General features: G+C 38.9%; 92 protein-coding genes and 6 pseudogenes (1 of these 98 cut by a window edge). 75 read left to right on the forward strand and 23 right to left on the reverse strand.

What is annotated here, in order from left to right; all coding sequences use genetic code 11:
- From ABID23_RS00900 to ABID23_RS00930, 7 genes and pseudogenes are all read left to right on the forward strand, one after another.
- On the forward strand, positions 1-491 hold the 3' portion of the coding sequence (locus ABID23_RS00900) for an ABC transporter substrate-binding protein (protein ID WP_354188387.1). 478 nt of this gene lie to the left of the window's left edge; the window shows 491 of its 969 coding nt (coding positions 479-969); its start codon lies beyond the left edge, outside the window; it ends in the stop codon at positions 489-491.
- A 64-nt stretch (positions 492-555) separates the two neighbouring features.
- Complete coding sequence (locus ABID23_RS00905) at positions 556-1,452, forward strand: ABC transporter permease (RefSeq protein WP_354188389.1); 897 nt, start codon at positions 556-558, stop codon at positions 1,450-1,452.
- The gene (locus ABID23_RS00910) at positions 1,445-2,239 is read left to right on the forward strand and encodes an ABC transporter ATP-binding protein (RefSeq protein WP_354188391.1); all 795 of its coding nucleotides are present in this window, start codon (positions 1,445-1,447) and stop codon (positions 2,237-2,239) included. The genes ABID23_RS00905 and ABID23_RS00910 overlap by 8 nt, the downstream gene beginning before the upstream one ends.
- A 4-nt stretch (positions 2,240-2,243) precedes the next feature.
- Positions 2,244-3,284: a DNA polymerase III subunit delta gene (gene holA, locus ABID23_RS00915; RefSeq protein ID WP_354188393.1), complete on the forward strand. Its 1,041-nt coding sequence runs from the start codon at positions 2,244-2,246 to the stop codon at positions 3,282-3,284.
- 1,179 nt (positions 3,285-4,463) lie between these two features.
- Positions 4,464-5,414 (forward strand): prephenate/arogenate dehydrogenase family protein, encoded by a 951-nt coding sequence (locus ABID23_RS00920; protein ID WP_354188395.1) that lies wholly within the window; start codon positions 4,464-4,466, stop codon positions 5,412-5,414.
- An 867-nt stretch (positions 5,415-6,281) separates the two neighbouring features.
- Entirely contained in the window at positions 6,282-7,136 is an 855-nt protein-coding gene (locus tag ABID23_RS00925; protein ID WP_354188397.1) for a YihY/virulence factor BrkB family protein, read from the forward strand.
- Between the two features lie 12 nt (positions 7,137-7,148).
- Positions 7,149-7,644: pseudogene (locus tag ABID23_RS00930) on the forward strand (YaiI/YqxD family protein).
- A 1-nt stretch (position 7,645) separates the two neighbouring features.
- Here ABID23_RS00930 and ABID23_RS00935 read toward each other — a convergent pair.
- A complete protein-coding gene (locus ABID23_RS00935) occupies positions 7,646-8,344 on the reverse strand; it encodes a TlpA disulfide reductase family protein (RefSeq protein ID WP_354188399.1) in 699 nt (232 codons plus the stop codon).
- 33 nt (positions 8,345-8,377) lie between these two features.
- Between ABID23_RS00935 and argH the strand changes: the two genes are divergently transcribed.
- The 5 genes from argH (at position 8,378) to ABID23_RS00960 (ending at position 15,192) form a co-directional block, all read left to right on the forward strand.
- Positions 8,378-9,778 (forward strand): argininosuccinate lyase, encoded by a 1,401-nt coding sequence (gene argH, locus ABID23_RS00940; protein ID WP_354188401.1) that lies wholly within the window; start codon positions 8,378-8,380, stop codon positions 9,776-9,778.
- 61 nt (positions 9,779-9,839) lie between these two features.
- Positions 9,840-10,019, forward strand: a complete 180-nt coding sequence (gene lptM, locus ABID23_RS00945; RefSeq protein WP_354188403.1) for an LPS translocon maturation chaperone LptM — start codon at positions 9,840-9,842, stop codon at positions 10,017-10,019.
- A 9-nt stretch (positions 10,020-10,028) separates the two neighbouring features.
- Positions 10,029-11,303, forward strand: a complete 1,275-nt coding sequence (lysA, locus tag ABID23_RS00950) for a diaminopimelate decarboxylase (RefSeq protein WP_354188405.1) — start codon at positions 10,029-10,031, stop codon at positions 11,301-11,303.
- Between the two features lie 398 nt (positions 11,304-11,701).
- A complete protein-coding gene (locus ABID23_RS00955; RefSeq protein WP_354188407.1) occupies positions 11,702-14,134 on the forward strand; it encodes a TIGR02302 family protein in 2,433 nt (810 codons plus the stop codon).
- 218 nt (positions 14,135-14,352) lie between these two features.
- A complete protein-coding gene (locus tag ABID23_RS00960) occupies positions 14,353-15,192 on the forward strand; it encodes a class I SAM-dependent methyltransferase (RefSeq protein WP_354188409.1) in 840 nt (279 codons plus the stop codon).
- A gap of 325 nt (positions 15,193-15,517) precedes the next feature.
- On the opposite strand, the gene ABID23_RS00965 is transcribed toward ABID23_RS00960, so the two are convergent.
- The 3 genes from ABID23_RS00965 to tsaD all read right to left on the reverse strand — a co-directional run bounded on the left by ABID23_RS00965 (position 15,518) and on the right by tsaD (position 18,764).
- Positions 15,518-16,201 (reverse strand): response regulator transcription factor, encoded by a 684-nt coding sequence (locus ABID23_RS00965; RefSeq protein ID WP_354188411.1) that lies wholly within the window; start codon positions 16,199-16,201, stop codon positions 15,518-15,520.
- A gap of 582 nt (positions 16,202-16,783) precedes the next feature.
- Positions 16,784-17,218 carry an EVE domain-containing protein gene (locus ABID23_RS00970; RefSeq protein WP_354188413.1) on the reverse strand — a complete coding sequence of 145 codons (435 nt, stop codon included), beginning with the start codon at positions 17,216-17,218 and terminating at the stop codon, positions 16,784-16,786.
- A 451-nt stretch (positions 17,219-17,669) separates the two neighbouring features.
- On the reverse strand, positions 17,670-18,764 hold the full coding sequence (tsaD, locus tag ABID23_RS00975; protein ID WP_354188415.1) for a tRNA (adenosine(37)-N6)-threonylcarbamoyltransferase complex transferase subunit TsaD: 1,095 nt from the start codon (positions 18,762-18,764) through the stop codon (positions 17,670-17,672).
- 383 nt (positions 18,765-19,147) lie between these two features.
- Between tsaD and ABID23_RS00980 the strand changes: the two genes are divergently transcribed.
- From ABID23_RS00980 to ABID23_RS00995, 4 genes are all read left to right on the forward strand, one after another.
- On the forward strand, positions 19,148-20,335 hold the full coding sequence (locus ABID23_RS00980; RefSeq protein WP_354188417.1) for a COG4223 family protein: 1,188 nt from the start codon (positions 19,148-19,150) through the stop codon (positions 20,333-20,335).
- A gap of 11 nt (positions 20,336-20,346) precedes the next feature.
- On the forward strand, positions 20,347-21,912 hold the full coding sequence (locus ABID23_RS00985) for a heme biosynthesis protein HemY (protein WP_354188419.1): 1,566 nt from the start codon (positions 20,347-20,349) through the stop codon (positions 21,910-21,912).
- Between the two features lie 93 nt (positions 21,913-22,005).
- Positions 22,006-22,752 (forward strand): glutamine amidotransferase, encoded by a 747-nt coding sequence (locus ABID23_RS00990; RefSeq protein WP_354188421.1) that lies wholly within the window; start codon positions 22,006-22,008, stop codon positions 22,750-22,752.
- A gap of 147 nt (positions 22,753-22,899) precedes the next feature.
- Complete coding sequence (locus ABID23_RS00995; RefSeq protein ID WP_354188691.1) at positions 22,900-23,949, forward strand: DUF2125 domain-containing protein; 1,050 nt, start codon at positions 22,900-22,902, stop codon at positions 23,947-23,949.
- A gap of 197 nt (positions 23,950-24,146) precedes the next feature.
- On the opposite strand, the gene ABID23_RS01000 is transcribed toward ABID23_RS00995, so the two are convergent.
- A complete protein-coding gene (locus ABID23_RS01000) occupies positions 24,147-28,835 on the reverse strand; it encodes an NAD-glutamate dehydrogenase (protein WP_354188423.1) in 4,689 nt (1,562 codons plus the stop codon).
- Positions 28,836-29,070: 235 nt separating this feature from the next.
- Here ABID23_RS01000 and ABID23_RS01005 point away from each other — a divergent pair, with 235 nt between their 5' ends.
- The 4 genes from ABID23_RS01005 to rpsP all read left to right on the forward strand — a co-directional run bounded on the left by ABID23_RS01005 (position 29,071) and on the right by rpsP (position 32,244).
- The gene (locus ABID23_RS01005) at positions 29,071-29,718 is read left to right on the forward strand and encodes a carbonic anhydrase (RefSeq protein WP_354188425.1); all 648 of its coding nucleotides are present in this window, start codon (positions 29,071-29,073) and stop codon (positions 29,716-29,718) included.
- Positions 29,719-29,942: 224 nt separating this feature from the next.
- Entirely contained in the window at positions 29,943-31,511 is a 1,569-nt protein-coding gene (ffh, locus tag ABID23_RS01010) for a signal recognition particle protein (RefSeq protein ID WP_354188427.1), read from the forward strand.
- 24 nt (positions 31,512-31,535) lie between these two features.
- Positions 31,536-31,862 carry a chorismate mutase gene (locus ABID23_RS01015; RefSeq protein ID WP_354188429.1) on the forward strand — a complete coding sequence of 109 codons (327 nt, stop codon included), beginning with the start codon at positions 31,536-31,538 and terminating at the stop codon, positions 31,860-31,862.
- Between the two features lie 16 nt (positions 31,863-31,878).
- Positions 31,879-32,244 carry a 30S ribosomal protein S16 gene (gene rpsP / locus ABID23_RS01020; RefSeq protein ID WP_354188431.1) on the forward strand — a complete coding sequence of 122 codons (366 nt, stop codon included), beginning with the start codon at positions 31,879-31,881 and terminating at the stop codon, positions 32,242-32,244.
- A 127-nt stretch (positions 32,245-32,371) separates the two neighbouring features.
- Here rpsP and ABID23_RS01025 read toward each other — a convergent pair whose 3' ends face one another.
- Positions 32,372-32,590, reverse strand: a complete 219-nt coding sequence (locus ABID23_RS01025; protein WP_354188433.1) for a DUF1674 domain-containing protein — start codon at positions 32,588-32,590, stop codon at positions 32,372-32,374.
- 83 nt (positions 32,591-32,673) lie between these two features.
- Here ABID23_RS01025 and htpX point away from each other — a divergent pair, with 83 nt between their 5' ends.
- The 5 genes from htpX to ABID23_RS01050 all read left to right on the forward strand — a co-directional run bounded on the left by htpX (position 32,674) and on the right by ABID23_RS01050 (position 38,970).
- A complete protein-coding gene (gene htpX, locus ABID23_RS01030) occupies positions 32,674-33,717 on the forward strand; it encodes a zinc metalloprotease HtpX (protein WP_354188435.1) in 1,044 nt (347 codons plus the stop codon).
- Positions 33,718-33,750: 33 nt separating this feature from the next.
- Positions 33,751-35,118: an RsmB/NOP family class I SAM-dependent RNA methyltransferase gene (locus tag ABID23_RS01035; RefSeq protein WP_354188437.1), complete on the forward strand. Its 1,368-nt coding sequence runs from the start codon at positions 33,751-33,753 to the stop codon at positions 35,116-35,118.
- A gap of 64 nt (positions 35,119-35,182) precedes the next feature.
- Positions 35,183-36,892: a heparinase II/III family protein gene (locus ABID23_RS01040; RefSeq protein ID WP_354188439.1), complete on the forward strand. Its 1,710-nt coding sequence runs from the start codon at positions 35,183-35,185 to the stop codon at positions 36,890-36,892.
- A 155-nt stretch (positions 36,893-37,047) separates the two neighbouring features.
- Positions 37,048-38,664 (forward strand): bifunctional phosphoribosylaminoimidazolecarboxamide formyltransferase/IMP cyclohydrolase, encoded by a 1,617-nt coding sequence (gene purH / locus ABID23_RS01045; RefSeq protein WP_354188441.1) that lies wholly within the window; start codon positions 37,048-37,050, stop codon positions 38,662-38,664.
- 153 nt (positions 38,665-38,817) lie between these two features.
- Entirely contained in the window at positions 38,818-38,970 is a 153-nt protein-coding gene (locus tag ABID23_RS01050; RefSeq protein ID WP_354188443.1) for a DUF1127 domain-containing protein, read from the forward strand.
- Between the two features lie 256 nt (positions 38,971-39,226).
- Here ABID23_RS01050 and ABID23_RS01055 read toward each other — a convergent pair whose 3' ends face one another.
- On the reverse strand, positions 39,227-40,012 hold the full coding sequence (locus ABID23_RS01055) for an SURF1 family protein (protein WP_354188445.1): 786 nt from the start codon (positions 40,010-40,012) through the stop codon (positions 39,227-39,229).
- 278 nt (positions 40,013-40,290) lie between these two features.
- Here ABID23_RS01055 and rpmB point away from each other — a divergent pair, with 278 nt between their 5' ends.
- Complete coding sequence (gene rpmB / locus ABID23_RS01060) at positions 40,291-40,596, forward strand: 50S ribosomal protein L28 (protein ID WP_354188447.1); 306 nt, start codon at positions 40,291-40,293, stop codon at positions 40,594-40,596.
- A gap of 119 nt (positions 40,597-40,715) precedes the next feature.
- Complete coding sequence (locus tag ABID23_RS01065) at positions 40,716-41,402, forward strand: VUT family protein (protein WP_354188449.1); 687 nt, start codon at positions 40,716-40,718, stop codon at positions 41,400-41,402.
- Between the two features lie 722 nt (positions 41,403-42,124).
- On the opposite strand, the gene cobT is transcribed toward ABID23_RS01065, so the two are convergent.
- The 3 genes from cobT to ABID23_RS01080 form a co-directional block, all read right to left on the reverse strand.
- The gene (gene cobT / locus ABID23_RS01070; protein ID WP_354188451.1) at positions 42,125-44,038 is read right to left on the reverse strand and encodes a cobaltochelatase subunit CobT; all 1,914 of its coding nucleotides are present in this window, start codon (positions 44,036-44,038) and stop codon (positions 42,125-42,127) included.
- 14 nt (positions 44,039-44,052) lie between these two features.
- Positions 44,053-45,039 (reverse strand): cobaltochelatase subunit CobS, encoded by a 987-nt coding sequence (cobS, locus tag ABID23_RS01075; protein ID WP_354188693.1) that lies wholly within the window; start codon positions 45,037-45,039, stop codon positions 44,053-44,055.
- Between the two features lie 178 nt (positions 45,040-45,217).
- Entirely contained in the window at positions 45,218-45,838 is a 621-nt protein-coding gene (locus ABID23_RS01080; RefSeq protein WP_354188454.1) for a J domain-containing protein, read from the reverse strand.
- Between the two features lie 121 nt (positions 45,839-45,959).
- Between ABID23_RS01080 and ABID23_RS01085 the strand changes: the two genes are divergently transcribed.
- Positions 45,960-46,238, forward strand: coding sequence for a BolA family protein (locus ABID23_RS01085; protein ID WP_354188456.1), 279 nt, complete (start codon positions 45,960-45,962; stop codon positions 46,236-46,238).
- A 20-nt stretch (positions 46,239-46,258) separates the two neighbouring features.
- Here the strand turns inward: ABID23_RS01085 and ABID23_RS01090 are convergent, their stop codons facing one another.
- Positions 46,259-47,227: a tyrosine recombinase XerC gene (locus ABID23_RS01090; protein WP_354188458.1), complete on the reverse strand. Its 969-nt coding sequence runs from the start codon at positions 47,225-47,227 to the stop codon at positions 46,259-46,261.
- Positions 47,228-47,230: 3 nt separating this feature from the next.
- Positions 47,231-48,052 (reverse strand): SapC family protein, encoded by an 822-nt coding sequence (locus ABID23_RS01095; protein WP_354188460.1) that lies wholly within the window; start codon positions 48,050-48,052, stop codon positions 47,231-47,233.
- Positions 48,053-48,181: 129 nt separating this feature from the next.
- On the opposite strand from ABID23_RS01095, the gene rimM reads away from it, so the two are divergent.
- The 7 genes from rimM to ABID23_RS01130 all read left to right on the forward strand — a co-directional run bounded on the left by rimM (position 48,182) and on the right by ABID23_RS01130 (position 54,267).
- The gene (gene rimM, locus ABID23_RS01100) at positions 48,182-48,739 is read left to right on the forward strand and encodes a ribosome maturation factor RimM (RefSeq protein WP_354188462.1); all 558 of its coding nucleotides are present in this window, start codon (positions 48,182-48,184) and stop codon (positions 48,737-48,739) included.
- A 243-nt stretch (positions 48,740-48,982) separates the two neighbouring features.
- Positions 48,983-49,681: a tRNA (guanosine(37)-N1)-methyltransferase TrmD gene (trmD, locus tag ABID23_RS01105; RefSeq protein WP_354188464.1), complete on the forward strand. Its 699-nt coding sequence runs from the start codon at positions 48,983-48,985 to the stop codon at positions 49,679-49,681.
- A 215-nt stretch (positions 49,682-49,896) separates the two neighbouring features.
- The gene (gene rplS, locus ABID23_RS01110) at positions 49,897-50,337 is read left to right on the forward strand and encodes a 50S ribosomal protein L19 (protein WP_354188466.1); all 441 of its coding nucleotides are present in this window, start codon (positions 49,897-49,899) and stop codon (positions 50,335-50,337) included.
- A 479-nt stretch (positions 50,338-50,816) separates the two neighbouring features.
- Positions 50,817-51,218, forward strand: a complete 402-nt coding sequence (gene sdhC / locus ABID23_RS01115; protein WP_354188468.1) for a succinate dehydrogenase, cytochrome b556 subunit — start codon at positions 50,817-50,819, stop codon at positions 51,216-51,218.
- A gap of 18 nt (positions 51,219-51,236) precedes the next feature.
- Positions 51,237-51,623 (forward strand): succinate dehydrogenase, hydrophobic membrane anchor protein, encoded by a 387-nt coding sequence (gene sdhD / locus ABID23_RS01120; protein WP_354188470.1) that lies wholly within the window; start codon positions 51,237-51,239, stop codon positions 51,621-51,623.
- A 5-nt stretch (positions 51,624-51,628) separates the two neighbouring features.
- On the forward strand, positions 51,629-53,473 hold the full coding sequence (sdhA, locus tag ABID23_RS01125) for a succinate dehydrogenase flavoprotein subunit (protein WP_354188472.1): 1,845 nt from the start codon (positions 51,629-51,631) through the stop codon (positions 53,471-53,473).
- 14 nt (positions 53,474-53,487) lie between these two features.
- The gene (locus ABID23_RS01130) at positions 53,488-54,267 is read left to right on the forward strand and encodes a succinate dehydrogenase iron-sulfur subunit (protein WP_354188474.1); all 780 of its coding nucleotides are present in this window, start codon (positions 53,488-53,490) and stop codon (positions 54,265-54,267) included.
- A gap of 406 nt (positions 54,268-54,673) precedes the next feature.
- Here ABID23_RS01130 and ABID23_RS01135 read toward each other — a convergent pair.
- The 3 genes and pseudogenes from ABID23_RS01135 to ABID23_RS01145 form a co-directional block, all read right to left on the reverse strand.
- A pseudogene (locus tag ABID23_RS01135) lies at positions 54,674-54,844 on the reverse strand (type ISP restriction/modification enzyme); the annotation flags it as partial.
- 63 nt (positions 54,845-54,907) lie between these two features.
- Positions 54,908-57,204: pseudogene (locus ABID23_RS01140) on the reverse strand (type ISP restriction/modification enzyme); the annotation flags it as partial.
- Between the two features lie 462 nt (positions 57,205-57,666).
- Complete coding sequence (locus ABID23_RS01145; protein WP_435521236.1) at positions 57,667-58,962, reverse strand: ubiquinone biosynthesis hydroxylase; 1,296 nt, start codon at positions 58,960-58,962, stop codon at positions 57,667-57,669.
- Positions 58,963-59,378: 416 nt separating this feature from the next.
- On the opposite strand from ABID23_RS01145, the gene ABID23_RS01150 reads away from it, so the two are divergent.
- From ABID23_RS01150 to ABID23_RS01175, 6 genes are all read left to right on the forward strand, one after another.
- Entirely contained in the window at positions 59,379-61,805 is a 2,427-nt protein-coding gene (locus ABID23_RS01150) for an FtsK/SpoIIIE family DNA translocase (RefSeq protein WP_354188476.1), read from the forward strand.
- Between the two features lie 117 nt (positions 61,806-61,922).
- Positions 61,923-62,534 (forward strand): LolA family protein, encoded by a 612-nt coding sequence (locus ABID23_RS01155; protein WP_354188699.1) that lies wholly within the window; start codon positions 61,923-61,925, stop codon positions 62,532-62,534.
- Between the two features lie 30 nt (positions 62,535-62,564).
- Positions 62,565-63,374: an exodeoxyribonuclease III gene (locus tag ABID23_RS01160; RefSeq protein ID WP_354188478.1), complete on the forward strand. Its 810-nt coding sequence runs from the start codon at positions 62,565-62,567 to the stop codon at positions 63,372-63,374.
- Between the two features lie 64 nt (positions 63,375-63,438).
- Positions 63,439-64,920 carry an efflux transporter outer membrane subunit gene (locus ABID23_RS01165; RefSeq protein WP_354188480.1) on the forward strand — a complete coding sequence of 494 codons (1,482 nt, stop codon included), beginning with the start codon at positions 63,439-63,441 and terminating at the stop codon, positions 64,918-64,920.
- A gap of 4 nt (positions 64,921-64,924) precedes the next feature.
- Positions 64,925-66,136: an efflux RND transporter periplasmic adaptor subunit gene (locus ABID23_RS01170; RefSeq protein WP_354188482.1), complete on the forward strand. Its 1,212-nt coding sequence runs from the start codon at positions 64,925-64,927 to the stop codon at positions 66,134-66,136.
- A gap of 3 nt (positions 66,137-66,139) precedes the next feature.
- The gene (locus ABID23_RS01175; RefSeq protein WP_354188484.1) at positions 66,140-68,134 is read left to right on the forward strand and encodes a MacB family efflux pump subunit; all 1,995 of its coding nucleotides are present in this window, start codon (positions 66,140-66,142) and stop codon (positions 68,132-68,134) included.
- A 1,016-nt stretch (positions 68,135-69,150) separates the two neighbouring features.
- Here the strand turns inward: ABID23_RS01175 and ABID23_RS01180 are convergent.
- Complete coding sequence (locus ABID23_RS01180; protein ID WP_435521237.1) at positions 69,151-69,420, reverse strand: H-NS histone family protein; 270 nt, start codon at positions 69,418-69,420, stop codon at positions 69,151-69,153.
- A 139-nt stretch (positions 69,421-69,559) separates the two neighbouring features.
- On the opposite strand from ABID23_RS01180, the gene ABID23_RS01185 reads away from it, so the two are divergent.
- The 24 genes and pseudogenes from ABID23_RS01185 to ABID23_RS08135 form a co-directional block, all read left to right on the forward strand.
- Entirely contained in the window at positions 69,560-69,958 is a 399-nt protein-coding gene (locus ABID23_RS01185; RefSeq protein WP_354188488.1) for a hypothetical protein, read from the forward strand.
- Entirely contained in the window at positions 69,955-70,602 is a 648-nt protein-coding gene (locus ABID23_RS01190) for a hypothetical protein (RefSeq protein ID WP_354188490.1), read from the forward strand. Before ABID23_RS01185 ends, ABID23_RS01190 begins: the two co-directional genes overlap by 4 nt.
- Positions 70,603-70,721: 119 nt before the next feature.
- Positions 70,722-71,021, forward strand: a complete 300-nt coding sequence (gene korA, locus ABID23_RS01195) for a KorA family transcriptional regulator (RefSeq protein ID WP_354188492.1) — start codon at positions 70,722-70,724, stop codon at positions 71,019-71,021.
- On the forward strand, positions 70,984-71,301 hold the full coding sequence (gene trwL, locus ABID23_RS01200; RefSeq protein ID WP_354188494.1) for a VirB2 family type IV secretion system major pilin TrwL: 318 nt from the start codon (positions 70,984-70,986) through the stop codon (positions 71,299-71,301). The genes korA and trwL (ABID23_RS01200) overlap by 38 nt, the downstream gene beginning before the upstream one ends.
- 67 nt (positions 71,302-71,368) lie before the next feature.
- Positions 71,369-71,686 (forward strand): VirB2 family type IV secretion system major pilin TrwL, encoded by a 318-nt coding sequence (gene trwL, locus ABID23_RS01205; protein WP_354188496.1) that lies wholly within the window; start codon positions 71,369-71,371, stop codon positions 71,684-71,686.
- A gap of 135 nt (positions 71,687-71,821) precedes the next feature.
- Positions 71,822-72,118, forward strand: a complete 297-nt coding sequence (gene trwL, locus ABID23_RS01210) for a VirB2 family type IV secretion system major pilin TrwL (RefSeq protein WP_354188498.1) — start codon at positions 71,822-71,824, stop codon at positions 72,116-72,118.
- A gap of 101 nt (positions 72,119-72,219) precedes the next feature.
- The gene (trwL, locus tag ABID23_RS01215) at positions 72,220-72,528 is read left to right on the forward strand and encodes a VirB2 family type IV secretion system major pilin TrwL (RefSeq protein ID WP_354188500.1); all 309 of its coding nucleotides are present in this window, start codon (positions 72,220-72,222) and stop codon (positions 72,526-72,528) included.
- A gap of 129 nt (positions 72,529-72,657) precedes the next feature.
- Positions 72,658-72,966 carry a VirB2 family type IV secretion system major pilin TrwL gene (trwL, locus tag ABID23_RS01220; protein ID WP_354188502.1) on the forward strand — a complete coding sequence of 103 codons (309 nt, stop codon included), beginning with the start codon at positions 72,658-72,660 and terminating at the stop codon, positions 72,964-72,966.
- Between the two features lie 118 nt (positions 72,967-73,084).
- A complete protein-coding gene (trwL, locus tag ABID23_RS01225; protein WP_354188504.1) occupies positions 73,085-73,402 on the forward strand; it encodes a VirB2 family type IV secretion system major pilin TrwL in 318 nt (105 codons plus the stop codon).
- A gap of 151 nt (positions 73,403-73,553) precedes the next feature.
- On the forward strand, positions 73,554-73,865 hold the full coding sequence (locus tag ABID23_RS01230; protein ID WP_354188506.1) for a conjugal transfer protein: 312 nt from the start codon (positions 73,554-73,556) through the stop codon (positions 73,863-73,865).
- Between the two features lie 13 nt (positions 73,866-73,878).
- On the forward strand, positions 73,879-74,193 hold the full coding sequence (trwM, locus tag ABID23_RS01235) for a VirB3 family type IV secretion system protein TrwM (protein WP_354188508.1): 315 nt from the start codon (positions 73,879-73,881) through the stop codon (positions 74,191-74,193).
- Entirely contained in the window at positions 74,190-76,661 is a 2,472-nt protein-coding gene (locus ABID23_RS01240; protein WP_354188510.1) for a VirB4 family type IV secretion/conjugal transfer ATPase, read from the forward strand. The genes trwM and ABID23_RS01240 overlap by 4 nt, the downstream gene beginning before the upstream one ends.
- Entirely contained in the window at positions 76,658-77,416 is a 759-nt protein-coding gene (locus ABID23_RS01245; RefSeq protein WP_354188512.1) for a TrbJ/VirB5 family protein, read from the forward strand. The genes ABID23_RS01240 and ABID23_RS01245 overlap by 4 nt, the downstream gene beginning before the upstream one ends.
- A 1,255-nt stretch (positions 77,417-78,671) precedes the next feature.
- A complete protein-coding gene (locus ABID23_RS01250) occupies positions 78,672-79,619 on the forward strand; it encodes a TrbJ/VirB5 family protein (RefSeq protein WP_354188514.1) in 948 nt (315 codons plus the stop codon).
- A 220-nt stretch (positions 79,620-79,839) separates the two neighbouring features.
- Positions 79,840-80,724 carry a TrbL/VirB6 family protein gene (locus ABID23_RS01255; RefSeq protein ID WP_354188516.1) on the forward strand — a complete coding sequence of 295 codons (885 nt, stop codon included), beginning with the start codon at positions 79,840-79,842 and terminating at the stop codon, positions 80,722-80,724.
- Between the two features lie 291 nt (positions 80,725-81,015).
- Positions 81,016-81,720 carry a TrbJ/VirB5 family protein gene (locus ABID23_RS01260; protein WP_354188518.1) on the forward strand — a complete coding sequence of 235 codons (705 nt, stop codon included), beginning with the start codon at positions 81,016-81,018 and terminating at the stop codon, positions 81,718-81,720.
- Positions 81,721-82,100: 380 nt separating this feature from the next.
- Positions 82,101-82,542, forward strand: a pseudogene (locus ABID23_RS01265) (type IV secretion system protein).
- Positions 82,543-82,929: 387 nt separating this feature from the next.
- Positions 82,930-83,073 (forward strand): lipoprotein, encoded by a 144-nt coding sequence (locus tag ABID23_RS01270; protein WP_354188520.1) that lies wholly within the window; start codon positions 82,930-82,932, stop codon positions 83,071-83,073.
- Positions 83,070-83,768: a VirB8 family type IV secretion system protein gene (locus ABID23_RS01275; RefSeq protein ID WP_354188522.1), complete on the forward strand. Its 699-nt coding sequence runs from the start codon at positions 83,070-83,072 to the stop codon at positions 83,766-83,768. The genes ABID23_RS01270 and ABID23_RS01275 overlap by 4 nt, the downstream gene beginning before the upstream one ends.
- A gap of 13 nt (positions 83,769-83,781) precedes the next feature.
- Positions 83,782-84,588 carry a P-type conjugative transfer protein VirB9 gene (gene virB9 / locus ABID23_RS01280; protein WP_354188524.1) on the forward strand — a complete coding sequence of 269 codons (807 nt, stop codon included), beginning with the start codon at positions 83,782-83,784 and terminating at the stop codon, positions 84,586-84,588.
- Positions 84,588-85,757, forward strand: a complete 1,170-nt coding sequence (virB10, locus tag ABID23_RS01285; protein ID WP_354188526.1) for a type IV secretion system protein VirB10 — start codon at positions 84,588-84,590, stop codon at positions 85,755-85,757. Before virB9 ends, virB10 begins: the two co-directional genes overlap by 1 nt.
- A complete protein-coding gene (gene virB11 / locus ABID23_RS01290; RefSeq protein ID WP_354188528.1) occupies positions 85,729-86,793 on the forward strand; it encodes a P-type DNA transfer ATPase VirB11 in 1,065 nt (354 codons plus the stop codon). Before virB10 ends, virB11 begins: the two co-directional genes overlap by 29 nt.
- Before the next feature lie 1,684 nt (positions 86,794-88,477).
- Positions 88,478-89,534: pseudogene (locus tag ABID23_RS01295) on the forward strand (MFS transporter).
- 714 nt (positions 89,535-90,248) lie between these two features.
- Positions 90,249-90,485: pseudogene (locus ABID23_RS08135) on the forward strand (hypothetical protein); the annotation flags it as partial.
- Between the two features lie 406 nt (positions 90,486-90,891).
- On the opposite strand, the gene ABID23_RS01300 reads toward ABID23_RS08135, so the two are convergent.
- The 6 genes from ABID23_RS01300 to ABID23_RS01325 form a co-directional block, all read right to left on the reverse strand.
- The gene (locus ABID23_RS01300; protein ID WP_435521238.1) at positions 90,892-91,533 is read right to left on the reverse strand and encodes a YdcF family protein; all 642 of its coding nucleotides are present in this window, start codon (positions 91,531-91,533) and stop codon (positions 90,892-90,894) included.
- A gap of 37 nt (positions 91,534-91,570) precedes the next feature.
- The gene (locus ABID23_RS01305) at positions 91,571-92,524 is read right to left on the reverse strand and encodes a cell division protein FtsX (RefSeq protein ID WP_354188532.1); all 954 of its coding nucleotides are present in this window, start codon (positions 92,522-92,524) and stop codon (positions 91,571-91,573) included.
- Positions 92,517-93,176 carry a cell division ATP-binding protein FtsE gene (ftsE, locus tag ABID23_RS01310; protein WP_354188534.1) on the reverse strand — a complete coding sequence of 220 codons (660 nt, stop codon included), beginning with the start codon at positions 93,174-93,176 and terminating at the stop codon, positions 92,517-92,519. The genes ABID23_RS01305 and ftsE overlap by 8 nt, the downstream gene beginning before the upstream one ends.
- Positions 93,177-93,870: 694 nt before the next feature.
- Positions 93,871-95,847: an acetate--CoA ligase gene (acs, locus tag ABID23_RS01315; protein WP_354188536.1), complete on the reverse strand. Its 1,977-nt coding sequence runs from the start codon at positions 95,845-95,847 to the stop codon at positions 93,871-93,873.
- A 759-nt stretch (positions 95,848-96,606) separates the two neighbouring features.
- Entirely contained in the window at positions 96,607-96,825 is a 219-nt protein-coding gene (locus ABID23_RS01320) for a hypothetical protein (protein WP_354188538.1), read from the reverse strand.
- 848 nt (positions 96,826-97,673) lie between these two features.
- Entirely contained in the window at positions 97,674-98,363 is a 690-nt protein-coding gene (locus tag ABID23_RS01325) for a YggS family pyridoxal phosphate-dependent enzyme (RefSeq protein ID WP_354188540.1), read from the reverse strand.
- Between the two features lie 152 nt (positions 98,364-98,515).
- On the opposite strand from ABID23_RS01325, the gene leuS reads away from it, so the two are divergent.
- Both leuS and lptE read left to right on the forward strand, forming a co-directional pair.
- Positions 98,516-101,158, forward strand: a complete 2,643-nt coding sequence (gene leuS / locus ABID23_RS01330) for a leucine--tRNA ligase (protein WP_354188701.1) — start codon at positions 98,516-98,518, stop codon at positions 101,156-101,158.
- On the forward strand, positions 101,145-101,738 hold the full coding sequence (gene lptE, locus ABID23_RS01335) for an LPS assembly lipoprotein LptE (protein ID WP_354188542.1): 594 nt from the start codon (positions 101,145-101,147) through the stop codon (positions 101,736-101,738). Before leuS ends, lptE begins: the two co-directional genes overlap by 14 nt.
- On the opposite strand, the gene fsa is transcribed toward lptE, so the two are convergent.
- Positions 101,731-102,384, reverse strand: coding sequence for a fructose-6-phosphate aldolase (gene fsa / locus ABID23_RS01340; protein WP_354188544.1), 654 nt, complete (start codon positions 102,382-102,384; stop codon positions 101,731-101,733). The two genes, lptE and fsa, sit on opposite strands and share 8 nt — an antisense overlap.
- A 1,033-nt stretch (positions 102,385-103,417) precedes the next feature.
- On the opposite strand from fsa, the gene ABID23_RS01345 reads away from it, so the two are divergent.
- The 8 genes from ABID23_RS01345 (at position 103,418) to ABID23_RS01380 (ending at position 114,624) form a co-directional block, all read left to right on the forward strand.
- Positions 103,418-105,634 (forward strand): primosomal protein N', encoded by a 2,217-nt coding sequence (locus ABID23_RS01345; protein WP_354188546.1) that lies wholly within the window; start codon positions 103,418-103,420, stop codon positions 105,632-105,634.
- A 1,155-nt stretch (positions 105,635-106,789) separates the two neighbouring features.
- Positions 106,790-107,374: an ATP synthase F1 subunit delta gene (atpH, locus tag ABID23_RS01350; protein WP_354188548.1), complete on the forward strand. Its 585-nt coding sequence runs from the start codon at positions 106,790-106,792 to the stop codon at positions 107,372-107,374.
- Complete coding sequence (gene atpA / locus ABID23_RS01355; protein WP_354188550.1) at positions 107,374-108,909, forward strand: F0F1 ATP synthase subunit alpha; 1,536 nt, start codon at positions 107,374-107,376, stop codon at positions 108,907-108,909. The genes atpH and atpA overlap by 1 nt, the downstream gene beginning before the upstream one ends.
- A gap of 20 nt (positions 108,910-108,929) precedes the next feature.
- Positions 108,930-109,841, forward strand: a complete 912-nt coding sequence (locus tag ABID23_RS01360; protein WP_354188552.1) for a F0F1 ATP synthase subunit gamma — start codon at positions 108,930-108,932, stop codon at positions 109,839-109,841.
- Positions 109,842-109,860: 19 nt separating this feature from the next.
- On the forward strand, positions 109,861-111,453 hold the full coding sequence (gene atpD, locus ABID23_RS01365; protein WP_354188554.1) for a F0F1 ATP synthase subunit beta: 1,593 nt from the start codon (positions 109,861-109,863) through the stop codon (positions 111,451-111,453).
- Between the two features lie 71 nt (positions 111,454-111,524).
- On the forward strand, positions 111,525-111,941 hold the full coding sequence (gene atpC, locus ABID23_RS01370; protein ID WP_354188556.1) for an ATP synthase F1 subunit epsilon: 417 nt from the start codon (positions 111,525-111,527) through the stop codon (positions 111,939-111,941).
- Between the two features lie 23 nt (positions 111,942-111,964).
- Positions 111,965-113,626, forward strand: coding sequence for an MFS transporter (locus tag ABID23_RS01375; RefSeq protein WP_354188558.1), 1,662 nt, complete (start codon positions 111,965-111,967; stop codon positions 113,624-113,626).
- Positions 113,623-114,624 (forward strand): HlyD family secretion protein, encoded by a 1,002-nt coding sequence (locus tag ABID23_RS01380; protein ID WP_354188560.1) that lies wholly within the window; start codon positions 113,623-113,625, stop codon positions 114,622-114,624. The genes ABID23_RS01375 and ABID23_RS01380 overlap by 4 nt, the downstream gene beginning before the upstream one ends.
- Positions 114,625-115,343: the final 719 nt, after the last annotated feature.

The following is a 115,343-nucleotide window of genomic DNA, read 5'->3' on the forward strand; positions in this document are numbered from 1 at the left end:
AAAAAATAGGTTTTCTTTATAATGCTTCTGAAGCGAACTCTGTTTCAACACTTAAGATGCTCAAGAAAGTTGCAGATAAAGCTGGAGTGGAAGTTGTTTCGTCATCGGCGCCTAAATCTTCTGATGTTCAGGCAGCAACACGGGCTTTAGCTGGTAAAGTAGATATTATTTTTGTTCCCGCTGATAATACGATTCTTTCTGTTTTAGAAGGGGCAGTAAAAGTTGCACAGGAAACAAATACGCCTCTATTTACTGTGGATGCTCATTCTATCGGGCGCGGACCTTTTATGACACAGGGAGTCAATTTTTACGATGTAGGCGTTGGAGCTGGAAAACTGGTTATACGTATTCTAAAGGGCGAAAAGCCTGGTGATATCGATGTGATACAGGCTGCTAATAATGATATTAGAATTGATATGAAGGCAGCTAAAAAAGCAGGTATTGTTATTCCGAAAACAGTTATCGAAAGTGCAACACAGGTTATTCAATAATCTTTCATGAATGTGGTGTTGATACGGTAAAAGTGCGTTCGATTTTTATGAGGGTGATCTTTGAATGAGTGTGTTTGCGTTTTCTGGGGCTGTGGAGTTAGGTCTTATTTATGCGTTTGTTGCTATAGGGGTTTACCTTTCGTTTCGTGTTTTGGATTTTCCTGACTTAACGGTTGATGGTTCATTTCTTCTTGGATCATGTGTTTGTGGTGTTTTAATTCTTTTAGGCGTCAATGCATGGATTGCTATGGTATGCGCTTTTGGTGCAGGTATGGTAGCTGGTTTATTAACCGCTTTACTCAATGTGCGTTTTGGTATTTTGAACCTTTTAGCGTCTATTTTGACAATGTCAGCCCTTTATACAATTAATCTTCGTATTATGGGGATTATGGGAGGGTCTAATGTTAATTTGGCACTTGCTGATACTGCTCTAACACCCTTTTATAATTTGTTTGGTTTATCTGATATTTTTGTGCGTCCTCTTTTCGTTGGTGCTGTATTATTAATTGTAGCATTTTTGATTTGGCGGTTTTTGGAAAGTGAAATAGGTCTTGCTATGCGAGCCATGGGTGCTAATCCACGTATGGCTACGGCGCAAGGGGTTCATACATCGGCGTTGATTTATTTTGGTATGGGGCTTTCAAATGCATGTGTTGCACTTGGTGGTTCGCTTTATATTCAAACTGCCATTGCAACCGATATTACCGGTGGAATAGGTACAATTGTGTTCGGTTTAGCAGCGGTTATTATTGGTGAAACTCTCTTTCGTACACGCAATATCTTTTGGATTGTTGTGAGCTGTATTGCTGGTTCTGTACTTTATCGTGTTGCTATGCAATTTGCCTTTGAGGCAAACGGAATCGGTATTGATGCATCAACTGATCTTCAGCTCATTACTGCACTTCTCGTTGCTTTTACTCTCATTATACCACGCTATTGGAGGAGGCGTAAATATGATTGAGTTTTCTCATGTCGGGGTTACGTTTAAACCGAAAACGCCTTTAGAAAAACAAGCATTAATCGATATTAATCTTAAGATTGGTCGGGGAAGTTTTGTCACTATTATTGGTTCAAATGGTGCTGGTAAATCAACTTTACTGAGTGTTTTATCAGGGGCAATTTTTCCTACGGAAGGAAAAGTGGTGATCAATGGACAAAATATTTCTAGGCAATCAATCAGTGAGCGAGCTGGAAAAGTTGCTTGTGTTTTTCAAGATTCATTAATAGGAAGCTGCGGTTCTTTAACAATTGAAGAAAATTTGGCTCTTGCTGCTCTTCGGGGAAGCCGCCGTAGTTTGCGTCCAGCATTAAATCAGGAGAAACGGCAATTTTTCCGAGATGAAATTGCTCAATTGGGTATTGGTCTTGAAGCATATATTCATAATCCTATGGATAGTTTGTCAGGTGGGCAGCGTCAAGCAGTTTGCTTGGTGATGGCGACTTTAGCGCATGCGGATGTTTTATTGCTTGATGAACATACTTCGGCATTGGATCCAGGAATGGCTGATTTTGTCATGAAATTAACCGAAAAAATCGTTGAAGAGAAGAAATTAACCGCTATTATGGTTACCCATTCTATGCGTCAAGCTCTTGATTACGGAGATCGCACATTAATGTTGCATGGGGGGAAAGTGATTTTGGATGTACATAAAGAAGAGCGTAACCGTTTGGATGTAAATGATTTAATAGGCATGTTTCAGAAAGTTCGTGGGGAAGCTCTGGATGATGATGCACTTTTAATGGATTAATATTTTGGCTCAGAAAAAAGCGCATGAAGTTGATCATTTTCTAACGCGTTTTTCACGCTCTTTTCCTATTGTCCTTATTTACGGTCCAGATCGCGGTCTTGTTTGTGAGCGTGCACAGCGCTTCGCAAAACTTACAAAGGTGCCAATAGAAGATCCCTTTTCAACCATTCGTTTAGATGCGGCGGAGATTGATAAAGATCCTGCTCGTTTAGAAAATGAAGCGCGTACTTTATCACTCTTTGGAGGAGACCGTTTGATATGGGTCTCTAATGGCGCGAACCAAAAAGGTTTTTTGGCAGCCTTGAAACTTCTCATTGAGACGCCACCAGAATCCTGTTTTATTCTTATTGAAGCAGGCGATTTGAAAAAAGGGACAGGGCTGCGTAATGCTGTTGAAATAGCATCAAAAGCAATGGCTTTGCCCTGTTTTGCAGACGATGCTCGTTCTCTTGATGGATTGATTGATGAGGTTTTAGCGTATTTTAAGAAGACTCTTTCTTTGGATGCACGAAAGTGGTTACATGAAAGTTTGGGAGGAGATCGTCTTGTATCGCGGAGTGAATTAGAAAAGCTTTGTCTTTACGTTTCAGACAGTCGTATTACTCTTGAAGATGTCAAAGCTGTTGTAAGTGATGTCAGCGCCCTTTCTCTAGATGAGGTGATTGATGCTCTTTTATTGGGTGATATATCAAGTTTTGAAGCTCATTTTAGTCAACATGCAGCAATGCATGGGACGCTTTTTCCTATTTTAAGTACGGCTCAAAGGCATTTTCAGCAGTTACAGATTTTGCGTTACCAAGTGGAGGTTGAGGGAAAGTCGTCTTTTACGGTGATGTCTCAAGCGCGACCACCGATTTTTTTTCAACGAAAAAAGACTATTGAGCAAGCTTTGAAATATTGGAAATTAGAACATATTTCTTATGCGATGGAAAAAATTCAAACTGCTGTTTTAGATAGTCGTAAAAATCCGCTTTTAGGAGAAGCTATTATTCGTCAAGCTTTGTTGGGACTTACAATTGCTGCACGACGTCAAATGGCAGCTTGAAATAGTGTGCTGTATGAATCTTGATTTGAAAAGTTTCATAAAATAAATCTTTTCTCTTAAGATCTCTCTGTTTTTTTGAAAAATGATAATCTCTAAAAGGTAGATTTTCTGTCGTTTTTACTTGCCATTCGTATTATTTTATGATCATGAAAAGTAAGGGGGCTGTGGTGAGAACTTTTTTGTTTTTATATGGGGTGAAAAGAAGCAATATATTAATTGATAACGCTTATTCTTCTTTTCATATTGAGTGAGAGATGCAAATAACGTAAAATTTTTTATGACAAAGCAATCAAAATCATCCCCTTTTACATCATCATTGTGACTGGTATATGGATGGAAATCGCTTGAGGAAATGGATTCAAGGTGCTTCTTATGGGTTGTCACAATGTAAGAGTGATGACTCCATGATGCGCTAGTCTATGTGAGAATGAGTGATTGTTTTTCATGTGAGGATATTGGTTTATCAGGGACTTTTCGTGTACTTTTCATGGGTGTTTTGTGAGAGTCACTGAAGAGCCATGAGACATGTCTCTTTAAAGCTGAACGTTATTTTTATTATTGAGTTATATTGTATAATAAGGATATTGCGTTTTCATCTTTTTTCTTTTACAGAGCATAATTTATTTCATGTTAGCTTTATTTATAGCATAGGGGGAGAAAAAATTCTTTGAAAGGTACGGTATTTTTGCACAGCATTATCTGGTGAAACTTGTGACATTTGAAAAAGCCAAGCTTTCAATATTTGATTTGAAAAATCTGGGATGTTTATTGTGACCAGAGGGGGAACACAATGTAACAAACCGACTGTGTAAAAGTAATATTTGCTTATATTTCTGAGAAAATTATTTAAAATAAAGTTGGTAGCGGTTTTTGGAGAACTATTATTAGTGATAACTTAAAAGTTTGAAGAGAACAGTTGTGTTCTATGTTTTTAAGCAATAAATTGCTCTGTATCAGAGCTTGATATGATGTTTTTATGACTCCTTTGAGAGCGTTTTTTTAAGTAAAAATAATTTGTTTGTGTTTTGCACAGCGGATGATTGCGGCGCTGTATAATTTTATTATTTATTTTCTCATTGGTTGTGGCTTTTTAAATGTTTTATACATAAAACTCTTGAATAAACAGGCAGAAAAATGATGGTTTTTTTGTCGTGTTCAAAGGGTTTTTAAAGGTGAAAAATGCTTCATACTCGGTTTGAAAAAGTAGCGCTTATTGGGATTGGTCTTATTGGCTCTTCTTTAGCAAGGGTGATTAAAAAGAAAAATCTTGCTTCTCAAATTGCTATTGCAACGCGGCGGCAAGAAACATTGCAGAGAGCCCATGAATTAGAGCTCGGAGATTCTTATACAACCGATAATGCAGAAGCTGTTAAAGGAGCAGATCTTGTTATTATTTCTGTTCCTGTTGGAGCAAGTGCAGAGGTGGCAAAAAGCATTCGTGATCATTTAAAACCAGCAGCAATCGTGACAGATGTTGGTTCCACAAAAGCGCAGGTCATTGCAGAAATGGCTTCTTTGTTACCAAAGTCTGTTCATTTTATTCCTGGGCATCCGATTGCTGGAACAGAATATTCAGGTCCTGATGCTGGTTTTGCTGATTTGTTTATGAATCGCTGGTGTATTTTAACACCTTTTGCTGAAAGTGATGCGGAAGCTGTCTCTCGGTTGACAGCATTTTGGGAAGCTTGTGGGGCGCGTGTCGAGAAAATGGATCCTAAACATCATGATCTTGTTTTGGCTATTGTTTCGCATTTACCACATTTGATTGCTTATAATACCGTTGGGACGGCAAGTGATTTAGAAAAAGTGACGAATTCAGAGGTGATTGCTTATTCTGCTTCAGGTTTTCGTGATTTTACCCGTTTGGCATCTTCTGATCCTGTTATGTGGCGCGATATTTGTTTGCATAATAAAGATGCTATTTTGGAGATGTTAAGCCGTTTTATTGAAGGGCTTAATTCTTTAGAGCGAGCAATTCGTTTAGGAGATGGTGAGACATTGTTTAATTTTTTTACGCGCACACGTGCTGTGCGCCGTAATATTATTGATGCTGGACAGGAAATTGATGCGCCTGATTTTGGGCGTCATGGTGTTTCTAAAGAGGGAGGGGAAAATAAAGGGGGGTGTTAAAGTGTGCAGGGCTTTTCTAAAGGTTTATATTTTTAAAGCTCTATAGATTGATGTCAAGAAGATAGGCAATTGTTTGCTGATAGAGGATCAGTGATCAAAAATTTTATAGAGGCAAGATTATTATTTGTGATGTTATACGGTTGATGATGTATAATAAAGTTGTCCCTTGTCGAGGTCTAAAAGGTAAATGATTACAGAACTTGATGTAATCAATGTCTTTGTTTTGCTCATTTAAAGATTATTTCTAGATAATCTCTGTGTTTAGCCCACTCTCTAGCTGTTGTTAGCATAATTTGAAATCAAAAAGACCAGTTCGTGTGTATCTCAATTTGCAATAAAGGTCTCATGCTGCTTATGAAGGAGCAAGCGGGCACCACCATCATTGTATTTGCCAGCTCGTGGGTGTTGCGATAGATTTTGTCTTAAGACGGTTTATAAGAGTTATTTTTAGTTCCTTCTTATGCAATTTTTACTCACATGGTAGCCCTGCTTTTTATATGCAAGTGAGTGGTTTTGACTGGTGCAAGATAGAGAGATTTGAAATCAGAAAATCTTACGATATTTAAGGTTCTTAATTCAAAATGAAAACGATAAATGATGATTATAAATCAATCTATTGTTGCTTTATGTCGATTTTATATTTCTCTCATTTGTTTAGTGAATAATATCGACGGTTTATGTGGGTAGACCTTGATCGTCTTTAGATTTTGATACGTGAAATATATTATTTTGTTCTTTTTTGGTACAAAGTGAGGCTTGACCGTATTGATCATTGCCTTTTATATTGAAAACAGCTTTTTTAGTCTTTGGTGATTTTTATGCAGGTTGGATAAACTGAGATAGACTGTTGCCAGAAAGTATGGGGATTTGTTAAAAAATATCTTTTGGTATAGCTATCGTATTCTGGGTGATGCAGTAAGTCATTATTGGCGTGATAATGGAAGTGCTTTTGCAAGCCATGTTGCGCTTTCGGGGCTTTTGGCATGTTTCCCTTTTTTTATTTTTGGGACATCTCTTGCCAGTTTTATTGGTGCTTTTACATATACACCGCAAAAAATTAAAGCGCTTGTACAGTTATTGCCAGATGTTATTGCGGAGCCGTTGTCTCAAGAAATTATCAATGTTTTAACTGTTCAGCGAGGGGGCGTTTTGACAATTTCAGTCATTGGGGCAGCTTATTTTGCTTCTAATGGGGTAGAGGCTTTGCGTGCAGCTTTAAATAAGGCGTATCGCGTTGTTGATAAGCGGAGCTTGTTGTTTTGTCGTTTTCAAAGTTTATTTTTTGTGATCCTTGGAGCTTTTGGTCTTGTTGTGATTAGCTTTTTATTAATTTTGGCACCTGTGTTGCTCAAAATTATGCAAAGACATTCTTTTTTTATTCCTGAATATATTGGTCTTATTCGTCTGTGGCGTTATACAATCGCGGCAGTTGTTTTGTTTGTAAGTCTTTTGATTGTTCATAAGTGGCTGCCAGCAGAGCGGCGGAAATTTTTAGATATTTTACCAGGCGTTTTGGTGACAATGTCGGTGTGGTTTATAGCTTCTATTGCTTTTGCACAATATTTGACGATGTTTAATTATATTTCTACTTATGCTGGGCTAGCATCTATTATGGCTGCTATTATTTTTCTTTATATTTTAAGTGCCATTTTTATTTTAGGGGGCGAAATAAATGCTGCCATAATACTCTATCGCAATAAGTTACACCATTCAAATGTATGAGAAAGCTTATCATTGCGAGAAAATAAAGAGACGAACACACGGATAAAAACAGCAATTACTTTATTGGTTGATGCGGATGCTTGCCCTGTAAAAGCTGAAATTTACCGCGTTATGAATCGTTATCAGTTGAAAACATTTGTTGTGGCAAATCGTTTTTGGGTTCTTCCAGATGATGCGCTTCTTGAAAGGGTTATTGTGGCTCGTGATCCTGATTGCGCAGATGACTGGATAGTAGAACATGTGCATGAGGCGAGTATTGTTATTACCAGTGATATCCTTTTAGCAGCAAGGGTTGTGTAGGCTGGGGGGGGGTTGTGTTTCGCCAACGGGGCGTATTTTTGATGAAAGTTCCATTGGTCAAGCTTTGGCAATGCGCAATCTTATGGAAGATTTGCGAGGACAGGGAAATATGACAGGTGGACTCCGTCCTTTTGGTCGCAAAGATCGTTCTGCTTTTTTATCAGCATTGGATTTGGCTATCCAACGTTTAAAAAGACGCGGTTATTAAACTATTGTGCTTCCTTTATGACAGCTTTTATAAGTGCTTTGGCATCATCATTAGCCCATGGGGCTTGGCCATTATAGGAGGCGATAAGATGTCCATTTTTATCAATGAGAAGTGTGATCGGGAGTCCTAAAGCAAGACCTTGTTTTCGCATAGTGTTAAAAATAGCCATTGTTTCATCACGGTAGTAAAGCAAGTTATCTGCATGAACATCCTGTAAAAACTTCTGAATTTTTTCAGGAGAAGCTGTGGTATCAGTGTTGATTGCAATGACATCGAAATTTTCTCCACCCAATTCGCGCTTTAATTGGGCAAGTTCGGGCATTTCCGTGCGGCAGGGTTTGCACCAAATAGCCCATAAATTGACCAATATTGGTTTTCCAGTAAATTCAACAAGCTCGTGGTTGTTTCCTTCCATATCTTTGAAAGAAAGTTTATTCATATCATAGTGTTTATCAGCAAACCGTATATGGGTAAAAAAACCTTTTGCGGCTGTTTTGATGGCCATTGTTTTTTCGTTTTGTATTTTTTCGATAGTGTTTTTAGCAGTCATATTCGTGGAAGAGGATTCCGTATTGTTATAAGTGATTTTTATTGCGTATAAAATTATGGCAGCTAATATCACGGCAACAAAAAAAGATGCAATGAAGAGTCTTTTTTTGCTCTTCTTTTTTGAGTTTGTGGAAGACGTTTGAGAAATCATAGTTTTTATCCTTTTTATGGGTTTTTTGAAAACATGACAGATGAAAAGTTAAAGAACCAAATGTGGGGTGGACGATTTATTGCAGGACCTGCTGCAATTATGAAAGAAATTAACGCCTCAATTGATTTTGATCAAAAACTTTATCGGCAAGATATTGAAGGGTCTCTTGCACACGTTGCGATGTTAGCGCAAACAAAGATTATTTCACAGTCGGATTATGAAAAAATTGTTCATGGCTTAGAGCTTATTCGTCAAGAAATTGAGGATGGTACATTTATTTTTTCACGAAAACTTGAAGATATTCATATGAATATTGAAGCGCGACTGAGTGAATTGATTGGTCCAGTTGCGGGGCGTTTGCATACGGCTCGCTCACGCAATGATCAAGTTGCTGTTGATTTTCGTTTATGGGTTCGTGAGGCATCACAGAGAATAGCGCAGGCTTTAAAAACATTGATAGAACAACTGCTTGTTCGAGCAGAACAACATATTGATAGCTTTATGCCAGGCTTTACACATTTACAGTTGGCACAGCCTGTAACATTTGGTCATTATATGATGGCTTATGTTGAAATGTTTGGTCGAGATTTATCGCGGATGCGTGATGCGATTGAGAGAATGAACGAATCACCGTTAGGGGTGGCAGCTTTGGCAGGAACAAGCTTTCCGATTGATCGTTTTATGACAGCAAAAGCGTTGGGTTTTCGTGAGCCAACACGCAATTCAATTGATAGTGTTTCTGATCGTGATTTTGCCTTGGAGTTTTTAAGCGTTGGTGCTCTTTGTGCAATGCATCTTTCACGTTTGGCGGAAGAAATTGTTCTTTGGTCAAGTGAACAGTTTCATTTTATCCGTTTATCGGATGCTTTTTCAACGGGTTCATCTATTATGCCGCAAAAGAGAAATCCTGATGCAGCAGAACTTGTCCGTGCCAAATGTGGACGATTAAATGGTGCGCTCATTGGTTTGTTAACAGTGATGAAAGGATTGCCTCTTGCCTATTCAAAAGATATGCAAGAAGATAAAGAATATGTGTTTGATGGCGCTTTGAATTTAGAGTTATCGTTGGCAGCCATGACAGGGATGATTAGTGATTTGCAGGTTAATAAAGAGGCTATGAAGCAAGCAGCTGATTCTGGTTATGCAACGGCAACGGATTTTGCTGAGTGGCTTGTGCGTGAATTAGGGATTCCTTTTCGTGAGGCACATCATATTACAGGACGGGCTGTGATGTTAGCAGAAAAAAAACAGTGCCGCCTTAATGATTTGGCATTAAATGAACTTCAATTGATATGTCCAGATATTCGTGCAGAAATTTTTGATGTTTTAACGGTTGAAAAATCAGTTAAAAGTCGTACAAACTTTGGTGGCACAGCGCCTTCAGAAGTGCTTTATCAAATTGTCTATTGGAAAAAGCGCCTTGTTACAGCTTAAAATGGCTGAATTGTAAATCCAAAGCAATAAAGAGAAATATCAATAGGAGAAAAAAGGGCATATGGAAATCAATTTAAAGAAGTTAACAATTGTCCTTTTGGGGGGTGTTGTTATTGTTGGATGTGGGCGTAAAGGACCATTGGAAATGCCTATGCCAAGTGCAGAAAAGTCTGTACAGGGGGATTCGGTTGTAAAAAAGGAAAAAGATAAACCTTTTATTCTTGATCGCTTGATAAAATAGGAGGAAAGGGTGGATTTTTTCTCTTATCATCAAGGTATACTTCATGTTGAAGGTCTTTCGCTTGCTGCTCTGACGCAAGAGGTGGAGACGCCCTTTTATTGCTATTCGGCTAATGCAGTGGTTACACGTTTTAAGGATTACCAAAAGGCATTTCAAGGGATGCCGTGTTTGATTGCTTATGCGGTTAAAGCCAATTCTAACCAAGCTGTTTTACAGCTTTTATCAGCAAATGGATCAGGGGCTGATGTGGTATCAGAAGGTGAATTACGGCGTGCACTTGCTGTTGGTATTCCTGCACATCGTATTGTTTATTCCGGCGTTGGTAAAACAGTCAAAGAGATAGACTTTGCTCTTGCTCAGGATATTTATTGCTTTAACATAGAATCAGAACCTGAATTGGAACAATTGTCACAACGTGCTGTAGCGCTTTCGAAAACGGCACATGTTTCATTGCGCATTAATCCAGATGTTGATGCAAAAACGCATAAGAAAATTACAACGGGAAAATCTGAGAATAAATTTGGTATTCCTTTGCTGCATGCAAGAGAAGCCTATAAAAAAGCCGCTTCATTACCAGGATTGCATGTTTGTGGTGTCGATATGCATATTGGCAGTCAGATCTGTGATTTAAAACCATTTGAGGAGGCATTTCTTATTATATCCGATTTGGTGCGTCAATTATGGAGCGATGGTTATGCAATAATGCATATCGATATCGGAGGGGGACTTGGTATTCCATATGGGAATGAGCAGCAGGTTGTGCCTTCTTGCTTTGATTATGCAGAACTTGTGAAAAAATATATTGCTCCTTTGGGAATCAATATTGTTATGGAACCAGGGCGTAGCATTGTGGGTGAAGCGGGTGTGTTGGTGACATCTGTTCTCTATTTAAAAAAGGGAGAGGGTAAAAATTTCGTTATTGTTGATGCAGCAATGAATGATCTTATGCGGCCAACACTCTATGATGCTTGGCAAAATGTGGTGCTTGTGAAACAAGCGTCAGAGGATTCAACGCTTATTCGTGCGGATATTGTTGGTTCAGTTTGTGAAACTGGCGATTATTTAGCATTGGATCGCTTAATACCAGTTTTGGCACCAGGTGATCTTTTAGCGGTGACGGGAACGGGAGCATATGGTGCGGTAATGGCAAGTACCTATAATAGCCGGCTTTTGGTGCCGGAAGTTCTTGTTCAGGATACACGCTATGCTGTTATTCGTCCACGTCTTGATTATAAACAGTTGATAGGATGTGATCATATTCCAAATTGGATCAAGTCGCATTAAGTGTTTTTAGTCTTACTTTTACTAAACTTTTATGAAATGATTTATTTTCTGAAAATTATTTTGTGAGGGTTTTATCTCTCAATATCATAAAATATCTTCTTTCAGTATGGTAATATAAGGTACATTTATGCAGATTGAAAATACAATGTCATCTCTGTTTGATTTCGGTTTTCTTTTGCATCAGCCACGTGTAAAAGTGTGAAATTGAACAAAATATTCAGAGTAGGATTTTCTTGATAATTATATTGAAGTGAATCACATAAGTGATCAGAAGGTCAAATAAACTGAGAAAAACCAATCTCATTAAAGATTGGTGGGGGTGAGAGCCTTTATTCTTTCGAAAAAGGAAGAAGTTAGGATTTTTATGCACCGCTGCAAAAGGGGACAAGCTCTTGTCTATGAAAAATGAAAACATCGAAAGTTTTGCAAGGATAAAGCTTTTGTGCGTGCGCGTTTTGATGTGGTTTATCCTCTCGTTTGAGCGCATATGGCTATGTTTGTTGCCATTTTTCATGGTTGTTAGTCTTTTTTGTTCGCTTAGTTGGTTGGGCGTTTTTGGCAATCTGAGCTATTGGGTACATTTGCTTTTACTTGGGCTTGTGCTTCTTTTGGGTGTGGGGAGTTTATTTTTTCTTATTCCTTTTCGATTTCCCACAATGAGGGACGTTAATCAGCGCCTTGAACGAGAAAATGATCTGAAAAATCAGCCTTTAAGTGTTCAAAAAGATTATTTAGATTCTGATGATAATGAAGATTTTCGTGCAATTGTTTGGCGTGAACATCAACGCCGCATGGTAAGGCAGCTATATCATTTAAAAACAGGGTTTATTTACCCCAATAGTGTAGCGCGTGATCCGCTTGCTTTGAGGGCTATCTGTGTTCTTCTTTTTGTGTGCGCGTTTGGTTTTTCTTTTGGATCGCGAGGAGGACGTTTGGCAGATGCGTTTGATTTTCGTCCGATTGTCGATGAGGCATCAATACGGATTGATGCTTGGGTAACGCCACCTGCTTATACCGGTGTTGCGCCTATTTATTTAACGAAAGATCAAAAAAAACAGTGGGAAATTCCTGAAGGAAGTCATGTGGTAGTGCGTGCTGTCAACGGTGTTGGAATGACAGTAAAAGCGATCTCTGAAGAGAATGCGCGTGAAGTTTTGTTTTCAAAGAAAAACGAAACTACATCTTTAAGTCATCCAATTGTTCACTTTGAAACACATTTAAAACATTCAATGACTTTGTTTGTTTCATCACGTCATAAGCAACAGCAGTGGCATTTGCAGATGATTAAGGATCAAAAACCAACAATTCGTTGGCGGGAAAAACCTGGGCGGATTTTGACAGGGTCGTTAGAGCTTCAGTATGATCTTGATGATGATTATGGAGTGACGAAGGCTTTTGTTGAAATAGAACCTCTTTTTAATCAACAAACTGCTTTTTCTCTTTATAAGGCGCCTGAAATTAAGCTGCTTCTACCACGTGGTGGAAAAGGTAAAATGCGAACTGTACAAGATGTATCAGCGCATCCATGGGCTGGTTCCAAAGTCAAAATTACTTTGGTGGCAGAAGATGGTGCTGGACAACAAGGTCGGAGCAAAACTTTTGTTATGACCTTGCCACAGCGTGTTTTTTCTAGTCCTGTTGCGCGTGCAGTGAGTGAATTGCGTCGTTTGCTTGCTCTTGATCCTGCTGTAAAAGAGCGTGTGCTTGATATGCTTGCGGCTTTACTTGTACGTCCGAAAGAGGGAGTGCGAAATACCATACATTTTCTTGTTTTGCAGAGTGCATGGACAAGACTTTCTATGGCCGAGACGGAAGATGATTTGCGCGGTATGGTCGACTATTTATGGCAGATTGCTTTGGGTATTGAAGGTAATCAGCTTGAATCTGCCCAGAAAAATTTAAAACAAGCACAGGCTGCGTTACGTGATGCACTTCGTTATGGGGCGCCAGCTTCGGAAATTGAGCGGCTTATGACAGATTTACGGCAGGCTATGGATGAATATATTCATGCTTTGGCTGAAAAAGCACAAGACAATAATACATCGAACACCAAAAAGTCTCGTCGCCCCAATCTTTCAGAAGAGTCATTAGAGGAAAAACTGAATTTGATTGAAGAAATGGCAAAGATGGGCTCTTCTTTAGCGGCGGAGCAGCTGTTGGCTGAAGTTGAGCAGACCCTTGATCATTTGAAAGTGCAAAAAGGAAATCAAAATGGAGAGAAATATCAGAGTCAATCTGAAAAAATGAAAGAAAAAATGGATCAGCTTGGAGATTTTATGCGTCGTCAGCAAGAGATTCTCAATGAAACGCACAAGTTAGAAATGGAACAGCAACGTGGAGAAGCTGTGCCAGAAGAGCAGCAAAAATCTTTAAAAAAACGTCAAGCTGAACTGCAGTCTGAATTATCAATGTTAGAAAAAGAATTATCAGCGCAAGGGTTTGAGCCAAATGATGCATTCAAAGAAGCAGAAGAAAAAATGAATGAAGCAAAAGATGCTCTTGATCATGGCAACAATAAAATGTCTATGCAAAATCAGGCAGATGCTTTGGAAGCTTTGCGAAAAGGTGCGCAAAATGTTTTAGAAAAAATGCGTAAAAAGCTTAACGAAAGTGGAGATGATCAAGATGCTGGTGCTGGCTCTAAAGATCCATTGGGACGTCCACTTTCTTCACAAAAAGATCAAAAAGAGCAAGAAGGTGAGGCGGTGCCAAAAGAAAGTGAGCAAATGCGTGCACGGCAAATTTTGGAAGAAATTCGCAAACTTCTCAGTAAAGAGCATATTTCAGAAGAAGAAAAAAACTATCTCGAAAGGTTACTTCGTTTTAATTAATCATTTTATTCTTTTTATAGTTATAAAAAAGTACGTTGAAATTTTATATATGTTATAAAATTCAAAATAATAACTATATTTAAAGTGCTATCTGAAGTTATCATAAAAATATCTGTATGCTTTTTTATTTGGCTTTAAAATGTGAAATATGAAATTTTGACATTGTGGAAAAAGGAGAGAGGTCCATATAAGTGGGATATATGAGAAGTCTATGATTTTTGAAGTTTTTTTCTACATGGTATGTTGAGTTGGATATAGTCACGCTGAGAAATTTTTATGCTTCTACACTTGGACTCCGTGTGCAGAAGACATTGTGTGAACAATTAAATTTATGGTGGCCCGATCTTTTTGATAAACGCGTTATGGGGTTTGGGTATGCGCTTCCTTATCTTTCTGTGTTGCGTACACGTGCGCAACAATGTTTCGCTTTTATGCCTGCTTCTCAGGGGGCTTCATCTTGGCCTTGTGCTCATAAAGTTGCAACAGCACTCGTTTTTGAAGAAGACTTGCCACTTTCTGATGCTTCGGTCGATTGTGTCTTATTGGTCCATGCGCTTGAATATACAGAAAACTCATTTGAGACTCTCAATGAAATATGGCGTGTTTTAGTACCTCATGGCAGTTTGATTGTTATTGTTCCTAATCGCTCGGGACTTTGGGCACGTAACACCTCTACGCCCTTTGGTTATGGTGAACCTTATAGTCGGCAACAAATTATTCGTTTGTTTGAAAAAACAAATTTTATTTCTGGATCGGTGCAAGAAATGGTATATTATACACCGTCCTCAGGTTATGCCTCACAGGTGTTTTCATTTTTTTATGAGCCATTTGCACGTTATCTTTTACCTTACTTTGGTGGGCTTTTAATATGTCAGGCGCAGAAACGTGTTTATCAAGGTTTGCCTGTGCAGCGCCGTCAATCGCGGCGTGTTTTTATTCCTGCATTGTCGTCTCAAGTCTATGAACGTTCTACTCATCTTGTTGCGAATTCTATCTTACGAGAGGGATCTCGTGAAGGTCATCATGCAAAATTTATTGGGCATTACTATCTTTATTGATGTTAGGTGCAGATGGGAACTTTATTTTCTCACTTTAGATTACAACTGTTTTTATATCTAGATGATTTATGAAAAGCATATTTAAGTCTTATTTTAAAAGTTTTTTACTTCACAGCATAATGACATATTATATGCGATATGTGAGAAAATAGTCTTGAACAATTTATTATAAGACGGAGTTAAAACAGAAAGGGCTATTTTCTGTTTTCCTTTAAGTTGTAAATGACATGTTATATAGTTAATATTCTATATCGCTTTTAGTTTTATTGTCTTTTAATGAAAGGTTAAAAGCGTAATTTTTTTAACAGTCAATGTTGGAAAAATGCTAAAGATTTAAACGATAGCCGCTTTGATCGGTAATTAGAATTTGTGCGTTGGAAGGGTCTTTTTCGATTTTTTGTCGTAAACGATAAATATGGGTCTCTAGAGTATGGGTAACAATGTTTTCATTATACCCCCAAATTTTTTCTAATAGTGTTTCACGGCTTACAATTTCATCATTGGTATTATAAAGATATTTAAGAATTGCTGCTTCTTTTTCTGTAAGGTGTGTTTTGTTTCCATGTTGATCTAAGAGAAGCTTTTGTCCAGGTTTAAAATTATAGGGACCTATATAAAAAACTGTATCGCTATTTTGCTCATATTGGCGCAATTGGACACGGATTCGTGCTAATAATACTGCAAAGCGAAAAGGTTTTATCACATAATCATTAGCACCTGTTTCAAGATCTAAAAGGGTATCGCAGTCTGTATCTTGGTTTGTGATTATAATAATAGGAGCACGAAATCTTTGAGAGCGTAATTTTCCAATTGCTTCCTGACTATTCGTAGCTGATTGTTCAATGCCCCAAATAGCGAGATCAATATTGTTTTTTTGGATGGTTGTTATTCCTTCTTGGGCTGTTATTGTCTGAAATACATCGAATTCTTTGTGCATTTTCAATTGTTCTACCAGAATAGAACGCAGATCATCGTCTTTTTCAACGATTAAGAGGGTATAGCGATTCATTTTTTTCCTTATAAGATACTATGTTAATATATCTCTTAGCAGTATTGGCAAAAAGCCGTTTCATGAAAAATAAAAATCCACGCAAAAGAAATTAAAAACCTTTTAAAATGCATTTTTTGTTATTATATACCAGTACGCAATGTTATTGTATGTGAAATATTTTATTTTTTATAAAAACCATTTTTATTCCATTGGGTGGGGGGAATTTCACTTTTTAAGTGCCAAGAAGACGATCATTCCTTAATAGAGACACGCTATTTAAGAGAACTTTTAGGGATAATTTAACGTTTCTTTTCATGTTTTTTTCATTTTCTTCGAGTGTCGTATAAGCAGTACGATGTCGATCGTAATTTCTTAGTGTGGTTTATTTAGGGTAAAAGTGTTGAAAAATGGATCGTGAAGATAGGATGTGGACGATTGTTTGAGTTTTGGATTGAAATATCATCCAATGAAAAATGGTAAAAAAGAATGCCATTTTTCTATTGAGTATGAGAGAATTGTAGGTTTAAAAAAGGATATCTTGCATTTGCTCCTTGCGGTATGGAACGCTTTTTTCGCGTATTAGCCATAAAGAGTATTGTTTTAAGATAAAATCATTTCCCTTTTGAGTTTGCTCATCAAACAGATCTCTTTCCATTCATCTTCTGTTACGGGTTGTACGGATAAGCGACTGGAATTAACCAGAACCATATTTTCTAGTTTTGGGTTTGCTTTAATCTGTTTTAAGGAAACGGGTATTGGCATATCATAAAGGGCACGGATATCGACACATTCCCAGCGTGGATCAGCTGTTGTAGAATCAGGATGTGCTTCAGCACATACTTCTACAATTCCTACGATTTCTAAACCTTGATTTGAGTGATAAAAAAAGCCTTTATCACCGTATTTCATGGCGCGCATATTGTTACGTGCTTGATAATTGCGTATACCATTCCATTCCTCGCCATCAGCACCCCTTTGTTTCTGCATGTCCCATGACCATTTATGGGGTTCAGATTTAAAAAGCCAATAAGCCATGAACTCTCCTTTTTATAGGTTTTCATATGAAAGAGGTGTCTTTTATATGTATAGCAGCCTTAGCTATGGTGTTTGATTTAAAATCGGGTAAAGAATGCACATGATCAATTTATATACTCTTTGTTGAGTAATAGCAAAATTATGGTCAGATAATACTATTTGTTTTGTAGATTGTTTGCAGACATTTTATCTTGCACTCATTTTAGGAGAGAAGATGTGCAGGTGATTTGGGGAATAAGCATTAGAATGAATCATTAGGCATAAAATTTTTGTTTATTTTTTGACTTTTGTTTAGAAAGATTAGTTTATGATTGGGTTAAGTTAAAAAATGCTGTGAGGGGGATTATTGCTTATAACCTTAAAGAGTATCATGATCATATGGACAGATAAGACATTAGATGAGGGTGCTTTATATTTTTCTTTATCAGCAAGGTAGCCTCATTTATTTTTGTTATGCTTTTGTTCCACGGCGTCCCATCCCGATGAGGGGGGGGGATTTTTCATCCAATGGCCAGCGTGAGCGAGGGGCAATATCAAGCGAGCTTGTTTCTCCCCGTGCCAATTTTTGAGCACCAGCAAAAGCAATCATTGCAGCATTGTCGGTACATAAGGAAAGGGGGGGGGCTATAAATTCAAAACCATGTTGATGGGCAAGCTCTTGTAATGTCAATCGAATGGCTTGGTTGGCGGCTACTCCCCCTGCAACAACCAAAGCAGGAGGATGCTGCTCTTTATCATGAGGGAGGGGATATTGCTGAGTAAAATATTGCAGAGCTAAATGAACGCGATCATGGACAGTATCCGTTACCGCTGCTTGAAAACTGGCTGCAATATCAGCAATATCGCTTTCTGTGAGAGGTGCCATGGCCGTTGCCGCTTGTCGAACAGCTGTTTTGAGACCAGAAAAAGAAAAGTCTAACCGTTTTTCACCTTTTAAAGGTCGTGGAAGAGGGATACGATTTTTATCGCCTAATAAAGCAGCTTTTTCAAGTGCTGGACCGCCAGGATAAGGAAGGCCTAAAAGTTTTGCTGTTTTATCAAAAGCTTCTCCTAAGGCATCGTCAATAGTGGTTCCTAAGCGCTGATAATTCCCTACTTCGTGAACGAGAACGGTTTGTGTATGCCCCCCTGAGACTAACAGCAATAGATAAGGAAAAGAAATGTTATGCGTTAGTACGGCTGTTAAAGCATGCCCTTCTAGATGATTGACAGCAATAAAAGGTTTTCCCGTAGCAAGAGAGAGCGCTTTTGCAGTCATCACGCCTACTAAAAGTCCTCCTATTAAACCAGGACCACTTGTGGCTGCAATAGCGTCAATATCGTTTAATTTTGTGTTTGCTTCTGTCAGTGCTTTCAGAATTAAGCTATCGAGAATTTCAACATGAGCACGGGCAGCAATTTCAGGAACAACACCACCGTAAGGGGCGTGATGGTCAATTTGACTCCAAACAATATTGGAGAGAATACGGCTTTTTCTTTCATTGTTATATTCAACAACAGCAGCAGCCGTTTCATCGCAACTTGTTTCTATTCCTAACAGGCGCATTTCACATAAAACCTTATGTTAAAAATTCTTGTCTCAGCTGGGTAGCACGGACCATTAAAGATGGAAAGACTTCTCTTAAAATTGATTTTTCTACGCAAAAATTCATGCTTTATGCTTATCATTTAAAATAAGGATATAAGTTGACTAAGAATGAAGCTATATCTTTCGTATAAAATACGAATATATTTTCAGTTTTTTATTCATAAAAGTATATAATTTAAAATCTTTTCATTAAAGATGTAGTGTTAAAAAATGCGATAGAGCTATAATATTTGTAAAAAAACTTTAAAGTAAAATTTGCTATTTCGTAAATACCGAACTTTTTAAAGCTTTTTTCATTTTGTTATTTTACCATTAAGAAAAATTGTGCAAAAGTGATAAAAATGGTCGATTCTTCAAAACCAAAAATTAAATCACATTATTCTGGTAACCGTCGTAAAAAAACTGTTATTGAGCATGAAAATGTGAACCAGGATCCAGAGGAAATAACGCAAAACTCAGCAGAATTGGATTCAGTAGAAAAAAAGGATGAGCAAAGTGCGCAGACGCAGTATATGCTTTATGTAACTTGGCTTTCCTTGCTTATTTCAGGAATTTTGGGTGGTCTTATTGCTTTGGGGCTTTTGATTGGGCTTCAATGGGCTGGTGTTCTTTCTGATTCTTTGGTGAAACATCATACTGGAACGGAGAAGGTTTTACAAATTGCTGAAAAAGTAAAAAGTCAAGGCGAAGAAACAAGAGAGCAATTGAGGCATGCGCTTCAAGAAATTGATGATTTGAAGACAAAGTTTTCTTCTTTTTCAGCTCAACGAATTGAAACGATTCACAGTGATGAAGTATCACAAAGGGAAAATGAAAAGGCTTTTACTGTTTTAGAAGAAAAAGTGAAAAGTCTTGAAGGGGCCGCGCAAACATTTTTGGAAATTTCAAAAGATATAGAAACCGCTTTATCCGTTGGACAAAGCAATGCGGATACTCTTGCTGTATTAAAGCAACAGTTGGCGGCTATGCAGGAAGAAGTTTCTGCTAAAATGAGTTCAAAAAAAGAGATGAATACTGCGTTGTTTGTTGCAATTACTTCGTTGAAAAATGCTGTAGAGCGTGGTGGATCTTATAGCGATGAATTAAAGTTGTTGGAGAAACTTGCCCCTTCAATTGATGGACTTGATTTGTTGCAAAAGACAGCCACAATTGGCCTTCCAAGTTCTGCACAGCTTGCCGTTGACTTTTCTTATGTTGCAGATGCTATTGTTGCCACGCAAAATCATTTTGCTCCAGATGCTCCTTTTTTTAAACGGGTTTTGGCATGGATGAAAGGTCTCATTGTTTCACGGCCGATTGGAAATGTTGAAGGTATGACACTAGGCGCGATTGCGGCGCGGATGGAAGTTGCTATTCAGGCAGGTGATTATGAAAAAGCTTTGAGTGAATGGCAAACATTGCCTCAAAATGCAAAAGCTGTTTCAGCGGATTTTATTCACAAGCTTGAAACACGCATTACTATTCATCAATTTTTTCAAAAGTTGTTGGTGTCTGTGCAGCAAGGATCTTTTAAGGCAACAAAAATGTAAATAGGCTGAAGATGATACGTGTTTTTATTTATAGTTTTGTTGTATGCATGCTCGGTTTAGCATTTGGGTGGGTTGCTCATTATTATAATGGTGTTTTTGTTCTGACATTTTTGCATTTTCGTTTTTCTGCTTCATTGCTTACGATTTTAAGTGTGCTTATTTTATTTTTCGCAGCTTTGGTGTTTTTAGGATGGTGTCTTTATGTGCTTTTTTCTGTGCCTCGCACCCTCTCCAATTATTTTTATCAACGCAATAAAAAACGTGGTTATGATGCTCTGTCCAAAGGGATTCTTGCTGCTTTTGCAGGTGATGGTGTTTTAGCACAACAAATGGAGGCACGTGTTGAAAAATATCTTGTAGATCTCCATGAGCCGTTGGTAAAGTTCCTAAAAGCGCAAACCTTGTCTTTGCAAAATAACTCTGTCTCTGCCATTACTCTTTATGAGGAGATGAGAAAAGAAACATCGACAAAGTTAGCTGCACTTTACGGTTTGTTTTGCGAAGCTATAAAGAGCAAAGCACATGAAGCTGCACAGCAATATGCAGAAGAAGCGCTCACTTTATCGCCGGCACTTTCTTGGGCTCAGCAAGCTGTTCTTGATCACCTTGGTATGAGGGGAGAGTGGGACAAAGCTCTTGCTATTTTTGAGCGTGCGCAAAAAGCTCTACCACGTTCCATTCGATCAACGAGAGAGTATCAACATACAAAGGCTTTGCTGTTAAGTGGTCAAGCGCTTCATATGTTTGAAACACATCCAGCACAAGCGCGTGCGGCTATTTTAAAAGCGCATAAATTGGAGCCTGATTTTATTCCAATTACAGCCATTGCTGCTGATATCCTCTATAAATTAAATGAAACGCGTAAAGCTGATAAAATGATTATAACGGCTTGGCAAAAGGAGCCTCATCCTGATTTGAGTGCGCTTTATCTTGAAAGAGAAGGGGCTTCTGTTGAGCGATTAAAAAAAGCGAAGACTCTTGCTTCTTATAATAAAGATACATTTGAATCGACTTTTCTTATTGCCAAAGCTGCTTTGGATGCGAGTGAATTTGTGCTTGCAAAAGAACAGGCAAAAAAGGCGCTTCAGTATCATCCACGCGAGAGTGTTTATTTATTGTTGGCAGATATTGAAGAGGCACAGGGCAATCATCAGGGAGCGGTGCGTCAATGGCTTTCTTTAGCACTTCGCGCTGAGCGTGATCCCGTATGGATGTGTGATGGCACAGTTTTCCCTTCTTGGTCGGCGGTTTCTCCAATCAGTGGACGATTGGGTTGCTTTGAATGGAAAGCACCTCTGCATATGACTCCTTTTACATTAGAAGTTGCCAATATTGTGCCCAAAAAACAAGATAAAGAAGATATTATAGGCGGGAATACTGGTGTTGAAGATAAAAGATCTGAAAAGTTTTCTTCTGTAAAGGCTGCCCTTTTGTATAATACGCAGGAAGAAAGACAAGACACAAAAAAACAAGATGTAACGACATTGAGCCAAACCCACTTAAATGTTGATGATCCTGGGGTTCAAATAGAACAAGAGGGGGCACATGTGTCAAAAAAAAGATTTAAATTATTTTAAAAAGAGAATTATAGTATACATTGTTCACTAAAATTATTTTCTCATGTGTAAGAAGTAAAACCTTATTGAATGGTAGAAGCGATTAATTAAAAAATGTTTTTAAATCAAAGGTGTTTGGGTAAAAAGCAGGAGAATAGTGAACCGAGAATTGCGGTGGTTACTCATCGTCGGTCGGTATATACTGGTCGCTTGGGGGAATTTTTGCAAAAAAAAGGTTTTATTCTTGATATTTATCATCCTATTTTGGGACAGAAACTCCCCGATACATTGGAGCAGTATGCTGGTGTCGTCATTTTAGGGGGGCCGATGAGTGTTAATGATAGTGATGCATATATTGGTAAGGAAATTGATTGGATTTCTTTGTCATTGAAAGAAAATAAGCCTTTTTTGGGTATTTGTCTTGGAGCGCAAATGTTAGCACGAAATATAGGAGGGCGTGTTCATACAAGAAGTGATGGGACTGTTGAGGTTGGTTGGTATCCATTAGAAGCAACCTCACAAGGGAAAGAATTGATGGATTGGCCAGAAATGGTCTATCATTTTCATGATGAAGGTATTTATGATTTACCTAAAGAGGCAGAGCTTTTGGCAACAGGGCGAACATATCCTACGCAAGCTTTTCGTTACGGAAAAAACGCATGGGGTGTACAATTTCATGCTGAATTCACACGTGCTATGATGCGAAGCTTGGTTGTACGTTTGGCACATAAGTTGACTGAAAAAGGGGCACAACCTGCTTCCGCGCACTTGAAAGGTCGTTTACTCTATGATCAGGTTTTGAGTCAGTGGTTTGAAAATGCATTGCAGCAGATTTTTTGTACGTCTGCTATACATGTGTAAGAGTTAAAAGCTTTTATCACCACAAGATAAGGGAAAATTGATTTTGTCACTATTTTATATATTAAAATCCATACGAAAAAATCTTGCTTTCAGTTATTTTCTTGGTGGGTTTGTTTGTCTTGTTTTAATCCTCATTTATAGTTCACTCTGGTTTTTTTTTCACGTAAAATAGAGAATCATGTTTCTGCTCTATTTGCAAAAGCACGTGCTCATGATATGGCGGTGGTATGTGAGCATCTGCGAAAAGATGGTTATCCATTGCGTATTGGGGTTGCTTGTGATCAGTTTCAGTTTGCTTGGCCTTTGCGCGGGCTTTCTGCATCATCTGGACACTTAACAATTGGTACGCCAACTTATGCGCCTCATTTGTTAGAGTTTAATGTTCATTCTCCTGCATCAATTGTTATCTCTGGAAAAACCCCGATCGTTTCGCATTGGCGCAATCTGGCCATTGAAACAGAGCCTTATCAGAGAATGAGTAAGACGTTTAAATTGATGGTGGAAGGCCTTGAAATTTCTACCATGACCTCATCGCTTGAAGATCAAAACCGGCAAGGAAAATTTGAAACACAGATCAAAAACAAAGGGATTATGCAAAAAAGTGTTGGAAATCAGGAATCTTCTGAAGATGCGTTGAATGTGACAGTGCCTTCATTAGACTCTGTATCCTCAAAAATGACAGCGGAGTTTTTACGGTTTGATCTTAAACAAGAGGAAAATCATTTATCAGGGCGTCTTACCTTTGATGATTTAGATCCCTCGATGTTTTTTTCGCCTTATCTTATTGATTTTCCAAAAGTTGATGGACATTTGAAATGGACTTTCGATGATGTCTCTCATCTATTGAAAAATAGAGGAGGCAGTTGGAAACAGCATTTGTACGGGAAGAGTGGTGTTTTAAAGAGTGGAGAATTGGCTTTTCATACGGGTGGTGTCTTGCGTGCTAGTGGGCCTTTTTCCTTTGATGATAAAGGATATTTGACTGCAAAATTTGAGCTTATCGTTGTTAAGCATATGGAGCTTCTTACAACTATGCAGCGTTTGTTTCCTGAGCAAGCAAATAATCTGCAAGCATTATTCTTTGTTGTGGGTGCTATGCCTAAAAATGCAGATGGATTTCCCGTTGTTATTTTGCATATTTCCCATGGGTGGATGAAGTTAGGTTTTTTAAAACTTGGACGTCTTGCACCGCTTTAAAATTTAAAAACGACGGTTTAAAACTGCATCATCAATTTTTCTGTAAAGATTGAGACAAGTTTTTGTTTTGGAATGCTATGCTTAAAAGCTTCGGTGGCTTTTTCGTTATTGCCTCATAGATTACCCATGAGGTGGGCAAGACCTGCTTTTTTAAAACTTGAAGGTCTTGCCTCACTTTGAAATTTGAAAACATTATTTTAAAGTTGCGCAATCATACCTGCAGCAAAGGTAAAGCGAGAAATGTTGAGATCATTTTCAATAAGGGCACCGATGCGATTTGTTACATTATGAATTTGATCTTCTTTTGTTTTACTCCAAGCTGTAAATGGATCCTCTTTTTCTCCATAATTTTTCAGAACTTTTATGACAATTTTCCGTAAACTTTCGGCAATATTTTCTTTCGCTTGGCTTAAGGCCATACTGTCATAATAATCCACTACTGGTATTGTTCGACTTGCTTCATTAATACGGTTTATACGCATGATTTGAGCAAGTGAGAAGTAAATTTCTGCAGTTTTAATAAGGTCACTGTTGCTTTGTTTTGCCATTAAAGAAATATCACAAATTATTGGAGCAGCCTCCAAGAGAGCCAATTGTTTGGCTAAAGCTTTTGGTGCGCCGTCTTCACTATAACGTATTGTTTTTTCTTGAATTTTTTGATTGATATCTTTGTTATTGGAATCTGTAAGCTGCTTTTCAATAATAGTACGGGCTTCTTTTATTGTTTTCACAAGGTCTTCTAATGAAGTTGTGAGATCCATATTACGCAGTCCCCAATTTGTTGTTTCAAAGAGCATTGAAGTAATGGCTGCATAGAATTTATTTTGGATAAGTCCGGGTATTTTATTATCAAGCTTGTCAATTTGATTAGACAATTGAGATATTTCAAAACCATCGCATAATGTAATGAAAACACGAATGATATTTTCAACCTTTTGTTCTGTTGCATCTCGTAGACGACTAACAAAAGTTGGTCCTCCACGATTTACAATATCGTTAGCAAGGAATGTTGCAATAATATTACGGCGCAACCGATGCTGAATAACTTCTTTCTCAAAGTTTTTTTGAATTTGAGTAGGAAAATAATTCAATAAAATTGAATCAAAATAATGATCATCAATGATAGCGCTATGAGCGATTTCTTCTTTGAGGGTTAATTTAGCATATGCCAAAATAACGGCAAGCTCTGGGCGCATAAGCCCCTGACCTTGTGCGGATCTTTGTCGTAGAACTTGTTCATCAGGGAGAATCTCAACTCTACGATCTAGAAGTTTTTTCTGTTCTAAATCGTGCATGAAGCGCATTTGATAAGGTAAATCAACAACGCTTTGGCTTTCAGCTAAAGAGAGTGCAAGAGGTTGCAAATAATTGTTGCGCAAGACCAATTGCTCAACTTGCGGGGTCATTTTTTTCAAAATTTCATTACGATCTTCGCGGGTAAGTGTTTTTGCACGAAGCGCTGATGCTAGAACAATTTTGATATTGACCTCAATATCTGAACAATTAACACCTGCGGAGTTATCAATGGCATCTGTATTGCAGCGACCACCGTTTAAAACATATTCAATGCGACCACGTTGTGTAACGCCAAGATTAGCCCCTTCACCAATGATTTTTGCACGGACTTGTTCACCTGTAATGCGTAATGCATCGTTGGCGCGGTCTCCGACTTGTGCATCGGTTTCTGTCGTGGCGCGGATATAAGTACCAATACCGCCAAACCATAAAAGATCAACGGGCGCTTTAAGAATGGCAGAGATAATTTCAAAAGGTGTTCCCGTTTGCTTTTCAAAGCCAATAGCTTTTGCTGCTTCGGGTGAGAGTGTAATGGTTTTCACTGTGCGTGAGAAAATGCCACCACCCTTTGATAGTTTTTTCTGGTTATAATCTTGCCAACTTGAACGAGGAAGTTGAAAGAGGCGCAAACGTTCTGCATAGCTTTCAGCTATATTGGGATCTGGGTCGATAAAGATATCGCGGTGATCAAAGGCGGCTATAAGTTTTGTTTGTTTGGAAAGAAGCATTCCATTGCCGAAAACATCGCCAGACATGTCGCCAACACCGACACAGGTGAAGGGGGTTGTTTGAATATCGTGATTAAAAAGTTCTCGAAAATGCCTTTTAACGGCTTCCCATGCGCCTTTCGCTGTAATTCCAATAGCCTTATGATCATAGCCTGTTGACCCCCCAGAAGCAAAAGCATCGTCGAGCCAAAAATGATTCTCTTGGCTGATGGCGTTAGCTGTATCAGAAAATGTTGCCGTACCTTTGTCGGCAGCGACAACAAAATAAGGATCATGGGAATCATGACAGATGACGTCATGAGGAGCCTTTACTTTATCGTTAACCAGATTGTCGGTAATGGAGAGTAAAGCCGTGATAAAGTCGATATAAGCTTGTCGTGCAGCTTCTATGATAACTCCACGATCATTCGTTTGTGGAAGGCGATGAGGATAAAAACCACCTTTTGCGCCAACTGGGACAATAACGGCATTTTTAACTTGTTGAGCTTTGACTAAGCTGAGTATTTCAGTACGATAATCGAGGGCGCGATCAGACCAACGAATTCCGCCACGGGCAATAGGACCAAAGCGCAAATGAACCCCCTCGACCTCTGGTCCATAAACAAAAATTTCTCGATAGGGGCGTGGTTCAGGTAAACCTTCAATGTGGCGTGGATTTAATTTGGTGGCTAAAATGCGTCGTGGGTGACCATTTTCAAGAGGGGTAAAGGCATTGGTTCGTAAACTTGCATCAATAAGATTGCGATAACGACGTAAGATGAGATCATCATCTAAACCGGAAACTTTCTGTAATTTTTCTTCAATACGTTTTTGAATCACCGATAGGTTTTTTTCACGCTCTTTTTCTGTATGGCTTTGATGAAATTTTAAATGAAATAAAGCATAAAGATCTTGAGTAATCTCAGGATAGGCGTTTAAAGTTTGGGCAACGCGATCTTGTGAATAAGGAATTCCAGCTTGTTGGAGATAGCGCCCATAATGGCGCAAGATAACAATTTCACGCCAATTAAGTCCAGCTGTTTGCGTTAAAGCATTAAAGGCATCATTATCAGCATCGTGAGACCAAATAGCTTCGAAGGTTTCAGCATGTTTTTGACCTTCTTCTTTGGAATCAATGCTCAACTCAAAAGCACTTTCTAGTTGCATGTCATGAAGATATACAGAATATCCATTGCTATCCGGCAATTCAAGTGTTTGTTCAGCAATCACCCGAAAACCCATATTTTCAAGAAGTGGAACGCGCTTAGAAAGGGCGAGTGCTTCATGGCGGTGAAAGAGTCGGAGAGAAATGTTTTGTTTTTCTTTTTTATGCGTATGAGAAAAAGTAACAAAAAGTGGTTTTTGATCATGGAGACTTAAAATATATCCAGCATCTTCAATGGCATTTTCAGCTGTAAATAAGTCTCGATAACTGTTGGGAAACTGGCTCGCCAAACGTATTTGTTGTTCTGTTGCTTTGTGGGTGAGAGCAATATTTTGAATACATTCTTCCCAATTTCGTACGATAGAATGCACATGTTGTTCAAGTATGCTACGTTCAATAACAGGAGCACTTTCATTTCCTTTGCGGTGAATGATATAATGAACGCGTGTGAGGGTACTTTCCAAAAAGAGTGGATAGGATTCAAAAAAATTACCCTTATAGAGCTCAACAAAATATTGTCCAATTTTTTCACGGATATTTCCACGATACTGGTCACGCGGTACATAGACAAAAATAGATACAAAACGCCCAAAAGAATCGGTATGGGCTAGAACGCGTAGACGTGGTCGTTCGTCTAACTGCATGATAAGTTTGGCGTTTTCTGTTAATGTATCAACGTCGGAGCGAAATATCTCATCTCTTGGGTAGGTTTCTAAAACACTGATAAGTGCTTTTCCGGAATAGTCAGCACGACCATATCCAAGACGTTGAATAATAGTGTTGGCTTTTTCTTTTAAGAAAGGGATTTGCAAAATAGAGCGCGTGTAAGCTGAGGAAGTAAACAACCCTACAATGCGCAGCTCTCCACACAGCTTGCCTTCTTTATCAAAGAGTTTCAGACCAATATAATCAAGCCAAACAGAACGGTGGATTTTTGAACGGCTATTGGCTTTTGTGACAATCAATAGGTTATCACTTTCCATAAAAGAGAAGATTTCTTGGGGAGGTTCTTCTACGCGTGCATCGCCAATAATACGAATAGAGGCATCGGTAAGAATACCCAGTTCAATGTTGCTGGCTGTAAAGGCTTTCGCGGGGGCTTGGTCTTTGGTGAAATTATAAGTGCGCATGCCAAGAAAAATGAAATTATCGTCCATCAACCAATTGAGAAATTTAACAGCTTGTTCACTTTCTTGTTTGTAGTGTGCGGGAAGGTTTGTTTGGTAGGCATGAATATGCTTTTTAACCTCTTCAAGCATAGGGTGCCAGTCGCGCACAGCAGCATTGACTTGTTCTAGAACCAAAATAAGCTCATCTTTAAGCTTTTGTATCTGTTGTTTGTCTAAGGATTCGATGTGGATTTGCATCAGGCTGATGCGCTGTCCTTCGTCACAGTCAAGGACGGGATGGGCAATCAAATAAATATGGTTTTTATGCTGATTAAAGACATTTAAAATGGAATCAAGGAGGAAGGGCTTATTGTCGTTGACGAGTGTAATAACCGTTATAGGTTTGTTGTTACGGGTTAGGTTTTGTTCAAAGTGTATAGTGCTTTCGCCTGTCTTATGGAGATTAAAAGTATCAATTGCGATAGCGGTGGCTTTTTGGAGCTCTTTTTTTTCGTAACAAATGATATCTTCTTTATCAGTATGAGCAAAAAGAATTTCTTCTATTTTAGTTTGGTGACTTTTTTGTTCTGATTTTTGTTGTTTTAACACAGTGATTTCCCTTTTGCTCTGAAGTGTTTTCTTAATAGAAAAATAATTCTTTATGCTCTAATGTAGCACCTTCTTTTACAAGTGAATAGTTATTTATTGGAAAAGGTGTGCTTGTTCCATCTTATAGTAACAATATAGTTTACTGAGGAAAGATCTTGCGATGATGAAGACACGTTCTTAATATTTTTTATAGTCATTTGTTCTTAAAAATATATATAATGAAAGTAAGTCATCAATGATACGTTTACCTGAAAGACTGTTAAGCGGTTACCGATCTTTTATCAAAAATCACTTTTCACATAAGACATTACATTATCAGCAATTAGCAACTGAGGGACAAAAGCCTGAGGTATTGGTTATTGCTTGTTGTGATTCACGGGCTGTGCCAGAAGTCATTTTTGATGCTAAGCCAGGTGAAATTTTTACTTTGCGCAACGTGGCTAATTTGGTTCCTCCTTTTTCTCCTGATAATCAATATCATGCAACATCAGCAGCTATTGAATATGCTGTGCAACTGTTGGAAGTTAAGCATATTGTGGTTTTTGGTCATGCTCATTGTGGGGGGGTGAGCACTGCTGTTAAGGGAACATGTCGGTCTTTATCGTCAAATGATTTTGTGGGACAATGGATAAGTCTTTTAGCACAAGCAGCGCAGGAAATTGCAGGCAATGAGTCGTTGACTGAGCAAGGACAACAGACCGCATTAGAACAGCTTTCCATCCATCATTCATTGAAAAATTTAGAAACATTTCCTTGGATAAAGGCACGCAGAGGTCAGGGGCTTTTAACACTTCATGGGGTTTGGTTTGATATTTCAACTGGTGAATTATGGAATATAGAACAGGAAACAGGTTGCTTTACACGTGTTCAGGTTGAGAGTTAAGAGGTATAATATTTGCTATCTTTTAAGGGGTATTGTATGATAAATCTTGACAAAGGTAGGGTTTTATTGTTTGAAAGAGCGAGCTTTCAGTGACAAAATTAACTTGGAGCCACCGACTGAGACCCCAACGATAAGGGTATAAAGAGATCTCAGAGGTCAACGCCCGACGGCGCGATGCGTTCTCGGGTGCCACTTTTGTTTGTTATGTAGCAATGAGGTAGATAATGTTTGAATCCTTACAAGAACGACTCGGCTCCATACTGTCTCATTTGACAGGGCGTGGGACTTTGTCGGATCAGGATGTCGCAGAGGCGCTGCGTGAAATTCGTCGTGCGTTACTGGAAGCTGATGTTGCACTTGATGTTGCACGTTCTTTTACCGATAGGGTTCGAGAAAAGGCTGTTGGTTCAGAAATTGTTAAATCCATTAAACCTGGCCAGATGGTTGTTAAAATTGTTCATGACGAATTGGTTCATGTTCTTGGCAATGAAGGTGTGTTGAGTGATTTAAATGCGCCGGCACCTGTTGTGATGATGATGGTTGGTCTGCAGGGGTCTGGGAAAACAACAACAACAGCAAAGCTTGCCAAACGTTTAACACACAAGAATAATAAAAAAGTTCTCATGGCGTCATTAGATACACGCCGTCCTGCGGCACAGGAGCAACTGCGCCAATTGGGGGAACAAGCAAAACTGGCGAGTTTGCCGGTGATTGCAGAACAGCCTCCTGTTGATATTGCAAAACGTGCGTTGCAAGCCGCTAAATTGGGTGGTTATGATGTATTGATCCTTGATACAGCAGGACGTAATCATATTGATGAAGCTTTGATGCTTGAATTGGCTGAAATTAAAGCTTGCTCTCATCCTCATGAAATTATGTTGGTGGCGGATAGTTTGACCGGTCAAGATGCTGTGCATCTTGCTCGTTCTTTTGATGAGCGTGTGGGAATTACAGGAATTATCTTAACACGTATGGAGAGTGATGGTCGTGGTGGGGCAGCTCTTTCAATGCGTGCTGTGACAGGCAAGCCAATTAAAGCAATTGGGATCGGTGAAAAAATAGATGATTTAGAAGAGTTTCACCCTCAGCGTATTGCTGATCGTATTCTTGGAATGGGAGATATTGTTTCTTTGGTTGAAAAAGCTGCTGAAACAATGGACCATGAAAAGGCAGCTGCTTTTGCAAAAAAAATGCAAGCTGGAAAGTTTGATCTCAACGATCTTGCCGAGCAATTGCAGAAAATGAAAAAACTGGGGGGAATGGGTGGCATTATGGGAATGTTGCCTGGTTTGGGCAAGGTAAAAGATCAAATTGCCGCTGCTGGACTGGATGACCGCTTATTTAATCGTCAACTGGCTATTATTTCGTCAATGACGCCTTTGGAAAGAAAAAATCCAGAGCTGCTGAAACATAGCCGTAAACAGCGAATCGCTAAAGGTTCTGGTACAAATGCCTCTGATATTAATAAGCTGTTAAAAATGCATCGCCAAATGGCTGATATGGTCAAAGCCATGGGAGGCAAAGGGAGAGGCGGCTTGATGGGAAAAGTGTTGGGCGGACTTGGTTCTAAGATGGGCCTTGGTGGTATGGGGGCTGCTGGTGGAGATTCTGAGACTCTTCCTGATTTGTCAGGCCTTGATTTAAAGCAGCTCTCAACGTTGCAAAAGCAGGTTGAAAGTGGTCATGGAGGAAAGGGACTTCCTGGTTTGCCAAAGAGTGGGATTCCATTTCCTAGTCTTTCCAATGGTATTGCTGATAGGGGCAAGTTTCCTCAGCGTCCCAAGAAAAAGTAAGATGCAAAGAGGGAAGGAAATATAATGCAGGAAGAAATATTGGATGAATTAGCACATTTGCGAGCATCCATTGATAATTTTGATGCAGCTTTGATTCGTATTTTGGCAGAGCGTTTTCGTTGTACAAAAGTGATAGGGCATTTAAAAAAACAATATGATTTGCCGACCGTTGATCTTCTGCGTGAGCAGAGCCAAGTTGTGCGGTTGCGGCAATTGGCTATAGAGAGTGGCCTTGATCCCGACTTTGCTGAAAGATTTTTGAAGTTTGTTATTAAAGAGGTTGTGCATCACCACGAGGTGATCGCTGGAGAGAAACAACAAAAAGTTAATTTAAATGAAAGCCAGGACTGACAATAGGAGATAAAATATGGCACTAAAAATTCGCTTGTCCCGTGGAGGTTCAAAAAAGCGTCCTTACTATCACATCGTTATTGCGGATGTTCGTAGTCCGCGTGATGGGCGTTTCCTTGAACGTGTTGGTGCATGGGATCCAATGTTGCCTAAAGATAGTTCGCGTGTAAAACTTGATGAAGAACGTATCAAATATTGGCTTGGTCAAGGAGCACAGCCAACGGATCGTGTTTTACGCTTCTTGGATGCGGCTGGCTTAAAGAAGCGTCCTGTTCGCAATAATCCACAAAAAGGTGAATCGGGTAAAAAGGCACAAGAGCGTATTGCTGCTGCCAAGCAAGCTGCTGAAGAAGCCGCTGCTGGTGCAGAAGAAAATGTATAATTATTTTTCAATTTAATGCGTTATACTTTTAACATTTTTATAAAAAAGGCGAAGATTATTCGTTTTTGCTGAGCGAAAGTGAATCTCCTCAGAGACATTTGCTTTTTTAAAAGCAAATGTTTGCCTTTTAAAAGTCGATGGCGCGGCCTTTAATTTCCCAGTCTCCATAGCGTGCTGGGTCTTTTCCGCCGCGTCCGCCATTCTCTAAAGGTTTTTCTTTATTTGTTTCATGTTTGCGTCGCTCTGCTGCTTCCTTTAGAGCACGTTGTGCGGCGGGAGAAAGAGATTGCTGTTGATCAACAACAGTTGTATTTTGTTTGCTGGTTTGCTCGTCTTTTTTGTCCATTTTACACCCAATTTCATTGAAGAAGAAGAAACAAAACCCCATCATATAGCATTAATTGTATTTTACTATGGAGTTTTTGAGTCATGAATATAATGCGTACGGCTATGCTTTTGGCTTTTATGACCGCTCTTTTTATGGGAGTTGGTTATCTCATTGGAGGAGGCAGTGGCATGGTCATTGCCCTTTTAATGGCAGGTGGTCTCAATTTTTTCTCTTATTGGAATTCAGATAAAATTGTTTTACGTATGTATGGTGCGCGTGAAGTTGATCAGAATTCATCACCCACTTATTATAAAATCGTTAGTAATTTAGCACGAAATGCTTCTCTTCCTCAACCAAAAGTTTATGTTATTGGGAGTGCGCAGCCAAATGCTTTTGCTACGGGACGTAATCCTCAAAATGCGGCTGTTGCTGCAAGTACTGGATTATTACAGAGATTAAGTCCAGAGGAAATAGCAGGCGTTATGGCACATGAGTTGGCGCACATTGAACACCGTGATACTTTAACAATGACGTTAACGGCAACAATTGCTGGAGCGATTTCGATGCTTGGTAATTTCGCTTTTTTTATGGGGGGACAGCGTCATTCTTCAGAAGATTCTCACAGTGGTGGGGGAATTGGAGGGCTTATTGCTTTGCTTGTGGCACCTTTTGCTGCCATGTTGGTACAAATGGCTATAAGCCGCACGCGTGAATATGCGGCAGATCGTCGAGGAGCTGAAATATGTGGTAATCCGTTATGGTTGGCTTCGGCATTGCGTAAAATTGCTGATGGTGGGCGCGGTGTCTATAATGAAGAGGCAGAACACAATCCAGCAACGGCACATATGTTTATTATTAACCCTTTAAGTGGTGAAGGCGCTGATAGCCTTTTTTCTACGCATCCGGCGACGGCAAATCGCATTGCTGCTCTTTATCGGCAAGCAGAAGAAATGAAAGGAAAATTGGCTGAAAAGATAGGATGGAATGAAGAAGAGCGTTTTTATGAAAAAAACAGAGATTCAGATTATGTAGATCTGGATTATCGTGCTCAAAAAAATGCACATAGTAATCAAGAAAATAATGATTTTCAGCGTGTTACAAAACGTCCTTCTTGGCTTCGTTATGGAGATTCAAAAAAGTTTTAATCATAGAACTTTTAAAAAAATAAAAGTGTTGTTTTGAAATGTGAGAAGGTGGGTTGTGTGTCTGAAAAGAATGTTCCAGGATTGGCTGTTCGGCAGGTATGTGTTCGTCTTTTAGGGGCGGTGCTGAATAAGCACGCTTCTCTTTCGGGTTTGGTCGATAATGAGCATGGACATCCACAATATTTAGAGCTTTCCTATCGAGATCGCTCTTTATGCCGCGCTATTTTATCTGCAGTGTTACGTCACAGAGGTCAAATTACAGCGATTTTATCACGATTTTTGACCCGTTCTTTACCGCCACAGGCATTTTCATTGCAGCATCTTTTACATATTGGTGTGGCACAAATTCTTTATCTTGATATTCCTGATCATGCTGCGATTGATTTAGCTGTGCGTGTGGCTAAACTTGACCCGCGTATGCGCCGATTTTCAGGAATGGTGAATGCTCTTTTACGCAATGTTGCACGTGAAGCGGCTGTATTACAGCAGCAAGCTCTTAGTCTTGAAGAGGTTCCAGCATGGTTTGGACAGCTTTTGGTTTCAACTTATGGAAAAGAAAAGGCTGAACAAATTTTAGCAATTCAAAGTGCTCCGCCTCCTCTTGATTTGACAGTTAAGTCTGACCGTGCTGGATGGGCTGAACGGCTTGGAGGGGTTGTTTTATCCAATGGTTCTGTTCGGTTGAGTAGTGTGGATTGCCCTGTTTCTGATTTACCAGGCTATAAGGAAGGGGCTTGGTGGGTTCAAGATTTTGCTGCGGCATTGCCTGCTTGTTTACTTGGTAATATTCAGGGGAAACAGGTTGCAGATCTTTGCGCAAGCCCTGGAGGAAAAACAGCACAATTGGCTTTGCAAGGAGCTTGTGTGACAGCCATTGAACTTTCTGCTAATCGGATAAAGCGTTTAAAGGCAAATATGGAGCGTCTTCATTTTACAGTGTCTACTTGGCAGGGAGATGTGAGAAACTTTCATCCCAAACAGCTTTTTGATGCTGTCCTTCTTGATGCCCCCTGTTCTTCTACTGGTACGATACGTCGTCATCCGGATATTTTATGGACGAAGTCAATGGACGATATCGTCAAATTGGCAGCGTTGCAATATGATTTGCTTGTTGCGGCAATTGCTTTGGTGAAGAAAGGTGGATGCCTTGTTTTTTCCAACTGTTCGTTGGTCAAAGAAGAAGGGGAGGATCTCATTGAAAAAATTTTAGCGGAACGTTGTGATGTTATTTTAGACCCTATTTGTAAAAATGAAGTGGAGTTTCTTGCCCATTTGCTTTCCGATAGGGGATTTTTACGAACAACACCTGCTGATTTTTGTCATCAAAGCTTTGATACTGAAAAAAACGTGTTTTTAGGAATGGATGGTTTTTTTGCAGCACGTTTGCGGAAAGTGGCTTAATTAACGGTTAGTTTACTAAAATAACCGAGATTGTTCATGATTCATTAGGCACGGAGATGAAGTTGTGGCAATTGCGTTAAAAGGTCCTCAGACAAAGGCGTTGGATTTTGTGTATATGGCACAAAAATTTATACGTCGTTTATGGGTTGGTCCCCTTTTTCGTTGGCGGTTTTCAGGGTTTCGTCCTCATAAAATTTTAGCTTATCCTATTGATTTACATTTAGCTGATCCCATGATGGCGCATGAATTTTACCATGGTCGTTTTGCTTTTGCTGGTCGTATTGTTCATTCTGGTGCTGTTTCTCCTTTTTTATTGGTTTCTCCAACATCAGAATGGGAAGCAGGGCTTCATGATTTTCATTGGTTGCGACATATGAGTGCAGCGCGGAGTGATTTAGTTACAGCACATGCACGTTCTCTTTTAGCAGATTGGCTTGATCACAGTGGCAAAAAAGTAAAGGGAATTTCTTGGAGCGCACCTGTTGTCGCACGCCGTTTAATTTCATGGATCTGTCATTCGAAAATGTTATTGCAAGGGGCAAGTGAGCGGTTTGAAAGGAACTTTCTGCGTGCACTTGGTTTTCACTTTCGTTATTTACGTACAACAATTTATAGTATGGAAAACAATGATCAACGTTTGCAAGCAGCAGTTGCGTTGACATTTGCTTCTCTTTCTTTGCCTGTTGCTGAAACAGTGAAAAAAAAGGTGCAAACCATTCTTGTCGAGGAGCTTTCACGTCAGATTTTGATTGATGGTGGTCATATTTCACGTAGTCCTGTCATCTTATTTAGTTTGTTATCAGATTTATTGTCTTTGCGTCATCTTTTTATGCACAGCAATGAAACAGCACCACGTGCTCTCATCGATTCTGTTGAGCGCATGTTTCCGGCTTTGCGGTTTTTTATCCATGAAGATCAAACATTGGCACGTTTTAATGGCGTTGGTCCTCTTGATCCTGAACGTTTATCGGCACTTTTAGAATTTGATGAAACAGCAGGGCATCCTTTTAGTTATGCACGTTATTCAGGATTCCAGCGTTTACAAGCCAATCAAACGACAGTGCTTGCTGATACAGGAAAATTTCCGCCACGTTTTGCTTCGGAACATGCGGGTGCTGGGTGTTTATCTTTTGAAATGTCTTCACAGGGAAGCCGCTTTATTATCAATATGGGCGTTAATCCTTATGGGCGTGAAGAATATAGGCATTTAGGACGTGTGACCGCGGCACATTCAACAGCAACAATGAATGATTGTTCGGTTGGCACTTTTCATAAAAAGAGACAAAACGGTGCGTCATTTTTGCTTGATGGACCAACAGATGTTAAAGTGCACCGTATAGAAGATTCAACAAAAATTGGTTTTATTGCAAGCCATAATGGTTATGTCCAATTCTTTAACTTGATTCATGAACGTGGTCTTATTTTAGCAACCAATGGGGAAATGATTGAGGGTTTTGATCGCTTTTTTACGCCAAACAAGCCGGGGTTAAGAAAAAATAAGGCCATTCAAAGTGAGCAAAATAATGTGGCTGTTCGGTTTCATCTTCATCCGCAAGTTCACGTGAACCATGATGGTGAGCGCGTATGTTTAGCTGTGGAAGGTGGTCCGGTATGGTATTTTATGTCGCCTGATGCTGATATTCATCTTGAAGATTCAATTGACTTTTCAGCTCCTAAAGGTCCACAACGCACACAGCAAATTGTTTTGTATTTTCGTCCTGCATTTTTAGAAAAAGTTCGTTGGCGCTTTATCCGTCGTTCGTTGGTGCAATGATTTCATTCTTTATAATGAAATAAGAGAAGACTTATTCTCTGTGTGTTAAGAGAAAGAAGCTTTACCCTTTCGGTGTATTTTGATAACGAATATGTGTTATAAGTTTATAAGCTTGTTTTCTCAGTTTTAACCATTGCGTTTTTAGGATGTTTCTGATGGGTATCGTTGCAAAAAATTTTCCCATACCTGATCTTCATCGGGTTCGTCGTGTTCTTCTTTCTGTATCTGATAAAACGGGTTTGGTTGCGTTTGCAAAAGCGCTTCATGCTTATGGTGTCGAATTGATTTCAACAGGGGGAACTGCCAAAGCTTTAATGGCTGCTGATTTACCTGTAAAAGATGTTGCTGAAGTTACAGGATTTCCAGAGATAATGGATGGGCGTGTCAAAACACTTCATCCTTTGATTCATGGTGCTTTATTGGGCATAAGAGAAGATCCAAGCCATAAAGATGCTATGGAAAAGCATGGCATTCATGGCATCGATCTTTTGGTGGTGAATCTTTATCCTTTTCAAGAAACTGTTCAATCTGGAGCTGATGGACAAACAATTCTTGAAAATATTGATATTGGTGGACCGGCAATGATCCGTGCTGCAGCAAAAAATCATGCTTATACCGGTGTGGTAACAGCAGTGAGTGATTATGATTTGGTTTTAGAGGAATTAGAGAAGCATCATGGTTGTTTAAGTTTCTCTATGCGGCGTCAGTTAGCGATGCGTGCTTATGCGCATACTGCTGATTATGATGCGGCTATCGCAGCATGGTTTGCACAAGATTTAAACATTGAAACACCGTCTTGGCAAAGTTTTTCCGGCCATCTTGAAACTGTTATGCGCTATGGAGAAAATCAGCATCAACAGGCAGCATTTTATCGCAATCGTGATAAACGATTTGGTGTTGCAACGGCTGAACTTTTGCAAGGAAAAGCACTGTCTTATAATAATATGAATGATACAGATGCTGCATTTGAACTTGTGGCGGAGTTTGATCCCCAAAAGAGTGCTGCTGTTGCTCTTATTAAACATGCAAACCCTTGTGGTGTTGCTGAAGGGCAGAGTTTGAAAGAAGCTTATTTAAAAGCTCTTATGTGTGATAATGTTTCCGCATTTGGGGGGATTGTTGCATTAAATCAACCTCTCGATGAAGAGTGTGCAGAAGAGATTATTAAGATTTTTACGGAAGTCATTATTGCTCCTGATGCGACAATGGCAGCGCGTGAAATTATTGCAAGAAAAAAGAACCTGCGTTTGTTGATAACAGGTGGTGTTCCTAACCCACGCGATAAGGGGCTTATGGTTAAAACGCTTGCTGGAGGAATTTTAGTGCAGTCACGTGATAATATGGTCGTGGATGATCTTAATTTAAAAGTTGTGACAAAGCGGGCACCAAGTCAGGATGAAATGCGGGATCTTCAGTTTGCCTTTCGCGTGGTGAAACATGTTAAGTCAAATGCTATTGTGTATGCCAAAAATAGTGCAACAGTTGGAATTGGTGCGGGGCAAATGAGTCGTATTGATTCAGCAAAAATTGCTGCAGATAAAGCTGAAGAAAGTGCAAAAAGAGCCGGTTTAACAGAAACGCTCACAAAAGGTTCTGTGGTGGCATCGGATGCTTTTTTTCCTTTTGCAGATGGCTTGTTGAAAGCTGCTGAAGCGGGTGCTACAGCGGTTATTCAACCGGGTGGTTCAATCCGAGACGAAGACGTTATTGCTGCAGCTGATGCGCATAACTTGGCTATGGTTTTTACTGGTGTGCGGCATTTTCGTCATTAATGATTTTAGTGCTTTTTTTAAAAGAAGGTAAATTCTAAATCAGCCTCTCGTGCTACCAGTGCATATCTGTTATGAAGTTATAACACGACTCTTTTTTGTAAATTGTTCTATCCTTATACTCTGGAAGAGTAACAAAGAGTGTGAGTAAAGAATATGAATATTTTGCGTTCCTATAATAATTGGCGCCGTTACCGGCGGACAGTTAAAGCGTTGAGTAATCTTTCAACATATGAGCTTAATGATCTCGGTATTTGCCGAGGTGATATTCATTCAGTCGCTCGGCACCATTCACGTCGATCTTTCTAAGAGTGATGTGTTATGATACTTGAGAGAGATCCTTTAGTTTAAGGAAAGGCTCGGCGTTTTTTCCCATATTTTGTTATGTAAATAGTGCATCTGAATGAAGGGTGGAGTGGTGGCTTTACCTTGACGATTGTGTGCTGTTTGGTCAAAAAATGACATGTAATATTTTAACACAACAGAGTAGGGGTGTACTCTGTTGTGACGTCTGTATCTCTTATGATATATTATTTAACAATTATATCTCATAAGGTGAATGTCTTTAGCTTTTTTGTCGTAGTAAAAGACAAGATCCACCTAGAACACCGGCCGCTAAGATAAACCATGTGATTGCATAGACGAGATGATTGTTGCGAAAGTGTACAATTGTTAAACCAGCTATGGGAAGGGTTGAAGGCGTGGCTGTTTTTTTTCCAGCGTCTATGAAATAGGGGGCAACGGCTGATAAACCAAGCTTTTTTGCCATGGCAGGCAAGTCGCGCGTATACCACAAATCATGATCAGGGTCGTTTTTGCGAGGAAAAAAGCCGTTTTTTTCACTCATGCGTAACAAACCTGTAATTGTCGTTTTTTTCACATTTATTTTCTCATCTTGATAAGGGCGCTCGTTTGTTTGTGCTTGCTCTGAACTTTGAAAATTTTGTCGTGCATCCATGGGAATAAAACCACGATTTACAAAGGTTAATGTGTTATCGGCTGTCTGTAAAGGTGTTAAAACCCAGTATCCCGTAGTGTTGTTCGCGACAGCAATGACAAAAATATTTTTATCTTTCAAAAATTTTCCTGTGATCGTAACAGGTCGATATTCATCACTTTCAAAAGTAACCTGTGACCATTGATTTTGTGGGGGCGCTTTTATGGGTGGTAAATGAATACGCTGATGAGCACTCGTGATAAGGTTGGTTTTCCAGTTTAACCGTTGTATTTGCCATACACCTAGAGCACTAAAGAGAAGAAAAAAACATAGACAAAGAATACCGAACAAAAGCGAAGAAAAACGAAAGTGTTTTTGTTGAATCTCTTTCACGGGGAGGTTTGTTTCGTTCATGATAGATACTCCCTTTTAGAATGCCGGGATACCTTTTTAGCATGGTGAGCATTGAAAAAAAACATTTTGTACGTTTTTTATAAGAAAAGATGGCAGAATGATTCTGATAAGGAATGTATAAGTCTATACAAAGGACTTGACCTTTTGGTATTGACACCCTATTAGAAACAAAGCTTCCAATAACGTCCGTTGAAGGTCGTGTTGTGCGTTTTTTTGTGTGCATTCTATTTTATGAGTGCTAGGATTGAAGAGTTTCTTAGAGTTTAAAGGTGAGGTTTATGTCTCGTGCTTGCGAATTGACAGGAAAAACAGTTTTGTATGGTAATAATGTGAGCCATGCAAACAACAAAACCCGTCGTCGTTTTTTACCAAATCTTTGCAATGTGACATTGATTTCTGAAGTGTTACAGCAGAGTTATCGTTTGCGTGTCTCGGCTAGTGCTTTGCGTTCTGTTGAGCACCGTGGTGGTCTGGATGGTTTTTTGGTGAAATCTGACGATAAAGAGTTATCGCAACGTGCGCGTTTGCTAAAGCGCCAAATCGTTAAGAAAAAAGCTGAACAAAAAGCCGAGAAAGCAGCGTGATTCTCTTTTTGTTGATGGCAAAACTGAATCGTTTTTTTCTATTATGTGGGAATCTTGTTTTTCGGCTTTTTGCTGTTTGATCGTTATCTTTTATTGGTTCCATACCCCAGGTTAAAAAAATGTCTTCAGAACACGATCTTTTATCGCTGCAGAAAAAGGATAAGTTTATTGCTTTTTCTATATTGACGATGTGCTTGACTGTGACTGCTTCTAATATTTTGGTTCAGTATCCTGTTTATTGGTTTGATTTGGATGAGCTCCTCACCTATGGTGCTTTCACTTATCCATTTGCTTTTTTGATTAATGATTTGACCAATCGTTTTTATGGTCCATCTGCTGCACGGCGTGTGGTGTATGCAGGCTTTTTTGCTGGTGTTTTGGTTTCTTGGGTTTTAGCGACTCCGCGACTTGCAATTGCTTCCAGTTTAGCATTTTTGTTTGGGCAGTTGCTCGATATTGTTGTTTTTACTCCTTTGCGACGTAAGATATGGTGGCAAGCGCCTTTAGCTGCAGCGTTGGTCGGTTCGGCTTTGGATACGGTTTTATTTTTTGCTCTTGCTTTCTCTAGTTTTTTTGCTGTTATCGATAAGATGACAGGGTATGCTGATAGTTCACTCACGGAGGGGGCTATTCTTTTTGGAATTGATGCTCCAGTTTGGCTTTTTCTTGCTTTTGGTGATTTTTCAGTGAAAATTTTTATGAGTCTGTTGATGCTTATCCCTTATGGAACAATCTTGAGTGCTTTGAAAGTTCCGCTTTATCAAAAACATTCAAAAGATGATTCATCTTTTGTTACTCGCTCATAAGCATTATTTCTCTTTTTCTTATTTTAGAAGATGAAAGCGTTTCATGTCATATTTTGTGAGAAACGTCTTCGCAGAAGATACACTCTAAGCGCTTTATCGTATTAATTTATTGTTTTATAGCTTGAATAAGCGTTTTAAATATGACGGCGTTTGTTTATTGCTATTCCTTGATAGCATCAATAAAGATTATTCGCTTGTATATCTAAGGGGTGTGCGGGGGTAAAGAATACTTTAAAAGGGCAAAAATATTTCTTGTGGTTCATCTCAATGTAAAAGCTGTTGTTGGCATTGGATATTCGTAAGAGAATAACAGTGATGGTTGTTGCCTTAAAAATATAAAAATAGTCCGTGTTTCGTCGTCTTTCTATGATATCATTCATGGAGCGTATTTGTGAAATAGACTGAAACTATGATGAAGTGTTTCTGTCAATGTGTAACATGAATTTTAGATATGAGAATATATAACTCATCAAGCTGATCATCAATTTATTTGACAGTGCTCAATGTTGTCACAAATAGCTTTTGTATTGAGATGCTCTACAAGAAGTATTTGTGTCTTTTTTAAGCTGTTTTTAATTCATACAGGCATTTTACTTGTCATACGCAAGAAAACGGTCTTTTGTTTACTATAAGATTTGAAATGAATGAGAGAATTTTCACAATATTTATATTTCTTATTCAAGACACAGTAAATGCCCCTGATTAATTAGTCTATTCCTGATTCAAGGTGTTTTTTTGAATTTTTTATGAGAATGAGGTTTTTTACCGCTAAAAAGTGTTTCTAATTGTTTTGTAATCGCTTTGGCTAGTTCGTCGGCATTCATAATTGTTACAGCTTGTTGATAATAGCGTGTGACATCGTGACCAATTCCAATGGCAATGAGTTCTATAGGAGAATGATTTTGGACTTCTTGAATCACTGCGCGTAAATGTTTTTCTAGATAATTGCTAGAATTAACCGATAAGGTCGAATCATCAACCGGAGCTCCATCAGAAATGACCATGAGAATGCGGCGTTGTTCATGTCGTGATAAAAGGCGTTGATGTGCCCAAATCAATGCTTCACCATCAATATTTTCTTTGAGTAAGCCTTCTTGCATCATGAGACCTAAATTGCGCCGTGCTTGACGCCATGGGATATCTGCACTTTTATAAATGATGTGACATAAATCATTAAGGCGTCCAGGATGACGAGGCTTGTTTTGTTTGAGCCATTGTTCGCGTGATTGTCCTCCTTTCCAGGTTTTAGTGGTAAAGCCTAAAATTTCAACTTTGACTCCACAACGTTCAAGAGTTTGTGTTAAAATATCTGCGCAACTTGCTGCGACGGTAATAGGGCGTCCTCGCATTGAGCCTGAATTATCAATGAGCAGTGAAACAACAGTATCGCGAAACGGAGTATTGCTTTCCATTTTGAAAGAAAGAGGTTGCATAGGATCAATGATAAGGCGTGGGAGTTTTGCTGTATCGAGATATCCTTCTTCAAGGTCAAAGTTCCAATTGCGATTTTGTTGTGCCATAAGGCGGCGTTGTAGGCGATTGGCGAGACGTCCTACAACGTTTTGGAGATGATTGACTTGTTTATCAAGATGATGGCGTAATTGATTCAATTCACTTTCAGAACAAAAATCCTTTGCTTCCAATATTTTATCAAATTGGCGCGTAAAAACTTTATAATCGACAAGCCTTTCCATTTTTTCTGAAACGGTAAAAAGACGTCTAGACTGCCCCGATTTTTCTTGCCACGGGCCTTCTTCTTGCTCTTCTTCAGCTTTATCACTGTCGCTTAATTCTGTCGCTTGGGTTTTTCCATTGTCTTGCGTATCGCTTTCTTGTTCTGTTGCTGTTTGCTCTTCACTTTGGGTTTGTTTTGGATTTTTACTTTCTTTTTCTGCTTGATCCTTAAGCTCAGATTCGTTTTTTAATTTTTTATTGTTTTCGCTGTCAGATGTTTCTTCAAGTTGCGTGGTCATTTTTAATGACACAAGCACTTGACGAACAATTTGTGCAAAAGCGTGTTGGTCATAAATATGATGTGTCAGTTCATTCAATTCTTTGGCAGCTTTTTGTTCGATTTCCTGACGCCATAATTCTAATACAGGGCCTGCTTCTTTTGGGGGAGAGCGCTCTGTTATTTTTTCGCGTAATAAAAGAGCAATTGCTTCTTGGATGGGCGCTTCATTCTGGTTACTAATCTTTTGATAATGGGCTCTTTTATATTTGTTTGCCAACATTTCATCAAGATTGTGTGCAACTCCTTCCATGGCTAAAGTGCCAATGGCTTCAACACGTGTTTGCTCGAGAGCGTCAAAGACAGCGCGTGCTTCTAATTCTTGTGGGGCGAATTGGGTATGGATGCGTTTATCATGCCATGCCGCGCGTAAGGCCATGGAATCGCCTAATCCACGAGTAATTGTGATGTCTTTATTTGTCGCATGCTGTGGTAATTCTGGTAAAGATGCATTGTTTTCCCAAAAGGATGGTCTGTTATGACTAAAGGAAACTTCAAGTTTTGAGGTGCCAGCAATTGCACGTATACAGGTGGAAATTGCTTTTTTAAAAGCTTCAGCATTAAGTGTGCTGTCGCAAGAGCTGTCTGTTGAGTTTTTGCTGTTGTCGCCAGTGTTGATAGCCATACTTGATATATTTCTTAAGGCAAGACACCATGAATGAGTGATTCGGGAAGCTCTTGTCCAAAGGCACGTTGGTAAAATTCAGCGACCATGGCACGTTCAAGTTCATCACATTTATTGAGAAAGGTTAACCGGAAAGCAAAACCAGTATTTTGAAAAATCGCTGTATTTTCTGCCCAAGTGATGACTGTACGCGGGCTCATGACTGTTGAAAGATCTCCATTGATAAAAGATTGACGAACCATATCAGCAACATGAACCATTTGCGAAATTGTCTTTTTTCCTTCTGTCGTTTGAAAAGATTTGACCTTTGAACAAACGATATCAACCTCTTTATCATGGGGTAAATAATTGAGTATTGTTACAATAGACCAGCGATCCATTTGTGCTTGATTGATTTGTTGTGTCCCATGATAGAGCCCTGTCGTATCACCAAGTCCAATGGTATTTGCTGTTGCAAAAAGACGAAATGCTGGATGAGGTGTGATAACACGGCTTTGATCAAGCAAGCTCAATCGTCCTGACGCTTCAAGAACGCGTTGGATGACAAACATAACATCGGGGCGTCCTGCATCATATTCATCAAAAACGAGAGCAACATTGTTTTGGTAGGCCCATGGTAAAATGCCTTCTTTAAACTCAGTAATTTGTAAGCCATCTTTTAAAACAATGGCATCTTTTCCAATGAGGTCAATACGACTCACGTGACTGTCGAGATTAATTCGGATACAGGGCCAGTTGAGCCGTGCGGCAACTTGTTCAATATGTGTCGATTTACCCGTGCCATGATAGCCTGAAACCATGACGCGACGATTAAATGCAAAGCCTGCTAAAATCGCTAAAGTTGTTTGCCGATCAAAAAGATAATCAGGATCTACATCGGGAACATGTGGACTTTTTGTACTAAAAGCCGGAATTTTCATATCCGTATCAATATGAAACATATCACGCGCACAAAGTGTGGTATCGGGCACATTTTCGACTGCAAGTTTTGTTTTTTTCATCATTTTTTGGAATGGAAAGGACGCACTTTATTTTTATTCATCAAAGGCGACGATACTAAAGTTAGAGACATTATGCAATGCTCTATCCTTTAAGAATTTCGAATATGAAAGAAATCCTTTGCTCTATACCTTAATAATATTTTTTAATCATGATATCTTAAGCAAAAATGGGGGGATTTTAACATAAACCAGATTTTTTAAGCAAATTGTAAGCGTTTAAAACATCCCGAAAGCGCTCTTCTGAAGAACGATTACCACCATTGGAATCAGGATGATGTTTTTTTACTAACTCTTTATATTTTGTTTTGATATCTTCAGCGGAAGCGTTTGCTGGGAGTTCCAATGTATCAAAAGCTTTGGCTTCTAGGGGTTTTAACTTTCGCGTGGAATGATTGCTTGAATGACGTTTGGTAAAAAGCGAAAAGGGATCGCGCATACGGTTTTGATAAGCAGCTGTGCCAGAGCGAATTTTTGCATAATTGGCAGCTGTTTTTTTTGATGTACTGTTATTAAGGTCGGTCGGCCAAGTTGGGCGGTGGCCTGTAAGCGCATCTTTTTGAAATTTTGCAATATCTTTATCACTGAGTCCAGAGAAGTAATTAAAATCTTTGTTATAAGCACGCACATGCTCAATGCAGAAGTGTAGATACTGCCCTTCATGATTGCGACCAGCTGGTGCCTTATGAGATGCCGCTTTTTCGCACCCGTTCCACTGGCACTGTTGCGCTTCTGGTTCAGCTTTTTTCTTTTTATTAGAGCTGATCCGAATTGAATCAAAAAATTTAGATGTTGTCGTCATATCTTTGATTTATGCAAAATCAATTGATTTTACAAGAATTGACTTTTGAAAAATTTATTTTCACATTTATTTATTCATGAGACAAGGTGTATTACCCTGTTGATTTATGAAGGAATAAAAAATGTCTAAACCCGTTCAAACAACGATTGAAATGAAACTCCAAGATGCTTTTCATCCGCAGAAACTTGAGGTGATTAACGAAAGCCACCTTCATGAAGGGCATCCGCATGATGAGCATGCTTTTGATGGTAAGGGGGAGACACATTTTCGAGTAAGAATTTTGTCCTCTTCTTTTTCAGGAATGACAAGGGTGGAGATCCATCGAGCGATTTATAAAGTTCTTCAGAAAGAACTTGCAATTTGTGTTCATGCTTTGGCACTTGAAGTTGAGTCAGCTTAATTGCTTTTTCATTCCATTTTTTAAGAACGAGGATGTGCTTTTCTATAAACTTCTAATAAGTGATCTGTATCGACATGAGTATAGGCTTGGGTTGTGGAAAGACTGGCATGGCCGAGAAGCTCTTGAATCATGCGTAAATCGCCTCCTCGTGATAAAAGATGGGTGGCGAAAGAATGACGCAGTGTATGGGGGGTTGTTGTTTCTGGTAAACCAAGGTGTGTACGTAAGTTTCGTACAACCCGTTGAATAATCTCTGGCTGTAAGGGCCCCCCTCGGCTACCGCGAAACATTGGTTGGTTCTCTACTAAAGGATATGGACAGATTTGTATATAATGCTGTACCGTTTCGTGAACGACTTTTATAAGGGGAATGAGGCGTGTTTTTTTTCTTTTTCCAGTTACAAATAAACTTGTTTTTTCATGGTCAGAAAATTGTTCTGGTGTGAGGCTTAAAGCTTCTGATATGCGCATTCCACAACCATAGAGGAGGATTAAAACAGCAGCGTTACGGGCGGTGATCCACGGTTCATGGTCTTGTTGATTTTCTTGTTTTACCAAATGAAGTGCTGAGGTTACGGCTAAGGGTTTTGGCAGTGATTTTGGATGTTTTGGTGTTCGAACAAATTTTGCAGCAGGAATGTCGACAATTCCTTCACGGGATAAGTAACTAAAAAAAGAGCGTAATCCTGCTATTCCTCGACTTAAAGAGCGTGCACTTGTATTGCGTGTGCGACGATAGGCAAGATAAGCGCGCAAGTCGGTAACGCGCAAATCGGCAAGATCTCTAAAAGTTGGTTGATGTCCTAGATGTTGACAGAGAAAAGACAAAAACTGTCGTGTATCACGTTCGTAAGCCTCTGTGGTATGTGTGGACATGCGACGTGTTTGTAACAGACATTCCAGCCAGTTTTTCCTTTCTGCTAAAATAGCAGGATCTGCTGGAATGAGCGGAATGTTTTCATCTTTTCTCGTATCATTTTTTATAGGCATTTCTTAATTGAGCGTTTCTTTATTGGTTACTTTTTCGCCGTTAGAGTGACCATTGTTATTTTGTGGTTGCTCTTCACGATTGATAAGCTGTTTTTCTCCTTTTAGCGAGAGTATTTTTAAAAGATTATTTGTTGACATAAGATGTGCAAAGATCAATCCTAAAAAGCCATTTTTATGGAGTTTGGAAAGTTGGCTTGCGGAGAGTTTATTTAATTTTTCTTCATCAACAATCCAGAAATGCTCTAATTGTGCTGAAAGACCTTTGTCGTTTTTCACATTGATGGACTTTTGACTGAGTAGATCCATATCTACGAGAGCATCAATAAATTCAGACGTTTTTTCCATAGCAATTTTAAAGCTTTCAAGAAAACGAATACGTTCCTCCATAAATGGAGAAACAGAGCCGTCGGAATTAAAAAGCTCTGTTCCTGCAACTTCATTAAACATGCCAGATTTTTGATCAAAGCAAACAGAAAGCTCTTTTTCATTGCTAATTTGTGCAAGAACAAAAGGATAGCGGCGAACAAAGGCTGGAACATAAGTATTTGTTTTCCAACTTTTATCAGAGGATATATAATCATTTTCATCGTTAGAGAGACCAACAAGAGCAGCAGATGTATAGTGTCGCTTCTTTTGCTCATCTTCAGCACACATAAATAAAATGGGATAGTCTAGGGCTGCTTGAAAATATTCGCTACTTGCCAAGGGAATCCAGTGGGTGTCTTTGGCAAAAGACATATCGCTTGGAGGCGCAAACTTTAAATTTTTATGGGAAACTTTGTTAATGGGGGTGATATCTTTGTAAAATAGCATAACATTTGCCATAAGACTTCTCCTTATATTCATTTGCATTCGTTACCAAGAAAAAATTTGGGAAAATTTCTAATATGGCAACAGGGTTGGGTCGAAAATTATGATATTGAAAAATTCATTTTTGAGAGATGATGATTTGATATGAAATATAATAAAAAAAAGCTTAAAAATAAAGTCTATCTTGCTACCATTCGTTCAGCTCACGGTATAAAAGGGGATGTCTTACTTCATGTTCTAGCAGAAAATCCACAGAATTTGAAAACCTATGGGATTCTTTATGATGATATGGAGCGCTCTTATGAAATTGTAACCCTTCGCGTGCAAAAAAATAACGCTATTGTTCACTTTAAAGGGGTTGAAGATCGTAATGCTGCTGAGAACCTAAAAGGGATTCGTCTCTATGTTATGCGTGATCAGTTGGTGGAAGATTTGATGGAAGATGAATTTTATCAAGTTGATTTAATAGGGCTTTACGTTCAGGATGGTGCCGGTCAAACTCTGGGTGAGGTGAGTGGCTTTTTTAATTTTGGTGCTGGTGATTTGCTGGAAATGCGTTTGAATACAGGCAAAACTGTCCTCATTCCTTTTAGCAAGGCGGCTGTACCAGAAATTTGTATTGATTCCGGTTTTCTCATAGTTGACCCTATGGCTGCTGGTTTAAGTGATGTAAGAGAAAATGATAAAGACAAAATAGTTTAAGCCTCAACGAATGACGTTGAAAATAGAAATGAAGAAATGCAAAAATGCGTTTTCATAGTGATGGGTATTTTCTCTTGGAGCGTATTTTGTTTTTTAGGTATTTTTTTAGGAAAAACTTTAAAATGGGCGATATGTTTGTTGGAGATAGTACAGATGAATGATTTTCCTTTCGGTCAACAATATCATATTGATGATGTGCTGTTGGGGCACTCTTCAGTTAAGGTAGAGATGAAACGATAAAAAATGAAATTTCAAGCGCGTATTTTAACACTTTACCCTGAGATGTTTCCAGGTTTTTTAGGATATTCTTTGGCTGGGCAAGCTTTAGCAAGGGGGCTATGGTCATTAGAAACAGTGCAGATAAGAGATTTTGCTTTGGATAAACACCATAGCGTTGATGATACTCCCGCAGGCGGAGGGGCTGGTATGGTGATGCGGGCAGATGTGGTTGCAGCTGCGCTGGATAGTTGCCCAAATGATTCGCCAAGGTTATTGATGAGCCCTCGTGGGCGCCCTTTCAATCAAGCCTATGCACGCTCTTTGGCACAGGAAACAGGGGTTACATTGGTTTGTGGTCGTTTTGAGGGGATTGATGAACGGATCATCGATGCACGTGGATTGGAAGAAGTGTCTATTGGTGATTATATTCTTTCCGGAGGAGAAGCGGCGGCTCTGGTTCTTTTGGATGCTGTTGTCCGTCTTCTTCCTGGGATTATGGGAAACCAGAGTTCTGCGGCATGTGAAAGTTTTGAAAATGGCTTACTTGAATATCCTCAGTATACACGTCCTGCTCTTTTTGAAGGACGCGCTATTCCGCCTGTTTTAACATCAGGTCATCACAAGGAAATCAAGGAATGGCGTCAAAGTCAAGCCGAGCGATTAACACGTCAACGTCGTCCTGATCTTTATGCGCGTTATGATAAAAATCGTCAGAAAACTTGATTCATGTTGTAAGGTGGTGTATGGCATGGCTCTCTTTTAAAGAGAGAATTTTTCTGTAAAGGGTTTTCTATAATTCCAAATTAAAATGAAGGAATGGTGTATTCGCTCCTGTGTAAGCATAACCTAAAGAACTTATTTTCTGAGTATAAAGAGAGTTTTGTGGGTAAGAGTTGAGCGCTCTGACTGTTCGATAAAGAACATGAAGGATAAAAGAAATGAATATTATCGCACAGCTTGAAGCTGAACAATGTGCAAAAATTGAAGAAAAACGCCAATTGCCGGCCTTTCAGCCAGGAGATACAGTCCGTGTCATGGTGCGTGTGACTGAAGGGACGCGTACCCGTGTTCAGGCGTATGAAGGTGTGTGTATTGCTCGATCAGGAGGTGGATTAAACGAGACCTTTACGGTGCGCAAGATCTCTTATGGTGAGGGTGTTGAACGTGTCTTCCCAGTTTACTCTCCTTGGATTGAAGGTGTTGAACTTGTACGTCGAGGTAAAGTACGTCGTGCAAAGCTTTATTATCTGCGTGCTTTAAGAGGTAAAGCTGCGCGTATTGCTGAAAAGAGAGATCACCGGAAAAAAGGTGGAAAAACTGTCGAGAATAGAGAAACTACAGCTAAGCATACGGAAGCTGCAGCGCCTGCTGGGGAATAAAGGTTTTCATCAAGTAAAGTTTTCGTAAAAGCGGCTTTATGCCGCTTTTTTCGTTTTTATGATTCGTATTTGCTAGATCAAAAATAGCTTTAAATATGAATAAAAATGGAGTGTTTCTCAAAATCTCTTTTGTTTTGTGGTTGTTAAGCTGTAGCAGAAGTCCAAAACTTTAAAATGCTATGGAAATATTCAAAAATATAAACATATATTTAAAAAAATATATGTTTATATTTAAGAAACAGTGTTACACCTTTGACGTAAGGATAAAATTGTATTAGATTGAAATCGTTTTACAGTTTATTGTACGTGGAACTATCGGTTTTTTTATGCGTGACCTTTAATCCGTTATTTGAGATAACCGACCTGTAATATTGGTATCTTGAAATGCCAAATAAGTGGAAATGAAATGCATTGGGTCATTTTGTGCGGATCTTGTTGCACATAATGCGTTTACGGTAAAAGCCAGGTCAGGATGTTGTATGGAAGAAACAATTAGGATAAAAGAGCGCCCTTGTTCTCCTCACGTGAGTATTTATCGGTGGACTATTACGATGGCGATGTCGATTGCACATCGTATCACTGGTATAGCGCTTTATTTGGGGATGGTCTTTCTTGCTATTTGGTTGATTGCAGTCAGTTGTGGGGCTGAGTCTTTTAAAACAGTTCATCAGATTTATAGTTCTTGGTTTGGCCTTTTTATCTTGTTTCTTTATACCCTTGCTGGGGTTCATCATATTGTTGGCGGTATTCGTCACATGGTTTGGGATATGAAAACTTGTCTTTTAGCGAAAGAAAAAGCAACAATGGTTGCTTGGGCAACAGTGTTTGTTTCTCTTATTGTTACTTTGATAATTTGGATCATTGGGTATAGCATTGTGTAGCTGGGGGTGAAAAGAGACATGAAAAAAGATTTTCGAACGGAACTTGCCAAAGTGCGTGGACGTGGGAGTGCTCACGAAGGAACGGAGCATTTTTGGTTACAACGTTTGACAGGCTTTATAAATTTACCGCTTTTGATATTTTTTATTGCGCTTATTCTTTCTCTTGTTGGAAAGGACTATGGCATTGTGCGGGCTCGACTTTCTCATCCTGTGGTTGCTATTTTAATGGGATTGCTCACTCTTTCGGTTCTTTATCATATGAAGCTTGGAATGCAGGTGGTGATTGAAGATTATGTTCCGCGTGAGAGCTTACGAATATTATTCTTGGTGTTAAATATTTTATTTTGTTTTGTGTTGGGCGGTGTTATCATTTTTGCTCTTTTGAAAATTGCATTAGGGGGATAAGCGATATGGCAAGTACAGGATCATCTCTGGGTGCTAAATCAAGCAATGCCCCTTATAACTATGTTGATCATAAGTTTGATGTTGTGGTTGTTGGGGCCGGCGGGGCTGGTTTGCGCGCGACCCTTGGCATGGCAGAGCAAGGATTAAAAACAGCTTGTATCACCAAAGTTTTTCCAACAAGGTCGCATACGGTTGCAGCGCAAGGGGGCATTGCTGCTTCGCTTTCTAATATGGGGCCTGATAATTGGCAGTGGCATTTGTACGATACCGTAAAAGGATCAGATTGGTTGGGCGATACTGATGCTATGGAGTATTTGGTGCGGAATGCTCCGGCTGCCGTCTATGAGCTGGAACATTATGGAGTGCCTTTTTCGCGTACGGAGGAGGGTAAAATTTATCAACGTCCCTTTGGGGGGCATACCACTCAATTTGGTGAAGGGCCACCCGTCCAACGTACTTGCGCAGCCGCTGATCGCACTGGACATGCTATTTTACATACGCTTTATGGGCAAAGTTTAAAACATAATGCCCAGTTCTTTATTGAATATTTTGCGCTTGATCTCATCATGACGGATGGTGTGTGTACGGGGGTTGTCGCTTGGAACCTTGATGATGGTACAATACACCGTTTTTCTGCCAAAATGGTTGTTCTTGCAACTGGTGGATATGGACGTGCTTATTTTTCTGCTACATCAGCTCATACCTGTACGGGTGATGGCGGTGGAATGATCGCACGCGCTGGATTACCGTTACAAGATATGGAGTTTGTTCAATTTCATCCGACAGGGATTTATGGTTCTGGTTGCCTTATTACAGAAGGGGCACGTGGTGAAGGTGGATATTTAATCAACTCTGAAGGTGAGCGCTTTATGGAGCGCTATGCGCCTTCCTTTAAAGACTTGGCTTCGCGTGATTTGGTTTCACGCTGTATCACTATTGAAATTCGTGAAGGGCGCGGTGTTGGACCCAAAAAAGATCATATCCATTTGGTTCTTAACCATATTGATCCTGCTGTATTGCACGAGCGTTTGCCAGGGATTTCTGAATCAGCCAAGATTTTCGCAGGTGTGGATGTGACAAAAGAACCTATCCCAATTCTGCCAACAGTTCATTATAACATGGGCGGTGTTCCTACGAATTATTATGGAGAAGTGCTCAGTCCGACAGCTGATTCGCCTGATCGTGTTCAACCGGGTTTGATGGCTGTGGGGGAAGCAGGATGTGCCTCTGTTCATGGCGCTAATCGTTTGGGGTCAAATTCATTGATTGATCTTGTCGTATTTGGGCGTGCTGCTGCAATTCGTGCTGGTGAAGTGATTGATCGAGATGCGGAAATTCCACCTCTTAATGAGGAGGCGGTTGACGAAATTATGACGCGTTTTGATCGTTTGCGTTTTGCACAAGGGGCAATACCTACCGCTGTTTTGCGTGAGAAAATGCAACGCACGATGCAAGAAGATGCTGCTGTCTTCCGTACAGAGGAGTCGTTGCAACAAGGATGCAAGCGAATAAGTCAAATTTGGGATGAGCTGTCTGATCTTAAAGTAACAGATCGTTCGTTAATATGGAATTCTGATTTGGTCGAAACATTGGAACTTGAAAATTTAATGGCCAATGCAATAGCGACTGTCTATTCTGCAGAAGCCCGTTTAGAAAGTCGAGGCGCGCATGCCCGTGAAGATTATCCTGAGCGTGATGATAAAAACTGGCGTAAACATACGGTTTCACATTTGTCAAAAGATGGTAAGGTCTCTTTGTCTTATCGACCCGTTCATGTGGATCCATTAACCGCTGAAGCAGATGGTGGTATCGACTTAAAGCGTATTGCACCTAAAAAACGTGTTTACTAAGGGGAGAATGAATTATGGTACAAATTAGGCTTCCCAAAAACTCTCAAGTGAAACCGGGAAAGATTTGGCCTAAACCTGAAGGTGCTACGAAACTAACGGAATTTCATGTTTATCGTTGGTCGCCTGATGATGAAGAAAATCCTCATCTGGATACTTATTATGTTGATCGTTCCGCTTGTGGTCCTATGATTCTTGATGGGCTTTTGTTTATTAAAAATCATATTGATCCAACTTTGACGCTACGCCGGTCGTGTCGTGAAGGTATTTGTGGTTCTTGTGCAATGAATATTGATGGGACAAATACACTTGCTTGTACTAAGGGGATGGATGATGTAATGCATCCGATTAAGGTATATCCTTTACCTTCTATGCCGGTTGTGAAAGATTTGGTTCCTGATTTGAAGCATTTTTATGCCCAACATCGTGTGATTGAACCTTGGTTACAAACTGTTTCGCCTGAGCCTGCAAAAGAATGGTTACAAAGTCATTCTGATCGTCAAAAGATTGATGGTCTTTATGAATGTATTTTGTGTGCATGTTGTCAGACATCATGTCCTAGTTATTGGTGGAATGGTGATCGTTATTTAGGACCAGCTATTTTGCTTCAAGCTTATCGTTGGATTGTTGATTCACGGGATGAAATGTGTGGTGAACGGCTTGATAATTTAGAAGATCCTTTCCGCCTTTATCGGTGTCATACCATTATGAATTGTGCGCAGACTTGTCCAAAGGGGTTAAATCCAGCTAAAGCAATTGCTGAGATTAAAAAACTCATGGTTGAACGTCGCCTTTAAAAGCTTATCAGATCATAAGAAATCCTCAGAGAGAGACAAAATAGAGAGATTTTTTGTCTCTTTAAAAAAGGATACTGTTTCGCGTTTTTACAATTCACATGTAAATGGCGCAATTTATGCCCTGAATTGATAAATTTTCAAAAGTCTTTAGCAATTTAGACAAAAAGGTTTAAACAAGGAATACAAGATAATTCTTTAGGGAAATTATTAGTATAATCGTCACTTTTTTACCTGTCCGATATTGCAACAGCCTTGCATTCAAAACGTTCAAGGATCTCTTCTTTCAATATCCAAATGCCAACTCCACTTACGACATGCAAAAGAATGGTTTTGATTGCTTCAATATAAAAATTTAAAACGAGAAAACCCTACGATATTCATGGCTCTTATTGTATTACAAAAAACTACCAAGCTTTCGTTCTGTTGCTACAAAAGCCCAAAATTCCTCTACTCTTTTGTCTATTAAAAATCGTGATAATTGTTTGAACAGATTATGCGCATAACATGCACGATAATCTTCAGAATGCAAGATGTCATCAACATAATAAAATAAATCATTCTTTGTAATTATAACGCTTTAGCCTTATATGACGACTCTGAGCGGCGCTGTTTTATTATTGCACCCCAAAAAGATGTTATTTTATGACACATGCCTTACGATACAATGGATAATTGGCCTTTTCAGTTCTTTTGCTTCCAATTTTGGAAGACTTTGAATAATTTTCAGAGTTTCTAGACTCACAGTAATAACCCTTTGAAACAATTCTAGGGGATAAGCAGGGTTGCCGATGGTTTCAACAGCATAGTGATTGGCATCATTGATAATGCCACTCGCTTTATCCGTTTTGATAACCTGCCGCTCCATAATCCATTCAAAGGCAGGCTTACCATTTATCATATAATTATAAGCTTCAAGAGGGATATTTTGCATCGTAATATGCGCATTATAAATCACGGTGCTTTTGTTAATAGCTCTAAGCTTACCAGCAAGTTTCATCACTTTAACAGGATAGAAGCTCTCTTCATAAGAAATCATACAAGTTTTTGGATCACTCTGTTTATAGGTAACGGGATAGGGATCTACGTCTTCATAATTCATATGCAAATCACCAAGCTGTTTACCCACTGTTACAAAAGACCAGAAGTTCTCCAATCTTTTAACTGTTGGAATACGTGGCAATTCTTTAGACAAATTATGTGCATAACATGCACGATAATCTTGTGAATGCAAGCTGCCATAAACATAATAAAACAAATCGTCTTTGGTCATTATTTCACCAAAATAAGCTGCCTTAAAATGCGTTAATTCCTCATTCGTGATGGCATCACGCCGTTGTAAACTAGTATTTTTGTTTTATTCGACAAAGTCTACAAACCAATGGGTTTGCGTATTGTTTTTATCTTTTGAAATAACAACATTTTCATAAACATACCCTGGAAAACATTGACCTTTCTCTATTGCATCGTGATTAGGGAGAATTTTACTTATAAGAACAGAAAAACCATTGTTTGCTCCTATGTCTGTAACTTGTATCATTCTATTTTCAATCGCTTGTCCCATAGGGAATATACGTGGCATTTGATAAACTCTTTCATTGAAAGTGCGCTTATAATAAAGCCATTGCTGTGTAAAAGGACGATAAAGGCTTTGAATTAAGCAATCACTCTCAAATTCGGAAAACCTTTTCTTTTACCAACTCTTGTTTGATAGCAAGGCTCTAACTGATCTTTCTGGAATTTTTATTGACAAAATCGTTCATAACTTTTGCACGCATTTTACGGTCAGCATGTGTAAAAGCAGTGTTAAAACGCTCTACTTTGCTATTATAGAAGTCAATCATATGGCTCATACTTTTCACTAAGTCTTTACGACTTGAATGATAGGCCCAAGCATCACGATTGGTTGAAACACTAAGAAAAAAGTTTCAAAGAGCTTTTTGCCGTGATTCTTCTTATGACCTATAGCTAAAAATGTCTCGAAACTTTTATTACGTTGATTTATCCAATTGCCATGCTCGTCTGGTGTCATTATTTGCCATTCTCTTGTTAAGAGGAAATACCGTCAACATTACAAAAAGACTTAAGAGTGTTAAGCTTTTCTTTTGTTATGAGATTATCACCAATGTTATGGGAGTAAATTTTACAAAATCCAGAAACATTAGGATTTTTTATAAACAGAGTCACGGTAATACCAGCCATACGACCACTCCCAAAAATATTTTGTTCTTTTTGAGCTCTTCCATTGCTGAACATATTTTTGTGAAGATCTCCTCGCAAATTAAGGACATCAATATTTGTAAACTCTTTGGCTAAACATTTTTGTAAACCATCTATTGTTGATTTTTCTACGTAATCAGAACCAGAAACAAAACCAATTATCCCAGCATTATCAATATGATCACTTGTCCAGCGAATAGCACGGATATAACTGTCATAAAGACTTCGTATATTGCTTGCTCGAGATTGAGCAACATAAGTTTCACCGATGTGTTTATCTAATATCGGATAAGGGGCATTTTTTGCATTGTCGTTTTCGCTGTTTTCTTTCAAGATACCTTTTATAAAGTCTTTTTCTCTCAGCATCTGAAACGTATTAGCCAATATGTTTGCAAGGAATGTAATCTCCTTTCATCACGCTATGATAAGTTGATTCAATATGAAGGGCTGCTATGTAATAGGTGAGCAAAACAATCTTATTGGCGTGGATATTATGACGGAAGTTATATTCCATATCCTCTGGTTTTGTCAGTCCAGATTGTAAAAGCCGTGTGATAAACATTCCCGTTCCAGTGAAAGGGTCGAGAATAGAAACGCTCTGTGATCCCAAGCTTTTCCAGATTTATTTCGTAAGACATCATCAATGGAGTGAATGATAAAATTCACAACCTCAGCAGGGGTATAAACAATGCCAAGTTTTTCTATAGTGCGTGGGAAAGCAAGCTGGTACTATCATTATATTTTTCAGTCCCCAATGTTGCCGACAACCCTTGCATTAAGATGGGTCATAAGAGGTATTTTTAGTCCCTTTTTATACAGTTTTTCTCCACACGCCAGCCCCGCTTGTGACGTACAAGCAGATAATTTTTATTAATTCAACAGAAAATAGATTTTGAAATGAGAGAATCCTATGTTTTTCGGGACCCTAATACAATATGAATAACGATAAATTATCATTACAAATCAATATGATGTTTCTTGCAGGTGAACGTTACTTCATGGTCGGTTGTATATTCAGTGGTATGAAGGAGAGTTCATGAATCATATATAAAAAAACCACTCTTTGTTTACATAATAATTTTATCATTCAATGCAGTGTTTTAAATAATGAAATTGATCCAGAGCACCGTGTCAAAATCTAAAAAGCCCAGTAACAAGCTATAATAGAAGGGCATAGGTTTATTAAAGCGGATGCCCACGGAGCAGACGTGGGGCATTGGGAGTAAGTCCTGAAGCTACTTGAATGAAATACTTTTTCATCTTTGGTGACTGATTGACAATTCCAAGACCGGCACCGCGAAGAATTCGCAAGAAAAAACGATCATTTGAAAAGAGTTTGTTGAGCCAATCATTGCTTAAAGCCATGCGCATAATTTCAAAACGTCTCCAGCTTTGATAGCGCTCTAAAGATGTAAGAGAGCCAATATCAAGCCCTAGTCGCGCGGTTTCAATAATAACTTCAGCCAGAGCAGCGCTGTCACGTAATCCCAAATTGAGCCCTTGTCCGGCGATAGGATGTATAGTATGGGCTGCATCGCCAATAAGAGCAAAACGAGATCTAATGCATTGGCGTGTTAAAGAAAGATTTAAAGGAAAAGCTTGACGTTCACCATTCCAAGAAAGTTCTCCAAGCCGGTGACCAACACGTTTTTCAAGTTCTGTTTCAAAAATGAGAGCATCAGATTTGAGATAATATTGTGCTGTTTTATGGGATTCATTCCATACAATGGCAGAGCGGTTACCTTTGAGAGGGAGAATTGCAAAAGGTCCAGCAGGTAAAAAATGTTGAATGGCTCGACCGTGATGAGGTTTTTCATGTTCAATTGTGCAGATAATTGCTGTTTGTTTATAGGGTTGTAAAAAATTTCTAAGTCCTGCTTTTGTGCGTAATTTTGAACGCGCTCCATCCGCGGCAATCAGCAATTTTGTTTGCCAAGTTTCATCATTACTTAAAGTGACGGTTGTATGTTGCTCTTCTTGGCGAAAATCAACGACACGCATATTTGTAATGACAGTTATATCTAGATCTTTTGCACGCTTTTTTAAAACGCTGATAAGCTCTCTATGCTCCACCATAGCAGCAAAGGGTTCGTTGGGGGTAACATCTCCCTCAAAGGTTAAAAGAGTTGGTTTGACAGGATCATTTGCGTATGCATCTGTGATGGTCATTGTGTGAATGGGTTGAGCATGAGAGACTATAGGATCCCAACATTGCAACTGTTTGAACATACGGATAGCGGCAGCAGAAAGGGCAAGAGCACGTATATTATAAGCAGGAGTATCATGTTGAGGAGAAGCGTCAACAATATTAACTTTTAACTCAGGAGCGGCCTGTTTGAGCGCTATTGCCAATGTGAGACCGACAACGGCTCCCCCTGCAATAAGAAGGTCACATTGTTTTATATTTTTGTGAGAATTCGTACTTTTGTTAACTTTTATAGCTTCATCGAGATGAGGATGCACAATGCTTGGCTCCATTTTTGGTATTTTGTTTGCTCTTAAATAGGGTATCTTTCCTTAACATAACTTTTTATAAAATATTTCAATTTCTTCCTTTCGTTAAAAGAGGAGACCTTCTTTTTATACCCGACTCATAAAGATTGCTCTCTCTTGGTTTGTTTTGCGACATGTTTTTTACTTCTCATTTCATTGAGAAAATCGTAAAGTGAAGACTCTCCTAGACTTTATAATTTGTTTACGTAAAAGGAAATGAAAATCGGATGAATATAACATGATATTTATTGGAATATGAGACCTTCATATCCTTAGAAGTTTTTGACCACACGATAAAGAAGCAAATGGGTTATAATAATAATGGTTAAAGCTGTATTAATGTTTTGCGGTCATAATTTTATGACGCATGAGTATGAAAGTTTTCGATTTGGAATTGATGGATGCACCAAACTTCTTCTCCTTATGATTCATTAGAAACACCACAATCTTACAGTTCTCGGCTCATTGAAATGTTTTTACGCCAAATTGGTGTTTTCATTGGGCTTGGGCTTTTGGGTTTCATTGTTTTTTGTGCTTTTGCTTTAGCGACTTGGAATGTTAATGATCCGTCCCTGACCCATGCAAGTACAAATGAAGTTACAAACTTGATGGGGTGGCCCGGTGCCATTTTTTCAGATTTCGTTATGCAGTTTTTTGGATTATCAAGTCTTGGTATTTTATTGCCGCCATTATTTTGGTCGTTTCTTTTATTGGCACAAAAGGATATCCATAATTTGGTTTTTCGGCTTTTTTTATGGATGTTGTCTGTCATTTGTTTTTTAATTTCTTTTGCCCTTATGACACCGATTGTCTCTTTTACATATTGGCCATTGCCAACAGGTTTGGGTGGTGTTTTAGGAGATAAAGCCTTAAATGTTTTTTATTCGGCTTTTCCAGTTTTTCTTTCTCCCTTTCAGAGTGTGCTCTGGGGTTTTTTCATTATCGTTTTGGGTTTTTTTATTGCTGCTTTTTCTGGCAATGTCGTATGGCGACGCCGGGCAAACACAAAAAAAGTAAAAAATCTTCAAAAAAACAAAAGCGTCACACCAGCTTTCGATACTTTAGAAGATACAGAACATACGGTAGAGGAAGAACAACATAGTTTTTTTGCGACAACTTTAGGAGCAATTTTACATCTTTTTTATTTTTTACAAGCGTATTTTTTTCGTTTTTTCTCCTTCAAACGTCATTCCAAAAAACAAGGAAAAACATTTGAACGGATTGAACCAACCTTTTTTGATGAAAAAACACAATATCAGGATAAGCCCTTTCCTTCTTCTGTGAGAAACCATGCCTTTAAATCTCTAAAGGCTTTTTCAAACGGTCGTTTTGTTCTTCCTTTGTTGGATTATCTTTGTGTTTCCCCACCTGCAGCAAAAGATGCAAAACTTTCTCCTGCTGCTTTAAAAGCAAACGCTCAGGAACTTGAGGGCGTTTTGTTAGATTTTGGCGTTAAGGGAAGAATTATTGATGCGCGTCCTGGTCCGGTGGTTACTTTGTATGAGTTTGAACCAGCCGCTGGTATTAAATCTTCTCGTATTATAAGTTTGTCAGACGATATTGCACGTTCCATGCGCGCCATTTCTGCCCGTGTTGCCGTTGTACCAGGACGCAATGTCATTGGAATAGAGTTGCCCAATGCAAAACGTGAGATGGTTTATTTACGGGAAATTTTGCAAGCGCGAGAATTTATTGAGAGCAAAGCAAAATTAGGACTTGCTCTGGGAAAAACAATTGGTGGTGAAGCAGTTATCACTGATTTAGCAAAAATGCCGCATCTTTTGGTGGCAGGAACAACAGGATCAGGAAAATCTGTTGCTATTAATACCATGATTTTATCGCTTCTTTATCGTATGACACCTGAACAATGTCGTCTCATTATGGTTGATCCCAAAATGCTTGAACTTTCAGTTTATGATGGCATTCCCCATTTGTTAACACCCGTGGTAACTGACCCTAAAAAAGCAGTCATTGCACTGAAATGGGCCGTTCGTGAAATGGAAGAGCGATACAGCAAAATGTCAAAGCTTGGTGTACGCAATATTGATGGGTTTAATGCGCGCCTCAAAGAGGCAGAAAGTAAAGGGGAAACAATAGAGCGCACAATTCAACTCGGATTTGATCAGGAGACAGGTGAGCCTCTTTATGAAACAGAGACACTTGATTTTACTCCCATGCCTTATATTGTTGTCATTATTGATGAAATGGCCGATTTAATGATGGTTGCCGGAAAAGATATTGAAGGAGCCGTTCAACGCCTAGCACAAATGGCGCGTGCTGCTGGTATTCATGTCATTATGGCAACTCAGCGCCCATCGGTTGATGTCATCACTGGAACGATTAAAGCAAATTTCCCCACACGAATTTCTTTTTCAGTGAGTTCAAAAATCGATAGTAGAACAATTCTCGGTGAACAGGGAGCTGAACAATTATTGGGACAAGGAGATATGTTATTTATGATGGGGGGAGGACGCATCCAGCGTGTTCATGGACCATTTGTGGCGGATGATGAGGTCGAGCAAGTTGTGGGGCATCTCAAAGCACAAGCAATGCCTGATTATTTAGAGACGATTACGCAGGAAGTTGAAGACAATGATACGGAGGTTTCTTCGGCTTCTCCTTCAGCAGATGATCCCTATAGTCAAGCGGTTGCGGTTGTTCTTCGTGATCGTAAGGCTTCAACTTCCTATATCCAACGTCGTTTGGGTATTGGATACAATCGTGCCGCTTCATTGATTGAGCGCATGGAAGAAGAAGGTATTATTAGTGCTGCAAACCATGCGGGCAAACGGGAAATTTTGGTGCCTTCTGAAGAAGAGCGTTTTTAAAATAAAAGCTTTTGATAATCTTTTCAAACAATATCTTTATCTTTTAAAAGTGGGTATTTATTGAGCGTTTGCTACTTAAAGTATGAGATAAAGAAATATCATTTGGGAGCATTTATGATGGAAACGCCTTTTTTACTGAAAAAAAGAAGAGTCTTTGGGTGTGTTGGAATTATTATCTTTTTTTTCTTAACATTTTCTGCTTTTGCGCAATCCTCTCATAAAGTCGTCAAGGCACAAAAGGTTGCTAATCACTTTGCAGCAATTAAAACGATGACGGGTGACTTTATTCAGTTTAGCCCACAAGGAAAAATGTCTCAGGGAATATTTTATTTAGAGCGACCAGGAAAAATTCGCTTTATGTATAAAAAAATACCTTTACAGATTATTGCAGATGGACAATTTATAGGCATTAATAATCGGGCCTTGAATACTTGGAGTTTCTCAAAGCTTTCTCAAACACCAATGAAGTTTTTGTTAGACAATAAAATTAATGTGTCATCTGGGCGTTTAGTGGCGTTTCGTGAAGATCCAGGGGCAGTAACTATCATTCTACGGGATAATAGCATGGGGGCAGGACAAATAAGGATGGTTTTTGATTCTAAAAACTACACTTTACGGCAATGGACAATTGTGGATCAACAAAAATTGGAAACCACTGTTCAAGTGATGAATGTACGCACAGGAGTTCGATTTGCTGATGGTATGTTCACTCTTCCTTCGAAGAAATAGGGTGGTGTTATATCATTGGGGTTGAAACAGATGTTTTTTCGTATTGCAACTTGGAATATTAACTCTATCCGTTTGCGTCTTTCACAGATTTTACAGTATTTGGATCTATTTTCAATCGATATTTTGTGTCTACAAGAAACAAAATGTTTAGATGATTTATTTCCTTTTGAGTCTTTTAAAGCCGCTGGATATCCGTATTTCGCTGTGCGTGGACAAAAATCTTACAACGGTGTGGCAATCATTTCACGCTTGCCTTTTAAATGTGTTGAAGAGCGGCTTTTTTGTCAAAAACAAGATTGTCGTTACATTTCAGTTGTTGTGGAAGCCTATGGCAGAGATATACGGATTCATAACTTTTATGTTCCCGCTGGGGGGGATGTACCAGATGTCAATCTCAATGAAAAATTCCGTCATAAACTTGATTTCTTAGAAGAAATGTCTTCCATTCACACTGATCAGGAAAATGGTTGTTCTTCTCTTTTGCTAGGAGACTTAAATATTGCTCCTTTGCCAGAAGATGTTTGGTCTCATAAGCAATTGTTAAAGATTGTAAGCCATACCCCCGTGGAAACTGAGCGTTTACAAGCCTTATGTTATGAGGGAGGATGGGTCGATCTGATGCGTCACCATATTCCTGTTCCCACTAAACTCTATACATGGTGGAGTTATCGTGCACGCGATTGGGCACTTTCTGATCGTGGTCGGCGACTCGACCATATCTGGTCTTCTCCAGACCTTGTACCTTTTGTTGCGGATCTTTCAATTTTTCGTGATGCGCGTGGGTGGAACCAGCCTTCAGATCATATTCCTGTGCAAACTGTGTTTGATTTTTCACGTTAAATTTGAAATAAAATGTAAATAAAGTATTAATACTAATCGTGATTCTGAAAATACGGGAGACTGAATGTATATCAGAAATCTTAGAGGGGTTGTTTCTAACGGTTTCCTTTATAGTATTGTTTTGTTCTTTTCGATATTATCAGGATGTATGGTTGGCCCGAATTATAAGAAAACGTTTTTTCGTGTTCCAGTTGTTTGGGGAGAGCAGTCTGCAAAAACTTCTGAACGTCCCGTTGTGTTGGCTGGATGGTGGCGAGGTTTTAATGATCCTGTTTTGAATAGGTTAATGGATGATGCTATTGCTGAAAATGATACTGTTGCTGTCGCGAAAGCGCGAATTCGTGAGGCACGCGCTGGTTTAGGGCAAGCTGTGGGCTCTCTTTTACCAACTGTATCGGGTTCAGTTGCAGGAACGCGTAATGATTCTAGGCAATCGGACGCGTTTTTCACTCAATATCGTAATGGCTTTGATGCCAGCTGGGAATTTGATTTTTTCGGCGGACGTAAACGAGGCGTTGAAGCGGCGCACTATGGTCTTGAAGCCGCTATAGAAGATATGCGGGCGACCATGGTGACACTGCTGGGGGATGTGGCAACAAATTATATTCAAGTCCGTGGTTGGCAACAAAAGCTGTCGATTGTGCAAAAAATTGCTGTCTCACAGCGTCAAACATATGAATTGATGCGTACAAAATTAAGAGCTGGTGATGTTTCAGAGCTTGATGTTTCAAATGCGCAAGCACAAGTGGCAAATACAGAAGCAGATATATCACAGATGGAAGCAAACTTGGCAATAAGTATTCATCGTCTTTCCATCTTAACGGGTCGTGTTCCAACAGCTTTGAAAACCCTTTTACAAAAGAATACAGAGCAAGTAAAAATTCCGCAACCACAATGGCCAATAGCAGCGGGCATTCCAGCTGATATTTTGTTAACACGTCCAGATTTACGTCGGGCTGAGCGTCAATATGCACAAGCGACAGCTCGGGTTGGTCAACGTGAAGCAGATCGCTACCCATCACTTACTTTAACAGGGAATATTACAACAGCAGCGATGACGACTGATCAATTGTGGAAAAAGGCGACCATTGGTTGGTCTTTTGGACCTAATCTTTATTTGCCCATTTTTAATGGAGGGCAGATTGAAGCTTCTATTGCTGTCGCACGCGCGCAGCGTGATCAAGCTTTTATTACTTATCGGGCAGCTGTGTTGGGTGCTTTAGAAGATGTAGAAAATGCACTTGTCAGATTGACAAAAGAACATCAGCGTTTAGAAAAACTCACCACTGCGAATAAAGCTTCTTTGCATTCTTTAAAACTTTCACGGAGCCTTTTTGAAAATGGAAATACCAGCTTTCTTGAGTTGTTAAATGCGAATCGTTCTTATTATTCTACACAAATGTCCCTTAAAGATAGCCGTATTGCTTTGGTTACTCAGTATATTACACTGATGAAAGCCTTGGGGGGTGGTTGGGATGGGGTTGTTGATGTATCACGTCCGGAAGTTGTCGATAGTACATCCCGTTCGCGTACAAAGGTAAAGTAAAGAAATGATCAAAAATTTCGTTAGAAATCATAAAAAGCTTTCGTTATTTTTAACAGTTTTAATCCTTATCATTTTTCTATCATGGGTACGTGCCACTTTTTGGGGAACGTCATCACCGACTTATATGACCGAGGTCGTCAAACGTGGTGATGTAGAAGAAAGTGTTTTAGCTTCTGGTATTGTACGTCCTTATCGATTGGTTGCTGTTGGAGCACGGGCAACAGGGCGTGTCGTCTCTATGCATGTATTTCCTGGAAGTGTTGTCAAAGAAGGAGATCTCTTGGCAGAAATCGATCCTACAGATCAAGAAAATGATTTGAAAAGAAAAAAAGCAGCATTATCGCACTATTATGCAAACTTAGTAGAACAAGAAGCCTATCTCTCTCTGGCGCAGAAAAATTTGGAACGCCAGAAAGAAATGATCAAGCTACGGGCAACGTCACGAGCAAATCTAGATGATGCCACAACACAAGTGAAAATACGTGAAGCTCAAATCGCGCAATTGCGTCAGCAAATTATTCAAGCAGAAATTGATGTGAACAGTGCAGAAGTCAATCTAGGCTATACACGAATCACGGCCCCTTCCTCTGGAACAGTTTTAGCGACCATTGTAGAAGAAGGGCAAAATGTTAATGCTGTTCAATCGGCGCCAACAATTGTTATTTTAGGTGATTTATCAAAAATGACCGTTAAAGCCCAAATTTCAGAAGCCGATATTCTTAAAGTGAAGGCAGGACAGCCGCTTTATTTCACAGTATTGGGCAATTCTCAGCGTCGTTATGAAGGTGTTTTAGAAAGGGTAGAGCCTGCGCCTGAATCCGTTCGTGCGGATGAGAGTATTAATCCTGGCTCATTTGGAAATTCTAGTTCTTTGGTGACATCAGCGATTTATTATAATGGGATTATTCATGTTGATAATAAAGACAATTTTCTGCGGACTTATATGACAGTTCAAATTCATATTGTCTTGGGGCGCGCTCAAAATGTTTTGTTGGTTCCAACTGTTGCTTTGCGTGATGAGACAAAAGAACGTAAAGCATGGGTTTCTGTTTTGGAGGGGGGAAACAAAGTGGTTGCTAAACAAGTAACAATTGGATTGAATAATAAAGTGATGGCAGAGGTTGTTTCCGGACTAAAAGAAGGTGATGTGGTGATCACCGGATCAAGCGATGGAGTGATGCCAGAGTCTTCTCCAAATCACGAAGATGAGATTTAAATTATGAAAACACAAAAAGCAGATGCTGTCCTCGTGTTGGAAAATATTGTGCGCAAATTTCCTGCAGGCGAGACATTTGTATCTGTTTTGAAAGATATTAATCTGACCATTAAACGTGGTGAAATGGTGGCGATTGTGGGATCTTCTGGTTCAGGAAAATCCACATTGATGAATATTCTAGGTTGTCTTGATCGACCAAGTTCTGGCCGTTATTGGATTTCTGGGAAAGAAACTGTCGCTCTTTCTCCTGATGAATTGTCAGCTTTGCGGCGCAATCATTTTGGATTTATTTTTCAGCGCTACCATTTGTTGAATGAATTAACAGCGCTTGGTAATGTTGAAATTCCAGCTATTTACGCAGGGCATAATCCGGAAGTGAGAAAAAAACGGGCGCAGGATCTTTTAACACGTTTGGGTATGGGGGATCGAGTCCATCATCGTCCTAATCAACTTTCTGGCGGACAACAACAACGTGTGTCTATTGCCCGGGCATTGATGAATAATGCAGAGGTTATTTTGGCTGATGAGCCAACCGGAGCATTAGATAAACAAAGCGGCGAAGAAGTGTTACGTATTTTAGAGGAGCTTCATAAAGAAGGCCGCACCATTATTATTGTAACCCATGATATGCACGTAGCTCAAAGAGCAGAGCGTATTATTGAAATCAGTGATGGAGAAATTATTGCTGATCGTCGCTCTAAGAGTAAGGGTGAAAAAACAAAAACGGCAGATCAACCTCCTCATGAAAAACAAAATCTGAAAACTCAAAAATTTCTAAGTTCTTTTCGTTCTTTTACTGAGCGGTTTCGTGAGGCGTTCATTATGGCTTTGTTGGCAATGAATGCACACCGAATGCGGACTTTTTTAACAATGCTTGGGGTGATTATTGGTATTGGTGCCATTATTGCCATGGTGGCTTTGGGAAATGGTACACGCGAGAAAATACTAGAAAATTTTAAGAGTTTGGGTTCGAATACATTAACAATTTTTCCAGGGAAAAGCTTTTCTGATCCTCAAGCAGGGAAAATAATAAGTCTTGTTGAGGCGGATGCAGAAGCGCTTTCAAATTTGCCCTATGTATCTGGTGTCACGCCACAACTTTCAGTCAGCTCGACAGTGCGTTTTGATAAAATTGAAGTCAATGCCGTTGTCGTGGGTGTGGGAGAGCAATTTTTTCAAACCCAAGGAATGACCGTCGTTAAAGGACTCTTGTTTGATCAAAAAAGTGTCCATGATCGGGCCGTTGATCTTGTGATTGAAAAAGAAGCAATTCCAGTTCTTTTTCCTCATAGTCATGAAAACCCAATCGGAAAAGTGGTACATGTGGGAAAAGTTCCTGCGCGCATTGTTGGCGTTGTGGATCCACAAAACAATGCGAGTGGAGAAACATCAAATACGTTGCAAGTTTATTTTCCTTATACAACAGTGCAAACACGTTTTCTTGGAACAACGCAGGTTCGTGCAATTGTGGTTAAAATTGCCGATAATGTCGATTCACACTTAGCCGAAACGATGGTAAAGCGTTTTTTAACAATGCGTCATGGTGAAGAAGATTTTTTCATTCGAAACTCAGAGTTTTTTCGTGAGCGTATTATGGAAAGTACCCATATCTTGACACTTTTGGTTTCTTCTATTGCAGGAATTTCATTGATTGTAGGGGGAATTGGTGTGATGAATATTATGTTGGTCACGGTTTCTGAGCGAATTAATGAAATTGGGGTGCGTATGGCTGTAGGAGCACGTCAGAGCGATATTTTGCAGCAATTTTTAATTGAAGCAATTTTAGTTTGTTTTATTGGCGGTGGGCTTGGAATCCTATTTGGATTTTCTATCGGTGGTTTATTTTTGCTCTTTAATGCGCCTATCCATCTGCTTTACACTCTTGATTCTATCATCTTCTCTCTGGCTTTTTCAACTCTTATAGGAATATGTTTTGGCTTTTCACCAGCACGACAAGCCTCACGGTTAGACCCTGTTGTTGCTCTATCGCGTGATTAAGCTTTAACCATTATTGTAGATATGTTTTTGATTATAGTTTCTACTTGGGTGACGTCTTTATAAAGTGCAATATAGATGGAAAAATTGGGCATTATTTGTTATGATTTCTTGCTATATACTTCATTCGCTCAGTGGAATGTGCCTGATATCATAGGGTGATGTTTACCGACACAATACATCATTAACAAATTCTCGTTGTATTGTAACAGAACTAAAAATGCACTGATTATCAGTTTGAAAGATTCTGTTGGAATGGTAAATTTCAAGCTTTTTTAATTCTTACTTTACTTCATTAATACAGTAAACTGCACTTCGCTTTTATGAGTGCGGTGATCTGCACTTATCGTTGGACAAGGGGGGTATAACAACCGCCTCATTTTATTTTTTCAGCAATGGATTCAAGCATTTTCTAATGAGAGCGTATATTTTTTAATTTGGAAATATTAAGCTTCTCAAAAAACACGATAAAGTTACTTGAAATCAACTATCGTACTTTTTTAGTACACTCGGTGTATTACACAACACCCTAACATCATTTGTCAGACCATTAAATAAAAGAGGAAAACGCTAGAAAATTAAGCTCATTATCCATCTTTAGTGCTCTCTATTGATGTAAATCATAAACTTTGATGAATAAATATTTCATGGTTCATCATAGATGGCTTAAAAATATAGAAATCAATCATGCACCATAAAAAAAACTTTTTCTTAATGTTTCTTTTTTGTCGCAGTTACATGAACAATAAAAAATAAAACGAGTGTCTTATATATTAAGGCTCTAAATAAAATGGGGATTAGAGTAAATTTTATAAATTACTCAACATCAAAAAAACACGCATACAGTAATCAATCTGTTGCGTTTGGTCAGAGACATTCATGTTATATATGATTCTCTTCGATCACTTATACACTTCAACGTGTCGGCTTAATGATTTGACACATTAAATACCGCTCCAAATATATTGCTTACGCTTACATCTGTTCATATTTTCAGACCTTGCCGATATTGTATCGCGCTATGTCATTTCTAATTCTTCAAGCGTGTAACCATTTTCCAACCATTCTTTAATCCACTTAGGCCGACGCCCTCGCCCATTCCATAGCTCCCATTGGTTATTGGGATTTCTATAATGACGATCTTTGTTCACAAGGTCGGCGATATCAATTCCATGCGCATGAGCAATTTCAAGAATTTTTCGCCGTGCATCCTGCTTTTCTTTTGCCTGTCGTTTTTTTAATTCTGCATCAATTTGGACACGCATTTCTTGGAGCTCATCAAGATTCATGCTTTCGAAATTATTCACCTTATTACTTTCCTTACAAAAAAATGTGTGCTGCCATATTTTTAACACAATTATATACGAATTATGCCCACCTTGTCATCAGTCGAAATGATTGCGTATTGCGCTTTGAGGGAGATGTGCTTTGAACCACGAAGGGTTATTTGTTTTCGTATTAGTTATCATAGCCATATTCTTTTTCAATGCGATTGCTAAAATGACAAAGCAAGGCATTTACATTCCGCTTCGATTTCCTGCTTCTCAAGACACAAAAATTAAAGGCGGATGTAAATCACCACTCTATAAACTATGGCAATATGTAACAAAGGACAAGTCCTTTAGATGTGGTGGCGGTATGGAGTCTTTTGGTAATAAGGAAGTCTCCTGTATGCAGCAGCTTTTTATTTCATGTTTTTGCTTTCGAAAAAATATTGCAGGCTCTCGAGGTGATATGGAGCGATTAGCGGTAATGTTCTCAAAAAAATGCCACCGAGTTTATATTTTCATCAATAAGTTTATTTGTTGTTGGGTGTGCTGCTTATGAGTGTTTCGAATTTTATCATGCTCGTGACTGCATATGCATCGGCTGTATCTCCCGCTATATGTTCAGCAGCCATTATGCAAGAATTGCATCATGATGTCTGTGGTGTAGATGTGAATGATGATCGCAAATTATCATCTCTCTCATCTGCTTTTGGAGAGATTGTCGAATTTCCTAGATATTTTAAGTGGGGTTGTCATAATTTTGACGAAAAATGGAGGCTAACTGGTGTCGGAAGTTTGGGGTGGTTTGGTTTCTCTCTTTTTGATGAATTTAGTTCATATAAAAATCCTAAAACTATGTCAGCTGTTTTAACGCCTTATTATGAGAAATCTACATTTGGGTATAATTGTGAATGGGCTAAGTTGAGTTTTTGCAGTGTGCAAGATTTTAAGGGTGGTTTTACTACCCCCTATGCGCGTGAAGTGTTGGTGTATAACCAAGTAAAAATGCCTCATGTCATAGATGAGGAGTTGCGAGAATCTGTACAGCTTCATGTGGAAAAGCTGGAAAAGATGGTTGAAACAGAGCTTTCTTCTGTTCTTCCGGCAGAAAAAGTAGATGTGTTTTTATATAAGGAAAATGGTATCCGTGATGCTTTCATGGTGGAAGATTCTTCGTTATGGGACGTCAGAAATAATAATTAGTTTTTTGTAAATTAAAGCAATAATTTTGATAGGATATGGTGATGAAAACTAGATAAAGAAATATTAAAGCTCTAATTAGTAAGATTGGATTAAATCTTTTCTAATTGAGGGCATAAACAATGAAAATGATAGAGCAAAGCAGTGTCGATAGAGCATTTCATCGGAGAGAAGCGCGTGAAGTTACAATTGTGATGCGTTCGGAAGGTGAATGGTATTTTACGTTTGTTGCAGATAATCCGGTGACGGGTGAGTCAGATAAATATACACTTCTTACACAGAGGGGAAAACTAAGGACTTGGGCTGATCCAAAATATCTTTTTAAATTTTTGCATGAAAGAGGGGTTGTCTGTGGCAGTTTTAATCTTAGCGAGGACGAAAAAAATGAAACAATCAAATATTCTTCGAACAATCATTTATAATAAAACCATTACAATAATTTCAGCTATAATAGTGTTTTTTATGGCGCATCCTGTGTATGCTCAGGCACAGAATTTAACTAATGCGAAAACTGCTTTAGACAAATTCCAAGCAGAGTTGGTTAAAATCGTGCCTATAGCTGCTGCTGTTATACTTTTATGTCTAGCGATTGGTTATGCAGGGCGTTACATTGAAAAGGGTACGTTTGTACGCTGGGCAATTGGTGTTGTTGTTGCTGGATCAGCAACTGAACTTGTTAGTATACTCTTCACAAGAGTATAATGAGAATACTATTAATCCAAAACAAAAACTATTTGTGTTAACTGCAATCTGAATGGGAAGAAGCCATATGGTACAGCCGAATACTTTTTTAGCAAAAGCTAATAATAGGTTTATTGCAACTGTTGCAATGATAAGCACATTTTTTATGACGCATCCTCTGTGTGCTCAAGCTCAAGGTTTGAAAAATGCAAAAGATGCCTTAGATAAATTCAGAGCGGAGTTAAATACAATTATTCCTGTGGCTGCTGCTATTATCCTTTTAGGTTTAGCAATTGGCTATGCGGGACGCTACATTGAAAAAGGCACGTTTGTACGTTGGGCAATCGGGGTTGTTATTGCTGGATCTGCGGTTGAACTTGCTAAGCTGTTATTTGAAGGAAAATGAAATCATAAACTTGCAGCGCCATTTTTTTACTTGAGAAAAGCTGAATTGAATAATTTTAGAAATATCCATGGATAATTTTTTACACCACTGAAAAATTGTTCATGCGAATTAAAAAACTTAATTGGGATAAGTAATATGAAGCAATTAAAAAACAATGACAAGATTATCACGGCTTGTACAGCTGTAATTACATTTTTTATGACCCATCCTGTGTATGCTCAAACATTAGAGAAAGCAAATAAAGCTCTAACCGATTTTCAGACAGAGCTGAAGACTATTATTCCTGTTGCTGCTGCCATTATCCTTTTAGGTTTAGCGATTGGTTATGCTGGACGCTACATTGAAAAAGGCACATTTGTACGCTGGGCAATCGGGGTTGTTATTGCGGGATCAGCAGCTGAGCTTGCTAAGTTGTTATTTGAAGGAAAATGAAGTCATAGACTTACAACGGCATATATTTTACTTAAGAAAAGCTGAATTTTAGTAATACTATAGCTGTTTGCACCAAATACAGTGGAGTGAGGCTGAATAATATGAAACAATTGATTAATATCTCAAGAAATAACAAGATTAGCGCAATTATTGCAGCTATGATTGTATTCTTTATGAATAGTCCTCTATGCGCTCAAAACAACTTGGAAAAAGCCGGAAAAGCTTTGGGTGCTTTTCAGAAAGAGCTCGTTGAGAAAATCATCCCTGTTGCTGCTGCTGTCATACTTTTATGTTTAGCGATTGGCTATGCAGGGCGTTACATCGAAAAAGGTACATTTGTACGTTGGGCAATTGGTGTTGTCATTGCTGGCTCCGCAACCCAAATTGTTGCGATGTTATTTAATCCGTAATTAATTTAATAATTAATGTATTAATCTGTAATGTTCTTTTAATGTGTAGAATTATTCATCGGTTGTTAAGTGATGTTACACAAGCTTTACTTAGGTAAAAGTGAAAAATGTTATTTATGAGAGTAAAAAATGAAACGGTTAAGTCATTCTTCTTTAAACAATAAAAATAGAATAATTGTAATCTGTGCAGCTATAACTACGTTTTTCGTAACGCATTCTGCATATGCAGACTTAAAGAATGCTAAAGATGCTTTAGAAAAACTGCAGGATGACCTTATTAAAAATATTATTCCTATAGCTGCTGCTGTCATACTTTTATGTTTAGCGATTGGCTATGCAGGACGCTACCTTGAAAAGGATACCTTCATACGGTGGGCAATCGGTGTTGTCATTGCTGGTTCCGCAACTCAAATTGCTGCGATGCTATTTAAGCCATAATGAAGTTAATAGCAAGTTTATTAAATACATAACATTTTTTATATGAGTTTTGTCCGTTGATTATAGATAAAAAATTGATGTTTAATATTGAAAATATAGAAAACGTTAGAGGGGTAATATGAAACAATTAAAGAATCTTCAATTTCAAACTAATAATCGGGTCATTATAATTTTTGCAATTATGACCGCGTTTTTTATAGCTCATCCTGCATATGCGGACTTAAAGAATGCTAAAAAAGCTTTAGATGAACTGCAAAAGGAGCTTACTGGTAAAATTATTCCAGTTGCTGCTGCCGTTATACTTTTGGGTTTAGCAATTGGTTATGCGGGACGCTATATCGAAAAAGATACCTTTGTGCGATGGGCAATTGGCGTTGTCATTGCTGGCTCTGCAACCCAAATTGCTACGATGTTTTTTGGAAATGCAGGAGGATAAACATTAATGAGAAGAGACTGATGAATATAAGTAATATTCTGGTACATCTCTATATTTAGCCTTCGTAAATATAGCGGTAGTTATTTTATTCAGACTGTAAATTAAGTTGATAGTTTTTATGATAAATTCAGCCATGATGAGAATTGAGAATATGAAACAGCCCGACATTGTTCAGACAAAAGTTAGTAGGAAGATCAATATTTGTTTTGCAACTCTAACCATATTTTTAACTGCTCAATTTGCATATGCTCAAGAAAAAACAAATAATGTAGATGTTTTTATAGGTCTGCAATATGGGCTCAGCATGATTGTTCCTATTGCTTGTGCTGTTATTCTTTTGTTTTTATTAATTCTTTGGGTATTCCGCATCATTGCAAGAGCTACCTTTGCAAGGTGGGCATTCAGTCTCATCATTGCTGGTGCGGCATTTTATATTAGCAGTATATTGTTTCATATAACTTAATTCGGAGTCATTCATGAAACTACAAAAGCAAGAAGCTTTTCCTTTATTTAAAGGAGCAACTCGCGTTCCAACAATCTGGGGTGTACCAATGATGCCACTCATTGTTATGGTTGTAAGTGTAGCTGTTATTGCGATGACAATAAATATCTTCTTGTGGCTTATTGCGTTGCCGCTGTGGTTTATTATGGCGCAAATTACTAAAAATGATGATAAAGCATTTCGAATCTGGTGGTTGTGGATCGATACAAAATTCCGCAACCGTAACAAAAGCTTTTGGGGGGCATCAAGTTACAGCCCTTCTAACTACCACAAAAGGAGACAAGTGTGATGGCTCTTGAAAGTACAAAACGCCTCTTATCAGAAACGCCAGTAAGCTTGTTTATACCCTATTCGCATCATGTGACAGATACGATTATTTCTACTAAAAACGCGGAGTATTTGTCGGTTTGGAAAATTGATGGTCGTTCGCATCAAAGTGCTTCAGAGGAAGACTTTTTTCAATGGACGAAAGAGTTAAATAATACTTTGCGTGGTATTGCATCAGCTAATTTGTCATTGTGGACTCATATTGTACGTCGCCGTGTTTATGAGTATCCCGATTCAGCATTTGATCAAACATTTTGCTATCAACTTGATGAGAAGTACAAACAGAGCTTCACCGGTTATAATTTGATGGTCAATGATTTATATCTGACGGTCGTTTTCCAACCGATAGCAGATAAAGTGATGTCATTTTTTTCTCAGCATGAGCGTGAAACGCTTGATCAGAAAAAGATGCGGCAGGAGTCATGTATAAAAGCTCTCAATGATATCAACAACACTTTAGGTCAATCATTAAAGCGCTACGGTGCAGAGCTTCTCGGGACTTATGAAAAAGATGGGCATGCTTATTCTTCTGCGTTGGAATTTCTCGGAATGCTCGTTAATGGTGAATATCGGCCTATGCCGATTTGTTATGATCGTTTTGCCGACTATATGTCTATCAACCGGCCCTTTTTCTCGAAATGGGGCGCTCTTGGTGAGTTGCGTACAACTTCTGGAATGCGTCGCTTTGGAATGCTGGAAATTAAAGAATATGATGCAACAACCAGACCTGGACAACTGAATGTTTTATTAGAAAGTGATTTTGAGTTTGTGTTGACGCAGAGTTTTTCAATACTCTCGCGACATGCTGCTAAGGATTATTTGCAACGCCATCAGCGTAATCTTATTGATGCACGCGATGTCGCAACCAGTCAAATTGAGCAAATTGACGAAGCCCTCAATCAACTCATAAGTGGACATTTTGTCATGGGTGAGCATCATTGTACATTAACGGTCTATGGTGGCACAGTTCAAAATGTTCAGGACTATATGGCAAAAGCAAGTGCTGCGTTGTTAGACGTTGCAGTTTTACCAAAACCTGTGGATTTGGCCATCGAAGCTGGTTATTGGGCACAACTTCCTGGGAATTGGAAATGGAGGCCACGTCCTGCGCCTATTACATCACTGAACTTTTTATCATTTTCATCTTTTCATAACTTTATGTCAGGTAAACCGACAGGAAATCCGTGGGGCCCAGCCGTTACAATTCTTAAAACAACCAGTAAGACACCACTTTATTTTAATTTTCATGCTTCTAAAATTGAAGAGGATTCAACAGATAAACGCTTACTTGGTAATACCGCTCTTATCGGGCAATCTGGTTCTGGTAAAACAGTGCTGCTTGGCTTTTTGTTAGCGCAAGCACAAAAGTTTAAACCAACAACTGTCGTTTTTGATAAAGATCGCGGCATGGAAATTGTTATCCGCGCTATGGGTGGTCGATATTTAACATTTAAGCCTGGTAGGCAGAGTGGTTTTAATCCATTTCAACTTCCTCCAACACAAGATAACCTGATTTTTTTAAAACAATTTGTAAAAAAACTAGTGGAAGCTGGTGGGGAAGTTACGCACTACGACGAGGAGGAGATCAACCAAGCTGTCATGTCTATTATGAGTGATAACATTGATAGATCACTGCGTCGTTTATCTTTTTTGGTACAGTTTTTACCAAACCCACATTTAAATGATTATAATGCACACCCATCCGTTCACGCTCGCTTGATCAAGTGGTGTGAAGGTGGTGATTATGGATGGTTATTTGATAATCCCAGTGATGCACTTGATCTCTCAACACATCAGATTTACGGTTTTGATATCACTGAATTCTTGGATAATCAAGAAACACGTACCCCAGTTATGATGTATTTGCTTTATCGCACAGAAGGAATGATTGGTGGGCAACGGTTCATGTATATTTTTGATGAGTTTTGGAAACCTTTGCAAGATCCATATTTTGAAGATTTGGCGAAGAACAAGCAAAAAACTATCCGTAAGCAAAATGGTATTTTTGTTTACGCTACACAGGAACCAGGTGATGCCCTAGAAAGCAATATCGCTAAGACTCTTATTCAGCAGTGCGCGACCTATATTTTCTTGGCTAATCCTAAAGCAAATTATGAAGACTATACACAAGGCTTCAAACTAACAGATGCTGAGTTTGAACTCATAAAAGGGCTTGGTGAATTTAGTCGTCAATTTCTTATCAAGCAAGGTGATCAATCTGCCCTTGCAGAATTAAATCTCGGAAAATTCCATGTAACAATCGATGGAAAAACCACAGAGCATGATTTTAGTGAGGAGCTCTTCGTTTTATCAGGGACTCCTGATAATGCAGAATTAGCTGAAAATATTATTTATGAGGTTGGTGATGATCCAGCAGTGTGGTTACCAATTTTTTTACAACGTGTCAGAATTGACAGGAGGGAAACATGAAAAAGGTAATTATCGCGGCAATAATAGCGACAATTTTAGGAACATCAAATTCAGCAATGGCTTGGAATTGGTTTGGAGCAGGGGCAGTAGATTTAAGTGCAGGAGTTCCATCTTGGCCCACTTGGGGAGGGAGTTCCTCTTCAAAGGCACCAGCGCCTAAAAAACCTCCAGCACCAAAGAAGGTACATCCTTTTGCAACTATCATTGATCTCTTAAAAAAACAACTTGAGGAAACAAAAGAAATACGTGGATCAATTAGAAGAAATGGAAATTCTAGCGCCACGAAAAAAGATTACACCAGCTTTTTTCTCAAGAATCCAGAATTACTTTACTCACTCAGTGAAGATAGTGAGATATTAAAATCAGTTCAGGAGATTCTGGCAAAAGAAGAAGCTTCCCATGTTAATGATCAAACACAAGCACGTGCACTTATTGAAAGACGTAAGCAATATGTAGCAGCTGTAGATAAAGTTGTGAGTTTACAAACTTTTCAAGATGCACAAAAACGTTTTGAGCAAATATCACAGCTCGTAGAGCAAATAAATAAAACGACGGATCTAAAAAGCATTGCTGAACTACAAGCACGCATAAAAGGCATGCTAGCCATGATCCAAAATGAATCAACGAAATTGCAAATGGTCTCATATTCACGTAATGCAGAACAAACCCTTATCAATCAACAAAAGCAAATACGCAATATGAGAATCCTTAATAGTAAAAATCAAAATATGCCAACGATACGTGCTATACGATGAAACTCTATGATAAATTGCTTATATTTTTTAGGCGTTCTGTAGATTATGTGAACCATCTACAAATGGCTCGCAGAAATATAAGCTGTATGCAAAAATATGCATTACGCGCTTGGATAAAAAATCTTATTGCGTTCATCGTATACCTACTAAAGTAATACTGCAAATACATTGATTGGTAAAATATATCACATTTGAATACATACTTAAGTGTAGTAAAAAATGTTTTTTATAATAACTCGATAATTAAAGTTTAGCAATAGTATAGAAGCGATATGAGCTTGCAAGAAAGTAGTCGTATAAAGAATAGGGCAAGTTAAATAGTATAAGCGATTAAGACCTTACTAGACAGTTCAAAAAATAATATGAAAAAATTATTATCTCAGGGGTAAAAACAGTAATTCTAAAGACATAGAACATCGACTAAGATGAAAACATCTTTATATGGTATAGTTGCTCTGAATTTCTTTCACAGAGCAGATAAAGGATAGTTACCATATTAAAAACATTCAAGAGTATAGACAAAAAATACTCGACGCGATACAGAAAATTGTAAATAATTGAAAACAAATGTTAATTCCTAAATAATAGTATAATATTTATCAAAAATCGATAATTGATTTATAAAATCAATGGAAAGTCTGATATATACAGATGCAAAAGAGAAAAAATTTCTTGTTCCATTCTTTAAACACGTAAAATTATTGAAAAATGCAATATGAGGTTTTTTAAGCGTAAAAAATATGCCAATAATATATTCTATACGATGAAAATTTTGTAATCATTTACTTATATGATGATACCTTTTATTCGTGTTTTAGCGGCATTTTGGTGAGCTTTATTCAGTTTTATTGATAAAGGTTTCGTTTTAGATTGTGCGTGTAGCTTTACAGATAGTTCATAAAAATGCATGCCATATGTGAAAGTGAAAACCATGAGACTGGAGAAAAGGCTTCTTCCTTGTTGTCACTTTAAATATGCTGTTTCTCAGAATTTTATATGTAAATATATCGGTTGGAAAAAGATTGCATTTGAATGTCCATAAAACTGGTTTTAGTAGAAAATAGTTTTTTCCATAAGATTCAGATAACAAAAGTTCAACAGCGTAAAAACCGATGTCAATACCGTAAATAAATATTAAAATGAACAAAATAAATTTACGAAATTCTAATAATTAAAAATTATCTATTTACATTCAAAATTGAAATAATAATAGCTATATGTTATAATAAAAAAATCGATTAAAAGAGAAAATAATATGAAAAAAATCATTATTTTGGTAGCGATAGTATCGGTTTTGGGAGTGCAGAGTACAGCATTAAGAGCGGATATATTCAGTAATCTGGGAGTTTCAGATGATAGAGAGCAGAGTTTAAGCAATATATGGAATGACTACAATGTACAGCAAAAAAGACTGAAAGCATTTGAAGATTTTGAACGAAAACAAAAAATTGGGGAAGAATCTGCGCGACGAGTGCGACGAGAAATAGATGTGAAGAAGGTGTGCCAAGAACGGCACGAGGACGTACTGGCACAGCTTGGCTGTGATGAGACACTTAGAAGGAAAAAATATGCTATTGATATAGCAAAGTATCATATGCGAATTATGCAATCCAGCATAGAAAATATTCAAAAAATATACCAGTCTTTGACGGGGCCTCGTGAATTAGGCCCCACGAGGGCGTCTATGAGCTCTGATTATCTTCCGAATCCGCAGCTTATATACAATAGTAATATGTTTCGTGGAACAGATTTTACGAAAGATACTACATATTCAAATTTTTTGTATGATTCTGATGTGGGAGACTTTACAGTAGGAGATCTTGTACTAGAGGAAGATGTTAAATATTTTTCAATTCCTGAAATACGTAGATTGGTTGAGGAGCGCAGTCAATATGCATCGATTGCAGATAAAGCTGTAAGCTTGCAGATTTTTGAACAAACAGAGAATCGTTTTAAGTATGTTGAAAGTTTGTTAACCGATTTGCCAACTTTGAGCGACATAAAAAGAGTTTCTGAGCTACAGGCACATCTTAACGGCGTAGTCGCCGTAATCAAAAATGAAGCGACAAAATTGCAAATGGTTGCGCATATGCGAAATGCAGAGCAAGCACTGATCAGTCTGCAAAAGTATAAACGCAATGTCCAAATTTTAAATCCCAAAAATATAGAAACACCAACTGTAAGATATAGGCCCCCTCTGTGATAAAATCTTTTATAAGAACACCGTTTATATTAGCAATTTTCTTTGATTGTAGAAATAGCGAATCATAATTAACCGTGAAAGTAAATGACTGGAGAAATATATAAATTTGATCACTTGAGTATAAAAAAAGTATTTTTAGAAAATAATATAAATGCGAAAAAATATAACACATACCGCTATTTTTAAACAATAAAATGAAAATTCGTGAAAGAAAAATACCATGAGTTTCCAAATATTCTCACAACTATTCCGTGAAATTGATCAAGCAACAAGTGCGTATGTCACGGATATTTCATCAAAAGCAATTGTCGTCATTACACCTTTTGTCTCCGCTGGTCTCGCCATCGCTTTTATACTCTACGGGTGGCTTGTCATTCGCGGTGCTGTAGATATGCCGGTTTCTGAATTCTTGAATCGTTGCATACGCACGAGCATTATTACTTCTACTGCACTGGCTACGGGGCTTTATCAGCCGGAGATTGCAAATTTGGTAACTCAAATTCCTAATGACTTATTAGGTGCTCTCATAAAAGATTCACAAAATCATGATCAGTTAGGGAGACTGATTGATACTGTAGCGAAAGAAGGATTTGGAAGTGCAAGCAAAGCTTTTGAAGAAGCTGCTTTTTTAAATTCCGATGGACTTCTTTATGGACTCTTTGGAATTCTTATCCTGCTTGCAACAAGTTTCCTAACAGCAATTGGCGGGGCACTCATCCTGCTAGCAAAAATTGCCCTTGTTCTTCTCGCTGGACTTGGACCACTCTTCATTATTGCTTTGCTTTGGCAACCGACTTACCGCTTTTTTGAGCAATGGATAGCCCAAATTTTAAGTTACACAATTCTTATTATACTACTAGCGACCGTATCTAGTCTGATGATGAATATTTTTGCAAATTATATGAAAGATCTAGCATTTGATGGACAGCAAAATGTAGCTTATGCACTTGGTGGCTCTCTCATCTTATCTATTGTCTCCATCGTATTATTGCTCAAATTATCAAGCATTGCTAGCGCGTTGTCAAAAGGTATTACATTAGGGCATCTATGGAGATTAAATGTGCCCAGAAACAGTAATTCTCACAGCAACCGCATAGACAAATAATAAAAATATTAAAGTTAAAATGTGGATGTATTGAAATAAGTCAAATTTATTATTTTGATTATATTTTTATCTGTTTGTCTGTTTACTCTAACATAAGAGCAATAGATAGGGCTTTTGCCTTTTCATGAAGATGTTCCTACGAAATTTCAATGAGAAACCATATGAGAATAAACAAGCCAAATAAGAAATAGCATTTCATAACTTGAGCTTATCCACATATTTATGAGACTGTACAGAGAAACAATATAATTTTTAATGTTCATGTAAAATATAAATTTAAAAGGAAAAAACATGAAAAGGCTGATTATTGTAATAGCAATGGGCGTTTTTGAGGCAACATTAAGTCCAGCATTGACAGCACGAACACTAACAATTGAAGACGAAATACAAATGGAGTTGATTAACACCATGGCAGCTCAGTCTGAGATAATGAAAAATCAAATTTCTGAAACGAAAAAAATACATGAGTCTATAACAGGCTTTCGAATGAACAATATCGCAATAAGGGATGGTGATGATATTTTACTTTCTGGACCCAAATATATTTACGATAAGAAGGAACAATCAAAGGTTTCTCCAGACTTTTCTAATTTTTTTAAAAATGTTGAAACACAAGAGCAAAACTATTTTGAAATCATGGATTTTGATACAGCACGTAAACTTATTGATCAACGTATTCAATATGCAGCTATTATTGATAAATTCATAAGTTTGCGATCTTTTGAAGAAACAGAAAAGCGTTTCATGCGAGTTGTGCAATATTTAATGGAAGTTAAGAATACAGAAGATTTGAAAAGTGTTAATGAATTACAAGTGCACATTAAGGGTGTACTTGCTATGATCCAAAATGAAGCAACAAAATTGCAAATGGTTACACATCTGCGTAATGCAGAGCAAGCATTAATACGCCAGCAAAAATATAACCGCAATATACAAATTTTAAGTCATAAAAATGTGAAAATGCCAATTGTTCAGATACAATATAAAAGACACTAGTGATAAAATCCTTTATAACATAACCGTTTATATCGGCAATTTTTTTGATTGTAAAAATTCGATATATCCTGTTCAACAGGTCTGTCTAAAAACACATAATGGCCAATTATTATAACACATAAAAGTGTTTTTGGTCAATTGTATAAATGCAAAATGTACCGCTGTTCTAATACAACAGAAAAGTGAAAATTGGAGAGAGAGAGAAATACCGTAGTTTTCAAATACTCTCACAATTATTCCGTGAAACTGATCAAGCAACAAGTGCGTATGTCACGGATATTTCATCAAAAGTAATTGCGACAATTAACTCCTTTGTGTCCGTCGATCTTACTATTTCTTGTATCCTTTATGTTTGGCTTATCATGCGCGGTGCTGTAGATATGCCAGTTTTTGAATTCTTGAACCGTTGTATATGCATAAGCATTATTACTTCAATTGCATTCATTGCAGGACGTTATCTTTATAATGAGTATGCCTGATGACTTGTTAGAGGTATTGATAGGCAATCCGCCAAGCATACAAAAATCGCTATTTCATTTGACAACGTTTTTGAAAAAGGATTCCAGTGTGCAAGCAAAGCGTTTGAAGAGTCTGCTTTATAGATTCTTCGATATTCTTACTCTATCTGTAACAAGCTTCTTTGTAGTAATTTACGGAGTGCTCATCTTATTAGCACGAACTATACTTACCCTTCTTGTTGGACTCAGACCACTCTTCATTGTTGCTTTACTTTGGCAACCAACCTATCGCTTATTTTTAATAATGGATAGTGCAAATCTTAAGCTATACAATTCTTATTATGCTTTTAGCCATCGTGTTTAATATGCTGATAAACATCTTTGCTAATGACATGAGTGATTTAAAGTTTGATGTAAAAACAGAATGTAGGTTATGTCCTTGGTGGTGTTCTTATCTTGTCTATTGTCTCCATTGCGCTGTTGCTTAAAATGTCAATCCGTTTGCCAATGTTCTGGCAAAAGGCGTTACATTGAGAAATCTCTGGATACTAGATGCTGCCTCCCACAGTCGTCGCATAATGAAATAATCAAAATATTTAAGAACATAAGAGAAAATACCAACACAATAGATAAATACGTCTATCAATAAAAATAAATACAATTATAGACAATATATTTTTTAATCAAAATTGAAATAATGATAAAAAAGTGTTAAAGGTGTGTATAACAGTTGCAAAAGAGGAATATTAAAATGAAAAGAATCATTTTTACGATTTTGATTGCGAGTCTTTTATCGGCTTGCCTATTTGCTCCAAAGCCAAAGCAACCAAGTAATTGGAACCGTGTGCCGATTAATAAAACAATTCCTGCCGAAATTCAGCGAGGAGTCATATGATAAAAAAACAAGCTAAACCAGTCGAAGTTGAAAAGCTAAACAGCTATTATGAGGAAAGCCGAGGCTTAGAACGCGAACTCCTAGACGAATTTATAAGATCGCGGAAGACAGCATGGCGTGTAGCAAGTGTCGTTGGTATTTTTGGATTACTCGGTATGGTATGTGGGGTCGTTGGTTTTTATCAGCCTGCTCCAACACCTTTGGTGCTACGCGTTGATAATACCACAGGCGCGGTTGATGTAATCTCGATCATGCGTGAACATGAAACCAGTTATGGAGAAGTTGTAGACAGATATTGGCTCAATCAATATGTGTTGAACCGAGAAGCTTACGATTACGATACAATTCAGCTCAACTATGATACGACAGCGCTTTTAAGTAATCCAGCCGTTCAGCAAGAGTTTTACAAAATTTATGAGGGTGAGACGGCGCGTGATAAAGTGCTTTCCAACAAAGCACGTATCACAGTAAAAGTGCGATCAATTCAGCCTAATGGTCTTGGTCAAGCGACCGTACGTTTTACCACACAACAACATGATAATAATGGTGCAGCTGGAGCAAAACAACATCAGATTGCAACGATTGGTTATACCTACGTTGGGGCGCCAATGACCTCATCTGATCGGTTACTAAATCCTCTTGGTTTCCAAGTGACAAGCTATCGTGCTGATCCAGAAGTACTTTTGCATGATTGAGGAATTAATTATTATGAGAAAACTTGCGTTCATTACTTTATTTTCCTCACTTTCCTTTCTTGGTACAGTGCCTGTACAAGCGCTTAAAACTCCATCGAGTTCACAGTATGATCATCGCGTTCGCTATGTAACATATAACGAGGCCGATGTTGTTCAGATTGAAACTGTTCTGGGCGTTGCTACACATATTATTCTTGAAGAAGGTGAACATTATGTCACCCACGCTTTTGGTGATTCGGAAGCTTATGCTTTTGCACATAAGGGACGGCATATTTTTATTAAACCCAAAGCGGAACTTGCAAATACAAACCTCATCGTTGTTACCGATAAACGTAGCTACAAGTTCCGATTACAGTTTCGCAATGATCGTGCTGATGCAACTTACGAATTGGCTTTTTATTATTCCGATACAAACAACCAAGAGTTAGAGGAAAATAATCGACGTCTTGCTATTGAACATGGTTTTCACAAAGGCGTAAAAGGTTACAATCTCAAATATACTATGAGTGGTGATCAAGATATCGCCCCGATAAATACTTGGGACAATGGGCGTATTACCTATTTCAAATTTCCTGCTAACATGGATATGCCGACCATTTACATGGTGGACTCTGAGGGGAATGAAAGTCTCATTCCACGTACTGTTGTAGGCAGTGCCAATGATATTATTGCCGTTCACAAGATCAATCCCAAGTGGCTTATACGGCTTGGTAAACGTGCTTTGGCTGTTTTCAATGAAGCTTATGATCCTAATGGTATACCAAATACAACTGGAACAGTTTCTTCGGTGGTTCATCGTATCAATAAAGGAGGAAAGTAATGTTTAACAAACAGAAAGGAGATGAGATCAATAAAGGTGCAAAAAAGGATAACACCGAACAAACATATATTGAAGGTGCGTATGGGAGTTCAGAATTGGGTTCTGAGCGTCGTCCGACAATTCCTGGAGCGCGCGCATTATTAGGGGTGGGGCTTGTTGTCGTCATAGCAATACCAATTGCTTTGACTTGGAAGGCATTGAGAATGCACAATACCGTAGATATTGAGGAAGAAAAACCTCAACAGACGGTGCAACAAGTGATACCCAGTTATATTCCTCGCGTTATAGAAGAGCCAGAGGTTATAGAAGAAGTAGAAAAACCAACACAGGCAGCAGACGATTCAAAAAATGAAATGCCAGCAGCTTTGGCTAAGCTTTTGCAAACAACGATACCATCACATTTAATAAAAGATATCGAAGAAATAGCGCGCACACGTATGCTCAATTCTAGTCTTAACAACGGTGGTGGTGAGAGTTCTTCTATAGACCATTCAAAAGATCCATATCACCATGATCAAAATAGTAGTGCTTTGTTTGATAATCTTCAACCTGTACGATTAGGTCAATCACGTGCTGCCCAACTTCACAACCGCGATCTTTTGATTACACAGGGGACACAGATAGATTGTATCCTAGAAACCAAGATCGTTACATCGCAGCCGGGAATGACAACGTGTCATTTAACACGCGATGTTTATTCTACAAGCGGCCGTGTTGTTTTATTAGATCGTGGTTCTAAAGTCGTGGGCTTTTATCAAAGTGGTGTGCAACAAGGGCAATCACGTGTTTTTGTACAATGGTCACGTGTTGAAACACCTTCTGGTATCATTATCAATCTCGACTCACCTGGCACTGGCCCTCTTGGTGAATCTGGTATTGGTGGTTGGATTGATACACATTTTTGGCAACGTTTTGGGGGAGCAATCATGGTGAGCATCATTGGTGATTTAGGAGAATGGGTAAAAGAAAAAATGGGACGAGGAAGTAAAGAGGAAAAAGAAAAACCACAATCTCAAAATGTGCAAGGTGCTGAATCGGTAGTGAGCGAGGTTCTTCAAAATTCAATTAACATTGCACCAACACTTTATAAAAACCAAGGCGAACGAGTCAATATTTTCGTTGCCCGTGATTTGGATTTCAGTGATGTCTACAGCCTCGTTACCCGCTAATTCGATACAGAAAGATCAAGCTGTTGCACAACTTTTACAACCACTTGATCATTTTTTGGGAGATCCCAAAGTTACTGAGTTATCAATTTGCCGCCCCTGTGAAGTATGGACAAAAAGCTTTGAGGGTTGGCAAATCCACGCTGTGCCGGAATTAACAACCACTTTTTTACAGACACTTATCACAGCGCTTATTGTGTATAACGGTATGGCGCCCAAAAGTATTAATTATGTACGTTTACCCGGTGGACAACGCGGTACAATTGTACAAACACCCGCTATTATTGATGGTGCACTATCCTTTGTAATTCGTAAACATTCTCTTACGGTGAAAACATTAGAGGAACTCAATAAAGAGGGGGCTTTTGATTGTTTTACGGATGTAAGTTTTAATAAGCCTTCTGAAAAGGAGGCAAATAGCTTATTGTTGAAGCAAGATTTTACGCGGTTGGAATCATTTGAGGTAGAACTCTTACGTTTTAAACGTGATAGAAAAATTATTGAATTTTTAGAACAGTGCGTCTTTCATAAACGTAATATTATTATTGCAGGAAAAACAGGATCGGGTAAAACAACATTTGCTCGCTCTTTAATTGAGAAGGTACCGATAGAAGAGCGCATTATCACAATTGAGGATGTTCATGAACTTTTTTTGCCTAATCACCCGAACCATGTCCATATGATTTATGGTAACGGAGCGGGTCGTGTTTCGGCTGAAGAATGTTTAGATGCCTGTTTACGTCAATCACCTGATCGTATTTTTCTTGCTGAGCTGCGTGGCAACGAAGCGTGGGAATATCTTAATTCTTTGAACACTGGACATCCTGGATCAATTACAACAACACATGCCAATAGCGCTTTGCAAACATTTGAACGATGTGCCACATTGATCAAAAGATCAGAAGTTGGTCGTCAACTCGACTTAGAAATGATAAAGATGGTGCTTTATACAACAGTGGATGTGGTATTGTTTTTCAAGGATCGAAAACTTTCTGAAGTCTTTTATGATCCCATTTTTTCTAAATCAAAAATAGTTTAAGAGGTGTTGTTCTTTCAATAATATGGCAATCAACAACCATTAAATGACGAGGTCATATGAGTCGTAAAGAATTTTTATTTTATGATTCTATTACGCTTTTATTTATCTTGCATTTTGGGGAGTTTGTTATCATTCTAAGGGCAGATTTTCTATGATCTGCTCTTTTTGTATAAAAGGATGCCATATTGTCGTCCATCACTTCAAAAAGCGCTTTCAATTGTGAGACTATTGCATCGGAATTTGTAGTATGTGTTGTTGCTAAGTTTCTTGAACTGTATGTCGGTTTTTTACACCTGCTTAGCTAAACATATTATAAAACAAAACTCCGAAACTTTCTTTGGGACGTGTTTTCCGGTGTTCACTATAAATGCATGTTTTTGCACTTATAGGACCAATTTTAAGAGTTTCTGTGAGTTTGGGTAAAATTGGAATTATTTTTTGTTTTAAGGTAAATAATGTTGTCTTTGACAGCTGTTCAGTCAATGTAAACCTACATTACTATGACACAAGCCAGTGTACAAAATAATATTGGTCTATAAGCGCTCATATGTATTATGTGTATGGATATTCAAATTGTGATTTGCGTGGTTTTTGAGTTAATGCTGTATCATCAAACTGTGAACATGTAATAACAAATTTTTCTCATCGTCATCCTTATATGACAGCGAACAATAGCGAGAAAATGTGCGCACATGTTCGTAAACCCCCTTGATTCTAGATAAGATAATGCCAATGATTTTACAGCTCTCTTATCATGATTTTCTGAGACAATCTTTCATAAAAATGAATTTTTTGCCTAGCAGTATTTGTTAAATGAGATATTCTTTTATCGAAGAATCTTATAGGGGAAGAGAATGACTTTTGGCAACTTACAAAACTAGGTTGGTATACTCGTGTGATGTTTTGGCTAATGCCAGGAGAGAAACAACGTATTTTAAAAGCATTTATTGCAAAAAAAAGTCCGATGAAACGGATGAGTGTATAGCTAAAAAAGAGCTTATGTATGATAATAACCTATTCATTGCTATATTTGTTCTTCTCAAGAAGAAGTTTTTCTACTGCAATTAAAACGAAACTCTGGTTTATTTTGATCATTTCCTGAAGATGTTTAAAGTATATCTCTTCATAAGGAATGGGGTACATATTGCTGTTTTTAAACTCAAAGTAATATGGTCAATATTAACTGAAAAAGGCGTCTTCTACGCGTCGTCAAGAATAGCGAAATTGACAATGTTTTTGCCAAAAATAAGCATGGTTCTTTATTGACTTATGTTGACTTTATCCCTTTTTATAAAAAATAATTATAAAAGAATAACGCGCATAGTGCATTATAATAAATGTTAAGAACAGTACCACACGCGTGTGCAGAAGTGCTCTATTTATTATTCTAATATGGCAGATTCTGATATAATATTTTTTTATATTATTTCCTTTTTAAGAAGAAACTCAGAAAAAAAATGATTATACTGCGTGATTTGGTCTAGATGCTTGTATGATGATGCATATTTCTTTAAAGCTTTTCTATTAACTTATGAAGAGGTTTATGAGGATATACAATTTCTTTGAAGTTCATATCACCAATTTTATTATAGAGAGTGCAATTTTAAGTGTAGAAAAGTTTAATATCGAATGGTTGGTACGAACTTATTTTTAAAAAAGAGTCCGTTCTCTCTTTTTTGGTCCTATAGGAGGTTGGTTAGCGGATAATTTCTCTTTGAAGAAAAATATGATCTTAAGTGAATTTGTTAGATTATTAGCCTCATTATTCGTTTTTGTAACCACAATAACAGGGACTGCGCATATTATTGTGCTTATTTTTGCAGCAATATGTACAACGATAGGAAGAAGTATTTTTCAACCGAGTTTTCAAGCTGTTATTCCCAGAATGTTTTCAAGAAAGGATTTTACAAAGGCAAATAGTATTGCACAAATTATAGAGGAAACCGCATCTGTCATTGGCCCTTTGGTTTGTTCGGTACTAATTTTTTTAGCGAATAAATCGGCAGTCCTCATTTTTGATTTTTTGACCACTTTTATCTCTATTATCGTGTTATTAAATCTCATGAACTTCAATCCAAATGAGAATAAACCTTTCAATTTTATAAAAATTTATCGAGAAACAGCTTCTTATCTTCAATATATTTCTACAGAAAACAAACATTTATTTATGACGCTTGTTGGCTCGTCATTTGCTATTCTCTTTGCTGGTGCAATTTTAAGATTTTTAATTCCAGCTTTTGTTTTCTCTGTGGGGGGGAGAGGAAAGCCTTGTGAGTTCACTTTTTTCTCTCATGGCTGTGGGAACGATTGTCGGTGGTTTATTATATCATAAAATTATATTGAAGATTACATCGTTGAAGCTCATGGTATTTTGGCTTCTTTATGGGGTTATTCTGTTTTTTATGCCTTTAGCTGCAGAACTTTATTTAAAACTCCTTCTCGTGTTCGCATTGGTTTTAGGGGTTATTGGTGCGTTTGTGGATATTACTTTAGTCTCAGCTTTTCAATTATATTCTCGTCGTGAAGACTTTGGTAAGAGTTTTGGGACCTTTTCAATTTTAGCGAACTCTGCAGAAGCCCTGTCTGGCTTTATTGCTGGTTTTTTTGCACTCGTAGGATTAGTGAGCTCTTTCTTGGCTATGTCTGCACTCATTATTTCCACTGGAATGATGGGCGTTATAAAAATTAAGAAAAATAAAGAGTTAACGCCTCCTAACACGGCAGAATATGATAATCATTGACATCCCTACATAACATTTCTTTTTTTAAGATGGCTCGTCAATGATATTTGAAACAAAAATATTGATATTCCTAACGGTTTTTTGATGATTTGATGCAGAACAGTGTGAATTTGCCAGATTTTATAACAGTTGTTTTGTTGCAAAAAGAAATGAGATTTTTTACATAATGCAACATGTTGATTTTATTGATAAACCTTACGTTCCGTAATTTGAATGAGGCTTTCAAATAGCATATGATTTCCTTATTTCAAATCTGCTTATTCTGATAAGGCTATAACAAAAGAAGATATTTTCTATCATAGTTATAGATTGTTCTTTTCAGAAGATGGACCGCACTTGCTATGCTGGTAATTTCTCTAAAGAATGACCTTATATCCCTTGTGCAAGAGTGCTGAAGATTTTTAAAAAATTGATCAATGCATGGCGTGCATTTGAGTTCATTTGCACGTAAATGATGAAACTGTAAAGCTTTATCCTTTTACCTTTAAAACGAGTCATTCAAAATTGACAGATATTCTTGCATCCTGCACAACATCTATAATGTTGTTGAAAGGAATTTGCAAAAATTAACAATGGTCAGGAAAAGGATAAATCGACGGTTGTTGATAACAGCAATATCATCATGACAAATATTTCTTTTGTATTTCTTTTGAGGTTTATGATGATATTGTAAATGGTCACTTTACTCTTGAAAGTGTTATGGAGTGTTGATGAGTTAAGACAGATAAAAAAAGTGGACTTGCTTATGATGCCAATTGCTATGCTATTGCAACCGTTGGCAGTCCTGCTTGCCCACTGGAGTTGTTTCAAAGGGTTATTTCCGTGAGTTTAGAAGCTTTGAAAATTGTTCGCAGACTTCCAAAATTGAAAGTGAAAGAAACTGAAAAGGTTAAGTTGTTTGTTGTATCGGAAAACATGTGTCGTCAAGGAATGTTTTTTGAGGTGCAGTAGTAAAACACCGCTGTTGAGAGTCGTTCTATAAGGCGAAAGCTTTATGATCTATTTTATTATGTTTACGGTATCTTACCTTCTGAGGATTACCATGCGTGTTATCGGTATGATTTGTTCAAGCAATTATCACGATTTTAATAAACAGAAGCATAGAGGATTTTGGGCTTTTGTGGCTGTTGGTTGAGCGTTTTGTCATTTGTATCATTCAATAACGAACCTGAAACTCGCTGGGATTTCTCATTTTAAATTTTTATATTGAAGCAATCAAAACCATTTTTTTACATGTTGTAGGTGGGGTGGCGTTTGGATACTGAAAAAAGAGATATCTTGAACGTTTTTAATGCAAAGTGGTATCGGGCTGGTAAAGAGCGATAGGGCTTCTTATAGAAAATGAAAAGGGTAAAGATCAGAATGCGGTTCTTATATAGACCTGGATCATTTTTATATATTGGAATGCAAGAATGCGTATTTGATTGATTTGTTGTATCATACTTGCATTGTGATGACTTTTAACCGGATAAGCAATAAAATGAATGTCAGGCATGAGATATTTTAATTCACGCATTGAACGCCACATGTGGTAATCATGCGTGACGATATAAACTGTTTTATAATGATGCTTTTTAATCCAAGCAGCGCTTTCTTTCGCATTTCCTTTTGTATTAATTGCTTTATGTCCGATGTCGACGCAACAGGTGAAGAGTTGTGGCGTAATATGGCGGGTGTGCATGAAGCTCTTTAAAGTGGTGGTGGCATTAACTCCACTGATCAAAAGTCGTGAACCAACCCCCTTTTTTAAGAGATAGAGCCCTGTCTCTATTCGGTTTTCTCCCCCTGTCAGAACGATAATGGCATCTGCTTTTTGTAAATGGTTTGGTGGTTGGAGTCGTTCTGTTTTTTCAGAAAAAACAATGAAACCAATACAAAAAAGCAGAATAATGATTAAAAGAAACAATGCTGTGGGTGGAAAATAACGAAAAAACCAGCGCATACTCCATAAGCTGCTTGTAGCACTCTCTTTTAGGGAATGCTCTATATCATTTTCCATGAGGGTTTCAGAATTGTCAGGGTCGTGAATCATAAAATTAAAATAAACCGTTCTCACATTGGTCAATTTTTTTAAGTTGTGTCAGAATAGTCATGCGGTTTGTGAGTGTTGTCAGAAAAGAAACAAAGAGAATAAGCCCCATAATTTTTCCATAGGGAATGGATTTTATGGAAAAATGTCCAAATAAGGCAGCTATTTGGCTCGCTTCTACTCTCCCTAAGTTATAATTTGTCCAAAAGGTAAAGACAGCAAAGAGAAGTATGCTGGTAACCCCACCATATAAGGCACCACGTAGTGCAGTTTTAAAAAAATGCCAGTCAAATTGGCGCGCAATGAAGAGTGTTTCAGTACCAAGGAAGTATAGGACATTGATAATATGGGCATTTTCTGCCAATGCGTTGCGTGTGGCAAAAATCACCGTGAGTATCAGTGAGCCTAGAACCAATGCTAAAATTGCGAAGCCAATGAAAACAGTTGTATGGGCCATTGTCGCAAAACGATCTACCCAAGCGCGGTGATCATCAAACTGTCCTCCTGGAATTTGTGTTTTGATTGCATGACTTATGGCGTGAAAATTGATGTCTTCATTCTCTTTCAATTTTACAATAATAAGGCGGGGAAGGGGCAATTCACTTAAGCTTAAACCTGTGCCGAGCCATGGTTCGAGGAGCTTTTCTGTTGCGGTTTCGTCAACAATTGTGGCATCTTGTACACCCTGAAATGTTTTAACCAATTTAACGGCATCATCAAGGGATTTTTTCATATTAATATTTTCGATGGGGCGTATTTGAATGGTCGCTTCATAGCTAATTTGATTGCTCCAGCTCTTTCCAGCACGCTGTATTAAATCAACGCCGATTAAGGTGAGGCTCGAGAGAAAAGTCATAATAGCAATAACGGCAACGAGAGCTTGTCCAGAAATGTTGCCATTGGGAATAATCGCTGTTGTGTTTTTTTGCTTGCTGGTAAATATGGGAAAAGGTTTATTCATGAATTGTCATCCGTCCATTATGGAGGAGCATGCGCCGTGCAGCGACTTGTTCCATTAATGCAATATCATGGGTAGCAATAACAACCGCTGTTCCAAAACGGTTTAACTCGATAAACAAACGAAGCAAGCGTTTTGCCAAAGGTGGATCAACATTTCCTGTCGGTTCGTCAGCTAGGAGAATTTCAGGCTGATCAATAAGTGCACGGGCAATCGCTACCCTTTGTTTTTCTCCACCAGATAGAACTGGGGGTAAAACATGAATATGGTCTCCAAGTCCTACCCAACAGAGAAGATCTTCTACTTCACTGCGATATGTTGCTTCCTCTTGTCCTTTAATGCGTAAAGGTAAAGAGACATTTTCATAAGTGGTCATATGATCAAGGAGGCGAAAATCTTGAAAAACAACACCGATACGTCGTCGTAGAGCAGGGAGTTCTTTTTGTTTGAGTAAGGCTGTATCGTTGCCAAATAAATCAATATGTCCGCGTGTTGGTCTGAGAGCCAAAAACATAAGACGCATCAACGATGTTTTTCCTGCTCCAGAGGCGCCAGTGAGAAATTGAAATGATCCAGGGGGAATATGAAAGCTAATATCGCGAAGGACCTCAGGCCCCATTCCATAGCGCAATCCAACATTTTCAAAATGAATCACTTTTCATTACCACTTCTGCTTTTATATTGCATTGTTATAAGAACTTTTTTTCTCATTGTGTCAGGCTCTTGGTTGGGTTTACACTACACAGTTTCCAATATTCTGCTTTTTTCGTTTCTCATTCGTTATTAAAACAATACTGTTTGTGATAATATTACCAATTTATTATACTCTTTTATATTTTCCCTTAATCGATGATTTTAGCAGGAATTCTAAAGCGTTTCTAGCAGAAACATGAGAAGCGTCATGCCTGTTTTTTGCTTCGTCATGAATCGTCTTGTTTGCGCGCTTGCGAATGAGTGTTGTCCATATAGTGCTGAAATCTTGGGTAGAAGGTGTGTTCCACAATATTTGAATATTATTTTCCTTTTTCTTGATTGATGATTTTAGGAAAAAATCCAAGATGATTGGGATAAAGAGGTTAAAACCATCATGTGTATTTTGTATGAAATATTGTTTTCTCTTTCGTAATCGGCAGAGGATTCTTTACTTTCTTTTTCTTTCGGTTTTCAGGATTTATATAAACGCGTTCTGAACATTTCTTCTTCAACTCTTTTTGAGAAGATTGAGATATTTTATCTGTTTTGAGTGGTACGAATTGCATCAAGAATGATTTTTTGTAGAAGGCATTATAGAAAGAGCGCTTCTGGTGGTTCTCGTAAAAAAAAGCCAGAGCCACCAGAAGAGCTAGATATTACGATTGTTGTTTTGATGAGGTGTTGGCTTCCTTATTTTGGCGATTGGCAATCAGATCATCAACGACTTGTGGTTCGGCAAGGGTGGAAGTATCTCCTAGATCATCAAAGCTATTTGCAGCAATTTTTCGTAAAATACGCCTCATAATTTTTCCTGAGCGTGTTTTTGGTAAGTCAGGAGCAAACTGAACTTTATCTAATATGGCAATGACTCCAATTTCGTTTCGGACATATTCAATAAGTTCTTTACATAATTCTTCGCTTGGCGGTGTGCCTTCCATTAAGGTGATAAAACTGTAAATTCCTTGCCCTTTAATGGGATGCGGATAACCGACAATCGCTGCTTCTGAAACCGCTGGATGAGAAACAAGGGCCGATTCAATTTCAGCTGTTCCTAACCGATGTCCAGAGACATTGAGAATGTCATCAACCCGTCCGGTAATCCAGTAATAGCCATCACTGTCGCGTTTACAGCCATCACCTGAAAAGTACTTTCCTTTATAAGGTGAAAAATAGGTTTCAATAAAGCGCTCATGGTTATTATAGAGGGTCCTCATCTGACCAGGCCATGAGTCAGAAATACAAAGATTGCCTTCTGCTTCACCTTCCAGAACATTGCCTTGGGGATCAACGATTTGGGGTTGAATACCAAAGAAAGGGCGTGTCGCTGATCCTGCTTTGAGTGGTGTTGCACCGGGGAGGGGCGTAATCATATGCCCTCCTGTTTCTGTTTGCCACCATGTATCAAGAATGGGACAGTGACTATTTCCAACCTTATGATAAAACCATTCCCATGCTTCTGGATTAATCGGTTCGCCCACGGTGCCTAAAAGACGTAAAGAAGTCCTTTTGGAGTGCTCAAGAAATGAATTTCCCGCACCCATTAAAGCGCGAATAGCTGTTGGTGCGGTATAAAGCGTATTCACTTGGTGTTTGTCGACAATTTTCCAAAATCGGCTTTGGTCAGGAAAGTTAGGGGTCCCTTCAAACATTAAAGTGGTCGCCCCATTGCATAAAGGACCATAAATTAAGTAAGAATGCCCAGTAATCCAGCCAATGTCGGCAGTACACCAGTAAATATCACCAGGGTGATAATCAAAAACATATTGGTGCGTCATTGAAGCATAAACAAGATAACCAGCTGTTGTATGCAAAACGCCTTTAGGTTTGCCTGTTGACCCTGAGGTATAGAGAATAAAAAGAGGATCCTCAGCATTCATCTCTTCTACTGGACAATTTGGGCTGGCATCAGAGACTTCGTCATGGTACCAAAAATCACGCCCCTCTATCCAGTTAATTTTTCCACTGGTCCGTCGTATGACCATGACTTCATTGACATGAACATTTTGCTGGGCTGCTATGTCAATAGCGTGATCAACGCTATCTTTTAACTTGATCTCTTTTCCACCACGCAAGCCCTGATCTGCGGTAATGACAAAGGTCGATTCACAATCAACAATGCGTCCTGCTATTGCCTCCGCAGAAAAACCAGCAAAAATAACCGAATGAATGGCACCAATGCGCGCACAGGCAAGCATGGCATAGGCGGCTTCGGGAATCATGGGGAGGTAAATGGTAACTTTATCACCTTTTTTGACGCCATGTTTTTTTAAAATATTGGCAAAGCGGCAAACATGGTCATGAAGTTCACGATAGGTTATTTTTTTATCATGGTAAGGGTTATCACCTTCCCAAATTAACGCGATTTGATCACTGTGGTGTTTTAAATGGCGATCAATGCAATTATAGGCAACATTGGTTATGCCATCCTCATACCATTGAATGGAGACATTATCGTCAAAGGAGGCATTTTTTACTTTTGTATAAGGTTTAAACCATTCAATGCGTTGACCATGTTTTGCCCAAAAGCTTTCTGGATCATTGATACTCTTCCGATACCATTGTTGATATGTTTCTTCATCAATCAAGGTATGTTTTTTGATATGGTCTGGGATTGGATAAATTTTTTCAGACATTGTTCCCTCGCTTTTTTTATCTTTTGGAAAAAAACAGTCATTGTGTTTTGATGTTTTGGGTAGCGTTTTCCAGAAGCTTATTTATTTAATAAAAATATTGAATTTGGTAGTAGACTAAATGACAAATATTGGAATAGTCAATTTTTAAATTTTGAGGAAGTTTTATTAAAGAGAGTATTATTATTCTATGTTAGGATACTCAAAGATGGCAGACTATATTATAGCAATAGAGCCTTTTATCAGTGCATAAACAAAATAAAATTTAAAAAATATTATAAAAAGGGGGAGATAGGGTGAGAGTGTTTTTTAGATGATTGATTTAAATGTTTTTTGTTTTGTGTTCTCTTAATTTAAAAAAAATAAACGCATTAAGATGCTAATATACACCAAAATATCTACACAAACTATCAAAAACAATAAACAGAATTACTGTATATAATGTTGATTTTATAACGACTCTCCAACTGTAATCGCTAATTTTTTGTAAAACCAATAGCATATATAGGGATAAATATAATGAGAATGCAAAACAATCTTATGATTTCACAACGCATATTCATTATAACAAAATCCTTATTATAATATATTGATATATAATAGCTATCTCTGAAAATGAGTTTATCTCTAGCTATAGATATTTAATTTTGGTGTATATATATTTACAAAATTACTTAAATTCAGAGTTATCTTTGTCGCTACTTTCTATAAATGAGAACCAACACTCATGAATTTTATCTATAAAGCCTGAAGTAGCACTGCTTACAAGTTCCCCTCCGAGACCTGAAGCCCACCTGAAAGTTTACCTTCTGATCCCCCAGTAAAGCCGCCTATGGTTGCATTCTTCATTCCTGTTACAGTTCCTATTTGAAGCGTCTGTATATCCATCTGAGAAGCAAAATCACTAAGGCTACATGCATTTGCATAAACAGGTGTTGAATCATTTAGATTATAAACATCGCGTGAACCAAAATTTCTCATATATCCCCCCTTTAACGTATCAATATGATGATATTTAAAGTAAATATCATGCGTTTTAGAGAAAAATAAAATAAAATTTTTGAAAACTTGGTGTTATTATTTTGATTTGCATATAAATATATTTATAGCGCTAGATAGTTTTGTTTTTATTATTTTCTGTTTTTTTGTTTCCCTCATTTGTTTTTTAAGCGATTATTGAGTGTACCCTTTTTCGTGTGTGAAAAGCCTTTATGCTTTGGGAGGATTGTTATCATTGCATGGTTTTGAGCGTTTTCTTGAGTGTTTTAGGGGAGTATTTAGCTCATTAGTTTATACTAAAGTTTGGGTGCTTTGTTGACACCCGTGTTTTCAGTTTTTTGCACCCTTTGCGTGTTTGGTTAAGTGAGGGGCATTGTTTCCGTAGAGTGGAGAGGTATAATCTTTGGCTTTTTAATGCCAAACATTGCGGTTATTATATTGAAATAACAAGCTTCATCATTATATTTGCTTGCTCATGGGGGTTACCAACTGCCCTTTCTCTTGAGATGATTCAGCAGGGGCATTTTCCCCCTCTAAAGCGGTTTTTATTCATATACTCATTCCGTTGATAATATGTCAGGATATAGTTTTGATTGTTTCAACATAAGCGGGTTTGGAATGAGAAAGTCTTACCGACTTTATGCTTTTAACATGATATGAATAACGTTCAATGATTATTATCAATCAATATATTATCTGTTGTTTGCGATGACTGATTGCGGAGTGCTTTTGTTATTCGTGTGTCACACACCTTTATTGTTTTTATCATTTGTCCTTATATAAAATTATACAATGGATTCTTGTGTGTGTTATTGGGGGCGGAAATGGCTTTAAACAGGGCGTTGTCCAAATAAAGCAGAGCCAATACGCAAAACGTTAGAGCCAAATTGAAGAGCTGTTTTAAAATCACTAGACATCCCCATTGAAAGTTTTGGGAGCTCTGCTTGTTTTGCTAGTTTTGCCAATAGTGCAAAATAGGGACCGGGGTTTTCCTCTACAGGAGGGATAGCCATGAGACCCACAATATCAAGCCCATAATCATTTTTACATTGGGTAACAAAGGAGACCACTTCTTGTGGTGCGATACCACTTTTTTGAGGTTCTAATCCAATATTAACTTGAACATAACAGGGAAGGTGCTTTTTTTGTTTTTGCATTTCTTCAGATAAAGCTTTGGCTATTTTTTCGCGGTCAATCGTTTGGATAACATCAAAAATTTTAACAGCTTCGGCTGTTTTATTGGACTGTAAAGGACCAATGAGATGAAGTTCAATATTTTTAAACTGTTGATGCAACTCAGTCCATTTTTTTGCGGCTTCTTGTACGCGGTTTTCTGCGAAACGAGTCTGACCTGCTTGTAAAAGAGGACGTATATTTTCTACAGGAATCGTTTTGGAGACAGCGATAAGTTGTACTTCTTCTATGGGGCGATTATAGTCTTGACATATTTGAGCAATGTCTTTTTGGAGATTTTTCCATGCTATCACAGAAGAGACATCAGATGTTGTGTGTGTGTTCATATTTTTATACTTTCTGTTTTTATTTTGAGAGTTGAGCCATTATTTGTAAAAACTTTGTAAAATATTTACTGAAAATATTGACGATGGGGTTAATCCATGGTCAAGCATAAAACAAGTTTTTTGGTTCAATTTTATTGAAGAGTATAATGGGAATGACGATTGAACGTTATAATTTAGGTGAACGCTATAATCCGCGGGCGCGCGAAAAAAAATGGCAAGCCATTTGGGAAGAAAAGAAAATTTTTCAGACCAAGGAGGAAGATCAGCGTGAAAAATATTATGTTTTAGAAATGTTCCCTTATCCGTCAGGGCGCATTCATATGGGACATGTGCGCAATTATGCGATGGGAGATGTGGTTGCACGCTATAAACGCGCAAAGGGGTTTAATGTGCTCCATCCTATGGGGTGGGACGCCTTTGGGATGCCGGCTGAAAATGCTGCGATGCAAAATAAGGTGCATCCTAAAACTTGGACCTATCAGAATATTGCAGTCATGCGTGGGCAATTAAAGCAGTTAGGGCTTTCACTTGATTGGTCACGTGAATTTGCGACGTGCGATGTGGATTATTACCACCGCCAACAAATGTTGTTTCTTGATCTCTATCAAAAGGGGCTGGTGGCGCGCAAAGTGGCTAAGGTCAATTGGGACCCTGTTGACCAAACTGTTTTGGCTAATGAGCAGGTTGTGGATGGACGGGGATGGCGTTCTGGTGCTTTGGTTGAACAGCGTGAATTGACGCAGTGGTTTTTCAAAATTAGTGATTTTAGTGAAGACTTGCTGGCAGGGCTGGAAAAGTTGGAGCAGTGGCCTGAAAAAGTTCGTACAATGCAAAAAAACTGGATTGGGAAGTCACAAGGTCTCTTAATTCGTTGGGCTTTGAAGGCGACAGAGGGCGCTGATGAGGCTTGTGAAGCATGGAGTGAGGTTGTTTGTTATTCAACGCGACCTGATACACTCTTTGGTGCTTCTTTTTTGGCACTGTCTGTTGATCACCCCATTGCCCAGTCTTTGGCAGAAAAGGACAAAGCATTAGAGGCGTTTATCGAAAATTGTCGTTGTGGTGGAACCACAACTGCAGCACTTGAAACTGCTGAAAAACAAGGTTTTCGCACACCGCTTTTGGCTGTTCATCCCTTTGATGAAACGGTGCATATTCCTGTTTATATCGCTAATTTTGTGCTTATGGACTATGGAACGGGAGCTGTTTTTGGTTGTCCTGCCCATGATCAAAGAGATTGGGATTTTGCTCGTAAATATGACCTTCCTGTGCAGCCGGTGGTATTACCCTTTGGGGTTGAAAAAGAAGAGTTTGTGGTTGCTGAAACGCCTTATACCGGTGAGGGTGTCATGATCAATTCCAGATTTTTGGATGGTTTGGCGCCCCAACAGGCTTTTGAAGAAGCAGCGAAAAAGCTTGAAGAACAAATGCTTGGGGATAAGCCGCAGGCGAAAAAAACAGTACAATTTCGTTTGCGTGATTGGGGGATTTCACGTCAACGTTATTGGGGGTGCCCCATTCCGATGGTCCATTGTCCCTCTTGTGGTGTGGTTCCTGTGCCACGTGCTGATTTACCTGTTGTCTTGCCTGACGATGTTACTTTTGAACAGCCTGGTAATCCTTTATTGCGTCATGAGATATGGCAAACTGTTTCTTGTCCGACCTGTGGTCAATCTGCCAAACGTGAAACTGATACTATGGATACATTTGTGGACTCCTCTTGGTATTATGCACGTTTTACCGCACCTTTTGCACAAGAACCAGTGGATAAACAAGCGATCACTGAATGGTTGCCTGTGCAACAATATATTGGTGGCATTGAACATGCCATTTTACATCTTCTTTATGCGCGCTTTTTTATGCGTGCCATGAAAATGGTGGGGTATGGGGCTGTGGAAGAGCCATTTAAGGGACTGTTTACCCAAGGGATGGTGGTGCATGAAACTTATCGGGATGATCAAGGGTGGGTTTCGCCAGAAGAAATTTCGATTGTCGAAAAGGATGGAAAGCGCAAAGCTTATAAATTAACCGATCAAAGTGAAGTGACGATTGGTTTGATTGAAAAAATGTCAAAATCAAAAAAGAATGTCGTTGATCCTGATGATATTATTGCATCCTATGGAGCAGACACTGTGCGCTGGTTTGTGTTGTCGGATTCTCCTCCTGAACGAGATGTTATCTGGACAGAATCAGGTGTTGAAGGGGCGCATCGTTTCGTGCAACGTGTTTGGCGCCATGTGGCTTTGAGTGCTCCGGTGTTAAGGGACGTTACGCCTCGTGCTGGGTATGAGGGGGCGGCTTTGGAACTTTCAAAAGCAGCACACCGAATGCTTCACACTGTGGAAGATGATTTAGAAAAATTTGCTTTTAATCGGGCTATTGCACGTCTTTATGAATTCTTGAATATTATGGCGCCTTTACTCAATAAGGTGGAAAGTGTTGAGGATGAAATGAAGGCTGCCTTGCGTCAGGCAATGGATTTTTTCTTGGCACTCATTTCGCCTATCATGCCGCATCTAGCGGAAGAGTGCCATGCGGCTTTAGGGGGAAACACTTTAATGTCTGAGCTTTCGTGGCCTGTTTATGACCCTGCATTAATTGTTGAAGATTGTTATACCTTGCCGGTGCAGATTAATGGTAAAAAACGTGGTGAGGTGACGGTTTCTGCAAATGCGACGAAAGAAATGATTGAAGAAGCGGTTTTGGATCTTGATTTTGTAAAGGTGCATTTGAGCGAAAAATCTGTTAAAAAGATGATTATAGTGCCACAAAGGATTGTGAATGTCGTTTTTTAAAAGCTTTATTCTTACTGCTTTAGCTGGTTTTTTAACTCTTTTATGCGGGTGCAAAATTGAACCGCTTTATCGTGAAGTCTCGCAGATTTCGACAACGATGGATGCTGAGAGTTCTGTTGCTTATGGCAAGTCTTTTGGAAAAGAGCCTTTAGGGCTTTCTCAAAAACTTGCTGCTATTGTTATGCCAGAACCTTCAGATCGCTTTGGTCAAATGGTGCGCAATCGTTTGTTATTTCTTCTTTATGGACATGGAGGGAAACCTTCCGTTCCAATTTATCAGTTGGTTTTGCAGACATCGGTGTTTACAAGGGACTCTGTACGGGTTGAGGTTGATCGCGAGAGGAAAAGGGAAGGGCGCCCTTCTGTTGGAACTGTGACGGGTCGAGCTTATTATATCTTACAAGATATGAAAAATAATCCTCTTGCCAAAGGTGCTGGAACGATGCGTGCATCATTTGAACGGCTTCGTCAGGAATATGCAACCATACAGGCAGAGGAGGATGCGCAAAAGCGTGTGGCTGAGGAATTGGCTGAACAGCTTTTCATGTTGCTTTTAAGGGATCTTTCAAAAGTTAAGTAATATTTTGTCCGGTTTTTTTCCAATCTTCTAGAAAGGTTTGTAGACCTTTATCGGTGAGGGGGTGTTTAACCAGTGCTTTTAAAATTGTTGGTGGTACAGTTGCAACGTCTGCACCGCTTAGTGCTGCTTCTTTGACGTGGTTAACGGTACGGATGGAAGCTGCTAAAATTTGCGTTTTAAAGTTATAATTGTCATAAATGGTGCGAATTTCATGGAGAAGTTCGTTGCCATCACTTCCACAATCATCAATTCTGCCAATAAAGGGTGAAACAAATGTTGCGCCTGCTTTGGCAGCTAATAAGGCTTGATTAGCAGAAAAGCAAAGGGTGAGATTGGTTTTTAACCCTTGGGCTGTAAGTGCTTTACAGGCTTTCAGTCCATCAAGTGTTAAGGGCAGTTTTATGCAAATATTATCGGCAATTTTTGCTAAAACAGCCGCTTCTTTCATCATGCTTTCAAATTCTGTGGCTGTAACTTCGGCAGAAACAGGTCCATCAACGAGGGTGCAAATTTCCTTTATCACTTCAAGAATATTGCGTCCGGACTTTAGGATAAGGGAAGGGTTGGTGGTGACACCATCAACGAGGCTTAGATTTTGCAGTTCTTGGATCTCTTCAATTTGTGCACTATCCACAAAAAACTTCATCTCTAATCTCCTTGTTTTAAGCTCTTTAATGTCAAAGCTTTTGATGTTTCATCCTGCTTCTGTTATGCTCTATTGTTTGTGGTAAAAGCAAGAGAGAGGATATTGATTATATGGTCGGTTGAGGCATAAATTGGTAAAAGGGAAAAGATACAAGTGAAGAAAATATAAGAAGCGTTTGTTTATGGTATGGGCGTTGAAAGTGTTTTTGCACAAGTTCATTTGTTATAGAGTGTTCTCTTGTATGAAGAGTGATGTGAGATTTTGTTTTTTTAAGAAGGTAAGATATTGATATTTTATCACTTTTCATGTTAAGAGAGAGCTCTAAGTATCATAAGATTCCTTACATTTCAAACTTGTTTATGTTAAATCAATCAAGACTATTTTGACACGTCATAAATGCGGCTTGTCTGGGGGTAAAACATGAGAAGAAAAGACTCAACACCCTTTTGATGTTTCAATGTAATGTTGTTGTACCCACAGGTTGACAAATAAAACAATGGTGCTGGCTTACTCCCTCATCAGTATAAAGGTGGTGGCGTTCAATGGCTTTTGTCAAGCATTCTCGGATGATATCACGGGATGGGCTTTGGGGGGCGTTGAGGGATGTCTTTAGGGCTTAACGCAATAGCGTTCTGTTTTGGGCGCTTTGTTTTGCGTGAGGCAAGTGTGTGAAAATATTTGTGATGCGTAAGGTGTTTTCAATGAAGGTGAAATGATAAGCGACACAAATCATTTTCTCGAATGGCATCAAAGAATAAAAAAGTACGATTACTGTGAGCGCATTCATATTAAATGAGTATCGATCATAAGCGTCAAGATTACAGAAAAATTGTTTCTATTTTGGCATTGCTTTTTACTGTGTATGCTTATTGTTTTTATGTCTTATGGTTTTGTGATAAGTAGTGTGTGGGGAGAATATTATTGATAGAGCCTGAATGATAAGGCACATAAAGAATTTTCTGCAAAAGATTTAAAAGATTAAGGTGTAGAGACACTGTTTATATAAAAGGTTCGTAAAAATTTGAGACAAAAAATGACGTCAAATGAGACAGAGGATGTGACGGAGAGCAAAGTTGTTTCGGTATTGGTGCCTCTTCCTGTTGCTCAGGCTTATAGTTATGAGGTTCCGGTTGGTCTAGAGGTTGAACTTGGTTCTTTTGTGCGCGTTCCGGTGATGGGGCGCGAAGTTTGCGGTTTTGTAGTGGGGGTTGGAGAGCAAGCGGGGAAGGATAGGGCTACATCTGTGGCAGGTAAAAAATTACGCGCTCTCCTGCGGGTTTTTGATTGTCCACCCTTAAAGGCGGAAATGATTGCTTTCTTGCGTTTTATGAGTCGCTATACGATGACTCCTTTTGGCCTTGTTGCACGATTGATTTTGTCTGTGCCGGCTGCATTAGAATCAGAAGCACAGTTACCAGGTTTGCGATATTGTGGAGGAGATGTGGAGCGTCTCACACCCGCACGATCACGGGTTTTAAAGTTGGTGCGCGATGGAGGGGTTTGGACACGTTCTGGTCTTGCACATGCAGCAGGAACTTCTGTTTCTGTTGTTGAAGGGCTAAAATCGCTGGGCATTTTTGAAGAGGCTATGGTGCCATCATCTGATCTTGTGGCGACGCCCAATCCTGATTTTTGTCCTCCTGTCTTAGAGGGCGCACAGAGTGAAGCAGCCAAACTTTTGCGGGAAGGGGTTTTGTCTTTTCAGTTTCAAGTTTTTTTGCTTGATGGTGTAACGGGATCAGGAAAAACTGAGGTTTATTTTGAAGCGGTTGCCCAAGCGCTTACAGCTGGTAAGCAGGTTTTGATTTTATTACCGGAAATTGCTTTAACACAACAATTCTTAGATCGTTTTCATGCACGCTTTGGAGCTGAGGCAGCACAATGGCATTCCGATTTATCACCACGTCGGCGAGAACGTGTATGGCGGCAGGTTACTGAAGGGCGGGTGCGGGTTGTAGCGGGGGCCCGTTCGGCGCTTTTTCTTCCTTTTCATGATCTTGGGTTGATTGTTGTTGATGAAGAACATGATGGTGCTTATAAACAAGAAGAGCGCATTTTTTATCATGCACGTGATATGGCGGTTGCACGAGGTTCTTTCGAGCATTTTCCTGTCATTTTATCATCAGCGACACCGTCGATTGAAAGTCAGGCAAATGTTTTGTGGGGGCGTTATCAGAGGGTTCATTTGCCATCACGCTTTAAAGCGGCTGCACTGCCGCAGTTGCGGGTGGTTGATATGCGTAAAGGGGGCGTGCAAAGAGGGCGTTTTATTTCCTCTGTGCTTGAAGATGCTTTGACAAAAACCATCGAAAAAGGTGAGCAGGCACTGCTTTTTTTGAATCGACGCGGTTATGCGCCTTTAACGTTGTGTCGGGTTTGTGGACACCGCTTTCAGTGTCATGATTGTTCAAGTTGGTTGGTGGAACATCGTTCACAAGGGCAACTTAAATGCCACCATTGTGGTTATCATCAGCCGATTCCAGAAGCTTGTCCTGAATGTGGGACTCTTGATCATCTTGTCGCTTGTGGACCAGGGGTGGAAAGAATTGCTGAAGAAGTACGGGGGCTGTTCCCACAAGCGCGATCATTAATTCTCTCGACCGATCTTAAAGGTGGGGTTGGTCAGTTGCGGCGCGAATTGGAAACAGTTGCTAAGGGTGATGTGGATATTATTATTGGAACACAGTTGGTCGCTAAGGGACACCATTTCCCTGGATTATCGCTGGTGGGAGTGATTGATGCAGATCTTGGTCTTGCGAATGGCGATTTACGTGCGGGGGAACGTACTTTTCAGCTTTTGTCTCAGGTGACGGGGAGAGCTGGACGTATGGGGTTGGAAAGTTTAGGATTATTGCAAACATATCAACCGGATCATCCCGTGGTACAAGCTTTGCTTTCGCGACAACGGCAGGATTTTTATGCGCATGAGATTGCTATGCGCCAACAGTATCATCTTCCACCTTATGGGCGATTGGCTGCTTTAATTGTGTCTTCGGAAAAGCGTCAGGAGGCAGAAAATTATGCGCGGACATTGCGCCAAGTTGCACCGAGTGTGAAAACTGTCTCCGTGATGGGACCCGCAGAAGCTCCATTGGCGATGATTCGAGGACGTTATCGTTTTCGGCTTTTGGTGCAAGGGCAGCGTTCTTTTGATATACAAGGTTTTATTGGTACCATGTTTGCACATGCACCTAAAATGCCCCGTTTTGTTCGGGTTCAGATTGATATTGATCCACAAAGCTTTCTCTAAAATAAAGTGAGAGAGTACGAAGGCTTGGTGTTTAAACGGTAATCTCTTAACAGGGTTGTTTTAAGCCAAAAGGTTTATTTTTCCTCCATTTTAATTTTAGAGGAAAGTTTATGATGATTAAGTTAAATGATGGTCGTATAGCCTTTTAGTTTTCTGAACTAGATCACAATGTAGCTAACATTCAATCGATGGGGCGTATTTTACGCTGCTAGGTTGGTGAGGTAGAGCCGATAACAAAGACAACTTGGTAGATGCTTATTCCAACGTTACGTGGAGAGGGGGATGGCATGTAGAGTTTTGGGGCACATATTTGCTTATAAGGTTGAAATAATATATTTTTTGGTAACGTATAATATATTGAGTTATAAAAATAATTTAGTGCTATTTATATTTAATGAAAATCCTAAGTTACGTAAGATTTTCTCATTTTAAAGCTGTGTATGTCATCAAAATGACCTGCTTGCACGTTATAAGTGAGAGTGATGTATGGACAAAACTGTAATAAGACAAGGACCAAAAGTTCCTTTTATCAACCGTTTCAATACAAAGGCTGTTGCAATATTTACAAGCTGGTAAATAGAATAGAGGTGTTGGCTTATTTCTTAACGAGATGAGCGTGCAAAATGGCTTTATTTTTATACATTTTAATGAGGTGCTGTTGTGAAATGGGTTTTGGAGAAGATATTTTTTTAAAATAGGTGCGTGTAACTGCAACACAATGGTGTTTTTGTTTTGCGTGAAGGGTGGGGTTTCATTTAAAGAATGGTAGAAACAAAAGCGGTAGCGGTTTTTGGGTGTTAGTTGCCAAAAATATGAAACGGAAGAGAACAGATGTTCCTTCATTGATGTGGCTCCTTTGATAGAGTCTAAAAAACGCTTGAAACATCATTCAAAGAATGTCAAAAAGAAATAGAGATAAATTGCGGTGGTGACCGACTTATTCTGAAAAATTCTTTTTAAAAATATTTCGAAGATTTTCGTTAAAATTTTTAGAAAGCTGTGATTTGGAGTGTTGCGAGTCGGTGATGTCTATGCTAGAAACCAAAAAGCTTTTTATTCTGGGTTTTAAGAAGAGAATTCTTAAAATGAGGAATGTCTGTTTCATTTCATCTGATAAATATCAGAGAGTCGCTCAAGGGAAAGAGGCGGTATTTCGTGTCTGATTCATTTTCTCTTATACCGCTGCCATTGGTAGATCAGCGCTACGGGCAAGCGTTTTTTGATTTTGTTCAAGAAGCAGGAGCCATTGAAAAGGTCGAAAAGGCAGTGGAAACTTTTTTACTTGTCTTGAATCAAAATGAAGACTTAAAGCTCTTTGTACAGAGCCCTTTCTTTTCCGTAAAAGAGCAGGCTAAAGTGATGCATTCTATATGTGAGAATATCAAGTTTGCTGATAAGGCTGCAGGGCAGATTGTTGGAAATTTCTTGCGCGTTATTGCCGTTAATCGTCGGCTTCATGCCTTATCTGGTATTTTACATGCTTTTCAGCGTTGTGTTGCTCTTTCTCGGAGAGAAACGCCAGTACAGATTATTTCTGCTCGCTCACTGAGTGCTCAACAGGAAAAAGAGTTGCGTGTTGCTTTGGAAGGTGTCGTTGGGGGAAAAGTTTTGCTCCACATTTTCGTCGATCCAACAATCCTTGGTGGGTTGATTATTCGTGTTGGTTCATCCCAAATTGATACATCTCTTGTAACAAAATTATCTTCACTTAAGCTTGCATTGAAAAAAGAGGTCAGCTGATGGATATTAGACCATCTGAAATTTCAAAAATTCTAAAAGAGCAAATCAAAAACTTTGACCAAAAGGCTGAAGTTTCAGAGATTGGTTGGGTTTTATCCGTGGGGGATGGAATCGCCCGTGTGTACGGTTTGGACAATGTTCAAGCAGGGGAAATGGTTTCCTTTTCAAATGGTGTACGCGGTATGGCTTTGAATCTGGAAACCGATAATGTCGGGGTTGTGATTTTTGGCTCGGATCGTGATATCCGTGAAGGTGACTGTGTTAAACGGTTGGGTGCTATTGTTGATGTGCCTGTTGGTCCTGCTTTGCTTGGGCGCGTCGTTGATGCTCTGGGAAACCCTATAGATGGGAAAGGTCCCCTTAAAACAACAGAACGGCGGCGTGTTGATGTGAAGGCTCCAGGAATTATTCCGCGTCAATCTGTGCATGAGCCAATGTCAACCGGATTGAAAGCCATTGATGCTCTTATCCCTATTGGGCGCGGGCAGCGTGAGTTGGTGATTGGAGATCGGCAGACAGGAAAAACGGCAATTTTGCTCGATACCTTTTTAAATCAGAAGCCGTTCCATGACAAAAATGCTGGTTCTGAGCAGGATAAAGTCTATTGTATCTATGTTGCTATTGGTCAAAAACGTTCAACAGTGGCACAATTTGTGAAAGTTTTAGAAGAACGGGGTGCTCTTGAATATTCTATTATTGTTGCTGCGACCGCTTCTGATCCTGCTCCACTTCAGTTTATTGCACCTCTTGCTGGTTGTGCGATGGGAGAATATTTCCGTGATAATGGTCAACATGCTTTGATTGGCTATGATGATCTTTCAAAGCAAGCTGTTGCTTATCGTCAGATGTCGCTTTTGCTTCGTCGTCCTCCTGGTCGTGAAGCCTATCCTGGTGATGTCTTCTATCTTCATTCTCGTCTTTTAGAGCGTGCCGCAAAGCTCAATGCTGAAAATGGTTCTGGATCTTTGACGGCGTTGCCCGTTATCGAGACCCAAGCAAATGACGTTTCTGCATATATTCCTACAAATGTGATCTCGATTACAGATGGACAGATCTTTCTTGAAACCAATTTGTTCTATCAGGGAATTCGTCCTGCTGTGAATGTTGGTCTTTCGGTGTCACGTGTTGGTTCTTCTGCCCAGATTAAGGCGATGAAGCAGGTGGCTGGTTCGATCAAAGGGGAATTGGCGCAGTATCGTGAAATGGCAGCCTTTGCACAGTTTGGCTCTGATTTGGATGCTTCAACGCAGCGTCTTTTAAATCGCGGTGCACGTTTGACAGAGCTTTTAAAGCAACCCCAGTTTTCTCCTTTGAAAACAGAAGAGCAGGTCGTGGTTATTTTTGCTGGTGTCAATGGCTATCTCGACTCCTTAGCTGTTGCGGATGTTGCTCGATTCGAGCAGGGGCTTTTAATTCTCTTGCGCAGTGAATATCAAGATCTTTTGCAGGAAATTGCTGATCAAAAGCAGATAACTGATGAAATTAAGAGTAAGTTGCTTACTGTTCTTAAAACTTATGCGAAAAATTTTTCGTGATAAATTGATGGAATGTTTGAATGGCGTCGTTAAAGGATCTTAGAGACCGTATTACCTCGGTTAAGGCAACACAGAAGATTACCAAAGCCATGCAAATGGTTGCAGCGGCGAGGTTACATCGTGCACAAGAGACTGCTCAATCTGCACGTCCTTATGCGCAGAAAATGGCTGCTATTTTAACCAGTGTTGCTGCCGATGTTGATAGAATTGATGCGCCGCCTCTTATGCGGGGAACAGGTCGGGATGATGTTCATCTTTTGGTGGTATGCACCGCTGAGCGGGGATTGTGTGGGGCTTTTAATGTGCAGATTGCTCGTCGGGTACGCGAGCGGATTAAAGCACTCCTTGCGGCTGGTAAAATCGTTAAAATTTTGACCGTGGGTAAAAAGGGGGCCGATATTTTAGCGCGTGACTATAAAGATTTCATGATTGATCACATCGATTTGCATGCTGTAAAGCGTATTGGTTTTACTGAGGCAGCCATGATCAGTCAACGCGTTGTTGATTTGTTCAATGAGGGCGCTTTTGATGTCTGTACCTTGTTCTATTCTGAATTTGTTTCCGTGATTAATCAGCGTCCAACAGCTTTTGAATTGATTCCAATGGTTGCTCCAAAAGCCGCTGTTGAGGCAATCGAGGAAGTTGAAAACGTCAATATGAGCGCAGATCATAAGACAATCGTTTATGATTATGAACCGGATGCTGCTTCTCTTTTGGAAACTCTTGTGCCACGCAATCTTTCGGTGCAAATTTTTCGTGCTTTACTTGAGAATGTTGCTGGTGAAATGGGTGCAAAAATGACGGCTATGGATAATGCATCGCGCAATGCGGGTGAAATGATTAATAGATTGACGGTGGCTTATAATCGGCAACGTCAGGCACAGATTACGACAGAATTGATTGAAATTATTGCGGGCGCTGAAGCGCTTTAAACGGAAAAGGTAAGGATTGATGGTAAAAGCAGTGACGTCAAGCAAGGAAGCAGAAAAGGTTGAGAAAAAGAAATCACCTGCTCGTTCAGGCGTGAAAAAAGCCGCCTCAAAATCTCAGATTCGTGCGAAGGTTTCTTCTGATCCTGCATATACTTCTCCTAACAATACGTCGGCAAAAGGCGCTGTGGGTGAGATAAAGCAGGTTATTGGTGCTGTTGTTGATGTGCAATTTGAAGGTGCCTTGCCCAATATTTTGAATGCGTTGGAAACAGATAATTTAGGGCATCGATTGGTTTTGGAAGTTGCTCAGCATTTGGGTGAAAATACTGTACGTACCATTGCTATGGATACCACCGATGGTCTTGTGCGGGGTCAGAAGGTTTTTGATACTGGAACGCAGATTTGTGTTCCTGTTGGAGAGGAAACGCTTGGTCGTATTATGAATGTGATTGGAGAGCCCGTTGATAATGTGGGGCCTATTGCTGCAAAAAAAATGCGTGCGATTCACCAAGAAGCACCGGAATATGTAGAACAATCAACGGTTTCCGAAATTCTTGTCACGGGGATTAAAGTCGTGGATTTGTTAGCGCCTTATTCTAAAGGTGGTAAGATCGGCTTGTTTGGTGGTGCTGGGGTTGGGAAAACCGTTCTTATTATGGAGCTTATCAACAATATCGCAAAAGCCCATGGTGGATATTCCGTATTTGCCGGCGTTGGAGAGCGTACCCGTGAGGGAAATGATCTCTATTATGAAATGATCGAAAGTCGTGTGAATGTGAATCCAAAAGATAATAATGGTTCGGCAGAAGGGTCAAAATGTGCGCTTGTTTATGGACAAATGAATGAGCCACCAGGAGCACGTGCGCGTGTGGCTCTTTCAGGGTTAACCATTGCAGAAAGTTTCCGTGACGAAGGACAGGACGTTCTGTTCTTTGTGGATAATATTTTCCGCTTTACGCAGGCAGGTGCTGAGGTGTCTGCGCTTTTAGGACGTATTCCTTCTGCTGTGGGATATCAGCCAACTTTGGCAACCGATATGGGGGCGTTGCAAGAGCGTATCACCAGTACAAAAACAGGGTCTATTACTTCTGTTCAGGCTATTTATGTTCCTGCTGATGACTTAACAGATCCTGCGCCGGCAACCTCTTTTGCCCACTTGGATGCCACAACCGTTCTTTCGCGCTCTATTGCAGAAAAAGGAATTTATCCAGCGGTTGATCCACTGGATTCCTTCTCACGTATGCTTGATCCATTGGTTGTGGGAGAGGAGCATTATAGTGTTGCTTGTCAAGTTCAAGCTATTTTACAGCGTTATCGAGCGCTGCAGGATATTATTGCTATTCTTGGGATGGATGAGCTTTCTGAAGATGATAAATTGCTGGTTGGGCGTGCACGTAAAATAGAGCGTTTCCTTTCGCAACCTTTCCATGTGGCGGAAGCCTTTACGGGATCACCAGGGAAACTTGTTCCTTTAGAAGAGACAATTAAAGGTTTTAAAGGTCTTTGTGCTGGTGATTATGATGATTTACCAGAAGCAGCTTTTTATATGGTTGGTTCGATTGATGAAGCCATTGAAAAAGGAAAACGTCTTATGGCAGAGGCTTCTTCATAAGAAGAAGTTTGTTAAAATGCTTGTGGTAAAGAGGATGAAGAGTCCTTGTATCAAGCTTTGTGGAGATTTTTGTGGAACACAATAAAGAAGAGCATTTTTTGTTTGAGCTGGTATCACCTGAGAAAATTGTGTTTTCAGAGCAGGTGGTATCTGTTGTTCTCCCTTCAGCCTCTGGTGCTTTGACCGTTATGGCGCATCATGCACCGTTGGTGGCAAGTGTTATACTGGGAAGTGTGCGTGTTCGCACCTCCTTAGGGGAGACGCTTTTTGCTGTTTGTGGAGGGGTGGTCAACGTTACCTTTTCAGGATGTTCTCTTTTGGTAGAGCGTGTTGTGCGTGTGGAAAACCTTTCTTGGGATGTGTTGGAACAGCAGATTTTGCAAGTTCGGGCCGCATTAGAAGGTGCTTCGAGTGATGAAGCAAATCATAAGTTGGAAGCGTTTTTTCATCAATTGACAACTGCGGGTGTTATGTTGACTGAGGCTTAAAGGATTGTATAGGAAAAACGGGCATGAGCGGAAAAAAGAGTACGGTTGTGTCTGCTAGAAGGAGTGCAAAGCCTTTTCCGCATCCGGGTCGTGTTTTTGCTGGTCCATTGCCAAAGTGTTTTGTTTATATTTTGGCCTCCTTTATTTTGCAGTGGGCTTACGGCTTAGGGGCTAATATTGTTCAATCGAATATTATACAGCTTACTGGGGATTTTCATGCAACTTTGATTGAAACAACATGGTTGGTTGCTGTTTATATGGCGCCAAATGTGAGTGTTGCGATCATGTTGATCAAAATTCGCTATCAGTTTGGTCTTCGCGCTTTTGCTGAGTTATCAATTCTGAGTTTTGTGTTGGTCTGCGTATTGCAGTTATTTGTTACAGATTTGCGTTCTGCTCTTATTATTCGTTTTTTTGCTGGTATTGCTGCGGCGCCTTTAGCTTCACTGGCACTTCTTTATATGATGGAAGCTTTTGCGCCGGCAAAAAAATATACCGTCGGCTTGACTTTGAACTATATGAATGCTGCTTTGGCGGCACCTTTATCACGTTTGATTTCGCCATATTTGCTGGAAAATGGTTTTTTTTCTAGCCTTTCAGCCTTAGAAATGGGCTTGGTTCTGATTAGTTTGGGATGTATTTATGCACTTCCACTCACCCCTGTGGTTCGCAGCAAAGTTATTCAAAAGTTAGACTGGATAAGTTATGGCTTGATTGCATTTGGTCTTGGACTCAATGCTGTGATTATGTCGGTTGGTATATTGTACTGGTGGTATGAAGCGCCATGGATTGGTTGGGGACTTGTCTTTGCTATTTCCTCTTTGGTTGTTGCGACTATGATCGAGTTGAATAGAGAAAAACCTTTAATTGATTTACGCTGGCTTTTCAGTAAAGAAATCGTACAACCTGTTCTCATTTTATTGGTCTTTCATGTTTTTTTATTAGAACGGTTAACTTTAGCTGTAGGATTTTTAAATCTTTTTGGTTTGTTTAATCGTGAAATGGCGCCCATGTATTTTGCGGTTATATTGGGAACTCTTTTAGGAGGGGCTGTTTGTGTCTTTTTTTTACGGTCTGGGCGTGAGGATTATTTTTATCTTTTGTCTTTAGGGTGCTTGGCACTTGGGGCCTATTTAGATAGCCATGTGAATTATTTAACACGACCTCAAGATATGATGTTGAGTCAAGGCTTGATCAGTTTTAGTTATGCACTTTTTTTACCTCCTGTCCTTTGTAAGGGGTTTATCGTTGCAGGAGAACGGGGAGCTCGTTATGTGTTAAGCTTTATTGCTGTCTTTCTGCTCACGCAAGTGACCGGTGGACTGATGGGATCGGCTCTTTTTGGTAGTTTGCAGTTTTTGTTTGCACATAAGAATTTTGAAGCTTTAACACAAAATATTGTGGTGACAGACCCCATTATTTCAGGAGAGGATAATACCTTATTTTCGCCATCTTATGGTGCTCCTGTTCCTCATATTTTGGGAAGTGAGCAAGGTGTATCACAACTGATTGAAAAGTTTAAGTTGACAGCCAATATTTTTGCTTATGGTGATGTCTTTCGACTTTACTTTTATATTGCGGTGCTTGTGTTTGCTGTTTTTCTTGTCAAAATACTTGTAAAGCCATACTCTTCACGTGCATTCGGAAAGCAGAATAATATCATAGAAGAGGGGGAACAAAAATGATAAAGGCATTACGGTCAAGAGCAACGCTTATTACATTTTTTTCTGGTGTTGTTGGGGGGTTGCTGATCCTATGGGCTTGGAGACTGCCTCCTTTTGTGAGTACGATTCAAATAACCGATAATGCTTCCATTAAGGGGAATGTTACGTTGGTGAGTTCTCAGATCGCTGGGGTGATTTCGCGTATTTATGTTCAAGACTATCAACGTGTTGAAAAAGGAATGCTTTTATTTGAACTTGATGACGCTCTCTTCCGTCAACAATTTGCACGAGCACAGGCGATTCTCGATTCAAAAAATGCAAAACTTGCAAGTATCATGTTACAGGCACAGATTTTGCAGGGAGAAATTAATGTTGCAGAAGCGGAATTGGCGCGTTCAAAAGCATTCTCGAATGTTTTGCCTGAAAATAAAAGACTAGGCTTTAGCGATACTTCCAATTCTCACTCCCTTTCGCAATTATTGGAAGCGCTTGAAACAAAACGCCAATTGCAAAAACAGTTAGATCTCGAACGGCAAAGTTTACAGTCTGAAGTTGCTGGAGCGAAGGTTGGACTTGAATTGGCTAAGATCAATCTCGACCATACGAAGATTTTATCTCCTAGAACGGGGTATATCGGGTTGGTGGGGGCACGTGTGGGACAATATGTCTTGCCTGGTGCACAATTGGTTTCAGTTATTTCTGATGATATTTGGATTATTGCCAATTATAAAGAAACACAGCTTGCTCAAATGCGTGTGGGGCAACCGGTTATTTTTTCTGTTGATGCACTGAACAATAAGAAATTAACAGGGCGTGTTGTGCGTTTCGCGCCTGCGACGGGGTCAGAGTTTTCCCTGTTAAAAACCGATACGACAATCGGTAACTTTATTAAAATTGCACAACGTATTTCGGTGCGTATTGCGCTAGATCCTGGACAAGAGGGGGTTGAAAAGCTTATTCCTGGTATGTCTGTTGTTACATATGTGGATACTTCAAAGCGTGTTGATTCTGGAGGATAGAATTTTGGGTTTTTTGAGTTTTATATTTGTTCCCTTTGCATATAGCAAATGGGTATTTACTATAGAAGATTTTGCTTGGTTCGTTATGATCCATATTTTTAAGTTTTTATATATTATGCTCAAGCATCCCCCTTCAGGATGGTGATATGAGGCTTATTCATCGATTGCTATAGTATGATCGTCGTTCTCTTTCTATTTTGGGGTATTAACCAAACGTAGAAGTGTGACATTAAATGAAAGATTAATAGAAAGATTTATCTGTAGAGTGTGTAAAATTGCGCAATGCATTTTACCGTTGTACTGAGCAATTCTTAGAGTTGCAGCGACTCTTGTGTTGAGGTCGTGCATTGTAAGATATTTTCATTCCTTTCTTAAGTAACTTTATCTTTATGTTTTTTATTTGATGTGTATAGAAATGGCTTTTATTGATATATTATAAGACGCCTTTGAAATAAGGGCTTATTCATTTCGTTTTCTTATTCGATTGGCAAAGTGATATGTAATTTTTATAAATCAATGTATTGATGAGTAACGTGTATCGTTGGTGTGTTTTAGTAAAATGCATCCCAAAGAGGAATGAATCTCTTATCAGATTGATGAAACGGGGAAATCTTCTTTTTTCAGGTAGAATGGAGTTTTTCATTATAATCTAAGAGGATGGTGGTGGTTTTATCAGCTATGTTGAATTTTTCTTTGTCAGGGCTAAAAAAATGCCCGAT

This window comes from Bartonella silvatica, assembly GCF_040545155.1.
Classification (GTDB): domain Bacteria; phylum Pseudomonadota; class Alphaproteobacteria; order Rhizobiales; family Rhizobiaceae; genus Bartonella; species Bartonella silvatica.

What these genes read in the sequence shown, in the direction of transcription:
- ABID23_RS00905 (WP_354188389.1), top strand. Translation starts at nt 556, where the DNA reads ATGAGTGTGTTTGCGTTTTCTGGGGCTGTGGAGTTAGGTCTTATTTAT.
- ABID23_RS00910 (WP_354188391.1), top strand. Translation starts at nt 1,445, where the DNA reads ATGATTGAGTTTTCTCATGTCGGGGTTACGTTTAAACCGAAAACGCCT.
- ABID23_RS00920 (WP_354188395.1), top strand. Translation starts at nt 4,464, where the DNA reads ATGCTTCATACTCGGTTTGAAAAAGTAGCGCTTATTGGGATTGGTCTT.
- ABID23_RS00935 (WP_354188399.1), bottom strand. Translation starts at nt 8,344, where the DNA reads ATGATTTCTCAAACGTCTTCCACAAACTCAAAAAAGAAGAGCAAAAAA.
- argH (WP_354188401.1), top strand. Translation starts at nt 8,378, where the DNA reads ATGACAGATGAAAAGTTAAAGAACCAAATGTGGGGTGGACGATTTATT.
- lptM (WP_354188403.1), top strand. Translation starts at nt 9,840, where the DNA reads ATGGAAATCAATTTAAAGAAGTTAACAATTGTCCTTTTGGGGGGTGTT.
- ABID23_RS00955 (WP_354188407.1), top strand. Translation starts at nt 11,702, where the DNA reads ATGAAAAATGAAAACATCGAAAGTTTTGCAAGGATAAAGCTTTTGTGC.
- ABID23_RS00965 (WP_354188411.1), bottom strand. Translation starts at nt 16,201, where the DNA reads ATGAATCGCTATACCCTCTTAATCGTTGAAAAAGACGATGATCTGCGT.
- ABID23_RS00970 (WP_354188413.1), bottom strand. Translation starts at nt 17,218, where the DNA reads ATGGCTTATTGGCTTTTTAAATCTGAACCCCATAAATGGTCATGGGAC.
- tsaD (WP_354188415.1), bottom strand. Translation starts at nt 18,764, where the DNA reads ATGCGCCTGTTAGGAATAGAAACAAGTTGCGATGAAACGGCTGCTGCT.
- ABID23_RS00980 (WP_354188417.1), top strand. Translation starts at nt 19,148, where the DNA reads ATGGTCGATTCTTCAAAACCAAAAATTAAATCACATTATTCTGGTAAC.
- ABID23_RS00985 (WP_354188419.1), top strand. Translation starts at nt 20,347, where the DNA reads ATGATACGTGTTTTTATTTATAGTTTTGTTGTATGCATGCTCGGTTTA.
- ABID23_RS00990 (WP_354188421.1), top strand. Translation starts at nt 22,006, where the DNA reads ATGTTTTTAAATCAAAGGTGTTTGGGTAAAAAGCAGGAGAATAGTGAA.
- ABID23_RS01005 (WP_354188425.1), top strand. Translation starts at nt 29,071, where the DNA reads ATGATACGTTTACCTGAAAGACTGTTAAGCGGTTACCGATCTTTTATC.
- ffh (WP_354188427.1), top strand. Translation starts at nt 29,943, where the DNA reads ATGTTTGAATCCTTACAAGAACGACTCGGCTCCATACTGTCTCATTTG.
- ABID23_RS01015 (WP_354188429.1), top strand. Translation starts at nt 31,536, where the DNA reads ATGCAGGAAGAAATATTGGATGAATTAGCACATTTGCGAGCATCCATT.
- rpsP (WP_354188431.1), top strand. Translation starts at nt 31,879, where the DNA reads ATGGCACTAAAAATTCGCTTGTCCCGTGGAGGTTCAAAAAAGCGTCCT.
- ABID23_RS01025 (WP_354188433.1), bottom strand. Translation starts at nt 32,590, where the DNA reads ATGGACAAAAAAGACGAGCAAACCAGCAAACAAAATACAACTGTTGTT.
- htpX (WP_354188435.1), top strand. Translation starts at nt 32,674, where the DNA reads ATGAATATAATGCGTACGGCTATGCTTTTGGCTTTTATGACCGCTCTT.
- purH (WP_354188441.1), top strand. Translation starts at nt 37,048, where the DNA reads ATGGGTATCGTTGCAAAAAATTTTCCCATACCTGATCTTCATCGGGTT.
- ABID23_RS01050 (WP_354188443.1), top strand. Translation starts at nt 38,818, where the DNA reads ATGAATATTTTGCGTTCCTATAATAATTGGCGCCGTTACCGGCGGACA.
- ABID23_RS01055 (WP_354188445.1), bottom strand. Translation starts at nt 40,012, where the DNA reads ATGAACGAAACAAACCTCCCCGTGAAAGAGATTCAACAAAAACACTTT.
- rpmB (WP_354188447.1), top strand. Translation starts at nt 40,291, where the DNA reads ATGTCTCGTGCTTGCGAATTGACAGGAAAAACAGTTTTGTATGGTAAT.
- ABID23_RS01065 (WP_354188449.1), top strand. Translation starts at nt 40,716, where the DNA reads ATGTCTTCAGAACACGATCTTTTATCGCTGCAGAAAAAGGATAAGTTT.
- cobT (WP_354188451.1), bottom strand. Translation starts at nt 44,038, where the DNA reads ATGGCTATCAACACTGGCGACAACAGCAAAAACTCAACAGACAGCTCT.
- cobS (WP_354188693.1), bottom strand. Translation starts at nt 45,039, where the DNA reads ATGAAAAAAACAAAACTTGCAGTCGAAAATGTGCCCGATACCACACTT.
- ABID23_RS01080 (WP_354188454.1), bottom strand. Translation starts at nt 45,838, where the DNA reads ATGACGACAACATCTAAATTTTTTGATTCAATTCGGATCAGCTCTAAT.
- ABID23_RS01085 (WP_354188456.1), top strand. Translation starts at nt 45,960, where the DNA reads ATGTCTAAACCCGTTCAAACAACGATTGAAATGAAACTCCAAGATGCT.
- ABID23_RS01090 (WP_354188458.1), bottom strand. Translation starts at nt 47,227, where the DNA reads ATGCCTATAAAAAATGATACGAGAAAAGATGAAAACATTCCGCTCATT.
- ABID23_RS01095 (WP_354188460.1), bottom strand. Translation starts at nt 48,052, where the DNA reads ATGGCAAATGTTATGCTATTTTACAAAGATATCACCCCCATTAACAAA.
- rimM (WP_354188462.1), top strand. Translation starts at nt 48,182, where the DNA reads ATGAAATATAATAAAAAAAAGCTTAAAAATAAAGTCTATCTTGCTACC.
- trmD (WP_354188464.1), top strand. Translation starts at nt 48,983, where the DNA reads ATGAAATTTCAAGCGCGTATTTTAACACTTTACCCTGAGATGTTTCCA.
- rplS (WP_354188466.1), top strand. Translation starts at nt 49,897, where the DNA reads ATGAATATTATCGCACAGCTTGAAGCTGAACAATGTGCAAAAATTGAA.
- sdhC (WP_354188468.1), top strand. Translation starts at nt 50,817, where the DNA reads ATGGAAGAAACAATTAGGATAAAAGAGCGCCCTTGTTCTCCTCACGTG.
- sdhD (WP_354188470.1), top strand. Translation starts at nt 51,237, where the DNA reads ATGAAAAAAGATTTTCGAACGGAACTTGCCAAAGTGCGTGGACGTGGG.
- sdhA (WP_354188472.1), top strand. Translation starts at nt 51,629, where the DNA reads ATGGCAAGTACAGGATCATCTCTGGGTGCTAAATCAAGCAATGCCCCT.
- ABID23_RS01130 (WP_354188474.1), top strand. Translation starts at nt 53,488, where the DNA reads ATGGTACAAATTAGGCTTCCCAAAAACTCTCAAGTGAAACCGGGAAAG.
- ABID23_RS01145 (WP_435521236.1), bottom strand. Translation starts at nt 58,962, where the DNA reads ATGGAGCCAAGCATTGTGCATCCTCATCTCGATGAAGCTATAAAAGTT.
- ABID23_RS01150 (WP_354188476.1), top strand. Translation starts at nt 59,379, where the DNA reads ATGCACCAAACTTCTTCTCCTTATGATTCATTAGAAACACCACAATCT.
- ABID23_RS01155 (WP_354188699.1), top strand. Translation starts at nt 61,923, where the DNA reads ATGGAAACGCCTTTTTTACTGAAAAAAAGAAGAGTCTTTGGGTGTGTT.
- ABID23_RS01160 (WP_354188478.1), top strand. Translation starts at nt 62,565, where the DNA reads ATGTTTTTTCGTATTGCAACTTGGAATATTAACTCTATCCGTTTGCGT.
- ABID23_RS01165 (WP_354188480.1), top strand. Translation starts at nt 63,439, where the DNA reads ATGTATATCAGAAATCTTAGAGGGGTTGTTTCTAACGGTTTCCTTTAT.
- ABID23_RS01170 (WP_354188482.1), top strand. Translation starts at nt 64,925, where the DNA reads ATGATCAAAAATTTCGTTAGAAATCATAAAAAGCTTTCGTTATTTTTA.
- ABID23_RS01175 (WP_354188484.1), top strand. Translation starts at nt 66,140, where the DNA reads ATGAAAACACAAAAAGCAGATGCTGTCCTCGTGTTGGAAAATATTGTG.
- ABID23_RS01180 (WP_435521237.1), bottom strand. Translation starts at nt 69,420, where the DNA reads ATGAATCTTGATGAGCTCCAAGAAATGCGTGTCCAAATTGATGCAGAA.
- ABID23_RS01190 (WP_354188490.1), top strand. Translation starts at nt 69,955, where the DNA reads ATGAGTGTTTCGAATTTTATCATGCTCGTGACTGCATATGCATCGGCT.
- korA (WP_354188492.1), top strand. Translation starts at nt 70,722, where the DNA reads ATGAAAATGATAGAGCAAAGCAGTGTCGATAGAGCATTTCATCGGAGA.
- trwL (WP_354188494.1), top strand. Translation starts at nt 70,984, where the DNA reads ATGAAACAATCAAATATTCTTCGAACAATCATTTATAATAAAACCATT.
- trwL (WP_354188496.1), top strand. Translation starts at nt 71,369, where the DNA reads ATGGTACAGCCGAATACTTTTTTAGCAAAAGCTAATAATAGGTTTATT.
- trwL (WP_354188498.1), top strand. Translation starts at nt 71,822, where the DNA reads ATGAAGCAATTAAAAAACAATGACAAGATTATCACGGCTTGTACAGCT.
- trwL (WP_354188500.1), top strand. Translation starts at nt 72,220, where the DNA reads ATGAAACAATTGATTAATATCTCAAGAAATAACAAGATTAGCGCAATT.
- trwL (WP_354188502.1), top strand. Translation starts at nt 72,658, where the DNA reads ATGAAACGGTTAAGTCATTCTTCTTTAAACAATAAAAATAGAATAATT.
- trwL (WP_354188504.1), top strand. Translation starts at nt 73,085, where the DNA reads ATGAAACAATTAAAGAATCTTCAATTTCAAACTAATAATCGGGTCATT.
- ABID23_RS01230 (WP_354188506.1), top strand. Translation starts at nt 73,554, where the DNA reads ATGAAACAGCCCGACATTGTTCAGACAAAAGTTAGTAGGAAGATCAAT.
- trwM (WP_354188508.1), top strand. Translation starts at nt 73,879, where the DNA reads ATGAAACTACAAAAGCAAGAAGCTTTTCCTTTATTTAAAGGAGCAACT.
- ABID23_RS01245 (WP_354188512.1), top strand. Translation starts at nt 76,658, where the DNA reads ATGAAAAAGGTAATTATCGCGGCAATAATAGCGACAATTTTAGGAACA.
- ABID23_RS01250 (WP_354188514.1), top strand. Translation starts at nt 78,672, where the DNA reads ATGAAAAAAATCATTATTTTGGTAGCGATAGTATCGGTTTTGGGAGTG.
- ABID23_RS01255 (WP_354188516.1), top strand. Translation starts at nt 79,840, where the DNA reads ATGAGTTTCCAAATATTCTCACAACTATTCCGTGAAATTGATCAAGCA.
- ABID23_RS01260 (WP_354188518.1), top strand. Translation starts at nt 81,016, where the DNA reads ATGAAAAGGCTGATTATTGTAATAGCAATGGGCGTTTTTGAGGCAACA.
- ABID23_RS01270 (WP_354188520.1), top strand. Translation starts at nt 82,930, where the DNA reads ATGAAAAGAATCATTTTTACGATTTTGATTGCGAGTCTTTTATCGGCT.
- ABID23_RS01275 (WP_354188522.1), top strand. Translation starts at nt 83,070, where the DNA reads ATGATAAAAAAACAAGCTAAACCAGTCGAAGTTGAAAAGCTAAACAGC.
- virB9 (WP_354188524.1), top strand. Translation starts at nt 83,782, where the DNA reads ATGAGAAAACTTGCGTTCATTACTTTATTTTCCTCACTTTCCTTTCTT.
- virB10 (WP_354188526.1), top strand. Translation starts at nt 84,588, where the DNA reads ATGTTTAACAAACAGAAAGGAGATGAGATCAATAAAGGTGCAAAAAAG.
- ABID23_RS01300 (WP_435521238.1), bottom strand. Translation starts at nt 91,533, where the DNA reads ATGGAAAATGATATAGAGCATTCCCTAAAAGAGAGTGCTACAAGCAGC.
- ABID23_RS01305 (WP_354188532.1), bottom strand. Translation starts at nt 92,524, where the DNA reads ATGAATAAACCTTTTCCCATATTTACCAGCAAGCAAAAAAACACAACA.
- acs (WP_354188536.1), bottom strand. Translation starts at nt 95,847, where the DNA reads ATGTCTGAAAAAATTTATCCAATCCCAGACCATATCAAAAAACATACC.
- ABID23_RS01320 (WP_354188538.1), bottom strand. Translation starts at nt 96,825, where the DNA reads ATGAGAAATTTTGGTTCACGCGATGTTTATAATCTAAATGATTCAACA.
- ABID23_RS01325 (WP_354188540.1), bottom strand. Translation starts at nt 98,363, where the DNA reads ATGAACACACACACAACATCTGATGTCTCTTCTGTGATAGCATGGAAA.
- leuS (WP_354188701.1), top strand. Translation starts at nt 98,516, where the DNA reads ATGACGATTGAACGTTATAATTTAGGTGAACGCTATAATCCGCGGGCG.
- lptE (WP_354188542.1), top strand. Translation starts at nt 101,145, where the DNA reads ATGTCGTTTTTTAAAAGCTTTATTCTTACTGCTTTAGCTGGTTTTTTA.
- fsa (WP_354188544.1), bottom strand. Translation starts at nt 102,384, where the DNA reads ATGAAGTTTTTTGTGGATAGTGCACAAATTGAAGAGATCCAAGAACTG.
- ABID23_RS01345 (WP_354188546.1), top strand. Translation starts at nt 103,418, where the DNA reads ATGACGTCAAATGAGACAGAGGATGTGACGGAGAGCAAAGTTGTTTCG.
- atpA (WP_354188550.1), top strand. Translation starts at nt 107,374, where the DNA reads ATGGATATTAGACCATCTGAAATTTCAAAAATTCTAAAAGAGCAAATC.
- ABID23_RS01360 (WP_354188552.1), top strand. Translation starts at nt 108,930, where the DNA reads ATGGCGTCGTTAAAGGATCTTAGAGACCGTATTACCTCGGTTAAGGCA.
- atpD (WP_354188554.1), top strand. Translation starts at nt 109,861, where the DNA reads ATGGTAAAAGCAGTGACGTCAAGCAAGGAAGCAGAAAAGGTTGAGAAA.
- ABID23_RS01375 (WP_354188558.1), top strand. Translation starts at nt 111,965, where the DNA reads ATGAGCGGAAAAAAGAGTACGGTTGTGTCTGCTAGAAGGAGTGCAAAG.
- ABID23_RS01380 (WP_354188560.1), top strand. Translation starts at nt 113,623, where the DNA reads ATGATAAAGGCATTACGGTCAAGAGCAACGCTTATTACATTTTTTTCT.